This window comes from Vibrio sp. B1FIG11 (assembly GCF_905175335.1).
In the GTDB taxonomy this organism is placed as follows: Bacteria; Pseudomonadota; Gammaproteobacteria; order Enterobacterales; family Vibrionaceae; genus Vibrio; species Vibrio campbellii.
Map to the genome: position 1 here is coordinate 2420020 of NZ_HG992751.1, position 115343 is coordinate 2535362.

Genomic DNA, 115343 nt, shown 5'->3' on the forward strand with positions numbered 1-115343 from the left:
ATCTACGGACAGGACGATAAGTTCTACGCTAAGTGGATGCACAGTGCGAAGCACTCTCTCGGTGCATTTTGTTCTGGCGGTACCATCGCCAACATTACTGCGCTTTGGGTTGCACGCAACAAGGCATTAAAAGCGAACGGCGCATTTAAAGGCGTGGAGAAAGAAGGTCTATTCAAAGCCATGAAGCACTATGACTATGAAGGACTGGCAATTCTTGTTTCAGAGCGTGGCCACTATTCATTAAAGAAAGCCGCTGACGTACTTGGTCTTGGTCAAGAAGGCTTGGTTGCTGTCAAAACAGATGCAAATAACCGCATCATCGTTGATGACCTTAAAGTGAAAATCGCTGAGCTTGAAGCACAAAACATCAAGCCTATCGCTGTCGTTGGTGTTGCAGGTACAACCGAGACGGGTAGCGTTGATCCTCTGGCTCAAATCGCCGAAGTTTGTGCGGAACACAATTGCCATTTTCACGTGGATGCAGCATGGGGGGGGAGCTACCCTGATGTCGAATCACCATCGTCACCTGCTTGACGGTGTTGAGCTTGCAGACTCAGTCACCATTGACGCCCACAAACAGCTCTACATCCCTATGGGCGCGGGCATGGTTCTGTTTAAAGATCCAGACGCGATGAAGTCTATCGAGCATCATGCGCAGTATATCTTGCGTAAAGGTTCAAAAGACTTAGGCAGCCACACTCTGGAAGGCTCGCGTTCAGGTATGGCGATGCTGGTTTACGCAGCGATGCACATCATCAGCCGCCCTGGTTATGAACTGCTTATCGATCAGAGTATTGCCAAGGCTCGTTACTTTGCTGATCTTATCAACCAGCAGGAAGACTTTGAGTTGGTGTCTGAGCCTGAGCTTTGCCTACTGACCTATCGCTACTTGCCAACTCATATGCGAGCAGCGCTAGAAAAAGCACAAGGTACGCAGAAAGAGAAATTGAACGAGTTGTTAAACCAGCTGACTCAATTTATCCAAAAGCGTCAACGTGAAACAGGTAAATCATTCGTTTCTCGTACTCGACTGAACCCAGGCCAATGGCAGCGTATGAACACCATCGTTTTCCGTGTTGTATTAGCCAACCCATTGACCACGAACGATATTCTAAATGCTGTTCTGGATGAACAACGCGAAATTGCTTTGCAAGCTCCAAGTTTAATGACGAAGATTGAAGAAACAGTCGAAGACATTCTCAATTCCTAAGCGTCAATGAGAGTTACATCAAATTGAAAATTTCTTTCGTTTTGGTGTAACTCAAACATCATTATTGTGCCACTAGAGCAACAAACCAACTATCCCACATCCAATTCTGTAGTTTTTACAACATTTTGTTTGAGGCTTGTCAAATTCTCACGAAATAGTAACCGTATTTGGTTTAGCCAGATTGTGGATCGGGTTTATACTGATTTTATGGCGCTGGTAGTTTTCGTTAACGCCCCTCTAGACCGAGAAGCCCTTGGGTTTCCACCCGTTAGCAGAGCCAGCGAGTTGTTCTCTATACCCTCGTGAACACTATGAATACATTAGAAAAAATTCAAAAAAAATCTGGAGAATTTCAGTAAGTCAGAGCGCAAAGTTGCGGAAGTAATTATGGCGTCTCCACAAACTGCAATTCATTCAAGCATTGCAACGTTAGCAAAAATGGCTGACGTGAGTGAGCCTACTGTAAACCGTTTCTGTCGCCGTCTGGATACCAAAGGTTTCCCGGACTTTAAACTTCACCTTGCGCAAAGCCTTGCCAATGGTACACCTTACGTTAACCGTAACGTGGAAGAAGACGATGGCCCTGATGCCTACACGCACAAGATTTTTGAATCGACAATGGCGTGTTTGGATGTTGCGAAAAACAGCCTTGATGCGATGCAAGTTAACCGTGCGGTTGATCTGTTGACTCAAGCGAAGCGCATCTCATTCTTCGGTCTAGGCGCCTCTTCTTCTGTTGCGCGTGACGCTCAAAACAAGTTTATCCGCTTCAACATTCCAATTACTTGTTTTGAAGACATCGTAATGCAACGCATGAGCTGCATTAACTGCAGTGATAACGACGTGATCGTTCTGATTTCTCATACGGGTCGTACTAAGAGCCAAGTTGAGATTGCGAACCTTGCACGTGAAAACGGTGCAACCGTTATTGCTATCACAGCAAAAGATTCACCGCTAGAGAAAGCAAGCTCACTGGCTATTACTCTAGACGTACCAGAAGACACTGACGTTTACATGCCAATGGCAAGTCGCGTAGTACAAATGACGGTGATCGATGTGCTAGCCACTGGCTTTACTCTGCGCCGTGGCACTGGCTTCCGTGAGAACTTGAAGCGAGTAAAAGACGCGCTGAAAGACAGCCGCTACGACAAGCTGAGTCAATACTAACGAAGCGACTTAGTCAGTAATAAAAAATAGAAAGGGGAGCTAAATAGCTCTCCTTTTCGTATCTGGTCAATCGTATTTCTATTGATTCACATCTGAGAGATCGGAACGTGACTCCAACACCTCTACTGAGCTGACATGTTGGCTGCCCTCACTCTCGCCCATGCAGGCATCACTGCAATCACAAACTTGGCGAAGAATGTAAACCAAACGATCTTGTGTAAGCGGTAATGGGTTACCTTTGATAGCGACTGACTTTAGTGCATCATCGGCGACTTGTTCAAACGACGTCTGACACACACCAAATTTTCCAAGCTGAGGCAACTCAAGCTTATCCAGCACCATTCTCACCCAAAGTACGCCGTCATGCTCGTTGGCATTGGTTCTTTCCGTGACGAGTTGCGCCAATCGCTTGTAACGGCTTATTACGTCGCTGCGCCCTGCCCTTTTTGCAGCATTAATATTTTCTTGCATAACATGAGGAGCCAAACGCGCGGTAATTACACTGTGAGGAGCATCAAGCTTGCCACCCAATGCAGAAGCTAAACCGTGCGCAGCGCCTAGCTTAGCGTTGGTGATGGCCATTCCACCCAAAAGTGCTGCAAAAGAAAGGTCTGCTCTGGCTTTGTGACTGTCTTGCTTACACCCAGCAATGACTGAACGACTTAATCGACGTAGTCCTTCCTCACACACCATGTCAGTGAGCGGATTAGGATCACCACATACGTAAGCTTCCATAAGGTGAGTAAACGCATCCATCGCTCCGCGACCAGAGGTATATTGATCAGTGCCATAGGTTAACGTGGGATCGACTATCGCTACATCAGCAAGCATGTCCGGGCTTCTTAAACTGACCTTCACTTGATCTTGTCCCGACTTGAGCACCGCATTTCTGGTCACTTCAGATCCAGTACTTGCTGTAGTAGGAATTGCAATAAAATGAATCGGTTTGGTTTTTAAAGGTACGTTTCGCCCAACCACTTCGACGTAATCATAGACATCACCTTGGTTGGGGATGATAGCGGCAAGTGCTTTGCCCATATCAATGACACTGCCCCCACCAATTGCAATGACCATGTCCGGTTGAAACTTGCGCCCGAGCACGGCAGTTTCTTCCACCATGGTGATATTAGGTTCGCCATTAATGGCGACATGCTGATAACGCATGTTCTGCGCTTTTAGATAATTAATGATAGGTGTGGCTCGTTGCGTATCTTTACCCGTGACCAGTAAAACGCTGTAGCCAAATTGATTGATTACAGACAGCGAAGATTGGAGCGCCCCCTCGCCGAAGATAATCCGTGTCGCAGTCATAAACTGAAACATACACTTCCTCCCCAAACAACAACTCACACTAGAGTGCTATGCTTTCAGCAAAAAAAAGTTGACCGAGTGCACCTTGCCGCGATTAACCCTACATTAAGTATGTTTTTATGCGTCACTTCACATACTTAACACGCCATTTAAACGATTAAGAATTACCCTTAAAAGTGACTTTTCTTGGCTATAAGCTTAGTGCGCGTTCAGTTTTTATACGATAGATTTCACCTATCGAGACAAGAGGTAATTGCTACTTTATTTCCGTAACTGGATCGGGCATAGTTATCCCAACAAATGAAGGCGTGTACCGACATGAAGTCTAGTGTCGCTTTCTACAAGAAGAGATTTTAGGAGAAATAAGATTATGTTCGTAGTTATCTTTGGTCGCCCAGCTTGTCCATTCTGTGTTCGCGCAAAAGAGCACGCAGAAACGCTAAAAGCAAAACGTGATGACTTCAACTACCGTTACGTAGATATCCACGCTGAAGGCATTTCTAAAGCTGACCTAGAGAAAACAGTTGGTAAGCCAGTAGAAACTGTTCCTCAAATCTTCATCGACCAAACGCACATCGGTGGTTGTGATGACTTTGAAGCTTACGCAAAAGAGCACCTAGGTCTGTTCGACGAGTAATTCAAATTACTGATTTTTTAAAGCCGCTATTAGCGGCTTTTTTATTATCTTTCCAAATTAGAATTCCCCTACGTCAAGTAATAGTAAAACCTAAAAAATTTCACTTATCTTTTTTCCATATTTAGTTACAATTCGAAATTCTTAACTATTTTATTTGGCACACACCTTACCCGAGCCACGCAGTGAACATAGACGTCGTACACCTTCTCGAACAAAACCCCATTCTTCTAATCTTCGTCGTATTAGCAATTGGCCTTGCCTTTGGCAAAATTCGCTTTGGAAAGTTGCAGTTAGGCAATTCTATTGGCGTACTCATTACTTCTCTCGTAATGGGCCATCTTGGCTTTTCTTTTAATGCAGAGGCCTTAACCATCGGCTTTATGCTGTTTATCTACTGTGTAGGTATTGAAGCTGGGCCTAACTTCTTCGGCATTTTTTTCCGAGACGGTAAGCATTACTTTATTCTAAGTATGACCGTATTAGTCTCTGCGGTAGGTCTTACCTACTTTTGCAGCCACTATATGGGCCTTGATTTTGGTTTATCTGCCGGCATGATGGCGGGCGCTCTTACCGCTACGCCTGTTCTGGTAGGTGCACAAGATGCTTTAAACTCTGGTCTTGCAACCATTCCGCGTAACATGGATTTTTCTTTGGTATTAGAAAATCTATCCGTCGGTTACGCGATGGCTTATCTGGTAGGTTTGATCAGTATGATCATGTTCGCCAAACTGCTGCCAAAACTGCAAAAGCAAAACCTATCGGATTCAGCGCAGCAGATCGCACAAGAGCGTGGACTTGGTAACTCTAGCCAACGTAAGGTGTACCTGCCGATTATCCGTGCGTACCGTGTTGGCCCTGAGCTGATTGACTGGACAGATGGGAAGAACCTTCGTGAGCTGGGCATTTACCGCCAGACAGGTTGTTACATTGAACGTATTCGTCGTAACGGGATTCTTGCCCACCCGGATGGTGACGCAATCCTGCAAGAAGGTGACGAAATCGCACTAGTCGGTTTCCCAGACAGCCACGCACGTCTTGACCCAAGTTTCCGTAACGGCAAAGAAGTATTCGACCGTAACCTACTTGACCTTCGAATTGTCGAAGAAGAGATCGTGGTTAAAAGCGATGCGATTGCTGGTAAGCGTCTATCTGATTTGAACCTATCGGAATTCGGCTGTTTCTTGAACCGCGTAGTACGTGCTCAAATTGAAATGCCGATGGATTTAGACATTGTTCTCGCTAAAGGTGATGTACTTCAGGTGAGTGGTGAAAAGAGTCGTGTTCATGGCCTTGCTGAGAAAATCGGTTTCATCTCGATCCACAGCCAAATGGCAGACTTACTCGCGTTTTGTAGCTTCTTTATTCTGGGCATCATGTTTGGCTTGGTGACCATGACGTTTGGTCAAGTGTCATTCAGCTTAGGTAACGCAGTCGGCCTATTACTTTCTGGCATCACACTGGGCTTCCTACGAGCAAACCACCCTACTTTTGGTTATGTTCCACAGGGGGCACTGAACATGGTCAAAGACTTAGGACTGATGTTCTTTATGGTCGGAATTGGTTTGAGCGCTGGTGGTAAGATTTTTGAGCACCTTTCACAAGTCGGTCCGCAGATCATCGGTTTGGCGTTTATCGTCAGCGTTGTGCCTGTCGTGCTTGCTTACCTAGTTGGCGCTTACGTACTTAAGATGAACCGTGCGCTACTCTTTGGTGCCATAATCGGTGCACGTACATGTGCGCCAGCAATGGACGTAGTGAACGAATACGCGAAGTCGACAATCCCTGCTCTGGGTTATGCAGGCACGTACGCGATTGCCAATATCTTGATGACGCTGGCAGGTACTATCCTGATAATTCTAAGCTAAACCCTTTGAATGAGCGTTGCTGGTTGGTTTTAGGTAGCGCTCATGATTCAATACAAGGCATTAAGACACAAAAAAGGCGCTCATTGAGCGCCTTTTTTAATTCCGTTAGAAACGATTAGATTTGAGTGAAATCTGTTTCTACTGCTGGGTTCACGTCTGCTTCGTAATCCACACCGTTAACACCGAAGCCGAATAGCTTCAAGAACTCTTCTTTGTACTCAACGTAGTCAGTTAGCTCTTTTAGGTTTTCAGACGTGATCTGTGGCCATAGGTCACGACAGTGTTGTTGGATATCTTCGCGCAGTTCCCAATCATCCAGACGTAGACGGTTCACTTCATCTACTTCTGCAGCGCTGCCGTCTTCTTTGTAAAGACGCTGGCTGAACATACGGAAGATCTGCTCCATACAACCTTCATGTACGCCTTCTTCACGCATTTTCTTGAATACCATCGCGATGTATAGAGGCATAACAGGAATTGCAGAGCTTGCTTGAGTCACAACAGACTTAAGTACCGCTACGTTTGCGCTACCGCCAGTTGCAGATAGTTTCTCGTTCAGTGCTGCTGATGCACGATCAAGGTCCATTTTCGCTTTACCTAGAGCGCCATCCCAGTAGATAGGCCAAGTTAGCTCAGTACCGATGTAGCTGTATGCCACTGTTTTGCAACCATCTGCTAGCACGCCAGCGTCTGATAGTGCGTTAATCCATAGTTCCCAGTCTTCACCGCCCATTACGGTTACTGTGTCTTGGATTTCTTGCTCAGTTGCAGGCTCTACGCTTGCTTCGATGATGACGTCTTTGTTGGTATCAACAGCCGTTGACGTGTAAGTCTCACCGATAGGCTTAAGTGCTGAACGGATTAGTTCACCCGTCTCTGGCATTTTACGTACTGGAGAAGCCAGTGAGTAAACCACCATATCTACCTGACCAAGGTCTTCTCTAATCAGATCGATTGTTTTCTGTTTTGCTTCATTTGAGAAAGCGTCGCCGTTTAGGCTTTTCGCGTACAGACCTTCTTCACGAGCTAGCTTCTCGAAAGCAGCCGCGTTGTAAAAACCTGCTGTACCTGGCTTCTTCTCTGTGCCTTCTTTTTCGAAGAAAACACCGATAGTTGAAGCGCCGCCACCAAATGCCGCAGCGATACGAGAAGATAGGCCGTAGCCACTTGATGCACCCACAACAAGAACGCGTTTTGGTGCGTTTTTAATTGGGCCTTGTGCTTTAGTGTAAGCAATTTGTTCTTTTACGTTAGCTTCACAACCCACTGGGTGCGTAGTAGTACAGATAAATCCACGAATTCTAGGTTTGATGATCATATTCAACTTCCTTTAAAAAACGTTGCTAGGATAAAAGGTTCAGCCCTACTTCGCACCTAATTTCTGTAAAAATGCTGCGAAAATGCAAGTGGTTGGAGCACTCAACAGAAAAACCTAAAGGCTCAAACACAAAAAAGCACCTCAATTGAGGTGCTTCTCTCATTTTATACTCAAACGCTTCATGCTGCTGAGTTCAGGTGCGATTTCTTCGTCGTCACGTTGGTGCGAACTTCTGAGAAATCGTGACTAAAGTGGTCGACTTGAATCGCTTTGTAGCGCAACTTATCTGCCGCCATGATTTGGTCGATTTCTTGCTCTGTCAGTACCTCGGCTTCAAACGCTTGCTGTAGGCGGTCATGCAATAGACCTTTACGCGCTACTTTGCCATCTTTTGCAGCTTTCATCAGCTTACGCTCAAGAGGCTTCACATCGTACATCGCTAAGAATGCACGTTCCATTAGGCCAACGCTGTCGTCTTCCTCTTTGCCTATGTAGCACAGATGAGTCAGTCGGTCACGTTGAGCACCTGGTGTCATCATCGCTTCTGCTAGGCTCACACATAGCTCGTCGCTTGGCGCATTGAAGTGGTTACCCAATGGGAACAACAAGCCTTTTAGAACGCCACCTACGTATTTCACAGGGAAGTTCGAGTAAGCCTCATTCAATGACTTCGAAGCATTATATAAGCAGTGTTGTACTGCATAATGTACAAAGTTCAAATCACCCTGCTGACGACCTTCATCTTCATACTTCTTGAGTGCAGCAGAAGCCATGTACAAGTAGCTTAAGCCATCACCAAGGCGTGCAGAAATCATTTCTTTGCGCTTCAGGTCACCGCCTAGAGTCAACATTGCAAAGTCTGCACTCACTGCCAGCGCGCGGCTGAGGCGAGTAATATCTTTATAGTATTGCTGCGTCGGCCCGCTCATGTGTGCTTTCACGAAGCGAGAACCAGTCAACGCTGCACCCAATGCGCCAAAGGTGTTACCCATTGCGTGTTTGATATGTTTGAACAGCAGATCATCAAACTCTTTCGCGCCCTCTTTCGGATCAGGATTGGCCGCCGCTTCCATCTCTTTCAGAACGTATGGATGACAACGTGTCGCACCCTGACCAAAGATCATTAAGTTGCGAGTCAGGATGTTTGCACCTTCAACCGTAATCGCGACCGGAATACCTAGATAGTGTTTTGCTAGGTAGTTCATTGGACCGTCTTGAATAGCACGACCAGCATGGATATCGAAAGAGTCATTTAGGATAGTACGAGCGATTTCCGTCATGTGGTATTTGGCAATTGCTGTCACGATGCCCGGTTTCTCTTTCATATCCAGAGAAGTCGTCGTCAGCGTACGTGTTGCCTCAAGCAGGTAAGTCAAACCGCCAATACGGCCCATTGCTTCTGCCACACCTTCAAACTTACCAATCGACATACCAAACTGTTTACGAACATAAGCATAAGCGCCGGTTGTGCGTGTTGTTAGGTGGCCAATCGCTGTACCTAGTGCAGGAAGAGAAATACCGCGACCAGCCGATAGACACTCAACCAGCATACGCCAACCTTTGCCTGCGTATTCGGAGCCACCGATCAACCAATCCATTGGAATAAACACATCGTTACCGCGTGTTGGGCCGTTCATGAATGCAGAACCTAGTGGGTCGTGACGCTCACCAATTTCGACACCTTCGTGATCAGCAGGAATTAGCGCACAAGTGATACCCACGTCTTTCTTGTCACCAAGTAGACCATCAGGATCTTGAAGCTTAAACGCTAGACCAAGAACCGTTGCTACAGGTGCTAGAGTGATGTAACGCTTGTTCCAGCTAACACGGATACCTAGAACTTCTTCGCCTTCATGCATGCCATAACACACAACGCCTTGGTCTGGGATACCACCAGCGTCCGAGCCCGCTTCAGGACCAGTAAGGGCAAAACATGGAATATCCGTACCGTCTGCAAGACGCGGCAGCCAATAATCTTTTTGATCTTGAGTACCATAGTGAGAAAGCAGCTCACCCGGACCCAGAGAGTTTGGAACCATCACTGAAACCGCAGCACTGATACTGCGCGTTGCAATGCGAGAAACGATGGTTGAGTTAGCCAGCGCTGAAAACTCTCGGCCACCGTATTCTTTTGAAATGATCAGCGAGAAGAAACGCTCCTTGCGTAAAAACTCCCATACTTCTGGTGGAAGATCTCGATCGTCTTTCACGATCTTTTGGTCATCCAACATTTCTAGTAACGTTTCTAGCTCATTGTCCATGAAGGCTTGCTCTTCAGACGTCAGAGCAGGCTTCGGATAATGATGTAGCGTTGTAAAGTTTGGCTTGCCTGAGAATAGCTCAGCGTCCCACCATACACTGCCTGCTTCCATTGCTTCTTTTTCAGTACTCGACAATGGAGGCAGTACTTTCTTAAACATTTTAAATGCTGGGTCACTAATCCATTTTCTTCGTAGAGAGCTCATAGTTCAGATCCTTTTGTTCACGTCACCGCTAGCGGCTTTAACTTATCTTTATTATTGATTTAATATGCTTTACTTTGCCGACATACCAGCCGACAAATATGGAATCAAAAGGTCGACGACAGACTTAACATCAACCTCTTTTTCAAACTTACTTTCTGCAATTTCTGTTAACGCTTGGCTTGATGCCATAGTGAAAACGCAAGTGCCTAATGTGAAATGTAATCGCCAGAACAATTGTTCTTCGGTTAATTCTGGGTTCGCTTTCATGATGGAGAACATGAACAAGCTCATCACTTCTTCATATCTTGTACTGATAAACCAGCGTAAATGACCTTGTACGTCGGTGTAGCCTCGACCAATCAGTAACATAAACAATGCCGTACCGTTCGGTCTCACCTCATTCAACGATCTTAGCGGTAAACGCAACGATTCAAACACTTCATCCATGTTGTAGCTATCACGTGTGTTTAGCTCGATTAACGACGTCTTAATGCTTGGCATTAGCGCTTCTAGGTAGCGGTCTAGCACTGCCCTTACAAGCGTTTTCTTGTCGCCAAAGTGGTAGTTAACCGAAGCCAGGTTTACGTTTGCCTTACCAGTAATGGTTCGTAGTGATGTGTCATTGAAGCCGTATTCTGCAAATAGTCCTTCTGCTACATCGAGTATTTTTTCTTTTGTTGTACTTCTCGGGGCCATTTCAATCACTCGTATTAAACAACTGTTTGAAAATATACTCCCGAAACCTGAGATTAACAAATGATTAACATCACATTTTCACGCATTGGTCTGACCAGAAAGAAAAGTGGTGCTTTAAGAGAATGAATTTAAAGCGAATATTATTTTGTGAAAAAAACTTCTAAAAAAAAATGGAACTGTTTGGAATTAGCCCGGTCTGAATTACTGTAACAACTAGGGCATTTAAAGTTTTTCAGGCCGTCAAACTTGTTTCTATCTAGTTGCTACATTGCTGCTTTTTCTTATTAACTCCTATGTTTGTATCCGCCCAGACACTTTTTAGTCTGGGCTTTTTTTCGCCTGTCATTTGAGCTCCCCTTTGGATGAGCTTTGTATTGTGCTTAGCAAACTTCGCCAACCTAAAGATACAAAAAAGCCTCCCAGTCGGGAGGCTTTCGGTAAATTATTCTATCTTAGCTTACGCTTTTTTCTCGCTTGCGACTTCTTCTACCGCTTTCTTCGGCAATGAGAAGTGCAGTAGTGCATAGCCAATAATCGCTGCGGTCGTTGAGCCCATCAAGATGCCCAATCGAGCATAGGTATCAAACTCAGGGCTTACGTTAGCAAACGCTAGCGATGAGATGAAAATTGACATCGTGAAGCCGATACCACAAAGAACCGACACTGCAAAGATATGGATAAAGTTAACGCCCTGAGGCAGTTTGGCGATACCCAGTTTCACAGCAGCCCAGCTGAATGTGAAGATACCCAGCGGCTTGCCCACCAATAGGCCCAGAGCGATACCTAGCGGTAGCATTGAAGTCAGGCCTGACATCGATACACCCTCTAGCGAGATACCCGCGTTTGCAAAAGCAAACAAAGGAAGAATACCAAACGCTACGTATGGATGAAGTGCGTGCTCCATGTGTTTCAGTGGAGAATGCTCGCCTTTCTTGCCTTTAAGTGGAATAGCAAAACCAATTACTACGCCAGCAAGTGTTGCGTGAACTCCTGATTTAAGTACAGCGAACCAGAGTATTGCACCTACGATCATATATGGCGTCAGCTTAGTGACCTCTTTGGCGTTCAGTATGAACAACACACCGGTCATGGCAAAGCCAACAAGTAATGCCATCGTTGATAGATCGCCTGTGTAGAACAACGCGATGATAACCACGACACCAAGGTCATCAATAATAGCCAATGCTAGAAGGAATACTTTCAAGCTGATTGGCACACGCTTACCAAGAAGCGCCATAATACCAAGAGCAAAGGCAATGTCTGTTGCAGCTGGAATAGCCCAGCCAGAGATAGCTTCTGGGTCACCAGCGTTGAAAGCCACATAAATCAGTGCTGGTGCTAGCATACCACCTACGCTGCAATAGCAGGGAAGATCGCGGTTTCTTTCGATTTTAGTGCACCTTCAAGTAGCTCACGCTTTACTTCAAGGCCGATTAATAGGAAGAACACGGCCATCAAGCCGTCATTAATCCAGTGAGACACTGACATACCAAATACATAAGTATGCAGCATCGCTTGATAACTTTCGCCAAGCGGTGAGTTTGCAATGGTCATAGCAATTGCAGCTGCAATTACAAGAAGGATACCGCCTGCGGATTCCATTTTAAAAAAGTCACGAATGACATCGTTCATGGTTTCGCCCTTATATTTATTATCTTAATAAACGAGTAACAAAGAATGATGAGAGTTTATAGCTGAAGAAAATGTAAGAATAATCGCTTGTTTAGAGTTTAAACTTCGATTTTTCCGATGTTTCATATACGAAACATCGTATTTTCAACAAGAACATATTTTTTTACAAGACCTGCCTATCTCCTTATAAGCTCAATCTATTCACATAGACTACTATTAAGTTAGTATAATATCTGATGAATTTTCGTGATTAACGTGCGGTTTTACACCGAAAATTGCGGGTTTCATTACCAAAAAAACCACCCAACTGGGTGGCCTTTTCTGTTCTGTTTAATAACCGGTGAGCTGCATAAATCCCCAAGCTTCATTAGAACCGGATGCGAGTATCGGGCCTTCCCAATAAGGAATCACAAACGGCAACCACATGTCCGATTTTATGATTCTCGTCGTCAAATTTATGTTCTGCTCGGGAACGTTAATAATCCATTGGAGAGGTAACCTTCTTCCATTAGAAAGGTTAGTGACGTGCAGCGGCGTCATCGTGATGTCTTTATCAGTTAGATTGATGACTTTTCCAGAGCGCGTTGACAACGTACCGAAGAGATGAGGAACCTGGCCATTGTGACGATAACGACTTACTGTAAGCGCTCGCCCATCATCAAGGTTAAACACAAACCAATCCCAGCCTTGCTGGCCTTCGCCAATCAGGCCACTTCCCCACTCTTTCTGCGTCCAGGCTGAGCCAGAAACAGGGATCTCGCGACCATTAAGGGTAAGCGTCCCTTTCACATTCAAGAAAGGCGCGCTGAAGCTGAAAGAGGCGATCGATTGAAGGGCATGCTTAACCTGAAACCCTTTATCACCGTTCACCACAAATGGACCGCTGGTTGTTGTGTTCAAATCGAGGGCAAAAGCGTCAGTGGCGACATCCAGATTGCCTGGGAATGGTGTTGAACCAAGAGCACGCCAATTCCAGTTATCAATCCACAAACGGAACGGACGATTGGTCATCCCAGCTTGGCCAATACCACCACGGGCGACGCGCTGCTCTTTCCATACGTGAGAGCCATTGCTGATAACAATGTGGGCAATAAATAAGTGTGGGTTCTGCCAACCTCGAGTATCACGTTCGTCTGTCGCTACGCGGAAATAGCTCCATTGAATGTTGTACACTTTGCCGTGCTTGTCCTGAACCTTAGCAAAGTAGTTCCACCACTCATGCTGGTAATCTGGGTGAAAACGGAAATCATCGGGTAGCGATACATGCTCATCAGGTAGGACTGGTTCGAAAACCGTCTTACTTTCACGTTTGAGTACATCGCTGATCTCACCCTGTTCTGTTGCGGTCGCTTCCGCCCATAGTGTCAAATACAATGCTACGCCAGTCATCGTGATTGCAACGATACACAACAATACCGAGAGAGATAATCGCTTTTTAGGTTTCATGTTTTTCACTACAACGCATCCCTCAATGACTTCATTGGCGTGCTCTTAATCATTCTAATCACTGGCAGCGCACCAGCGATCATAATGGCCAGCATTGCCCAAGCGATGGTTTGAGCATACTCCCAAGGAATGGTTTGCAGCTCCAGCGACCAACCGAATGATTGCTTAATAATGATATCAACGATCAGATGTGCCAGTGCTAAACCCAGCGGTACTGCAATAATGGCGGAGATCATACCGAAGGCAAACAACTGAAGGCCTCCTAACATCACCAATTCTTTACCGGAAACGCCCATACAACGTAGCAATGAGAAATGCCGTTGACGAGAAAACTCGCCCGCTAGCGTTGCGAAGAACAATCCAAATACGGCGATAATCAAAGTGATGTTGCCTAGCGTTCCCGCAATAGCAAAAGTATGATCAAACACGCGCATGGCTTGGTTATAGATATTGTTGTTGTCGAACACTCGATCCTGAGGTAAACGGAACACGTTTTCTAGACGACGCTTCAAGCCCTCTCCGTTAACGTTGTCCTTCACCAAAACGCCAAGCCCTACATTACCTGAGCCAGCAAACGCATACAGCCAATTACGATGCGACATCATGACTTGGTTGTACGGGTTACCGTAGTCGTAATACACACCAACGACTTGCCACCCTCCACCTAATGGAGGCTGAAGATCAATATAGTCACCCGGGCGAATATCGAGCTTCAAAGCCATGGATTCACTCACCATTAAGCTCTTCGAATGGTGCAAGTGATACCAATAGTTCGGCACACCAAGCTTCACAGTAAGAGAGTCCAACTCCCCTTCTGAGGAACCAGTACTCACTACTTGCAATGCACCACGTTCCGTTGGGACGTCTTTTTCCCAACGCCACCAGACAGCGTCTACTTCAGGTTGTTCTTTCAACCAAGCACTCATGCGTGCTGCTGAGTTGTTAGTTGGGTAAATATAGAGGTCTGCGGCTAGGCGTTGGCTTAACCATTTATCCGTCGTATCACGGAAGCTACCAACCATGGTTTCCACACCGATGTTTGCCGCCAAAGCAAGCATAAACGCCATCGTCGCAACGCCACGGTAACTCATGCTCGCAGCCGCATCAGCGAAGAACCAACGCACGCGCACCCAACGTAGTGAGTAAGAAAAGCTTTGGAACATATGCCACATCAAAAATGGCATAAACAAGGCCACACTGATTAGCATCAAGGCAATAATGGCAAAACCCGACTCTTGTGTTTTAGGTGCTTGGTACACGGCTACGGCGGCGACACAGAAAGCACAAGCCGCAAAAGCTTGCCAAGAGAACTCACGTCCAGCAAAACGCATCAGAGATAAACGAGAAGAAAGGCGAATCGGTTGCGATTTCAGCAGACGAATCAGCGGCCAAAGACATGAAATGAGAGCCCCCATCGCCGACATCACTAAGCTGTATAGGCTCGATTCCCACGACCAGCCAATCGTTAGGCCAACATTGGCGTCGTAAAGATCGCTCAAGCTCGACGAAACAGCAGGGATCAACTCATTCGCTAAAATAAGGCCAAAGAAATTACCACAAGCCCATGCAACCAGCACAAGAATGGTAAGTTCAAGCATCAAAGCTTGGGCGAGCTGCATACCATTGACACCGGTTTGGCGAAGTATGCCGACCAAGCGCTGGCGCTGAATAAACGACAGTGACATTGCTTGGTAGAAGATGAACAAACCCACTAAGAACGACAGCATGCCCATCGCCGTCAAGTTCATGTGAAATGCTTTCGTTAAAGACTCTAGCTCAGTACGGCTGTTACGCACCAGTGTCATACCGTTAGGCAGCATGTTCTTAAGAGCCAGTATTTTCTCTTCTGGCATTTCACCACAAGCGATGGCAGACAAACCAGAGCTGCGCTTAAGCATACGAAGCAGAGAAATATCGGTTACAAGGCGAGTGCCGGAGAGCAGGTTATCTGAGTCGACTTTTAGTGGCCCAAGTCGACTGCCATCATTGAGTTGAATAAAGTCACCATCGCTCCATTGCATGTGCGCAGCCAAGTCTTGGCTTGCAAGGATAGGATAAGGAGGCTTCATTAAAGACAGCATCGGTAAGTCTTTAAGTGATTTACCCTGCTGTAGAGGCAATAAGGCGACGGGATCGACACCGACCAACATCAAGCTTAGGTCGGCTTCCGTATCAAGGTGGAGAATATCAAACGGCGCACATTGGTTGAAACCAGCACGACGCAATTGGATATAAAAGCCTTGGGGGATTTTATTAGCAGAATGCTTAGTACGAATACGGTAAGGCAAAGGGTTTGAAAAAAGTTTCTCACCGGTTTCGTAGCTCTGTTTCGCGTGTTGGTTAATAGAAGTAACACCAACAAGGAGTGACACTCCAAGGGTTAAACCAAGCCAAACAAGAATAATTTGAAGTGGATAGCGGCGGTAGTGACCGAGTAGTGCCTTAACTACGGGCCATAACATGCAGCTGCCCTCCTTGAAGACGGATTCGACCTTCCATATGTTCTGCCACCTTTTCACTGTGAGTAACCAGCAACAAAGTACACTCTAACTGGCGGGCTAGGCTCGTAAGTAAGCGCATTACGGCTTCGGCATTACGCTCATCCAAGCTACCTGTTGGTTCATCGGCAAGCAGAATTTTCGGCTCCATATACAACGCACGAGCAATCGCAGCACGTTGTTGCTGACCACCGGACACTTCTTCAGGGTAACGACCTAAAAGCGGCATAAGGTCGAGAGCGGAAAGGATTTGACGCCACAAGCCTTTGTCTTCTGGTAAGCCTTTCAATTGGCGACAGAAGCGGATGTTGTCAGCAATGTTCAGGGTAGGAAGAAGGTTAAACTGCTGGAAGATATTACCAATGTTGTTGCGGCGGTAAAGTGTTCTAAGGTGTTCAGGTGCGCTATGCATGGCAAAGCTTGGGTACTGTATCTCGCCTGAATCAGCAGTATCTAGACCTGCGATCAAGTTAAGTAAGGTACTTTTACCTGATCCACTCTCCCCCATTAATGCAACTTGTTCACCTTGTTGTAATGTTAATTCTGCCCCTTGCAGTACAGGATGAAATTCTCCCCCGTCTACATAGCCTTTACATAGGTCTGACAGTTTTAACATTGATTTTGCCGCTCAAATGGTGTCTAAAAATTGGAATCCGAATCTACACTAAAATGCTGTTGGTAGGAAGTATTTTGAATAGTTGATCACACTATCAGGGTACAAATGCAACTTGTCTCGAGACACCACTCAAGCTTCAATCAAATTTTTCATCCATTTCTTACTCGCCATACGTTGAAAACACGTTCCCCACTTCACCACTTCTTCGGTCAAAAACAGTAGATAAACCCATTGCGGCTCAAAACCAAGGTAGATTGCACCGAAGGCAGCAAGAGGGATACTGATCACCCATTGTGCGATCAGATCTTGATATAAACAGAACTTCACATCCCCACCTGCGCGTAGCACACCAACAATGGCCATCATAGGCACGGAGCGCAGAATCACACCAATAGCGAGAATCACCATAAACTGCTCAGCAAGGTGCCGAGTTTCTGGAGTCAGTGCGCTGAATGCATCGAGAATAAGTTGATTAGAGAGTAGAAGCAAAATAGCGACAACGATGGCGATGGCTACATTCAGGAAGACCGTTGCCCACGCTTGGTAGTAAACCGGACCAAACTGCTTCGCGCCTAATTGGTTGCCTACTAAAACAGCCGCTGCATTAGATGAACCTATCATCATGGCCAGAGCAATCGACTCAACCGGTGTCATCACTGATAAAGCAGCCAAGCCTTGCACTCCTGCCTGCCCCATAATGGCGTGATAGGCAAACAAACCGCCAGCCCAAGCAAGGAAGTTAAATGTGGTAGGAAGAGATAACTTCAAGAAACGTGTGATTTTATCCAACACCAAGCTGGCACGAATATCATCCCATCCAAACGCAATGATGTGTTTTTTAAACCACAAGTAACTGAATAGGCATGCGACCTCTATTACGCCACTGATCACTGTCGCGATCGCAGCACCTTTGATCCCCATTGGAGGAAAGCCAAATTTACCGAAAATCAGCACCCAGTTGAGGAAAATGTTAGACGCAATACCAATGCCGCTAAAGAAAGTACTTAGCCCAGGTTGATGCATGGCACGTAAGCCTACAGCCATACTCGCGACACAAGCTACAGCAAACATACTAACCGATGAAATCACCAAATAGTCGGCCCCAAGACGAATCACTTCATCTGAATCCGTCGTTAGGCGCATAATTGGCTCAGGAAAAAGTACGAACAACACGACAGTGAAAGCAGCGAACACCATGGAGATCATCCAAGTCAATGACGTGCTTTGGCGAACTCCGACTTTATCGCCCGCTCCCCAATATTGTGCCGTTAGCAGCGCACCACCCGTTGTCACACCAAGGAGCATAATCGTGGTTACAAAGGTCGCTCTTGCAGCAACGCCGACCGCTGCAATTTCCGCTTCACCCAACTGGCCTAGCATCAAAACGTCCACCAAGCTTCGACTAGAGAACATCATGCTCTGCAAAGTAATAGGTAATGCGATGGCAAACAGTCGACGTAAAAACGACTTATCAGCATGAGTAATCAATTGTGAAAAAAAAAGTCATGCTCGCTCCGTCGACAACTTATTGATAGAAAGGGAAAAGTGTCTCATGATTATACCCAGTGGTGACTAATCCACCAGCAATAAAAAGGACTCAGAATGAAAAAGGTGTTGGTACTTGGGGCTTCCGGTTACATTGGCTCACAACTTCTTCCACAACTGCTCGACAAAGGTTACATTGTCACTGCAGCGGCGCGTCATATTGACTATCTAGAATCCCGAACTCAGCCACACCCTAACCTCACCCTTACTTATCTCGATCTAGCGGATGCGCAAGCAACGCTCGAAGTGGTGAATGACTTTGATTTGGTGTTCTTTCTTGTGCACGGTATGGCGCAAGGCCACGACTTCGTTGAATACGAATTAAACCTCGCAGAGAACTTCAAAAATGCGCTTGAGAAAAGTCGTGTAGAACACGTTATTTATTTGAGTGCGATTCAGCCTCAAACTGGCAACTCTCAACACTTAGCGGCACGCAAAGCGACGGGAAAGATCATTCGTCAAGCTGGCGTGCCTGTTACTGAACTTCGTGCAGGCGTGATTATCGGTCCCGGTTCTGCGGCATTCGAGATCATGCGCGACTTTGTCTACAATTTGCCGGTTCTTATTGCGCCTAAATGGGTAGATTCCAAAGCTAACCCAATCGCCCTCCCCAACCTTAATCATTATTTGCTTGAACTGGCAGAAACCAAACCAACAGAGAGTGAAATCTACGAGGTCGGCGGTCCGGATACATTAAGTTATCGTGAGCAATTTGAAGTCATTTGTAAGATTACCAAGAAACCTTATCGACTTTGGTCTACGCCACTGCTGACACCTAAAATGGCATCGTATTGGTTGGCCATCGTGACATCGGTTCCTGCAAATATCGGTAAAGCGTTACTTGCAGGTTTAGAACACGACTACATTGCCGATACCAAAGCCATTCATCAGCGATTCCCACAGCAGCTGATTAGCTACGAGCAGTCTGTTGAGGACACGATCGCAACGGAAGGCACTTTTGTACGCAGTAACGTCTGGGGCTTCGAACCTGCCGCACTCAAACGCTGGCAGCCGGGCTATGGGTACTATCCAAAACAAGCGGGAGCGAGCATCAAGACTAAAGCTTCTGCCGAATCACTTTGGAAGGTGGCACAAAAGATCGGTAGCCCTGAAAAAGGCTATTACTTTGCTAACATCCTTTGGCGCACCCGAGAATGGCTCGATATCTTCTTTGGTGGCGGAAAACCCATTCGTGTTTCCCCTCCCGGTCCAGAGCTCAAAGTGGGTGATTTCATTGATTCTTGGAAAGTCATTCGCTGCGAAGAGAACCAGTTCCTCTCGCTATTTTTTGGCATGAAAGGGCCAGGGCTTGGTCGTTTAGAAATCACCATTAAAGACGACGGTGAGGAGCGTGAATTCGATATTACTGCATGGTGGCATCCACAAGGCTTTCCGGGCTTACTCTACTGGTTTGCGATGATGCCTGCTCACCTGTTTATCTTCAAAGGCATGGTTAAAGCCATAGAGAAAGAAGCAGAGGCGCTAGAGAAAAAACAAAACTAAATAAAGCGAACCATTGGCACGGATGCCAGCATAAAAGAGTAATAAGCTAAGGATCGATGAGGGAGGGTTTTAGATTGATTAACGCGGAGTCAATTTATTTGAATTTATCTCAGGCCAGCCCCCGTATTACTCTTAATCCATGCCTTCTTCTTACCCACTTTGTCTTGTGCGAAGTGGTGACCACAACAAGCAAGTATTGGAATCACAATGGGTAATCGATACATCATTAGCAACAAACACCACGACAACTTCATGCTTCACCAGCAACACGTAGATAAGATTGCATTGGTGACTGAAGGTGGTGGTCAACGCGGCATATTCACTGCGGGCGTTCTCGATGCCTTTTTACATGCTGATTTTAATCCCTTCGACTTACTTATCGGCACTTCTGCAGGCTCCCTCAATCTCGCATCTTACATATGCGGGCATCAAGGTCACGCTTACAAAATAATTGCAGAGACAACGCGACGCCCAGAATTCTTTAAGCTGACGAAATACCTCCTCAATGGCGAAGGCTTAGATTTAGATTTTCTGGTCGACAATGCGGAAATTGACATCCCACTCAATTGGGAAAAAGGCTCGGATTTACTCAAAACCAAACAAGTCGTCGCTGTAGCAACCCATGCACGTAACCTAACCACCGAGTGTTTCGATGTCACTCTCGAAAACTGGAAGGATGTACTTCGAGCTTCCTGCGCGATTCCTGCCTTGCATAAAAAGCCGGTGGTGTTCGACGGTGCACGTTGGCTTGACGGCGGTGTGTCGGCTCCCATTCCTGTGGAAGAGGCTTACCGTCGAGGTTACAAACATATCGTTGTGGTCCGAACAATGCCTACCGATTTTGACGAGCACCACCCTCTCATTGAGGCCATTCTTAAGCATGTGCCAAGCAAAGCCATGAGTGAACTTTCCGCCATTTTGCTTAAACACGAAGAGACCTATCGCCAGACTCAACGATTTTTAGCCAACCCACCGGATGACGTGAATATCTACGAGATTTCACCTGCCAGAAACCTGAAATCGTCCGTCGTAGAAAGTACGAAAAAACAGCTGGATGCCGATTACTTGCACGGGGCGCGATTAGGTCGTCTGTTTGTAGCGAGCATTGGCAGAAAGCTGAATATCCCCTACAAGCCATACAAACGTTATAAAACCATCACTTCTGAGTTTGTAAACGATGATGCCCATTATCAGAAAATCGAACAAGTATGGCTTAATAGAAAGCGCGGATACATGAAGGGCGCGATGAACAGCGACATCGCTTGGATGAACGTTAACCCTCAAAACCATTCAAGAACACTCGTCATTGTACAAGGACGTAATGAATCGGTTTGGAAGTATAAAGAACTTATTTATGAGTTAAGTCAGTATTTTAATGTATACGCTTTTGACCACCGTGGTCAGGGAGAATCTCAACGATTAGCCGAGCACAGTGAACTTGGGCACGTCGACCAGTTTGAGCACTATGTAGAAGACTTAGCGCTATTTCTTGAACAGGTTGTCGAAAGCCAAAACAAAACTGAAGTAATGATACTCGCTCACTCTATGGGCGGAGCTATCGCAACACAATACCTAGCGAAGTATGACCACAACATCAAAGCTTGTGCCCTCACAAGTCCAATGTTTGGCATCAAGCTGCCTAAAGTTGTTGGCGGTATCCAAAGTGCGACAATGAAGGTGATCAGCCAACTTCAGAAAACGCCGAACTTCGCTCCGACACAAACCGCCTTTGTTACTAAGACTTTCGAAGGAAATGATCACACGACAAGCCCAATCCGCTTTAAAGCTTACAGTGATTTACTCAGCAATAACCCTGAGCTGCGATTAGGCGGTGTCAGTCCAAAGTGGATCAGTGAAGCCATTGCAGCAGGAAAATATTGTCTATCTCAAGCTAAGCATATCAAGACGCCAATACTGATCGTGCAACCAGAGGGAGACAACGTTGTCTCCTTAGCAGCCCAAGATACATTCAATGAAGCGTGCACCAGCTCAAGACTATTAACCATACCTCACGCTAAACATGATGTTTTGATTGAAGCGGACCGTTACCGTGACTGGGCGTTAAAGCACATCCTGAATTTTTACGATCACAGGCATCAATTTGTTTAGCTGTGAGACTTAACCTGCTCCCTAAACTGAGACGGCTAAAAACAAAAAAGCGTACACAAATATCATGTGTACGCTTTTTGCTTAGTGAGAAGAAGTGATTCTATTAGTCAGCTTTAAATGACAGTGGAATCTCTGCTAATTGATTACCTTCATTCGCAGGGAAGATAAGGTATTCGCCGTGGTATTTCACCATCGATTTGTAGTCGGTTACTTTGTGAACCATGTAGCCTGCTTGCGATGCTTTCTCAACAAACTCCGCATGGTTACCACGAACAAACCAACTCATCGGTTTTACCAGTCGCTCACCATCAAAACAGCTTTCACATTGGTCAGCACACAATGCTAATGAGTTCTGCCCTTCAGTAAAGATTTGTACTTTACCGCAACCAACGAGTTGCTCCGATGTAGACACTTCCCAACCAGCCTGTTCCATAAGATCCAAGAACGCTTCAATGTCAGAGTCTTTGATAACTTTAGGCTCTTCACCTTCAGGGAAAAACTGCGCGTAAAAGCCAGAGATACGTTTGAAGATGAATAGCAAACCTGCATCGTTACCTTTTGAGCGACCTGCTTTCTGCCAACGTGTTAGGTCATCACCTACTGTGCGACCAAAGCGTTGTGATTTCAGCGCCTTTGTGACCCAACGTACCAAGTAGTGGTTGTTAGCAACTGGCGCATTGGCCAATTTGCCTGAGCGATGCTCTTGGTCTAGATCCGCCAGAGCTGCGTTAACTAAGTTTTGAATTTCTTGGGTGTAATTAGACATTACGCCTTTCTTCCTAAAGTCCAATAAAACAGTGCAGACAGCACTGAACAAGCAAACATTACGATGATCATCGGCCACGCAACAGCGCCTGGCATCGCAGCAACGAGCGCACCAACCAGTGAGCCAGTGCCAAAGCGCAGTGTACCAGCAAGTGAAGATGCTGTACCCGCCATAGTTGGGTACCCACTCAACAACAGAGCCATTGAGTTACTACCAATCGTAGACAAAGTACCGATAAACAGCACAACAAAAGGCACCATGCCCCACAAGCCAAGGTCAAGCATCCAGCCGACAAACAGGCCAATACCCGCAATCAACTGCACGGTTAGTCCGAAACGTAGCATGAAGTGCGAACCGACCTTTTTCACCATGCGACCATTTAGACTGGTCATGATGATCATCGCTACGATGTTCAAACCAAATAGGTAACCAAATTGGTCAGGTCGAACACCATATAAATCAATATAAATAAACGAACCCGCAGTCAGGAATGCAAACATACCAGAGAACGAGAACGCACCTGAAAGCATTAAACCCAATGCCTCAGGGTTAGAACACAGGCGCGCATAGTTACGAATCGTGGTTCTGAATCTTAGTGGCTGACGGTTTTCTGGCTTAAGCGTTTCTGGGATCATCCACAGAACAAGCAGAATCACTACAACAGCGAAGATAGCGAGTACCCAGAAGATCGAACGCCAGCCGAACCAAATCGCTAGATGGCCACCAATCATCGGCGCTACCAAAGGCGCAATCGTAATCACCAAGGTCACGAACGACATAGCTCGCGCGAAATCTTCACGGTCAAACATGTCTCGTACAACCGCTTGGATAATCACAGCCGCTGCCGCACCAGCAAAACCTTGCGCCGTACGCACATAAGTTAGCGCATCGATACCGTTAGTGGTCGCACTGACTACCGCTGCCAAACCAAAAAAGAGCACACCTAAAATGAGTACAGGTCGGCGACCATAGCTATCCGCTAACGGACCATGAATCAACTGACCTATTGCAAAACCTGCCGTATAAGCCGTTAACGTAATCTGTACCGCACCTGGGGTTACACCAAGATCTTTCGCGATGGTTGGCATAGCTGGTAGGTACATATCGATAGCAAGTGGCGTCAACGCACCAATTGCACCGAGTACAAGAAACAATAAAAAACTGATTTGTGACTGGGGAGCACTTTGGGCTTTTTCTGTCATTGCCTTACCTCTTGTTGTGTCCTCCCATCAACATTCCACATTGATTGAGATAGATGATTGACGCTTCTCTCACCCTGAATCCGCAACAGTCACGAATTACAGCGCATAGTCTCCTTACTATTGAGAAGATCATAAAAGACGAAAGTATACCAAGATGGTCTTGACTAACTCGACGCTAAAACCTGCATGATCAGTATGCAGAACGACAAAGTAACCGAGCTAAAACGAAGAGGCGGTGACGTGAACACCGTCTGTACTTATCGTCAGTAAGGACCAACAAGAGAAAAGGATTTCTCAGACTAAATACAGTTCTGCCTGCGTTTACGAGCGGCGAATAAGCATCTTACTCAGACACTAAGACTTATTTGGTAGGAACCACCATTCTGAGTGATTTCTCATCAAAAGACTAGTTCCTATCAGGAATCAAACAATTTCCCAGAACAGTGATTATTTCCAACCAGATTGAGTTATTTTACAACTGATTCAACTTCTTCTTCTGTTAAGAAGCGGTAATCACCTGGCTCAAGTGCTTCATCCAGCACAATAGAACCAATACGTTCACGGTGAAGATGTTCAACCTTGTTACCGAGCGCAGCAAACATACGTTTCACTTGGTGGTATTTGCCTTCCACAATCGTTAGCAGCACTTCGTTTTCGGCTTCGTTTACGATCTCAAGATGTGCTGGCAGTGTTGGCTCACGCTCATTACGTAGCTCAATACCTTCGGCAAACTTCTCAACGTAATCAGGTTGAATCGCATCCACTAGCCATACGCGGTACGTCTTCTCACATTTGTGTTTTGGTGACGTAATACGGTGCGACCATTGACCATCGTCTGTGATCAGCACAAGACCGGTAGTGTCCACATCCAAACGACCAGCAAAGTGCAAGTTTTCTACCTTTGGCTCATCCAGTAGAACGAACGCCGTTGGGTTGTGCCCATCTTCATGCGAACACACAAAGTCCGCAGGCTTGTACAACATGATGTAACGAGGGCCAGGAGCACCAACTTCGCGCCCTTCCCATTCAACCACACCACCTTCTGGTACTTTGAATGCACCACTCTTTTGTACTTCACCATCAACCGTTATTTCACCACTTTTGATGATCTTCGTTGCCTGCTTGCGAGTCGCACCCAGTCCATCACACAAATATTTATCTAAACGCATGAATACCTCTAATGTTTAAGGTCGGGTATTATAGCGATCCTAATTCGAATAGTTGAGCAATTTCACAGATTTTCATGTACACCCTTCGCCCCTACCAAGCCGACTCTGTAAAAGCGGTGATTCACTATTTTCGTAAACACACCACACCAGCGGTCATTGTGCTACCTACTGGTGCGGGTAAAAGCTTGGTCATTGCAGAGTTAGCAAGGCTTGCCAAAGGTCGAGTACTAGTACTTGCTCACGTAAAAGAGCTGGTGGAACAGAACCACGCCAAGTACGAAGGCTATGGACTCAAAGGCTCAATCTTCTCAGCAGGTCTTGGGCGTAAAGAAACCGATCAGCAAGTGGTGTTTGCCTCAGTTCAATCCGTGGTGCGCAATCTGGATTCTTTCAAGAATCAATTTTCCTTGTTGGTGATTGACGAGTGCCATCGCGTGCCAGACGAGAAAACCAGTAGCTATCAAAAAGTGATCACTCATCTAAGAGAGCTCAATCCCGGCATCAAAGTATTGGGCTTAACCGCCACACCTTATCGCTTGGGTATGGGATGGATTTATCAGTACCATACCCGTGGACAGGTTCGAACAGAAGAGTCACGCTTTTTCCGCGACTGTATCTTCGAGCTCCCTATTCGTTACTTATTGGATGAAAACTTCTTAACGCCTGCTCGCATGATGGACGCACCAGTCTTATCTTATGACTTCTCGCAACTAAAGCCTGCCAATACAGGTCGGTACAAAGAAGCGGAAATGGACATGGTGATCGACAAAGCCAAACGTGCGACGCCACAAATCGTTGAGCAAATCATTCAATACGCCAAAGAACGCAAAGGCGTAATGGTATTTGCAGCCACGGTTCGCCACGCGCAAGAAATCCACGGCCTGTTGCCAGAAGGCGAAACCGCCATCGTCATTGGTGATACGCCAACACCCGAACGTGATGCCATCATTCAATCGTTCAAGAATCGTGAGATAAAGTACTTGGTCAACGTGTCCGTTCTGACCACGGGCTTTGATGCACCACATGTAGATTTAATCGCGATTCTTCGCCCTACCGAATCCGTCAGTTTATATCAACAGATTGTTGGACGTGGGTTGCGTCTCTCGGAAGGCAAATCAGAATGTCTCGTACTGGATTACGCTGGTAACAGCTACGATTTATATCAGCCTGAAGTGGGCGATCCGAAGCCTGACTCCACCAGCGAGATCATCACCATCCCTTGCCCTGCTTGCGGCTTTAATAACAACTTCTGGGGTAAGTTAGACAGCAACGGCTTTTTGCTGGAACACTTTGGTCGCCGCTGCCAAGGGTATTTTGAAGACGATGAAACAGGAGAGCGCGAGCATTGCGGTTACCGTTTTAGAGCCAAATACTGCGGTGAGTGCGGTGCTGATAACGATATTGCAGCGCGTATTTGCCATGAGTGTGATGCCACTCTTGTTGACCCAGACAAAAAGCTCAAAGAGGCATTAAATCTAAAAGATGCGCTGATCTTTGAATGCACTGAAATGGATTTGACGGTGTTTAAATCTAGCGATGGCAAGCCACAGTTGAAAGTGACGTATTCTGGTGAAACATACCAAGGCGAAGGGAACGCATTGGTGCATGAGTTCTGGTCACTGAATACCAAAAAACAGAAACAAACCTTCAAAGACCAGTTTGTTCGTCCCCACCTTGCAGATAAACATCGTCCGTTTGAAGAAGCGTCGCCAACTAAAGTAGTAGCCAACCAGCATCGTTTCCGTCTGCCGCAATTTGTTATTGCCCGTAAGTCAGGCCGTTTCTGGAAGCTGCGCGACAAGATCTTCGAAGATGAATTAAAACAATAACGGCTTGAGTCAAAACGAAAACAGCGCCTATTCACGGCGCTGTTTTTTTAGAGCAGATTATGCGTCCTTATATTGATACATATCTTGGTCAGCGCGCTCAATCACATCCATTAACGTTTCTTCGCTCGTTGCTTTAGCAACACCTGTTGTGACCTGGACACTGATGCCATAACGCACCAGAGGTCGAGCGACAATATTTTCTCTCAGGTTCGTCGCCAGTCTTTCTGCTGACTCCAAAGGGCAAAGTGGCATCACGACGACAAACTCATCTCCACCGAGTCGTATCAACCAATCACTTTGCCTAAACGTTGACTTCATTGTGCGCGCAATATGAATGAGTGCAAGATCTCCTGCCTTATGACCATGCGTATCGTTGATCTGCTTAAACTTCTTACCATCAATTAAAATGACCGCGTAATGGCCTTCTTTAATCGCATTTTCAAAGTCACTGTCCTCAAAAACCTTTCGATTATACAGAGAGGTCAACTCATCAATACTTGCGTTTTTAATGGCATGCGCTAGGTGACTTCGATGTTGAACGTTAGAAGCATAAAGCCTATGAAAGGTACCCACTATTGCCCAAGTAACAAACAGAACCCACAAATTATCAATCAACACTTTAATAATGGGTAATTGATAAATGATCGCGCTGTCATTATCGATTGGCAGGATCAAAGCCCCAGCAAGGTTTGAAAAAGGATAATTTTCAAAGCCCACGGTGACGTAGTAAAAACCATTGACTAAGTTGGTTTCAACAGTTCGACCATTTAGGTTCTGATAGTTTACGCGAATATCTACAACCACATCGCCCACAATCGTGCCCTCTTTGTAGACAGGGCTTGTTACTGTAAACGTATCAGTGCCTAAATTTCCGAGGTAGCTGTCTGAGATAACGACTCTATCTGCTAACTCCGTGTCATGCATATTCAGGGAGCAAGTACGTGCAGGACTGCATATTAATGGATCAAACATTTGCTCTGAGATTTTATAGTCTTCATTAGGCTTTGCAAAAACCAGCTTTTTTCCTGTATAGGAACGGTAATAAACACTGATATTCGGACGTTCTGTAAGCTTATGGTTATACTGCAAAAGATCGCCTAAAACCTTATATGCAACGAGCTCATCAGTAGTCAAAGTCTTAGCGTCCAACGATTGAATTCTTTGAGAAGCTTCCAACTCGTCTTTTGGAATTTCAGTCCTAGGTTCATCAAGCTTAGACTCTATAAGCAAACCGGCAAGGATTGCCGAACTCTTATAAAGCTCAAAGTAGTTTGCGATCGCATCGAAATCCTTTTCACTACGATGCATAGCTACTATAGACATCAAAGATGCGACAACAGAGTAAACAACAAGAGATATCGATAACGAGCGTTTAGATAACTTTAAAAGTAACATTCTGTTTGATTTAACCACCTTTTTTGATTAATAAAGCACCTCCCAACCAACGCATCAATAGGTTCTGCAATCTAGCATTTCTAGTAATTATGTTATTGCAGGGCAAAAAATATACACGGCATAACACCAATAACTATAGGCAGTATCGATCGATCAAATAACAAGTATGCCTAATACATAATCTCTCTATTGAAGTAACAAGGAATTAGACTCGCTTTCAATACAAAAAATGGGTTCAAACTTAGATCTATATTCACTTTCCATTCATGTACGAGCCGATATAATTTTGCTAACTCTCCAAAAAAGGCTTTGCTATGTCTATCTCCTTCACTCCGCGCAAACTTTCCGTGCTGCTAGGGTTAGTACCGCTTTTATTGTCTGCACCAAGCTTTGCGTCTCACCATGATCATCATGATGACAAAGACGGCCATGCCATTGTTCGTGACGTCGAAAAGCCAGGAACACGAATCGAGTTCGATGAAGATCAGGATGAAGTCTATCGCGCGGTTCAGAAAGGCTACATTCGCCCTTTTTCTGATATGTATGAAGCAGTGGAGAATGATCTGTATGGGCGTATTATTAAGGTAGAGCTTGAGGAAGACGATGACGAATGGGTTTACGAGCTGAAAATCTTGTTCAATGACAGTGTGATAAAAGTGGAATACGACGCAGCTACACTAGAGATGCTCGAGATAAAAGGACGTAACTTCAACAAAGCCCTCAAGCCACAATAATTAAGTGAAAATAATTACCAAGCATAATAAGAAGAAAGAATATGAAAATACTTGTTGTCGAAGATGAACCTCGCCTAGGTGAACAAATTTTAGAAACGTTGGAAAACAATGGTTGGGTGCCAGAACTTTCCCAAGATGGTATCGATGCGCTTTACCGTGCTACCTCAGAAGAATGGGACGCTATTGTGCTAGACCTAGGCTTGCCGAAGCTCGATGGTTTAACGGTTCTAAAAGGCATTCGAGATGAAAATATTAATACACCGGTTGTGATTTTGAGTGCCCGTGACACATTATCTCAACGTGTTGAGGGTTTGAATGCTGGCGCCGATGACTACCTGACTAAGCCATTTGAAATGGTTGAGTTAACAGCTCGACTTCGAGCCCAATTGCGCCGCGCTTCGGGTAACGCCTCACCTGTCATGCAAATTGGTGATTTGAGTTTAGATACACGTTCATCGAAAGTGCTTTGGCAAGGGCAAGCGGTTAGCTTAACTGCGCTGGAATATAAAGTAGTCGCGTACTTCATGCACAACCCAGAAAAAGTCATTTCTCGTACCGAGTTGGTAGAACACATCTACAAGCAAGACTTCGACCGTGACTCAAACACCATCGAAGTGTTCATCGGTCGTATTCGCAAGAAGATCGCCCCAAAAATCATCAAAACCGTCCGCGGTTTAGGGTATCAATTGAATGCGGAATAGAAGCAAACTTCCCATGCACATTCTTAAGCGGCTGAGCATCAAAAGCCGCTTAGTGCTAGCGGCGGTCGTTTGGCTCACAGCGATGATCCTCGCGGCGGGCGTCACGATCCCAACCCAAGTTTACAGCTATATGGTGGACGACACTCGCTCCCAATTGAATGTCTACATGGACGAGATTGCCGCCCAGCTCGAAGTCGACAGTAAAGGTCAACTCACCCTTCCTACTCAACTTTCCGACCCAAGATTTAATCGTCCATACAGCGGTCTTTACTGGAGCGCATCAACGGACACGAGTCTAGAACGTTCGCGTTCACTATGGGATAAGAAAATTGAGTACAAAGGATTGGATAAAGACGCCTTTGGCGCACGTGATGAAAAACTTATCACGTTGAAAAAGACCCTTTATCTACCGGATTACGATGGTCCCATTGATGTCATCATTGGCATTGACGAAGATCCAATTGAAGGCACGATTCAGTCTTTAACTGGGCAGCTTTGGATCATTTTAGGATTGCTCTTTGCTGGTGTTCTGGCGGTTATCTTGCTGCAAATCGCCTGGTCATTGAGTCCGCTAACCAAGCTGCAAAGAGAGTTAGCCGAACTGAAGTCAGGCAACAAGAAAGGCTTGGAAGAAGAGTACCCAAAAGAAATCTCACCTTTGATTTCTGACCTTAATGCCCTGCTCTTTCACTATCAAGAGCTACTTGAACGTGCACGCAATCATGCAGGAAACTTATCTCACGCGCTGAAAACACCACTTTCGGTTTTAAAAAACGAAGTACAAAACTTCACGCCTGAAGAACAAGAACGCTTGAACGCGCCAATCGCACAGATCCAACAACACATCGATTACCACTTAGGTCGCGCTCGTATGGCTGGTTCAATGAACATTCTTTCGGTGAAATCGAACCCTTCAGAGCGCGTTGATGCCATATCCATGGCGTTTGACAAGGTCTACGCACATCGTGACGTCACACTGATTAACGAGCTTGATTCTGAATTGAACGTCGCCGTAGAGAAAACCGATCTGGATGAAATGGTGGGAAACTTACTGGAAAATGGCTACAAATGGGCGAACAGCATCATTCGTGTTCATTCAACGTTAGATAAAGACAACATTCATATCATTGTTGAAGACGATGGTCCGGGTATTCCTCCTGAGCAATTATGCCAAGTAATAAAGCGTGGCTACCGTCTGGATGAAACAACGCCAGGATCCGGTTTAGGTTTAAACATTGTCAGTGAAATGGCGCACAGTTACCGCGGTCAACTTGAATTATCAGAGAGTAAAATGGGAGGGTTAAAAGCCACCTTGATTCTGCAAAAGAGCCGCGCTTAAGTCAGCTTACATCAGTCACTCACAGTATTACTTTAAAATGGCACTTATCGATTTATTCGCTAGGTGCCATTTTTATATACCCAAGTAACCTCAAGATGCTTGGGTATATCTAAATAGCGCTTTGATTGGGTAAGTTTAATGCTAGCGATGGTTCACTAATCAACAGCACATTCCCATCCGAATAATAGTCGTGCTTACTATCCATTGCGACAGGTTGCGCTAACGAATGTAACTCTCCGACTAGCGCTAAATGACTGACTTCAATTTGATTCGCTAGACGGTCTCTTTCGCTGTCTACATTAGGATCTATTCGATGCAACACCGTCACAATACCCGAGTAATGCGCCAACTTGAGACCGTCATCGTAACTAATCGCTCCGACCCAAATCGGTTGACCAGACTTTGATTCTAACCCTGCTTGCCACCAGCGAACATGAGAGCGTTTTAACAAACTTCCGGGCTCTTGGAATGCCATCGACTGTGGCTTGCCATTCCAAAACAAATCAGAAACGGGCGGCAGCTTCTGCTTCAATAAGCTCACATAGTCTGCCAATTCAATGTCGTTTCTTGAAAAGGTTTGATTCTCTAGCCAGCCGAGCTCTTGCATTAGGCTTCGCGGGGATTCTCCGACGTACACCAAGTTGACTGCCTGAGCGTCAAACACATTCGAGCGCCCCGGATAAACCTTAAAGCCGATATCATTAAGGACTATCGATTGATTTTCAGTAACGCCGGGTTGTTCAATATTGTCATCTGCTAGATAGAAAAAGTGTCCATAATTCGCAGCAACTAAACAGAACACTAACGCCGTTATGGATTTGGTCCATTTACGTGACCAATTTTTCTTCCAAGCCACAAGGGCGAATACTGAAGCGATGAGCACTGAGGCGATAAGAAGCTTATGCTCAACAAGGATAAACTTAATGGAATCAGATGGAACCCATGTGTTTAAACCCGCAGCGAGCAAATACCCAGCAACGACAAATTGCCCTACACCAAGTATCAATCCAATTGATGAACAGACAGTAAAACGCTTCCAACTAACATTCGCAGTACCCGCCATAAATGGCACGACCCAAGCAATAGGTCCGAGTAAGCGTGCAAAGATCAAAATGGCATTGCCACGTTTTTTCATCAACAAACGACAACGAGCGATTGGACGCCTTGTCTTGGCTTGCCAACGAATCAGCTTCTTCTGTGCTTTAGAGCCAGAACGCTTGCCAATAAAGTAACTAAGTTGATCGCCAATCCAACCGCCCAACAAAACAGCGACAACGCCCCAAATCACACCTTGGTGCAATAGATAGCCCGCAGCGAGCAAAAACGGCTCGCCCGGGACAAAGAGATTAGGTCCAATCGTCGCATCCAGAAATGCTCCGAAAAACAGACTGATTGCTTCCAGCATGCAGCCTCCGACGATTACGAATGTTGATCTTTGTAGTGACCGAATTTGTATTCCATTTCGTTGTTACGCATCTCGCCAAAGAAGAATCGTCGTACATTGGCTTTGAAATACGTCATACCCATCTTAAAGAAGCCGTCTTGCTCAAGGCGGCGCGGATCGAATTCAAACGTCATCGGCAAGAAACGGAAACGCCACGTTTTAGAAGCGCGTTTTACGTAATCACAATCTTCGCAAAGTGTAATAGACTCATCAAAGCCGTTGATCTCTTTGTGTGCGCGTTTGGTAGAGAAAATACAAGCACCTACCGCAGTTGGGAATGTGTACTGAGTAATAAACAATCCCGCGTTAAACATGCCATAACCCAACTTATGTGCCATTGGCAGATTTTTTGAGCCCATGTACACACTAGCAACTTCTAGCTTCGCGTCCTCAAGTTTACTCATCGCGCGGCTCAAAAAATCACTCGGTAAGCGTACGTCCGCATCCAAAAACAGAATACGTTCGTATTTCGCCAGTTCTGCACCTGTGTTACGACCTAGACTGACTCCACGCATGTCCATGTGATGCACCGTCAGTTCTGGCAATGCGCTTTCGTAAGCTTGTGCAACTTCACGAGTCGAGTCTTCGCTGTTCGAATCCACCACGATCACTTCAAAGTTCTGGTGAGTTTGTTTGGTTAAATCTTCAAGTAGTCGACCAATACGTTTTTCTTCATTAAGGGTAATAATCACGATACTGATAGGATTCATAATGTGCTCCATTGAGGTTTTCCGTTTATGTACGATGGAGAATAGAACCGACTGACTTAACAGTTACTGAGGTCAACATTCATTTTGCGTTCATTTTGTGAATAACAGATGTCGTTAATGAATGAATTAACTTGGAAAGAGGATTGAGTCCTAGGCAAATAAAAACGTGCTGACAAAAAGCCAAATAGGTTAAAATCAGCGCAATGCGGACAAAGTTTTGCCGACACCGCAAAACAGACACTCTTCTTAAAGAAGAATTACTGGCTTTTTGGTGATTTAGGTACAATTTTGGTTGCTGAATGTAGAGCAGGATGATAGTATCCGCGCTCGCTTGAACAGTTCCTGTTTCAAGCTTTACTACGAACACAAGGTCGCATTGTGTTTGTAAAGTTTTATTTTTTACTAATTTGAGAGTAAATACTATGAAATTCGAAGCAGTAGTACGTACTGAACTAGGTAAAGGTGCGAGCCGCCGCCTACGTCACGCTGGCAAATTCCCTGCAGTTGTATACGGCGGTGAAGAAGCAGCAGTTGCTATCGTTCTTAACCACGACGACATCGTTAACCAAATGGACAAGCCTGAGTTCTACGAAGGTATCGTTCTAGTGATCGACGGCGCTGAAGTTAAAGTTAAGCCACAAGACGTTCAACGTCACGCTTTCAAGCCAAAAGTTGAGCACATGGACTTCATCCGTATCTAATTCCCTACCAAGGAATTAACGGATAAAATCCAAACCTTTTGCATAAAGATTATCGGACTTACCAACCGAGACATCTAAAAAATTTCAAAACCCCGGAGACTTACCACCTCCGGGGTTTTACTATTTAAGGCAGAAGCAAATGTCCCCTACTCTTTGAATCTGATAAACAACTCTCGAATCGACCAAGTTTTGCATTGAGTATTTCAGTGAAAACGAATTTCAGCTGAGACAATTAGGTACGCGCTATGTACTTCACCAGCGTCACATCGTTCAACGTCATGTCATCAATCACTTCCGACTCTTCCTCACCAGAGCGCACAAAACCACACTTCTTGTAGAAATTGAGTCCCTGCTTATTAGTATCTAGTGCCTTAAGGCTAATTTGCATCACAGGCGTTGAGAGTAAACGAGTTTCTAATTCATCAATCAGAGCACTGCCTGCTCCTTGTCCGAAATACAAAGGCGACACATAACAACAGGTCACAATCGCAGTTTTGTCTTCGCTGGAGTGATTAGGCAGTTCATAACTTAGAAAGCCGACGATCTCTTTCTGCTTCTCTACAACAATGAGGTTTGCCAGTTGCTCTGTCATTACTCGCGTCCACATTCGCTCTCGACGCTCTCGAGTAAACTGGTCAATATAGCTCTGTGGCATCAGTCCTCTGTAGGCAACCTGCCATGAATCAACGTGTATTTTGGCGATCTGATTCGCCTCGTCTCTCACTGCATTTCTAACTGTATATCCCATTGCCTGCCTTTCTTATCACTCCGGAGTAAATACTCTTTGACGACTGTACGCTTCAAAACCCAAAGATTGGCACAACTTTATTGAAGGCGTGTTTTCAATATTTACTCGATATCTAACTTTACGCTGCCTCGACTTCACCTCACTAACTAAATGAGCAAGCAGCCGTTTCCCATATCCTTTCCCTCTTGCTTCAGGAGAAACCAATATGGATAAAGACTCAAACGGTTCTTTCCCTTTATAACAATAAGAAGCCAGCACAGCGACCAACGCTTTGTTATCGAAAATGCCATAAAAGAAATGGCTATCGAGGTCAAAATCCGCTTTGAGGATATCTTCTTCACTCATTCGACTTACAAACGATTCAAGTAACTCGAGATCAGACTCAATAGAGAGAGAAATTATCCCATCGTCTTGATTGATTTTGCCGTCATTAAATAAATAGTAGTCGACATCGTCATATTCACAGAACAATTGCTTATTATTTAATTTTCTCTCGAGTTCACTTGGCTGAACATGTTTAATTTTGTCCCATAGATTTTCGGGGCAAGATATAAACGTGCAGTCGTCAGATTGGTATAAAAATACAGCACAAAGATCGGAGAACTTTTGCCAATAGTGAGGGTCATATGAATAGCCATTGTACAAATTACAGCTCACTTTGAACTGCTTTTGCCAAGAGCAATCGATTTCCGCGGAAAGTGCGGTTGTTTTTTTGAGCATCCCTTTCTCTCAATACAGCGTACAGAAAATTATAACTATTTATTTCTCAAGCAGTAAGAAGACATGATTTTGCTAAAATAATCATCAAAGTTTGCTTTATATCTCACCAAAATCCGTATTGATTCACAAAAATAAAATACTTTCAGTTAAACTGCTCACGAATTTAGACAAGTAATCAATAACCACCTTCCAAAATACGATTTCTGTTTATTTGGCGACATGCCTTGCAGCCCTGTTAATTCCTGTATCCGATAGAACTGTAAATAAGATATAGATCACTAAAGTTTCACACTAATTCCGTATATTTCACGCCGTAACAATAACAAAATCACAAAGAAAGGATCCCTTATGAAGTTTTCCAAATCCCTTTTGGTACTTTCGGTCGGTATTGCCATGGCAGGTTGTTCTGATGATGAGACCATTATCGTTCAAGCTCCTGATGGTGACGTAAACACGTGTTTTACCGCTGAGTCATGTACTAAGTTCACGGTTCTTCACACTAACGACAACCACGGTCGTTTTTGGGAAAACAGCAAAGGCGAGTACGGCATGGCTGCACGTAAAACGCTTATCGACTCTATTCGCGCAGAAGTAGAAGCAAACGGTGGTGAAACCATTCTGCTGTCTGGTGGTGACATCAACACAGGTGTTCCAGAGTCAGATATGCAAGATGCAGTGCCAGACTTCGTAGGTATGAACCTTCTAGGTTACGACGCAATGGCGGTTGGTAACCACGAATTTGATAACGCACTGTCTGTACTAGACATGCAAGCAGAGCTAGCAGACTTCCCAATGCTAGCAGCGAACATCTACAAAAAAGATGCTGATGGCAATGTTACCGACGAGCGTTACTTCGACCCTTACCAAGTGTTCACAGTTAACGGCCTTAAAGTTGCCGTAATCGGTCTGACAACAAAAGACACAGCGAAACTGGTAAACCCAGATAACGTAGCAACTATTTACTTCGAAGACCCACAAGTAGAGATTCAAAAAGTACTAGGTGAAATTGAAGCAAATGAAGACGTTGATCTAGTATTTGCAACCACGCACATGGGCCACTACCAAGATGGTCAACACGGTAGCGAAGCACCTGGTGACGTTCTATTAGCTCGCTCAGTAAAAGACGGTAAGCTAAATGCAATCATCGGTGGTCACTCACAGAACCCTGTGTGTATGGAACCAGGCACTAACGACTACGCAGACTTCAAACCTGGCGACGACTGTATGCCTGACCGCCAAAACGGTACTTGGATCATGCAAGCACATGAGTGGGGTAAATATGTAGGTCGTGCGGACTTTGAATACTACGATGACAAGCTTCACCTAGCGAGCTACGAGCTGATTCCAGTTAACCTTAAAGCGAAAGATGAAAATGGTGACTACCAATTCATCGGTGAAGAGATCCAACCTGACGCAACAGTGAAATCAACACTGCAGCCATACCAAGACCAAGGTCAAGAACTACTAGACGTAAAAGTTTCTGAGACTGACGGTAAACTTGAAGGTGACCGTAGCGTAGTTCGCTCTCAACAAACAAACCTTGGCCACCTATTGGGTGAAGCGTACCGTACTTACGAGCTAGTTAACGCTGACTTCGGTGTAATGAACTCAGGTGGCGTGCGTGATTCAATCGCAGCAGGTGATATCACTTACCGCGACGTACTAACGGTACAACCTTTCGGTAACTTCGTGACTAAAGCAACCATGACGGGTGCAGAAGTGAAAGAGTACCTAGACGTAGTAGCGACTAAGTCAGCAGGTTCTGGTGCTTACGCTCAACTTGATAACATCAAACTAACTGTCGATTGTGATGCGAGCGACGTAACGATTACAGACATCAACGGTAAAGGTTTCGATCTAGCAGAAACTTACACCTTCTCTGTAATCAGCTTCAGCGCTGCGGGTGGTGATGATTACCCAATTATTGATGTTGAGTCTACTCAAATGACAGATGCATCTGTACTACGTGAATTCTTCGTTAAGAACCCTCAGATTTCTGCAGAAGATTACAACAAGAACCTAGGCAACATCGAATACTTTAGCAACGGTGAAGCGGTGAAAGGCTGTCCTGCGACAGGTAGCTAATCTGCACTATTCTTGTCTACACTTAGATGTTGACAGCCATTCGGTTGCATAACAATCGAACCAAAGGCGTGTCAGACTGACTCTAAGCCCAACCGGAGCCCAAGCGGCTCCGGTTTTTTTATTGGCGCTAAATCTCTGATAAAACGCCACCTTCAAAAATCGTTCAAAAATTGTTCATTTGTGTTATTGACGCCCCTGTTCGAGACTTCTATGTTTGATAAGGTCTTTCAAATAAGCAGATTCATTAACTGAGTTTTAGGAATCTTTTTGATTCACACAGAAAATGATTCTGGGAAAGATGTGAATGGCGTTACAAACACTGCTCTCAAACAATTTGTCTCTCGGACTTCAAACGAAAGCGATGGGCTTCTACGCTATCGCTAATGAGCAGCGATCTGAACGCCAATGTGTTCAAACTGCTGCCATCGAGTTCTGGAGGTCAAAAATGAAACGAGCCAGCAACAGCTATAGACTGCAGATAATTAAAGAAGTGGTCACCCGTAAAGAGCGTGAAGCGTGTACTGACCCAATGGCAAAATACATTCACCAATTGATGGATGAATTGCCCACAAGTAAATTAGAGGTAGAACAAAATCACCGCTTCGCTGGGAGTCACTTCGACGAACAAGCAGGAGGCTGGGTAAGCGACCAATGGTCATTAAAATAACGCCAATCGCTCATATTGTTGGGCGAGAAAATGGATAGGAATTTCCCGGCTCTCTTTTGGATAATCATTTCAAACTGGGCCGGGAATCATTATGAAACGAGAACGATAGGATGAATAACTAGAACAGATCTTGTTGCGGTGAGGCATCATCTTGAGGCAACTCTGTTTTCCCCTTCCCTGCTAATACCTTTCTTCTGTATCGCTGACGACACAGCTTAATTACGTGCAACTGCTGCGCAGGAGTAAAGCTCAGCCAATTAAACCGCTCTTCTCTTTTACGCATGCATCCCTTGCAATAACCTTTTTCGTCAGACGTACAAACTCCAACACAAGGACTTGGGACGGTAAAAAACTCCAATTGCTCCATGCTCAACCCGTTCTTCCGCTCACTTATTTGAGTCCGATACGTTTATAATCAAATAACCATAAGAAATTTCGAAGTTTTCGGTGAATTTCAATACCGAGAATGGGATCTCTGTTATAAAATACGCCGTGTTTAAAAACATACGAAACCATAACCGTATGCTGACAAAAACAGTGTTTTATTACCTATACTTACCACGTTTTCTAAAAACGGAGTCAATAAAATGAAGCTTAGCCTAAAAACGTTAGTAGCAGCAATCTCACTTCCAGTTCTAATGACTGCATGCGCTAGCAACGGTGACAATGTGAAAGAAATTACGGCTCAAGATCTACAACACCACAACTGGCAGTTGGTTCAAATCGATGGCAAAAACATCGCTGCAGAAGAGCGTCAAGCTCCTCGCCTAGAGATTGGTGAAAACCTAACTGCAAACGGCAACGCTGGTTGTAACAACTTCTTCGGTCAAGCAGAACTGAAAGACAACCAACTACGCATCGAGAAAATGGGCATGACCATGAAGATGTGTATGGAAGACCAAATGAAGATTGAAAAAGTAATGTCTGAAACGCTTTCTGATTGGAGCGACATTACTCTGACTAACGAAGGTCTAGTATTGAAAAATGCAGACCACGAACTAACGTTCGAATTGCGTGACTGGGTAAACTAATCCCGTATTCGTTTTGAGGCAATCGGTCTCTGACAGAATAAGTCTCTAAAAAAGCAGCCAATGGCTGCTTTTTTTTGCTTCTAATGTCCCATACCTTGTTTAGCAAGCTTTTCTGGATCGTCATAAACCGCGTGACGATCAATCATATCCAGCGTCGCTTCGTTCATGCCGGTCACGGCGACTATCGAGCCCCCTTTTCGAAACTTAAGAATCGCTTTATCCAGTGCCGATATCGCGGTGATATCCCAAAAATGCGCATCGGATAAATCTATCGTGATATATTTCGTCGCAGTATCAAAGTCGAACATATCGGTAAAGCTGTAAGCGGAAGCAAAAAAGATTTGCCCATGAACTTTGTGAATCGTATGGTCGTTATCGACAATGACTTCATCCGAAACCTTCATCAAGGTGCGGCTTTGATTCACATAGAAAACACACGCTAATAAAACGCCTACCAGCACACCGATTGCGAGATTGTGGGTAGCCACAACAGCAATCACCGTAGAAACCATAATTACGTTCGTCGGCAAGCTGTGCTTGCGCATATCCGCAATGGAGTGCCATGAGAAGGTACTAATGGAGACCATGATCATCACTGACACAAGTGCCGCCATCGGGATTTGCTTTAGGTAATCCCCCAAGAACACCACCATGACCAGCAAAAACACACCGGAGCAAAGCGTTGATAAACGTGTTCTACCGCCAGACTGAATATTGGTCATTGACTGACCAATCATCGCACAACCAGCCATCCCACCAAACAGAGACGCGACCATATTCGCAATGCCCTGTCCTTTGCACTCATCATTCTTTTCACTTTCGGTATCCGTAAGCTCATCCAAAATGGATGCTGTCATTAATGATTCAAGTACACCAACAATGGCTAATGCTAACGAATAAGGGAAAATGATTTGTAGAGTTTCGAGGTTGAAGGGAATATCGGGAATAATGAACACAGGGAGCGAATCGGGCAAATCCCCCATATCTCCAACCGTTCGGATATCGATATCAAACATCAACGTAATCACCGTCACCGAGATAATGCAAACCAATGGAGAAGGCAGCATTTTTCCGATTTTCGGTAGGTATGGGAACAAATAAATGATGGCTAAACCTAGCGCGGTCAAAGCATAAACTGGCCAAGAAACATCAGTCAGTTCAGGCAGTTGAGCCATAAAAATCAGAATTGCCAAAGCGTTAACGAACCCTGTCATAATAGACTTGGATACAAAACGCATTAAATCCCCTAGCCTCAAATAGCCGATTAACAGTTGCAGCACACCAGCGAAAAACGATGCGGCAAGCAAGTATTGCAAACCATGATCTTTAACTAAGGTGGTCATCAATAACGCCATCGCTCCTGTTGCCGCGGAAATCATTCCGGACCTTGAGCCTGTAAACGCAATCACGACGCAGATGGAAAACGAGGCATACAACCCCACTTTAGGGTCGAGTCCCGCAATAATAGAGAATGCGATAGCTTCTGGAATGAGTGCCAGTGCTACAACAACTCCTGATAAACAATCTCCTTTAACATTGTTGAACCAAGTATCTTTTGTAAATTTAAACATAAATCTCTCATAAACGTATTGCCTTAATTGGTGCATTGCGCACGGTGAAGGGATTGATGCAAACGCATCTGAGAGATCGTTCTAGGGCGGACTAATGAGCAAAAAGCACCTTCCTTAATCGTCAATTAAAAATTCATGGTTTCCTCGAAATGAGACAGTAAAAAACAGGACTGGCCTCATCAGAGGTGTGCTTTATATCACTTCAAAAATGTAATTTGTAATAAATTCTTACAAAAGTAGGTAAATCCACCTACAAACAACAATAAAAAAGCGCCTCTCAAAGGAAGCGCTTATGCATCATTAACACTTTGTTATATCGAAGTTTATTTTCATTTAAGCATCAGAATGACTGCTGAGAATAAGACTCCCCGTCAAAACCACTCAATTGCTCATACGCTTTAGACAGAATTGCAATCCCGATGATGGTGACTACAAAGCTCAGTAGACTCATTAAGAAAGGCAGTTGCAAAAACGCCAATGGCGACATCGCCAACCCGAACAGAAGCGGCACTAAAATAACCACGCTCATCATGTACCAAGTATGGCCTTTGGTCAGATTCCATGCGTAAGGAAAAGAAACACCTTTACCAATCGCGATGGCAGGAAAAACCAAGACTAATCGACAACACACAACGCTTAACGCTAATAGCGCGATAGCTGCTAGGACAAGATTAATCATCGCGCAAACCGCAGCCACAGCGACCACCGCCACGGTCATGGCCAAGTAGTGGCCGATAAACCACATTTCGATTTTTCCAAACGTGAAACGTCCCCACTGCGGCACAGACTGAGGGCCTTTCAAAATGATGCTGTGAACGTTGATTGCAACGATTGCAGATAAAAGAGCCATCAAGATCTGAACAAGAATAGGAGCGACATCCCCTTGCGCTGAGTTCAAAACAAGATCCAGCATCAGAGAAAGGAGAATGGGTAACGCCGTTGCTTTCGCAATAGCCTGTTTATTTGCACTCAATGATGAGAAAGCGCTTTTAACGGTATCGACAAACATAGTTGGATTCTAATTAAGATTAAGGTTTATTCTGGTTGCTGATGTTATCTTCCTGATATCAATTGAGCAAACCTTTCCCTAAATATCATTAGGTTACAATGAATATTTCGACCTAAATACTTTCATGTATCGATACCAAAATACACTGAAGCTAAATTAAATGCCCCACTTTATGGATCAACATCGCTAAGCTCTCTGCTTCGAGCTTCTTCATCACGTTAGAGCGATGCACCTCAATCGTTCTCAAAGATACGCACAATAAGTCCGCCATCTCTTGGTTTTTCATCCCTTTCACCACTAAGCCAAGCACTTCTCTTTCGCGCTTAGTCAGATTCTGTAGAACTTGTTTTGCACCAAGCTTTTCACAGTTTTTGATCGACTGTGCCATCGCATCGTCTACGGCGACAACCAGAGCGTTGCCATCAACTGGCTTTTGGAAGAAATCTAACGCACCATCTTTGAGTGCATCCACCGCCATCGGGATGTCGCCGTGCCCTGTCAGGTAAATCACACTGATTGGACTGAACTTCTCGTTCATGAAGTGGTGAACATCTTGGCCCCGTATCTCTGGCATGCGGCTATCAAGCAAAACGCAGCCGGGTGATGATAAATCGGCATTATCGAGAAACGCTATCCCGCTAGAGAAAGTCTCAACCTCATAACCATAGCTTTCCAACATAAACGCCATGGATTCCAATACTGGCTCTTCATCATCAACGATATAGAGCGGACAAAGGTTACGACTCATGACAAGCCTCCTGATACGGTAAAACAATGGTCACCTGACACCCTGTTGGATCAATTGACCTAAATTGAATGCTGCCTTGATGGGCATCAAGCACATCACGACAAATGGCTAAACCTAAGCCCAGTCCATTTTCTTTAGTGGTGTAGAAGGCTTGATCTAATGGTGTCTCTTGCTCTTCGATACCAATGCCATTGTCCATCACATCGATAATCACCATCTCATCGCAAAAGCTAACGTGGAGATCCACATACAAATCTTCGCGCTTCGGAACATGGCTCAAACAGGCATCTTTTGCATTGTTCAGAACATTGAGAATGACTTGCTGTAGACCAGTGGCATCAGCAAAGACTTTTTGTGGCTCGCCAGAGTAAAGCACTCCCAATTGAATTCGGTGTCGTTGAAACTCGTAATCCACCAGCTTCATTGCTTCTTCAATTAACGAAGCTAAATCCACCCAGCTCTTTTCAATTGGCGTTTTGTTTATCAAGCTACGAAGGCGCTGAATAATGTCACTTGCAGAAGTGACCTGCTGTTGAATTTTATCGAGGATTGGTGCCATCTCTTCGGCAGTAGCACCTCGCTCCATACGTACCTTAGCCCCTTGGCTGTAGTTCTTTATCGCGGCCAGAGGTTGATTAATTTCATGCGCGAGACTACTACCAAGCTCACCGACAATGGTGATTCGCTGCGCGTGCTCAAGCATGGAACTCTTGCGGCGCAAATCATTCATGGTGGTTTTTAGCGTTTCGCGACTGCGCTGAAACTTCCACTCCAGCCAGAAGTGATAGCCCGTCAACAGCAGTAAAGTCAGTAAAGACGCCATCGCAATGGCTTGGTTCTTATGCAGCCACTCTTGCGCTTTTTGTCCCCAAGATTTTTGCAGCGGATGCATGTCTAAGTGCTTGTAAACTTTATCTACATTGATGCTCGGCGCAGGCAGCATCCAACCGACATTATTTGCGGCAATCGCTGCCGGGTGGTCTTCTGGCATTGCGAATAGAGTTTGTGCCACCATCTGACCAACATCGACTGGTGCGCGTTCCGTCATCGCCATCGTCCAGTTTGGGTACAGTGGCGTACTCACCGCGCAAACGGAATCTGCAGGACGCTTCTCATTCAATACACGTAGGTTATGCAGTTGAATACGCCCCTCTTTCGCCATGTTCTCTAAAGTACAAGCAGGAACGATCGCCACATCGAGATCGTTCTCGATCACGTCCAAAATCAGCTGATCCGTCGGTGGGCCAGTAAAGTGGATCTTTTCAAAGAATGATGATTTGAAGTAGCCCAGTTTATCGAGCTCGTAACGCAGCGCGAGAAAACCACCAAACGCTTTTTCCGATACCGCCGCAACATTGGCTTTATTGATGTCTTTCAGTGTTTTAAAAGGCGATTCTTCACGTACAACCACCACCGAAGCAATCGACTTATTTGGTAAATCACTGTAAGCGGTTTTCTGCGTTGCCAACCAGTTGATTGGGTATTCGCGAGCAAGTTTGGTCGCCTGCCCTGGACTAGTTAGAATGAAGTCGAGCCAACCGTGCAAAAATGCATCTTCAAGCTGGTCGAAATCGTAAGTATGTAGGTTAAATTGATAGCCAGGATTCTGAGTCTCCAGCCAATCCAAAGTCGGTTGCCATGCTTCTCGCGCATGTGCGTGTCCACGCAGCGCTAAAACACCCACATCGTAGTCTGTTCTCTGTACTTTTTGGTCATTAGCAAAAGCAAAAGAGGTGAAGAAAAAAGAGAGAGCAAAAATGAAAAGAATAAACTTTTGAGAATAATTATCAATCACTTACAAAGTACTACCAAAATACGGCTGTGGCGCATTTTACCACCATTCCCCCCTGCTACTTTGTTGCTTTAGATCAATCCCACATCATTATTGTGGGAAACCACAATATCGCCATTTAAACGATTTCCTCAGAATGCCTTACCCATAAAGGGGTAGAGCGCATTTTCACCTGTTTTAAATCATGAACACCCAAAATGAATAAAAAACGTTCATGCCTGTACTCCCCCTTCAAAAGCATTCTATCTGTCGAACTGTCGAAACATCGAAGGTTCGGCAGCAAAACTTTAAATTAAAATATGGAAGCAACTCATGAAAAAATCGACGATTGCGTTGGGTGTGTTCGCCGCCGTTACAGCGGTTGGCTACTCAGCTTACAATACGATGTTTTCGGCTGAGGCTGTGACTGTGGATGCTGCTGCTCAAGAGCAGAAGTTCACACAGTACGCTCACCCAGAACACTTCATTTCTGCACAACAACTGAAGTCGCTGATGGATAGTGACAAAGACTTGGTTGTGATCGGTGCGCTAAACCCTATTAAGCCAGATAGCCCTATTTCTGGTTCTTACACTATGTGGCGCAACGATTACTCAGCAGCTGAAGACGCCTACGACTTCGGTGGTATGAGCAACAGCACAGAAGAGATGGAAACGATTCTGGGCAGCTTCGGCGCGACAGCAGACAGCACAATCGTGGTTTATGCCGCGGGCTCTCACCACGATGCAGCTCGCCTTTACTGGCAAATCCATAATCTTGGCCACCAAGACGTTCGTTACCTTGACGGTGGCTTGAACGCTTGGATGGGCGCTGGTTATCCGACAGGCTCTGCAAACCAAAGCGTGGCAGCGGTTGAATACAACGCACCGAACACACAACAAGATAACAATGCCCTAGCAACGCTCGATATGGTTATCGCAGCGCAAAACAACCCTGATTGGGTGATCCTAGATACTCGCGGCAACGACGAGTTCAACGGTGAGGTTTCGGTTTCTGGTGCGTACGGCCCTGGCACAATCCCAAGCAGTGTTCACATTAACTGGACTAAAGCGCTGAACGAAGACACAACGCTGAAATCAGCAGAAGAACTGCAAGCCCTTTACGGCGACATCATCAAAGGCAAAAAAGTCATCGCTTACTGCCAATCTGGTGTTCGCTCTGCCCACACCACCATGATTCTTACTGAAGTCCTCGGTGCAGAAGGCGTCTACAACTACGACGGCTCATGGATCGAATACAGCCACGCTCACTACGAGCAAAAGAATCCTGAAGTGAACGTTATCAACGGCAAGAGCTAATCAACACGGAACCGCAGTGAATGAACAATGTAATTTTTAGCCAAAAGCTATTCGACACCGCTCAAACGATTGTCGATGGTTGTATGGGTGATGCCGATCCGGCATGTCAAACCGCATGTCCAATGCACACGGACGTAAAACAGTACGTTCGCATGGCAGGCGAAGGGAATTTCCAAGGCGCTCTGGATCTGATCCGCAGCAAACTATTCCTTCCTCAAACTCTTGGCCGTATTTGTGCCCACCCTTGTGAAGCGTCTTGTCGTCGTAACACAGAGTTCGGTCAGCCGATCAGCGTAGCGGGCATCAAACGTTTCGTCGCAGAGAAAATGGATAACCAAGATCACTGGGATCTCAACATTGCCCCTCTGACAAACAAACACATTGCGATCGTAGGTGCTGGCCCTGCTGGCGCGCAAGCGGCGATCGAACTTCGTCGTCAAGGCCACGAAGTAACGATTTACGAAAAGCTAGACGTATACGGCGGCATGATGCGTGTGGGTATCCCTGAATACCGTCTACCACGCGATGTTATCGATTTCGAATACAGCTACCTAGCGATGCTGGGTATTAAAACTCAGTTTGGCGTTGAGATCGGCAAAGACATTAGCTTCGACACTCTACGTAGCAAACATGATGCTGTGATTCTGGCTCACGGTGCACACGTAGGCTCAATCATCCCTCTGCCGGGTCATGACAACGATGGTGTGTTCTCTGCCGTTGAGTACCTAAAAGAGATTTCAGAAACCCGCCAATTCCCACGAGCAGGTAAACGCGTGATGGTTATCGGTGGTGGTGACGTTGCAATGGACTGTGCACGCTCTTCATGGCGTATTGGTGCAAGCGACGTTTACCAATGCTCACTTGAGAGTCTTGAAAACCTACCGGCAAGCCAAGTCGAAATCGACGAGTCACTAGAAGAAGGCGTCGAATTCAACGCAGGTTGGGGCCCAGTCGCTATTGAACATGAGAACGGCAAAGTAACCGGCATTACGATCAAGAAAGTACTGTCTATCTTCGACGAGCAAGGCAACTTTGCTCCTCAATACAGCGAAGAAAGCAAAACCATCTCTGTGGATACGGTTGTTTTCGCTACGGGCCAAATCGTCGCAGACATTACTGACGGTGCACTAGAACAAACTCGCGGCGGTCGTTACGTTGTCGATAAACAAACACTAGCTTCTAGCCTAGAAGACGTATTCGTAGCCGGCGACGCATGTGGCGGTAACATCGTGATTGAAGCGATGGCATTGGGTCGTAAAGCAGCAATGAGTGTTGAGCGCTTCCTAACGGCTCGTCCGCTGACTGTCGATCGCGACTTCGAGCAAGAATACAGCTACTCATCTCGTCTAGAAGTACCACTACCAAAAGGTACGGTAGATACCCCTCGCCTACACGGTGAATTACGTGACGCTGAAGAGCGTAAACAAGATTTTTCCCAAGTGGATTTAGGCTTTACTGAAGCGCAAATCAAACTAGAAGCCTCTCGCTGTCTTCAATGTAGCTGCAAGCTATGTATGACCGAGTGCATCATGATGAATGACTTCAGCGATTGTCCGAAGACCATCTTCTCTGACTTCGTGAACAACAAGTCAATGGACCCACTGATGGCTTACTCATGTAACGCCTGTGACCAGTGCACCATCGTATGTCCGAAAGACTTCCCAATGAAGGAAATGTTCCTAGGCGCACGTGCGGACTTTGTTAAGGCAAACAATGGTGAATCACCAATGCCGGGACACAAAGCAATCAACATGCACCAGAAGCTGGGCTTCTCAAAAATCTTCACTATGGCAAAACGAGCGGTATCGACAAAATGAGTAATAAAGTATTTATGCCAGGATGCAGCTTGCCATCCTATTCACCAGAAGGCGTAGCGGCAATCGCAAGCTACCTAAAAGAAGTATTCCCTGAGATGGGCGCAGTGCAGAAGTGCTGTGGCAAGCCAACCGCGGCTATCGGTCAAACAGAGAAGTTCAAAGAGCGTTACGGCCAGCTTCAAGCTGACTTTGACAAGCTGGACGCACAAGAAGTCATCGTGGCGTGTCAAAGCTGCTACGGCATGATCAAAAAATCAGGTGGGACACAAAAGCCAGTTTCATTGTGGAAACTGCTTCCTGAGATTGGTCTGCCAGAAGCATTACGCGGCAAAGCAAAAAACAGTGATGTGGTATTCACCATTCACGACTCTTGTTCAACTCGCTACGAGAAAGAACTGCAAGACGGCATCCGTTGGATCTTAAATGAACTTGGTTACAAAACCTCTGAGCCAGAACACACACGCGAAAACACGCGCTGCTGTGGCTTCGGCGGCATGGTTGTACCAGCAAACCCAGACGTGGCCACACGTGTAATCAAGCGCCGAGTTGAAGAGTTCGAGACAGACTACGTCGTAGTTTATTGCTCAGCTTGCCGTGCATCCATGATGGGTGTTGGCACGAAATCTTGGCACATTCTGGATCTGATGTTCGGCCCTGTGATCATGCAAGGTGATGAGCCGCCAGTCAACGTACTCGCTAGCCCTGTGAAAGCTTGGTTCAACCGCTACAAATCAAAAGCGGGTCTGATCAAGTGTATGTCTGTATAACTGCCTCGGTGTCGTTATCTCTGTTTAATTATTAGGTTTAAGTGAAGTTGAACTTATGAAATTCGTAAAAATCGCTCTTATCGTCGCTGTTGTAGCTATTGCTCTGTTCGCGGCAAAACAAACTGGCATTCTTGAAATCATCACTGACATCAAGAGTCTACAAGATTGGATCGCAAGCTTTGGTGTGTGGGGCTACGCCGTATTCGTAGCAGCATTCGTGTTTGCGTGTGTTTTCCTACTTCCGGGCAGTGCGTTCACCATTGTGGCAGGTATCGTATTTGGTCCTATCAAAGGTGGGGTATTGGCGCTGTTTTCCGCAACGCTTGGCGCAGTGGCAGCATTCATCGTTGCGCGCTTCCTGCTTCGTAATACCATCATGAAGAAGTTTGGCGACAACCCAATCTTCAAGAAAATCGATGATGGCGTAGCAGCAAATGGTACAAGCTTCTTGATCCTAACGCGTCTTGTGCCTGTATTCCCATTCAGCCTACAAAACTACGCTTACGGCCTAACCAGCCTAAACCTAGGTACTTACGCTCTGGTTTCGCTACTAACAATGGCACCAGGTGCATTCATTTTCGCTTACATGGCGGGTGATATCGCAACAAACGGTGTGTCTGCAATGCTGCTAGTGAAATTTGCAGTGGCAGGCCTTGTGTTGTTTGGCATGTCTCTGATTCCAAAATACATCGCGAAGAAAAAAGGCATCAACATGGAAGAATTAGCGAAGTAATCCGGTCTATCCATTATTGACGCCAAAAGAGTGCGACTTATCGGGAGTTGCACTCTTTTCATTGCTACTAATTTGCTCACACTTTGCCCTTCAATTGGTGACTTTTAAGGCCAAAAACTGACGTGGATTGGTATGACCTCACAAGGCGAGTAATTCTCTGAATCTATTATCAAATTCGCGTTGATAATAAAGCGAGATAGATTACTATCCACCTTGAGGGAAAGGAGCTTCCAGCGTGGTTTATACCCATAGTTTTAGTGCTGAAAACAAACGATTTTCATCGCATGGGTATACAGAGCTCCAAAATGAAAACAAAGATAAATAAACACGGATTACGTATGAAAAAGCTACTTAGCACCATTGGCATTTTAGCCACCACTTTTGCCACCTCCTCTTTCGCTGCTTCTCACTCAGAAGAATGGCAAAAAATCGAACAACAAGCTGACGGTCAAACCGTTTATTTTCATGCTTGGGGTGGCAGCCAAGAGATCAACCGCTATCTCCATTGGGCACGCAAAGAGCTTAAATCTCGCTACAACGTGACGCTTAATCACGTCAAAGTCACTGATATTTCTGAAACCACTACTCGTCTTATTGCTGAAAAAGCCGCAGGAAAAAACAGCGGCGGCAGTGTTGATATGGTTTGGATTAATGGTGAAAACTTCAAATCAATGAAAGACAACCAACTGCTGTTTGGTCCTTTCGTAGAAGGCTTACCAAATTGGCAATATGTAGATAAAACTCTACCTGTTGACGTCGACTTCTCAGAGCCAACCGATGGCCTAGAAGCACCTTGGGGTGTCGGCCAACTCGTATTTATTCACGATGAAGAAACTCTGAATAACCCGCCTCGCTCTTATGCAGAAATGCTGAGTTACGCTAAAGCGTTTCCGAACCGTCTGACTTACCCTCGCCCGCCCGAGTTTCATGGTACCAGCTTCATCAAGTCTCTACTGATTGAGTTGAGTCACAACGATCCAGTGCTGCAAAAACCAGTAACGGAAGAATCATTTAAAGCCGTCACACAACCACTATGGGCATACCTAGATGAATTCCATAAAGTGGCATGGCGCGGTGGTAAGCAATTTCCTGGCGGTACTGCCGAGTCCATTCAACTGTTGGATGACGGTCAAATCGACCTAGCGGTGACCTTCAACCCGAACGCGGTTTTCTCTGCGCAATCGAGCGGCAACCTTGCAGAAAGTACGAAAGCGTATGCGATGGATGCAGGGGCACTGTCGAACATCCACTTCTTGGCGATTCCTTGGAACGCAAATGCCAATGCAGGTGCACAAGTTGTTATAAACTTTTTATTAAGCCCTGAAGCGCAATCTCGCAAAGGTGACATTAATACTTGGGGTGATCCTTCAGTGCTAAGCAGTCAATACCTAACGGGTACGGCTAAGAATACCCAGCAATTCAAATCTATCGAGGAGCCACATCCTAGCTGGCAAGCCGCGCTAGAAAAAGAATGGCTGAAACGTTACGGGAATTAATACACACCCATGTTAAGAGCGCTGTATCTAGTTATTATCGCAGTTTGTATATTACCAACCATTCCGGGCCTGCTCGGAGTGGTGGTCTCTGCGCTCGGCTATGTCCCTCCGATTGGTCTTCACCACTTCTCGCTGGATGGCTTTAGTGCCGTCTTCGATTGGGAAGGCGTATGGACTTCCATTGGCCTGACTTTCTATTCCGCCATTTTCAGCAGTTACCTTGCTTGCTTAATGACGTTTGCGATTCTGCAAGCTTCTTGGGGGAGTAAATTCTGGCGTAAGATTGAGGTCAGCCTTTCTCCACTTCTCGCCATGCCACATGTGGCGTTTGCGATTGGTTTTGCTTTCCTATTTGCGCCGACTGGCATGGGTGTTCGCGTACTCAACCAAATGTTTGGTTACGATCCAAATGCCCAAACAGTGAATGACTTAGCACTGCTAATCAAAGACCCATACGCACTGGGTTTGATCATCATGCTTTCCATTAAAGAAGTGCCGTTTTTATTGTTGATGAGCATCCCTATTCTTCAGCAATTAAAAGTCGAGAAGATTGAAAAAGTCAGCCATTCGATGGGTTACAGCTCCGCGCAAGCGTGGTGGAAATGCGTTTTCCCACAATGGTTAGCGAAACTGCGTTTCCCTATGTTGGCCGTTCTAGCTTACAGCTTATCCGTTGTTGATGTGGCGCTCATTATTGGCCCAACCAACCCTCCGACATTTGCTGTGTTGATATGGCAATGGTTTAACGATCCTGACTTATCCCTGCTGCCGAGAGCGGCGGCAGGTGCAGTGATGTTGTTTGCCATTGCGAGCATCTTGATTGGTTTTGCTCGCCTCGTGGAATGGACCATCACTAAGGGCTTTAAACGCTGGCAATACTCCGGCCGCAGCGGCTTCCACTTACCGGGCAAAACTTTGTTCTCTATGATTGCACTACTCGCACTGTTAATGGTGCCACTTATGGTGGTGTGGAGCTTCGCTCAACGTTGGCGATTCCCTGACTTATTGCCGAGCCGTTATAGCTTACGTTTTTGGGAATACGAGTGGCAAAGTATTCTTGGCACGCTCGAGCAAAGCATGTTGATTGCGGTGATCAGTGCATCTATTGCCCTTGTACTGGCGCTGATTGCTCATGAATACCGATTACGTTACCGCTGGCAGGTGCCGGGATACATCATTGCCGTGCCAATGTTGATCCCCCAGCTATCTGTGTTGTTTGGTATGCAAGTCGTCACGCTGTATCTTGACAGCAACGCGTACTTCTTCTGGGTATGCTGGGCTCACGTGTTCTTTGCGTTCCCATTTGTTTATCTGTCCTTGGATGGCCCTTGGCGCAGCTTCGACAATGGTTTAACTCGTGTCGCTCTCAGCCTTGGTAAATCACCGATGCAGGCTTGGCTAAAAGTCAAACTGCCGATTCTTCTGCCAGCAATTGCTTTTGCTTGGGCGGTGGGCATTAGTGTTAGCTTGGCGCAATACCTACCTACACTCGTGCTGGGCGCTGGTCGCATCAGCACCATAACAACAGAAGCGGTAGCCCTCTCAAGTGGCTTCGACCGTCGTGTCACCGCGATTTACGCAATTTGGCAAGCTCTCTTGCCGTTAATGTTCTTCTCTTTTGCGATTCTACTTAGTCGTTTACACGTTAAGTATCGCCGGTTGTCTATTAAAGGTTTACTACCGAATGAGTCTTTGTCTCGAAAACCTCGCCATCCGTAAAACCAATGGCGACACACTTTTCTCTGCCTTCAACATGACGGTAGAGAAAGGTGAGATTGTTACCCTGATGGGCCCAAGTGGCTGTGGCAAATCCACCTTGTTGGATGCCATCGCTGGTCACCTGTCTTCCGAGTTCGACTATTCAGGCTCAATCACGCTCGACAATGAAAAGCTGGATGCTTTACCTGCGCACAAGCGCCAAGTCGGCATTCTTTTCCAAGACGATTTGCTCTTTCCGCACCTAACCGTGTGGGAAAACCTTGCGTTCGCACTACCCAATTCAATCAAAGGGGCTGAGCGTAAAGAGCGCGCGATGCAGGCTTTGAAGCACATCTCGCTAACTAAACTTGCAGAGTCTTTCCCTGATCAAATCTCAGGCGGCCAGCGCGCGCGTATTGCCCTCACTCGCATGTTGTTGGCAAAACCGAAAGTTGCCCTGCTCGATGAGCCATACAGCAAGCTGGATAAAGATCTGCGTGTACAGTTTCGTAACTGGGTCGTGGAGCAACTTCAACAAGCCAATATTCCTGCCTTAATGGTGACTCACGATGAAGACGATATTCCAGAAGGCAGTCGCTGCCTGAACTGGCCTTGGGAGACAAGTCATGCTTGATAGCCTGAGTATCAAAATCATTAAGTGGCCATTGGCACAGAGTGCGAAACTGATTGATAAATGTGGTGTGACGGCTAACCAAACCACGCTGTTTGGTTTCGCCCTTGGCTGCTTTGCACTTCCTGCCTTGGTAGCAGAGCAATACACGCTTGCATTAGCGTTTATTCTGCTCAACCGAATTTGTGATGGATTAGATGGTGCGTTGGCAAGAATTCAAGGCATCACCGATGCCGGAGGCTTCCTTGATATAAGCCTAGACTTCTTGTTCTATTCTCTGATCCCATTCGGCTTTGTACTAGCAAATCCAGAACAGAACGCCGTTGCGGGCGCATTCTTGATCTTCTCGTTTATTGGTACAGGAAGCAGCTTCTTAGCATTTGCGATCATGGCGGGTAAACGTGGTATCGATAACCCTGTCTACAAGCATAAATCTCTGTACTACATGAGCGGTCTGACAGAAGGCACAGAGACCATCGGTTGCTTCGTGGTGTTCTGTTTGTTCCCTCAGCACTTTGCCGTGATTGCGTACATCTTTGGTGCAGCGTGTTGGTTTACTACGTTTACGCGCATTTACTCTGGATTTCAAACATTAAAGTCGTAACCTTCCCCACGTTAAGAAGCATGTTGGCGCGAAAACAAAAACGATTGGCGCCAGTAAAAAAAGATTCAGTCAAACTCGTGTAAACTATAGGCTCGTAGTCCAATTTTTTATTCATTGAACTATGAGCCTCGAAATAGATAAACAATGACATCAAAAAGAAGGTGAATTTGGAAGATAAAAGACTGATTCTCAAACAATATGAATCACATCGGCCGCCAGGAGATTTTCACACTCATAGTTATTCACATCTCGCCTACGTGCACCAAGGGTGTCAAATTGTATCAACGGACAAGCATAGTCTGTTATCCATGCCGGGCTCATTAGTCTATATTCCAGCCTATACACCGCACCGAGCAGAGTTTCTAAAGCGCTCGCAGGTTTCTCTTCTTAAGCTACCCTCCAACTCAACCCCAAATATAAAAGCAGTCTGTATGCTGGACGTTTCACCAATCATCACACAGTTGTTCAGTGTTTGGAAAAACAAGACTCAAGATCCCAAGTTAGCCGACCAATACATAGATGTTCTTATCGACCAGTGTTCTCGTTGCGCACCGACAACTCACCCTTTCGTCGCGCAGGGTAGCATGGACCGACGCCTATTAATCATAATCGAAGCGCTCTCTGATAAACCAACCATTAAAATGTCTATCTCGCAGTTATCGCAAAAGACTGGTGCGTCAGTGCGAACATTAAACCGATTGTTCCTTTCGCACTTCAAAGCTTCTTTCAAAGAGATCCGAAATAAAGTAGTCATGGAGCGAGCGGAGCAAATGATGAAAAAAGGCATAAGCGCAACGGTTGTTGCGTTTGAGCTTGAGTATTCAAGTCTCTCTTCTTTTTCGACTGCTTATAACAAGCATCAAAAGCAAAATATTGATTAACGGTCAAATATGTACAGTGACCAGTCGATATGGCGCGTTTTGTAAACAAACTGTCAGCTACCCAAAAGCTTTAAACGACGCACCTCTCTACCATGTTTAACTACTCCTTTAACAAGGCATGAGGTTAAACGAATGTCCAAACTCCAGATCATATTTATCAGCCTAATCATGGCGTCCAGCTATTTTTTTGCCTCGAGCATGTATGTGCCAAGCCTCCCCGAGATACAGAATGCTCTGCACACCTCAGAGGCACTTGTGCAACAATCTTTGAGCGTATTTTTTATTGCACTAGCATGCAGTCAACTACTCGCTGGACCTTTTTCCGAAAGATATGGAAGGAAGCCCGTCGCCTTACTCTCAGCCGTCATTTTTGTGGCAGGCTCAGCGCTGTGCGCCCTATCACAAAGCATCGAGTCTCTTCTGATTGGTAGAGTTGTACAAGGTTTTGGCGTAGGAGGACTCTACTTGCTTTGTAGAACAATACTACAAGACGCTTTCGAAAAATCGGAACTTATGGGGATACTTGCCTGGTATGGGATTATTTTTATGAGCTTACCAGGCTTAACTCCAATTCTAGGTGGGTACCTCACAACACATTTTAGCTGGGAAGCAAACTTTATCTTTTTGCTCGGCCTAGCGGTTGTGACATTGCTTGTCATCGCAGTAATTAAACGCGAGACAATCAGTCAACATAACCCGGACGCAATCAAACCTAAACAAATGCTAAAAGACTATGCTTTTATCACTTCAAACCTAACATTTTTGTGTTATCTCACAATGATGATCAGCGGCACGAGCTGTCTTCTACTTTTCCAAGTGATGGGCTCCTTCGTTGCTCAAAACCAATTTGACATCTCAGTAGCAGATTTTGGATTAGGTGCAATGACGTTAATGATCAGTAGCGTGGTATCACGATTATTTTGGAATCAGTTCTTAAAGAACCGCCTAAGTGAGAATCTGACGCTTTTCTTCGGCTGCGTAATCCAAGTTTCAGGCTGTGCCCTGACTACATTCAGCCTTATGGTGAAAAGCTATTCATTCATGTTGTTGGGGTTCTGCGTGATGTCATTTGGAGTTGCGTTCTTACTTGCTATCGCGGGCGTTTCCGCCTTGTATATGTTTCCGAAACACAAAGGGCAAGTTGGCGCGATTTATGGAGCATTACAGATGATAGGAGCATTTGGTTTCACCTACGGTTTATCGATGTTGCCTGCGACTCAGAGTATGATGGTACTCACTAGTTGGATGCTAGCTATGACAAGCGCTATCGCATTTTTCATCATCTTCATTGAGCAACGTAGAGCAGTAGGACAAACATACACGCTCTCTGAAAATTAGTTCTTCAGAACACCACTGCTCGCTATTTGTTACCCTGATAACTAACAGGGGTTTGGCCTCAAAGTTTCCATTCTGTTGAGGCCAAATTTCTCCTATCAGAATAACCAGCCGAAAATAAGCTGTGAGAGTACAATTCCCAACATAAAACTCGGTAAGTGCCAAGTCTGCTGCTTAGCTCGGTAATACTCTTTTTGTATATCTTCTTGGTAGCTCTTTATGGCTAATTCTTTAATGTAATTATTATGCATAACCTATCCTCATGACGTTTTGGTGTGCGGAGGATAAAAGCTCAAGTTAACTTTAGGTCAACAGTAAAATATCAATTTCGGATAACATTATTTCCGTAGGCTAAATTCCTTACGCTTAGCCGTTAAACTCAACCAGTTGCATTTGTTTGTATCGCAGTAATGCAGCTTCACTTGATCGTCGTCAATGGAACATCAATCTCTCACACCTTTCGATGTTCAAATGACATCAAGTTGCTAGCATGAGCCCATTCAAGCTAACTCCGGGCCTGTTATGACTCCTACTGTCGATCACGTACTTCTCAATATCGCACTCAACCTGAGCTCAAATCGCTCTCATGAGCAGCAATACCAAAACCTGATTGATGGAGTGGCACAAGTGTTCCCTTGTGATGCGAGTTGTCTGTTTATCTTTGATGAAGATGGCTTCCTAACGCCCGTTGCAGTAAAAGGCCTATCGAGTTCAGTACTCGGTCGCCGCTACTTTCCTAAAGCTCACCCACGTTTAGAGGCCATCATTCATAGTCGTGAGCCGGTTCGCTTCGACGCTGATTGTGCATTGCCCGATCCATTTGATGGAACACTTTTAACGGAAGATCAGTGTATTGATGTCCATGACTGCATGGGCTTTAGCTTGTACGTCGAAGGACAACTTGTTGGCGCGTTAACCATGGATGCGCTTGCTGTTGGCGCGTTTGATCATATCGACCCAGTAGCTATCGAAACCTTCGCGGCACTAACGGCGGCAACACTACGTAACATTGCGCAATTAAAAGCCCTTAAAGCGCAGAACCAGAAGCAAAAGAGCGTCACGCAAACCCTGATCCAACAGGCGCGCTCACAACACGGTGACATGGTCGGCCTAAGCCCACAAATCAATCAATTACGAAACAACATTGCGACTGTTGCTCAGTCGGATTACGCAGTATTAGTAACGGGAGAAACGGGGACCGGTAAAGAGCTTGTTGCTCATTCAGTTCATGCTCAATCTCATCGCAGCGATAAACCGATGATTTACGTAAACTGCGCTGCCCTACCCGAAGGTCTGGCGGAGAGCGAACTGTTTGGCCACGTAAAGGGCGCTTTTACAGGAGCCAATAGTCATCGTGCAGGTAAGTTCGAACTGGCTGATGGCGGTACAATCTTCTTAGATGAAGTGGGTGAATTGCCATTGATTTTGCAGGCAAAACTGTTGCGAGTTATCCAACAAGGTGAGCTGCAACGTGTGGGCAGCGATCAGCATTTGATGGTTAACGTGCGAATCATCGCAGCCACCAACCGACAGTTAGAAAAAGAAGTAGAAGATGGCACATTCCGTGCGGATCTGTTCCATCGTTTAAACGTATTCCCAATCAAAGTGCCACCATTGCGCGCGCGTGATGGCGACATTCCGGTTCTTGCAGGATATTTGTTAGAAAAAGTACGCCAGCAATTTAACGCACCAAACCTTCACGTTCACCCTAAGGTACTGACTCAACTAGAATCTCTGCCTTGGTACGGTAACGTTCGAGAACTTGAACACACCTTAACGCGAGCTGCGTTACATGCGATTCAACAAGGCGCGAGCACCATCATGCTCAATCACTTTGACACTTCATTGGCATTGGATGATGTAAAAAACACATCGCATTACTTGCCAAAAGAGAGTCAGCCAATGCGTGAGTTAGTCGAGAGTTATCAACGTGACTTGATTGAACACGCTTTAAGCCAAACCGGTGGGGTTTGGGCAAAAGCAGCAGAGTTTTTACAGATGGATCGAGGCAACTTGTATCGCATGGGTAAAAAGCTCGGCATTAGCAAATAGAAGCCACTACTTCGCTCTCTTCTCTTGAAGGGACAGAAACTTACGTCTTAAAAAGATAGATTCCGGATGGCTCACTTAGGCTCGTCCGGAATGACTACTAGCCCGAAGCAGAGCGAACCGACGAAGGAGCGCAATCGGGAATCTCTTACCTACACAAAGCCACACTAACTTTTCTTCCGTTTAACAAGTACTTCCACTTTCGATTGTTCGAGCGTTTCTCACGCGTTGTTTTTCTCATCACATCTGTATTTTTGTTGTCATTTGTACATCATTCACGTTGTCACAATCACATCAACAACGTCCCCCAACAAGAACAAAGTTATTTAAAATCAATAAGATAATAATTGGCACGCTTTCTGCTCTATTGGAGAAAACAAAACGACTATTACTACAATCACTGGAGAACCCAATATGTTCTGTATTCAATGTGAACAGACAATCCAAACCCCAGCTGTAAAAGGCTGTTCTTTCGCACAAGGTATGTGTGGCAAAACTTCAGAGGTATCCGATCTACAAGACGTGTTGGTTTACACTCTGCAAGGGGTTTCTTTTTGGGCAGCACGCGCGCTTGAATTCAACATCATCAATGATGAAATCAACCAATGGGCTCCAAGAGCATTCTTCTCTACGTTGACTAACGTAAACTTCGATCCTAAACGTATCCTTGAGCTAACTTCTCAAGCAGCGACATACAAAGCACTGCTAAAAGACCAAGTCATGTCTGCCGCAACACTTGCTGACGAAGTCGTATTGAACGTACCTAACGTTGCAAACTTTGAGCTACCAAACAGCGCAGAAGAAATCCTAGCGTTTGCTCCACAAGTGGCGGTAAACCGTGGTAAAGACCAAGTACACGAAGACGTTATCGGCCTACGCCTACTTTGCCTGTACGGCTTAAAAGGTGCTGCTGCGTACATGGAACACGCACGCGTACTTGAGCAAACCAATAATGACATCTTCGCGGAATACCACGAAATCATGGCTTGGTTAGGTACTGACCCTGAAGATCTAGGCGAACTGCTAGATTGCTCAATGCGCATCGGTCTTATGAACTACAAAGTGATGGAAATGCTGGATCATGGTGAGACAGCAACGTTCGGTCACCCAGAGCCAACCACTGTTAACGTGAAACCAGTGAAAGGCAAATGTATTCTTGTTTCTGGTCATGACCTTCACGACCTAGAGAAAATCCTGCAACAGACTGAAGGCAAAGGCATTAACGTTTACACTAATGGTGAAATGCTGCCTGCACACGGCTACCCAGAGCTGAAGAAATACCCTCACCTAGTGGGTAACTACGGCAGTGCGTGGCAAAACCAACAGAAAGAGTTCGCTAATTTCCCTGGCGCGATTGTGATGACATCAAACTGTCTATTGAACCCGAACGTTGGCCAATACGCAGACCGTCTATTCACTCGTAGCATTGTTGGTTGGCCGGGTGTCGCTCACCTAGAAGGTGATGATTTTAGCCAAGTGGTTGAATGTGCATTAGCGCAAGAAGGCTTCCAGCATGACGAAATCGAACACCACATCACGGTTGGCTTCGGTCGCAACGCACTAATGAACGCAGCACCTGCGGTTATCGATCAAGTGAAGCAAGGCAACATCAAACACTTCTTCCTAGTAGGTGGTTGTGATGGCGACAAAGCAGAGCGTAGCTACTACACCGACTTCACTGCAGAAGCACCAGAAGATACGCTAATCCTAACGCTGGCTTGTGGTAAATACCGTTTCAACAAGAACACATTTGGCGACATCAATGGCATCCCTCGCCTATTGGATGTGGGTCAATGTAACGATGCGTACTCAGCAATCCAGCTTGCACTGGCACTTGCGAAAGAGTTCGATTGCGACATCAACGAGCTTCCTCTAACGCTTGTTCTGTCTTGGTTCGAGCAAAAAGCGATTGTGATCCTGCTTACGCTATTCGCTCTTGGTGTGAAAGGCATCTACACAGGTCCAACGGCGCCTGCATTCCTAACGCCAAACTTGATTGCGATTATCCAAGAGAAGTTCGACATGCGCAGTATTGGCAATGTTCAGGACGATCTTAAAACCATCCTAGCAGCGTAATCGCCTCGCTTATCATGCGCCTCCTTAGTTGGGGGCGCTTCTATCTATTGAGTACTCGATAACCAAAGAGATTGTTATGTTTTTTGAATGGCAAGGCAGTCAACCTGTCACGTTACGCTGTGTAGACAAATACCATGAAACTGCCGATGCAGTGAGCCTCAAGTTGGCAGACCTGTCAGAATCGCTCTTGTTTGAGTTTAAAGCGGGTCAGTTCATCAACCTTGGTGTTGAAATCGATGGCAAGATGGAGTTTCGTGCTTACTCACTCAGCTCTCTTTCCGGTGACGACTGCTTGCAACTGACGATCAAGCGCGTCGAAGGCGGTAAGGTATCCAACTACATCATCGATAAGCTTCTCATTGGCGATACGGTTCAAGCTCTTCCACCTACTGGTGATTTCAACTGCATCGATCATCCACCAATCGTGGTCAATGACAGAAAGAAAGCCCTGCTCATTAGTGCGGGCTGTGGCATTACGCCTGTATTCGCGATGGCAAAAGAATGGTTAGACAACGACGCTGGAGTTGATATTGAGTTCCTACACATTGCTCGCTCTCAGCCTGAAACCATCTACTTTGATTTATTAGAGACCTACCATTCAGTTTATTCAGATTTCAAACTGAAATTGCTACTGAAAAACCGCGGTGAAACGCTTTACCCAGAAGGTCGTTTGAATGCCGAGTGGTTAAAAGAACTGGTGCCAGACTTTAAGCAGCGCACGGTTTATCTATGCGGTCCAAATCAGTTTATGCTTGATGTCCAAAGCTACCTAAGTGAACTTGGCTTTGATATGGCGAACTTTTTCCAAGAAAGCTTTACTCCAGCAGTGAGCGACGAAGCTGAAGTATCAGATGAAACGGCCAGTGTGTCATTGCCAGACTTTGCTCAAACGATCGATGCGCAAAAAGGCCAAGTCCTTGCTGATGTGTTGGAAGGTGCTGCATTACCACTAATCGTGGCTTGCCGGAGCGGCATTTGTGGTTCTTGTAAGTGTAAGGTCCGCAAAGGCAGCGTATCTTCAACCAGCCTTGAAACACTGACACCGGAAGAAATTGAGCAAGGCTATGTACTTGCCTGCTCTTCGACGATTGAATCCGATCTTGAAATTCAGATTGGTTAAAACCGTTGATATGAACATTAAAAAAGCGCCGTACTGGCGCTTTTTGTTTGTGGAAAAGTGTTATAAAACTCAGCAGTTTCTTTATCTAAACTCAGCTAAACAGTAAAACCTTGAGTGCGGCTTCGCTATCTACATCCATAAACTCTGGTGGGTTATCCAAACGCTCACGGAATGTTAGCTGTGGCGCTTCTTCCTTCATGCTTTCAATCAAGAAATCGCTGGTCACCGATGGAGAGTTAACACACGCTAACACCTGACCACCTTCTGCCAACAAATCTGGCAAACGGCGTAGAATCTTTTTGTAGTCTTTGGTTAATGCAAAGCTGCCTTTCTGAAATGACGGCGGATCAATGATGATCATATCGTACTGACCCGACTTCTTAATCTTGCCCCACGACTTAAAGATATCGTGCCCCATAAAGCTCACTTGGTTGATGTTATGACCATTCAGCTTATGGTTCTCACGACCTTTAGACAGCGACGCTTTAGCCATATCCACGTTAACCACTTTATCTGCGCCACCAGCAATAGCCGCCACAGAGAAGCCACAAGTGTAAGCAAACAAGTTAAGTACGTTTTTGTGCTTCGCGTTTTCACGAACCCAATCACGACCGTAGCGCATATCAAGGAACAAACCAAAGTTCTGGTTACGACCGATGTCTAGCTGGTACTTCAAGCCACTTTCTTCAACCACAGGTCGAGCATCTAGCTCACCCAATAGGATTTCAGAAGGCGCACCGTCAGCGTAACGGTGCTGAATCACGATAGTGCGACCTTGTTTCTCTGCCCACAGAGCAGAATCAGAAAGCGTGTTTAATCCTGCTTTTAATCCGCTCAGAAACGACTCATCCAGTTCTTTAAATAGATTGATGATCAACTGACCTTGTAACCAATCACACGTAATTTGCTCTAAACCTTCGAAGCGGCGGCCACGACCGTGAAACAGTCGGCGGATTTCGTTGGGAGCTTGTGTTAGCTCGGCTTCTAGATGCTGAAAAAACAGCGGAAGTTGTGATGCTTGCATCGAATTCTCTTATTCGTTTTCTTTGTGATGGTTATTTGATCGTAGGCCAGTTTAGTTCCCACGGAGAGAGCCAAGTGTCGATACCTTGGGATACCGTTTCATTGTGCCATTTACTGCCAAGTGCTTTGTGTTCACGTGGATCGCAAACAAAGCAATGTGTTTCATCTTGATACGGGAAACACAACGAAAATGCATGCAAGTAGCCACGGTCAGCTTCATTGCCTGCGTTATAAATAGGATCGCCAACAATACCCGAGCCGACTGATTTCAATGCCACGCGAATTTGGTGCGTTTTGCCAGTGTGTGGCTTACATAAAAACAGGCGCTCTCCCGGCTCTGCTGCGAGGGAGAAGAATTGAGTAATCGCAGGATTCGTTTTGCTGTTAACCAGCTTCCATGAAGAACGACGAGAGCGTTCCATGTCACCCACTACCAGCCCTTGCTTCTTCTTAGGCTTTTTCGAGCCAATCGCAAGATAGAACTTCTCGACTTCACGATCTGCAAATGCTTGCGACAACGCACTTGCTGCTTTTGCGTTGCGACCCAAAAGCAAAATTCCAGACGTCATTTTGTCGAGGCGGTGGATAAGATACAACTGCTCATCACCACTTTGTTTTGCTACTTCTTGCAGCAACATGGTATCTCCATCGTCCTTGTGTACTGAGACGTTGGGATGTTTATTGATGATCAGAAAATCTGGATGGGTGTGTAGAATGTCGAACATAAAAAAAACTGGCTCCACGTTTGGAGCCAGAAGTATACCGATTCTAAGCAATTAGGCGAGCTTAAACTTGCCCACCAGCGCTTCCAGTTCTTGAACTTTACGATTCAGACCTTCTACGCTTTGCGAGCTATCATTGGCCAATTGTAATGAACGGTTTGAGATATCGCTGATCGAGGTAATATCCGCAGCAATTTCTTTCGTCACTGCGGTTTGCTCTTCAGCCGCCGTCGCGATTGAATTGACCATGCTTTGGACGTGCGCCGCACCAGAAACGATTTCTTCCAGTGAGTTCACTGCACCAGAGCTTTGACTCACGCCAATTTCAACCAAACGACAGCCATCTTCGGTGTAAGTTACTGCCTCTTGAGTACCGACTTGAATAGCTTGGATGATCTCACCAACTTCTTGTGTTGCCTTTGTTGTGCGTTCAGCCAGAGCGCGTACTTCATCGGCAACCACAGCAAAGCCACGACCAAACTCACCTGCACGTGCCGCTTCAATCGCTGCGTTCAATGCCAGCAAGTTCGTCTGCTCTGCAATGTCTTCAATCACTTTGATAACCGCGCCAATTTTCTCGCCATGAGAACCTAGGCTGTTCATCTGCACCGACATATCCGACATTTGCTGTGATACCTGTTGAATGCTCTCCACCATATCAACAATCACGGTGCGACCTTGTTCAGCGGTTGATTCCGACTTGCGTGCTTCTTCAAACGTCGCAGCACCTTGCTCGGCAACTTGAGAAATGGTCAAGCTCAACTCTTCTGCCGCAGTCGCAATCAAGTTTGCTTTATCAGATTGGCTGCTTGCACCCGACACAATATCTTGGCTCACAACGGATAGTTCACCGGTAACAGATTTCACCTCTTCCGACACAAGCGAAATCGAACCAATAAGGCTGGTCAAAGACGCCTGCATCTTATTTAGTGACGTCGCTAGGTTAGCCAGCTCATCACCCGATTTATCCTCAATCGGATCGACGGTTAAATCACCTTCTGCAACGCGCTGTGCTAATTCATCTAACTTACTCAAACGGTTGGTGATTGAGTTCGACAACAAGTACGCAATCACACCTGTTGCAATCAAAGCAATCGAACCCAACACAGAAATCGTCAGCTCAATACTGTTAAACGAATCAGAAAGATCGAGTAATGCCTCACTGGTGCTTTGGCGACCATCGAGTGATGCCGCATCCAGAATGGACTCAAGTGGTGCTAGATTCGCATCATAAAGTGAGCGAAGACGAGCAACGTTCTCCTCAACATTTTCCAAACCTAGGTTGGTCAGAACTTGTGATTCAAAGTCACGGGTAAAGTTACCCATGTAACGCTCAGCTTTTTCAACGTTACGGTAATCTTCACCACCCACCGTTTCTAGGCGTTTAACCTCGGCAATAGCGGCAGAAAACTCCTTTTTATTAACTTGATACTCAGCTTGGGCCCTTGCAACACCAACGATACTGCCCAACGCATCACGATAAACATCGCCAGCTTCATCGATCAAAATAAGATACTGCACTGTTTCAGGAACGTCGTCCGTTCTCACCTCGTCAGCCACTTCGTGCGAGTTTAATACCTCTAGCATGATAATCCCGATCATCACTAGCATGATTGCCAAAATGGCACCAAAACTCGCGTACAGTTTTTTACGAACAGACATTGTCACTAATAACCTTCCTTACTCTGATTTCTTATTTCTAACTTAGTTAATCCACATATTTACACATGCTTTGTAAGGTTTATCGGAACGAACTTATGCAACTTGAGTACAAACTTTTGTGATCCACCTCACCCTGCGAGCTATCTCACAATTAATACCCATTATTGATATTAATTCCATCAATCCTATAAATAATGAATATAAAAAAGCGGGAGTCTATGAAGACTCCCGCTTTTTAATTTTCGAATTTGGCTGATTGCTGTTCGCTTATAGCTTCTTAGAGAAGATACCCGCTAGAGCAATGATGCCGATACCTAGTAGCATGATTTCGCCCTTACCGCTGTCGAAACCAGACTTGATACCCATGAAGGCTACGATAGCGATAGCAACTGGGATTACGTATTTCACTAGGTTGTACCAAAGACCAAATAGTGGGAAAGATACTTTACCGTCGTTAGTGATCTCTTTCTCAAGGTCAGCACGGTTTAGACGCCAGCCTGCGAAGATACATACCAACATACCGCCAACCGCTAGGAAGATCTTATCTGTTAGTAGGTCGAAGATGTCGAATGCACCTGTACCGAATAGTGTTGGACCAACACCGCCAAGCGATAGTGATGCAAACACACATAGTGATGCCATTACGACACTTGCAGAAAGTACTGCTGTTGAACGCTTCAGGCCTTTCTCATCGATTAGGTAAGAAACCACAACTTCCAATAGAGATACTGAAGACGTCAGTGCCGCTACTGTTAGACCGATGAAGAACATCAGAGCAAATAGAAGACCAATTACGCCACCCATTTCAGCAAACAGCTGAGGTACAACAACGAATACTAGACCTGGACCTGCTGCTGGTTCCATACCGAATGCGAACATTGCTGGGAACATTGCAACACCTGCAAGGATAGCAACACCGGTATCCATCGCAGTAACCATACCTGTAGTCTGAACTAGGTTCTCTTTCTTCTTAAGGTAAGAACCGTACGTCATCATACAACCCATACCAAGAGATAGTGAGAAGAATGCTTGGCCTAGCGCCGCTAGAACAACATTGCTGTCGACTTTCGAGAAGTCTGGCATGAATAGGAACTCAAGACCTGCCATCGCACCCGGTAGCATCAGACCTTTCACCGATACAACGATCAGGATAAGGAATAGAAGAGGCATCAGGATTTTACCCGCTTTTTCGATACCGCCGGAAATACCCTTCATTACGATAACGATGTTAAGGAATAGGTAAACACCCATCCACAGTAGCGGTTGAACTGGATCAGAAATGAAGCCGCCGAAGCTGTCACCAATTGCTTCAGGAGTACTTAGTAGACCACCACCTACTTTGAAGATGTACGCTAGCGCCCAGCCACCTACTACAGGGTAGAAACCCATGATAAGTAGACCACTCAGTACGCCGATAACACCGGTAAATGTCCAACGACGATCAGTCGATTTGAAAGCACCTACTGCTGAAAGACCTGTCTTACGACCAATAGCGAATTCAGTAAGCATTACGCTAAAGCCGATAAAAATAACAAACAAAAGGTAGATTGCAACGAACGCACCGCCGCCGCTCTCACCCGCTGTGTAAGGGAATTTCCATATATTGCCTAAACCGACAGCGGAACCCGCTGCTGCCATTACGAAGCCTAGTTTAGACCCCCACGTATCACGTGGTGCTGCTGTATTTGTAGCCACGCTTTTTCTCCAAAGTATTTTGTTGTGTTTGCATAGAGATAGGCGTCTAGAATATGTTCGTGTAAATATTAATGTACACTTTATAAGATGTTTGTGTGACGCTCTATGTATGGTCAGTAAAGCAGTTTCAATTTAAAATTGGAACCCCGATCAGCACATTTATCGCACAAATGTATTATTGTTCACGCTAAATGCTGCTTTTTTGTGCAAAAGTTAATGTTTCGTCCGACTTTTCACACATCAGTAACACAAACCCCCGTTATAAAATTCATTTCACATTACAAAATCGTTCTGCCCTAGGGTTATGAAAATAGTTTCCCGTTCCGGCATTTACGCTTAATATCCATATTGGGCTTATTACTTTTGGCGTATATGGACAAGTTCTATCACTTTATCACCCTCGCTGGCATCGGGCTTTACTGGTTTCTCGTTGCTGGTGTTACTATTCGCGTCGTTTTAAAGCGTCGTGCTGTTAGCGTCTCCCTTGCATGGCTGATGATCATCTACATCCTGCCAGTGCTAGGTGTTGCCTGTTATTTCTTATTTGGCGAGCTTAACCTTGGCCGAAAACGTGCAGAACGAGCCAAAGTGATGTTCACACCGTTCCAACAATGGTTCACCCAGTTAAATGATTGTAACGCACATGTTCCAGAAGCAATGGGGCGTCATATCTACCGCATTGATGAATTGTGTAACAACCGTTTGGGCCTTCCAGCTCTGAGTGGCAACACGCTTTCGCTTCAACAGTCACCGGATGAGATCCTTCACTCCATCATTAAAGACATCGAAAATGCACAACACAGCATCCGCATGGTGTTCTACATTTGGCATCCGGGCGGCTTAGCCGACTCTGTTGCTTCTGCATTGATTCAAGCTGCGAAGCGTGGCGTGGATGTTAAGCTGCTGCTCGACTCAGCTGGTAGCCCGCGCTTCTTCCGCAGTCCTTGGTACAAGATGATGAAAGATGCGGGCATCGATGTGGTGCAAGCATTAGAAGTAAAGATGTGGCGTATTTTCCTTCGCCGTCTTGATTTGCGTCAGCACCGTAAGATCATCGTCATTGATGACGAGATCGCCTACACAGGTTCAATGAACTTGGTCGATCCTGCTTTCTTTAAACAAAGCAGCGGTGTCGGTCAGTGGATTGACATCATGGTGCGCATTACTGGCCCGACAGTGAACGTATTGAGTGCTATCCACTGTTGGGATTGGGAAGTAGAAACTGGCGAGCGTCAGCTACCGACTCACCCTGAATGCCGAGTCGATAATGATGAGTTTCAACACCCGATTCAAGTCGTACCATCAGGTCCGGGTATGCCGGAGTACTTGATTTACCAAGTGTTGACCTTGGCAATCAACCAAGCGAATCGCTCTGTGAGGATCACAACACCTTACTTTGTTCCAAGCTCTGACCTACTTGAAACATTGAAGATGACCGCACAACGAGGCATTGATGTAGAGCTTATCATTCCCCATAAAAACGACTCCATGATGGTGCAATGGGCATCACGTGCCTTCTACAGTGAGCTGATGGCAGCGGGTGTGAAAATCTATGAGTTCTATGGTGGCTTGCTGCACACTAAGTCAGTCGTCATTGATGAGCAATTCTGTTTGGTTGGCACGGTAAACATGGATATGCGCAGTTTATGGCTGAACTTTGAAGTGACGCTTGCGGTAGATGATGAAGAGTTCACCAAACAAATGTCATCACTACAAGATGCTTACGTCCAACAGTCACATACGGTCGACAAAGATGAATGGGCAAAGCGCAGTATCTTTTCTCGCTTTTTAGAGCGCGTTTTCTATCTATTTAACCCATTACTGTAATAAATAAGATAAAGCCGCTAAATCTCAATAAAACCGACAGATTCATGCTGTCGGTTTTATTTTTTACGCCCCATACCACTGTTTTTCGAGTGATGCTCGGACAAGTCGTTTCATTTCTATTTTTCCCTTGCAAACCACCCTTGCTCCATGTTTTAAATATTGAAAATCGTAATTTAGACAGGGAATTTTTATGTCAGAAGGCAAAAAGACCAAACTCGTCACCGCTGGTCGTGACAAGAAGTGGACTAACGGTGTGGTTAACCCACCAGTTCAGCGAGCTTCCACCATCGTGTTTGATACCGTTGCAGAAAAAAACCAAGCGATGATCAATCGCACTAACAAAACTCTGTTCTACGGGCGTCGCGGCACAAACACGCACTTTGCCTTTCAAGATGCCATGGTTGAAGTCGAAGGCGGTGCGGGCTGCGCACTTTACCCGTGTGGTACAGCTGCGATTTCTAATGCGATCCTGTCTTTTGTTGAGACGGGCGATCACATCCTAATGGTCGATACCTGTTACGAACCGACCCGCGATTTCTGCGACACCATCATGAAGAAGATGGGCGTCGAAACGACTTACTTTGATCCTATGATTGGTGAGGGTATTCGTGATCTTATTCAACCGAATACCAAAATCCTTTTCTTAGAGTCTCCTGGTTCAATCACAATGGAAGTGATGGACGTACCGACGATGGCAAGCATCGCCCATGAGCGTGAAATCATCGTTATGCTTGATAATACTTGGGGCGCAGGTGTGAACTTCTCCCCATTTGACCACGGCGTCGATATCTCTATTCAAGCAGCAACCAAGTACATTGTTGGTCACTCTGATGTGATGTTGGGTACAGCAGTTGCCTCTGGGAAATATTGGGACCAATTACGTGAGCAAAGCTACCTGATGGGTCAATGTGTTTCTCCTGACGATGCATACCTAGGGCTGCGCGGTATCCGTACTCTTGATGTGCGTCTACGTCAGCATGCAGAAAACAGCCTAAAAGTAGCGCAATGGCTGGAAAATCGTCCCGAGGTCGATCACGTTCGCCACCCAGCTTTGGAGAGCTGCCCTGGACATGAATTCTTTAAACGTGACTTCACAGGTGGTAACGGCCTATTCTCGTTCGTCTTGAAAAGCTCGTACCCGAAAGCAACTACAGCATTGTTGGATGGCATGAAACACTTCAGCATGGGTTATTCATGGGGTGGCTATGAGAGTTTGATTTTAGCCAACGAGCCGAAAAGCTTTAACAGCTTACGTACCGTTGCAAATCCAAACTTCGAGGGCACGCTAGTACGTCTTCACATCGGACTCGAGGATGTCGAAGACTTAATTACTGACCTAGAAGCAGGCTTCGCACGATACAACGCGCTAGTGCTAGAAAAAGAAGCGTCTTTATAAGCATTCAGAATATCTATCAAATAGCCTCGCACTTCGAGGCTATTTTTCTTCCCTCTGCCATCACTCAACTAAGCCATTGTCTCAATTAGAATTAACTAACATTCTAATATTCACCAGTTTAATGTTCATTGAATCTGTTGATTTTCTTTTGAGTAATCACAGAACAAGAAAATGTGCTACAAATGAACTTCTCATCCTCAAAACTTATCTTCTAATTTATAAAATTGACAAGAGGTCATACCACAAGGAGATAGTTTTGAAACTCAAATTCATAACAACAATGCTTTTCGTTTTAAGCACCTTACCCTTTGCATCTGCCAACGCCAGTGGTTACACAGAAACCAAATACCCCATTGTCCTCGTTCATGGACTGTTTGGCTTCGATACTCTCGCCGGAGTAGATTACTTTTATGGCATCCCACACTCTCTGACCAAAGATGGTGCAACGGTTTATGTCGCGCAAGTATCTGCGACCAACAGCAGCGAGGCACGTGGAGAGCAGCTTCTTGCTCAAGTTGAAACGCTACTTGCCGCAACAGGTGCGGAAAAAGTGAACTTGATTGGGCATAGCCATGGAGGACCGACAACACGCTACGTTGCTTCAATACGTCCCGATTTAGTGGCATCCGTTACTAGCATTGGTGGTGTAAACAAAGGCTCCAAAGTGGCGGACATCGTAAGAAATACCGTTCCAGAAGGCTCCATCAGTGAAGGCGTGGCAGTAAAGTTGGCAGAAGGACTTGTAACCTTGATCAACCTACTGTCTGGTGGTTCCGATCTTGACCAAGATCCGCTTGCTTCTTTAGCCGCACTCACTACTGAGGGCTCACTTGAGTTCAACCAATATTATCCTGAAGGTATTCCAACCAGTGCATGTGGAGACGGCGACTTATTGGCATCGAATGGCGTGTATTACTATTCATGGACAGGCTCTTCGAACTTTACCAACCTATTTGACCCAACTGACGGTGCAATGGTGGTTTTAGGCTTGGCATTTGATGGGCCCAACGACGGTCTTGTCGATGCATGTAGCACTCACCTCGGCAAAGTTATTCGTGATGATTACAAGATGAATCATCTGGATGAAATCAACGGACTGCTTGGTATCCACCACCTCTTCGAGACTGACCCAGTGACGTTATATCGCCAGCATGCTAATCGCCTGAAACTACAGGGTTTATAATAAGGAAGCCATCATGAAAAAAGTCGCTCTTATCACATTGTCCGTTGTATCACTGGTTAGTGTAGGAGCGGCTTACCTGTACCAACCTCAATCATCGCACCTAATAAAGGCGAAATCACAACAAGACACCACTGTTGACCTATCCTCTCAGAAAGACTTCTTCGAGTACTCTTTAAGCAGTTTGGGAGAGCAAGACCTTGAAGCGATAAAAGCGACTGTGAATGCTGGTGAGTTGCAGAAAAACGCCCTCGGCATCAGTTCTGAGTTGTTCGACACTTATCTCGCTTACAAAGAAGCACTCTCTAAGCTGGAACCTTTCGAAGGGGGGTCATTATCATTACAAGAATTAAAGCGGCTCGATGATGCGATCCTGGCGATGCAAAGAACTTTTTTTACTGGCGAGCAAATTGCCCAACTGTTCGATGAAGAAAACAGGCTACGCCAACTAGCAATTGATAAGCTTGCTATTCAAGCAGCCAAGTTAGATGCGAATACTCATCAACAAATGCTAGAAGAAACCCTCGCAGCACAACCTGAGTACATTCAACAAAGTGAGCGCAATAACGCACTGGTCTTGCAGCTTATTCAAGCCTCAGGAATGGACGCACAAGAGAGGTATTTGACTCGTGTTGATTTAGTCGGTGAAGAAGGTGCTCAGCGCCTCCAAGCGCTGGATGATAAACGAGCGGCTTTCAATACCTCGCTCGATGACTATTTAAAGAAGCGAGCGGAAATCTTGAACAACGATTTTCTCGGCGAGGAAGAAAAGAAATTAGAAATTGCCGGACTAAGAGAACAGAGTTTTGAAGAAAAACAGTGGCGTCGCATCGAAGCATTAGAAAGAATTCATGATAGCGAACAAAGATAAAACAAGGAGTCAGGTGCAATTTATTAGTGAGAGTCACTCGCTCTACTCCCTTCGCATACAGACAATTTGAGTGCTCCATCCGATAAAACCGGAACAGACTAAAAATCTGTTCCGGTTTTATTTTTATCTCGTCACTTAGCCTGTTTGTTCCCAAAGCAAAGAGGTACTAAACAATGAGCGCATTCCGTTATATCGTAAACTTTATTCAAACCAGCCATAATTACGAGATGAAGCGTGGGCTCTTGGCTAAGATGTTCTATTTAACGCCTGCCGAGAGAATCCAACGTTTAGACGAGGTCTTTGATACAACCCAATTTAGCGAAGAGGCTCTCTCCCTCGTGTCAGACAATGGCAGTGCGCATCCGGAAGCTCAAAAAGAACAACGATAAAAACAATGAATAAACGTAAGCTGGAATTGTATGAGGATCTATTCAAGAAAGTAGGTCCCGGAAAAACCCATATTCACATTGGCGAGATTGCGGATGCTTTCCATTGCAGTGATCGTCACGCTCGCACGCTATTGAAACAAATGGGCGAGTATCAATGGCTGACATGGACTCCCATGAAAGGACGCGGTCAGAAAGGTGAATTAGTTTGCTTACAAGAACCGGTCACCGCTTGCTATCAGGCCGTTGACCACGCAATTGGCCAAGAGCGATATGATCTCGCCCACCAGCTTGTTGGTTTCCATGACCGAAGTGTCGCCTCCAACTTAAAACGATACTTGGCTCATACCGCCCACAACAGCGAAAACACCATCTATGCACCCTTTCATCGTAAACTGGATTGGCTTCATCCCCACTTTGCGATGGGACGTACTGAACGCCACTTAATCCACGAGGTATTTCAGACCTTAGTAAGCCACGATGGAAGCGCCATTCACCCCAATCTCGCACACCATTGGTCTAGTTCGCACTCCCACACTTGCTGGCGCTTTCATTTAAGCTGCAGTGCGATGTTTCATGACAAGACGAATGTGACCGCTGAAGACGTGGTAACTAGCTTAAATGCACTAGTGAACTCCCATTATTGGCGTGGTTTGTATGACCACATTGATGCCATCTCTGCAGTGACACCTTACTGCGTTGAAATCAATCTCAGTGAACCCGATCCATTACTTCCTTCGTTATTGAGTCGGGCCGAAACGTCCATTCTTCCTAGTCGTTTTGTTCACAGTGAAAAGTTGGCGTTCCAACCAATTGGTTCTGGCCCATTTTCTGTCGATATCAATTCAGATAAGGTTTTGAGACTCAACCGAAATGAACATTACTGTGGACAAACTGCATTAACAAAACACATTGAAATTTGGATCCATGAAGAGTGGAAACAGGATAAGAAATGCGCAGAGAACTTCTTTTTTCTTGAATCAGGAGAGGAGAATTACCAAGTCAGCACGCAAAACATCGGCCACTTCTATGTACTTATTAATCATAAAGAGCTGCAAACTGACTCAATCAAACAAGGCTTTTCTACCCTAATGAGTCGTGATGAAAAATGCAGTTTAGCTTTGCCATTCCCGATCAGTTTTAGTTACGAAGACAATAATGAAAGCCGCCAGTTTTCTGCGAAGCTTCAAGCAGCGTTGCCTTCATCTTCTGACCAAAATAAGTCACATCAAGTTGAGTATGGGCGAGCTATCTCGAATCAAGATATCACCCTAGGTGGGATTCGATTGGAGGGGGATCAGAGCACCAGCTTGTTCGCTTTTTTCAAACTCTACCCTTATTGGCAACAATGTATGACTTGGCGCCAGCACAGCCGTTTGGAAGAAGTACTCAACCTAACTCGATACGCTTCTTGCTCCGAGGAAAGAGAAGCCTTGCTCAATACTTTGCTTCATGAACTAGCAGAGCAAAACATTTTATCGATTTTAGCGACGGAAGATTTAACCTTAACTATCCCTTCCAGAGTGGCAGGAGTTGAAATCAATACCATTGGTTGGTGTAACTTTTCCAAGCTTTGGATACAGCCCAATTAATGTTTAAAAGGTAACTGGCTTTACTTGGTGCTAAGTCTCTCTAGACAACACACTTTCGCTAATGCCAGTCTCCTTCAACATTCGCTATTCAATAAGCAAAACCGATCAGTTGGATTTTTTCGGGCAACTTACCATATGGTCATCGACCATACCGACTGCTTGCATGAAGGCATAGCAGATCGTCTCGCCCACAAACTTAAAGCCTTTCTTTTTAAGGAACTTACTCATTGCTTTGGACTGTTCCGTAGAGACTGGCACTTGGCTCATGTCTGTCCAATGATTCACTATAGGTTTGCCATCAACAAACTGCCATAGAGCATTAGATAGGCTGCCGTATTCTTCGATTAATTGCTTTGCCGCTTTAGCGTTGCTAAATACCGAGTTAATTTTGCCACGGTGCTTAACCACGTCGAAATTTTCAACGATAAACTCAGTACGTACTTCATCACGTTGAATGAGCTTATCTAAGTCATAGTTTTCGAATGCTTGGCGATAGCCTTCTCGCTTTTTCAAAATCGTAATCCAACTTAAACCGGCTTGCGCGCCTTCTAACGTGATGAACTCAAACAACACGTTATCGTCATAAACGGGTACACCCCACTCTGCATCATGATATTCGCGCTCAAGTGGATGGTTCATCGCCCATGCACACGTATTTTGTTCCATATTCAATCCTTATAAAAACGCCCCTGACGTTAGCCAGAGGCGCTTTAGAACGTTATTTAAACTCAGCCGTTATTTTGGCACTGCCACCCTGTGGAATAGACGATACAACACTGGAACGACAATTAGTGTCAGTACGGTCGCAAAACCCAAACCAAACATGATGGTTACGGCCATCGGTTTAAAGAAGATATCCGGTAGTAGTGGAATCATACCTAGAATCGTAGTAATTGCTGCCATACATACAGGACGAACACGACTGACCGCTGCATCCACAACTGCGTCATATGCTTCTTTGCCCGACTTCATTTCAATCTCAATCTGATCAAGCAGTACGATACCATTTTTCAGCACCATACCTGATAAGCTCAAGAAGCCTAGCAATGCCATAAAGCCAAACGGCGTATTCAGGGCGAGTAGACCGGTTGTTACACCGATCAATGCCAGGGGCACCGTTAGCCAAACAATCAGTGGCTCTTTGATGGAGTTAAACAAGAAGATAGTAATCAGGAACATGAATAGGTAGCCCATCGGCATCGTCGTAAACAATGACGCCTTAGCATCGCCTGATGATTCATATTCTCCACCCCACTCTAGCGAGTAACCCGGTGGCATTTCGATGTCTTCAATCGCTGGCTGCAGACGTTTTTGCAGTGTTGCTGCCGTCTCTTCACCTAAGATATCCGGATCTGCCATCACCGTTAGCATGCGCTTACGGTTCTTACGAACGATAATTGGGTCTTCCCAACGCATGTCGTAGCCCATGGTCACTTGTTGTAGAGGAATAAATTCACTCTGCGCAGGGCTCCAGATCTTCATGCCTTCGATGTTACGAATGTCGATACGCTCATCTTCAGGTAGTCGCGCAACGATTGGCATTAGTGTAGTGCCATCGCGGTATAGACCGATCGTCATGCCCGAGAACGACATAGATAGGAAATCATCAACGTCAGACTTGGTGATGCCGTAACGACGAGCTTGGCTCTCGTTAAATTGAGGCTCTAGCACTTGTGTACGTTCACGCCAGTCATGACGGATGTTAGTCGCGCCAGGGTCGGCATACATTACGTCCATCACTTGCGCTGCGATAGTACGAAGCACAGTAGGATCAGAACCAATGATACGCGCTTCGATCTTCGCACCGCCACCAGGGCCCAATTCAATTTGCTTTAACTTGTAGTTAATTTCTGGGTAGTTGGTTTTGATGTGCTCTCTAAAGCGATCCATTAATGGCGCTAAGGCTTCATAGTTCTCAACACGCGTGGTGATCTCACCGTAAGCTGCGTAGCTTTTCTCTGGCGCATAAGTCAGCATGAAACGCTGCAAGCCTTTACCAGCCGTTGTGGTAATGTGATCAACGTGATCTTGCTCAGCGAGCCAACCTTCCAGCTCTTTCAGCGTGTCATTCGTCGCTCGAATATCTGTCCCTTCAGGCAGCCACACATCCAATTGGAAAATAGGCGTGGTTGAAGATGGGAAGAAGGCTTGTTTAACGTAGGTAAACCCGTAGACACTTGCCGCCAGTCCCGCAACCAAAACAACAACAGTGAACCATGCGCGGCGCATACAGAAGCTCAAGAACTTCTTGTACATGACAAACACAATGCCATTGTATGGGTCATTGTCTTCACCCTCGCCACTCTTAATTTTCTGGCCTTTGAAGAAGATGTCCGCAAAGAATGGCGTTAGCGAGATTGCAGTGAACCAACTCAGCATGAGCGAGATAAGCAGTACCGTAAACAAGGTACCACAGTACTCACCCGTCGAGTCTTCAGACAAACCGATCGGTGCAAATGCAGTTACCGCGATAACCGTCGCACCCAATAGTGGCCATTTAGTTTGCGTGACGATGTCTGTAGCAGCTTGCAGTCTCGTTCGCCCTTTCTGGGTACCTATCAGTATCCCTTCCACGACCACGATGGCGTTATCCACCAGCATACCTAGAGCAATAACCAAGGCACCAAGTGAAATACGCTGCAAGTCGATGGCTAAGTACTTCATGAAAATGAAGGTACCTAATACGGTCAACAACAAGATCAAACCAATCAGCAAACCAGAGCGCAAACCCATAAAGAAGAGTAGAACAACGATTACGATACCAACCGCTTGTGCCAAGCTGATAACGAAACCACTAACCGACTTGTCCACTTCTTTCGGTTGGTTGTAGATCTCTGAAATCTGAACGCCAACGGGTTGCTGGTACTTCAGCTCTGCAACACGACGGTCAAATGCTTTACCCACTTCAACAACGTTCACGCCCTGAGCAAAAGAAACACCCAAGTTCAGCGCCAATTGGCCGTTATAGTTGATGATGTTGGTTGGGACATCGACGTAGCCACGTTTAATTTCGGCAACGTCTTTCAAGAAGATAAGTCCTTGTGCACCCGACTCGGTCAACAATAGATCGCCAAGCTCATCAACACTTTGGAACTCACCAGTTGGTTGAATGCGGATGTACTCGTCACCAATTCTTATCGCACCGGCGTCAGAAACGACGTTTTGGGTCGACAGTAAGTTAAAGACGGTATTTGGAGAAAGACCAAGACTACTTAACTTCTTCATCGAAATTTCAATGAAGACTTGCTCTTGTTGTTGGCCTGAAACCGAAACCTTGCTCACCCCATCAACCAGTTCAAGCTCACGCCTCAAATAGTCAACATAGTCGAGCAGTTCTTTATAGCTATAGCCATCACCAGTGACCGCAAGCAAGATCCCATATACATCACCAAAGTCATCAATGACCGACGGTTCATTCACACCCGGCGGTAATGAGCCTTTCAGATCGTTGACCTTACGGCGTAACTCATCCCATATTTGCGGCAAGTCATCCGGACCATAGTTGTTTTTCATGGTCACGGTGATTTGTGATAAACCACGGCTAGAAATCGAGTTAACTTCATCCACATAAGTGAGCTGCTGGATGGCTTTTTCCAGTGGATAAGTCACCTCTTCCTCAACCTGTTGTGGGGTTGCTCCAGGGTAAGAAGTCACTACCATTGCATCTTTGATCGTAAAGGCCGGATCTTCTAGGCGACCTAAACCAAAGAACGCGGAAACACCACCAATCAAAAAGATCAGCGATACCATCCAACTGATTACACGGTTACGAATGAAATACGCCGCGATGCCCGTTACGTTTTCATCATCATCTTTTTGAGGCGCAACATTGTTATGTTCACTCATTGAGTTGCCTCCTGCTTAACCACTTCCACTTTCATGCCATCTCTTAATCGGGAAACACCAGCGACAACCACTTTGTCGTCAAGCTCTAAGCCGTCGAGAATCTGTACCGAGGTCTGCGACGCTTTGCCAGCGCGGACTTGCTTACGAGTCACCGTATTGTCGTCATTCAAGACCCAAACAAACTTGTTCTCGCGACTCAGATCATCACCATCAGCATTGAAGATCGCCTCAATTGGCACGTTGATGCCGATATTGAGATCGAGACCTGTTTTCTCATCTTTTGATGTTACATCCACTGCCATACCGTCAAGAATGTATTCATCTTTAGGCATTGGCAGCGACAGCGTCACAGTAAACGTGCCAGTGTCTGGATCAGGCTGTGTTGTAAACTCTTTGATATGCGCTTCATATTCGTTACCACTCGGTACACGAACCACGGCATTGATGCCCGATAAAAGCTCTTCTGTCGGAGGCTGGTTCACATACAAACGATCTGGGAGCTGAATCAGAACCTCAACGCGGTCCACACTGTGAATGTTCACAATGTATTGACCAACTTGAATGTTCTCAAACTGATCGACGTTTACTCGAGAGATGATGCCGTCAACCGGCGCTTTCAGCTCCGTAAATGACAAACGCAGTTTTGCAAGTTCCAGTTCCGCGAGTGCAATTTGGCGTTGTGCTGCAATTTCATCAAATTGAGATTTTGCCAGTAAGCCTTTTTTCACTAGAGGCGCTGAACGGCGATATTGACTGTCTACGACAGAAAAACGCGCCGATGCGTTATCGACATCCAGTTGGTAGTCGGTTGGATCTAGCGTGGCAATCACGTCACCTTTAATAACCTTATCGCCTTCTTTGACTAATACGCGACTTACCTCTCCCGCTACACGGAAACTCAGATGTGAACGATCAGCAGCGTTCGCTACAGCGGGGAAATACAAGTTGTCATCAACCTTTTTTCCTTCCAAGGAAGCAACGCGAACACGAGGGGTTTCTAATTCTCTTTCCGGCCCTTTATCACCACAGCCAGCAAGTAACATCGCCGAACATAGAGTGGTTAAAGCTAAGACTCCTTTCATATTACAATCCTCGCTCCTTCACCCACTCACGAACCTTAATACCCGGCTCAATGACATTCACGCCAGATACGATGATTTGGTCACCATCATCCAAGCCCGCCTCAATTTGTTGTTTCTCATTTAGAGTGACAGACGCTTTTTCGACAATGCCTTGGTCAGTGACTCGCCAAACGCACGTCTTACCATCTTCAGTGAAGATCGCTGAACTCGGGATTCTTGTTGCGCCCGCATTTTCAGACACTAAATGTACGTTTCCAGACATACCAGGCAAGATACCTACCCCTTCAGGGCGTGCCATTACCATGGTGACTTTATAACTGCCGGTTTTTGGGTCTGCTTCAGTATCAATTTCTTGGAAAGTCAGCTCAAACGACTGCTCAGGAAACGCATCAAACGTCATCGTCGCGTAGGCATTGGCTCCTTGAGTAAATTTACTCAGCAAGTGGTCTGGTAGCTGGAACAGCACTTTCATCACTTGGTTAGTTTGAATGTTCATGACGCCTTCTTTGGCCGCCACGTATTCATGATTTTCAGCAGGAAGATAAGAAATAGTGCCGTCATAAGGGGCAACAAGTTTAGTGTATCTCAGGTTCGCTTTAGCCTGATTCCACTGTGCTTTTGCCGAGTTGTGATTGGCTTTTGCTGCGTCGAAATCTTGCTCGGACACCACTTGCTCTTTACGAAGCTTTTTCGAGCGTTCGTATTGAACATCGGCTAAGGTGTAATTCGCGCGAGCTTGTTTTTCTAGGAGTGAGTACTCGTCAGGGTTGAGTACGGCAAGTACATCGCCTTTTTTAACCATTTGTCCAGCATTCACTTCTATTGATTGAAGTAAACCAGGCACTCGGAATGCGAGTACTGCTCGGTCACCGGCTTCTGTGGTGGCAGGAAAATGTCTTTCAAACTGAGCATTGCCTACAGAGACCGTGAAAAGTTTGGCGGGCCGGGATTCGGGTTCAGGGACTGGTGGTAGCTCTTTTCCACATCCTGAGAGAACCGTCATGACAGCGATTGGAATGAGCGCTTTTCTCATGTTAATTCATCCATTTAAGATCCATTCCTTTTAAAGTAGATGAATTTGGGGCGTTCTTCTAGAGCATCAGAGCAAAAAAATTCTTTAAAAATAGCAATTTGAGACAAAAATAAAGCAGGCCGCAGCCTGCTTTATCAATAAATCAGTAATTAATCACTAGAGATTATTAAACTCTCTGTTTACGCGATAAGTATCAGAAGTGACATACGCTTCCATGTTCCGAATTTTGCCATCAAGACGATTAAAGTCGCTCTCTAATACACTTAACAGCTGATCTGGGCTTTGTCCTTTCTGCCAAGGCTTACTTTTCAGCGTGTGCTCTTGACGAGACTTAATGTTTTCAGTGTAGGTCACCGGCTGCTTTTCTAGCATGAAGGTCATCGCAATATAAGCCAACAAGACTAGGAAAGTACCGCCCAACAAAGCAGCGGAAATCACAACGATACGAATCAACCAAACTTCCGCGCCAAAGTAGTTTGCGACTCCGGCACACACGCCGGAGATTTTGCCATTTACTGGGTCACGATACAGTTCTCGTTTAATCATACTTACGTCTCCACGTTGGGGATTCTGAGTCTAGGATACGCTCCAATGTTTCAACTCGAGACTGCATCGCTTCCGCTTTTTCAGACAGTACCTGAAGGCGCTCAAGATCTTGGCTCGACAGTGCACTATCTGCTTTGCGTTTGCTGCGATAGTGTAAGAAGAGCCATAGTGGAGCGACAAAGATTAAAAAGACAATCAATGGTCCAGTAATAAAAAATGTCGACATAAATGGCTCCTTTCTTATTTATCGTTCGATGACATCTGTTCTTTCAGTTTTGCCAACTCTTTTTCAATTTCGTCTTGTGCTTGTAGCTCGGCAAACTCTTGGTCTAGTGACTTTGCGTTGCCTGTTTTCGCGTATAGGTCTGCTTCTGCTTCCATCTCGTCAATCTTACGAGAGTATTGCTCAAACTTTGCCATCGCTTCATTTGTGCGACCTGCATGTAGCTGCTTTTGTACATCACGACGGTTAGATGCCGTTTGGTTACGAATTGCTAGCGCTTGTTGCTTCGCACGAGTTTCCGTGATTTTTGCTTCTAACTTACCGATTTCGCCTGTTAGCTTCTCGATCGTTTCTTCTACAAGTGTTTGTTCAGTGTGAAGACCTTTAATCACTTGCTCTAGCTTTTGCTTTTCAATCAGAGCAGCACGTGCCAAATCTTCACGCTCTTTCACTAGTGCTAGGCTTGCTTTTTGGCCCCACTCAGTGATTTGCTCTTCTAGTGCTTCGACTTTGCGAGCCAACTCTTTTTTGTCTGCAATCGCTTTCGCCGAGTTAGTACGCACTTCTACAAGTGTGTCTTCCATTTCTTGGATGATAAGACGGATCATTTTTTCAGGATCTTCCGCCTTGTCTAGCAATGCACTGATGTTTGAGTTAACGATATCTGCAAAACGAGAAAAAATACCCATAACGGAACTCCTCTTTTTTCCTATTAAAACTCGACAAGGCGGTGATTCACCTTGTGTCTCCCTTTACATGTAACAAGTAGCGTGCCAACTTTTATTGTCTATATTAAACAATAGCTTACGCATTTTGTTGTTGTTGCATACCGTTATGCTATGATGGTTTTTACCAACTGTTGGTAAATTTCACCAACTTCAATACTGTAAATCTTGGCCAGACAGAAAATAAGAAGGATTTTATGAAGCAGAACCTCATTGGTGAATCGCCCGCCTTTCTCGCCGTATTAGATAAAGTATCACAACTTGCGCCGATTGAGCGGCCCGTTCTTATTATTGGGGAACGAGGCACAGGTAAAGAGCTCATCGCGCAACGTTTACACTATTTATCAAAGCGTTGGGATAAGCCACTGCTTTCTCTAAACTGTGCGACATTAAGCGAGGGTTTGATTGACTCCGAGCTGTTTGGTCACGAATCGGGGTCATTTACAGGGTCGAAAGGTAAGCATAAAGGCCGCTTTGAACGCGCCGAAGGTGGCACCTTGTTCCTTGATGAATTGGCGACCGCGCCACTCCTCGTTCAAGAAAAACTCCTACGTGTGATTGAATATGGCGAATACGAGCGCGTTGGTGGACACACTGCACTAACTGCAGACGTTCGTTTGGTTTGTGCAACCAATGCTGATTTACCAAAACTGGCAGAACAAGGGGATTTCCGTGCGGATTTGCTCGACCGTTTGGCCTTTGATGTCATCATGCTTCCGCCACTGAGGGAGCGAAAAGAAGACATCCTTTCCCTTGCCGAGCATTACGCGATCAAGATGTGTCGTGAATTGCAGTTGGAATACTTTGTTGGCTTTACGGAAGAGGCACAACAGTCACTGCTCGATTACGAATGGCCGGGCAACGTTCGTGAATTAAAGAATGTGATTGAACGAGCAATCTATCGTCACGGCCTCAATTCAGATCCTATCGAACACCTTATCTTCAACCCATTTCAAACGGGTTGGGATAACTCACTCGGCCACACTGCCGCTCAGGAAGAAACCGAGACAACAGAGGCCACTCCGCACTCCGCAATCCACTTCCCTCTGGACTACAAGCAGTGGCAAGAAGATCAAGATATTGAATTGCTAAACCGAGCACTAGAAGAAGCGAAGTTTAACCAACGCCAAGCCGCAGAATTATTGGGGTTAAGCTACCACCAGCTTAGAGGTATGGTCAGAAAATATGGCTTAGTCGGTCAAGGATAATTGCCACATGCCCTCTCACTCGAGTAATGGCTCACTATACTGAAGGAAAACAAGCGGTTTTAGTAAACGCGAGTGTTTTACACAAATTAGTGAGCAATTTGAGAGGCAAATAAGGTCAACAACCAGACAATGATACGGTAATTTGATCTAACACCCCGCGACTCAACGATTTTATGTTTGGAGCGAGTTAGCAAAGGTGATAAATTAGCGAGATCATTTTCGCTTGTCATCCTTGAAGCAAACAGCTGAGGGAGCAAGCAAAGTCCAATGACCATTTCATATTATGAAAGCTTTTATAAGACTATCGCTGAGCCTGATTGGTATTAGCTTACTCACCGCATGTGGTGATGAAATCGATCACAATGATATTCGAGAGAATGGCTTTGTGTTTTGCGGGCAAGGTAAGCCAACCACGTTTAACCCTCAGCTCATTGACAGCGGCATCACTGCCGAAGCACTTAGCCCTCAGCTATACGATACGCTGCTCACACTTGATCCCAAAACCCATCAACCCGTTGCAAATCTTGCAGAAAATTGGTCCGTTAATGAAGAAGGCACCGAATACACGTTTAATCTTAAACAGGGTGTTCAGTTTCAAAAGACAGCATGGTTTACACCTACACGACCTTTTAATGCACAAGATGTGGTATTCAGCTTCAAGCGAATCATTGATGTAGACCATCCGTTTCACGACGTCGGTGGTGGTTTTTATCCATGGTTTGCAGGTTTGGATTTCCAAAACTTGGTGAAAGATGTTGTCGCTGTGGATAACGACACAGTGAAGTTTGTGCTCTCTCAACCTAATTTTGCCTTTCTAGCCAATATTGCGACCAGTCATGCCGTGCTACTTTCTGCCGAATATGGCCAGCAGCTTGCAGCAAAAGATGAGAAAGAGCAGATCGATATGTTACCTATCGGTACTGGTCCTTACCAACTCAAAGAGTACCAAGTGAACGACTTGATTCGTCTTGAGCGCCACCCTAAATATTGGAAGTCGCCAGCCAAGATGGAGCAGGTGGTGTTCGACATTTCTCACCGCGGTACTGGCACGCTCGCTAAGCTGCTTAGAAACGAGTGTGATGTGCTTGCATCACCAATTTCGAGTCAGATTCCAATCATTCAAGAAACGGAAGAGCTAGAGTTAACCGCAACGCCTGCTAATAACGTCTCATTTATCGCGATTAACACTGAACACCCAGCTCTGCGCGATGCTCGTGTTCGCCAAGCATTGAACCTAGCGATCAACCGCCAGAACATTCTTGATTCAGTGTATTACGGCACTGGCACTCAAGCTTACACCCTACTTCCACCTAACTCTTGGGCTTACCAAAAAGACAGCGTGAAAATACGTTATGACCGTAATTATGCTCTAGCCCTTCTTCGAGAGGCGGGTTACGAGAAAGGTCTGCAATTGACTATGTGGGTGCCATTGGAACCACGCGCCTTTAACCCAAGTCCGCGTAAGACCGCAGAGCTGATTCAAGCAAACTTCGCAGACATTGGCGTCGAGTTACGACTGCTGACTGATGACCGCTTTGAACGTACCCAACTGGAAAACATCAATGATGTAGACTTGCTGCTCACTGGTTGGATTGGGGATACGGGCGATCCGGATAACTTCTTCCGCCCTCTGCTGTCTTGTGAATCAGAACGCGTTGGTTTGAACGTTTCGATGTGGTGTAACGATGATTTCGACTTCTTGTTGGATCTTGCACTAGAAACTCAACAGCAACGTTACCGCTTGAACCTATATCGCCAAGCGCAGAATATTCTCAATGAAGAATTCCCAGTTATTCCATTGGCTCACGGCGTTCAATTCCGTGTCCACGACAAATCGCTGAAAGGTTTTAAATCGAGCCCTTTCAATGCACAACCTTTTGATAGAGTTGAGAGAATCCATTAATGTTTTGGTACGCCGTAAGACGTCTTAATCTATTTGTCATCACTTTGATGATTCTCACGTTAGTGGGCTTTTCGCTATTGCGTTTGGATCCGAGTTCTCATTGGGCAAACGTTGAATTTTGGGCAGGCTGGCAAAGCTACCTTGTTGAGCTATCACAGCTCAATTTTGGTATCAGCAAGAACGGAAATCCAATTTACGATGAGTTAGCCATTGTCTTCCCTGCAACACTCGAGTTGTGTTTCTTTGCCTTTGTCGTTTCATTGCTTATCGGCATCCCGCTGGGCACGATTGCAGGCATGAAACAGGGTAAATGGTTAGATACCAGCATCTCATTTATCTCTATGTCTGGTTACTCGGCGCCTATCTTCTGGGTTGCGCTGATGTTGATCATGATGTTCTCGTTGCAGTATCACGTGTTCCCCGTTGCTGGCCGCTATGACTTACTGTACGAGATTGACCACGTAACGGGTTTCGCCATCATTGATGCATTCATGGCAAAAGGTGAATACCGAGCACACGCACTACAAAGCGTTATCGAACACATGATCTTGCCATGTTTGGTATTAGCGCTTGCTCCTACTACCCAAGTTATCGGCTTAATGCGCGCATCAGTGGCAGAAGTGATGAGCCAAAACTACATCCGTGCTGCACGAATCAAAGGTTTATCCAACCGCGAGATCGTGACACAACACGTGCTACGTAACGCCATTCCGCCTATTGTGCCAAAAGTTGGTGTTCAGCTTTCTAGCATGATCACGCTAGCGATCATTACTGAATCTATCTTCAACTGGCCGGGTATTGGTCGTTGGTTGTTGGATGCACTTTCAAATCAAGATTACGCTTCTATTCAAGCAGGCGTAATGGTGCTAGCAACCCTTGTTTTAACTGCCAACATCCTTTCGGATTTGATTGGTGCCATGATTAACCCTCTGGTGAGAAAGGAATGGTATGCTAACAAATAACGTTTATCAGGAAGAACGCATTCCAACTCAGTTCGAACGATTCTGGCGTAGCTACCGTGCCAACAGCTTGGCAATGTTTGGCTTGTGGTGTCTGATTTTCATCATCCTGATCACCATATTTGCGCCATTCCTTACGCCTTATGATCCACAAGCTCAATCGGGCGAACTACTTGTGCCTCCATCATGGGCACCAGCAGGCGCCGTGGACTACTTTCTTGGCACAGACGATTTGGGGCGTGACATCCTTTCACGTCTGATTATGGGTTCTCAGCTGACATTCGGTGCAGCCGTCGCCATAACGGTCATTGCTGGTTTGATTGGCTGTTTTATTGGTGTTCTGGCAGGCATGACTAAAGGTCTGTTATCGAGTACTTTGAACCACTTGCTCGATACCGTAATGTCGATCCCATCTCTACTACTGGCGATCATCTTCGTGGCTTTCCTTGGCTTTGGTGAGTTCAACATCCTTCTGGCAATCTGCTTGGCTTTGATTCCGCGCTTTATTCGCTCGGTGTACATCGCGGTCCATACGGAAGTAGAAAAAGACTACATCATGGCCGCTCGCTTAGATGGTGCCAATGACTTCTACTTACTGTGGAACTCGATTCTGCCAAACGTTCTAACGGTGATTGCTGCAGAAATCACACTGGCATTGTCTGTAGCAATTTTAGATATCACCGCACTAGGCTTCCTTGGTTTGGGTGCTCAAGCACCAAGTACTGAATGGGGCGCAATCCTTGGCGACTCCGTTGAGCTGATTTACATCGCACCATGGACTGTGACGCTACCGGGTCTCACCATTATGTTTACCGTGGTTGTTCTAAACTTAGTGGGTGAAGGTGTACGCCAAGCGCTCAATGCGGGGATCGAATAATGCCGTTACTAGATATTCGACATTTAACCATTGAAATTGAAACGCCATCAGGTTTGGTGAAAGCCGTCGACCGCATGAGCATTACCCTAAATGAAGGGGAAATCCGTGGCCTAGTGGGCGAATCAGGTTCAGGTAAGAGTCTGGTTGCCAAAGCAATTGTTGGCGTTTGTAAGGACAACTGGAAAGTCACCGCGGACCGAATGCGCCTTGGTAACATTGACTTGCTTCAATTGACACCGAAAGAGCGCCGACGAGTGATAGCTCGCGATATCGCGATGATCTTCCAAGAGCCTTCGACCTGTTTAGATCCTTCTGAAGAAGTAGGACGTCAATTGATCGAATCGATCCCTTCTCGCTCTTTCGAAGGAAAATGGTGGGAACGATTCAAATGGCGTAAAAAACAGGCGATTGCCCTACTCCACAAAGTGGGCATCAAAGATCACAAACGCTTGATGGGCAGCTACCCTTACGAGTTAACTGACGGTGAATGTCAGAAAGTCATGATCGCGATGGCCATTGCAACCAAGCCAAAGATCTTGATTGCCGATGAACCTACCAACGACCTTGACCCAATTACGCAGTCACAAATCCTGCGTTTGTTGAGCCGAATGAATCAGCTCAACAACACCACGATTGTGTTGATTGGCCATGACTTGACCACCATTACTCAATGGGCGAATCGTATTACGGTAATGTATTGCGGCCAATCGGTTGAATCCGCTGACACCGAGAAGCTGGTTGAGGCTCCGAAGCATCCATATACTGCGGCACTGCTCAAAGCAATGCCCGACTTTAATGATTGGATTCCTCATAAGCAGAAATTGCAATCACTACCGGGGTCAATCCCCCCTTTGCAGCACTTGCCAATCGGCTGCCGCTTAGGACCTCGTTGCCCTTATGCACAAAGACAATGTGTCGAGATACCCCATACGAGACGTATCAAGACTCATAAATTTAGCTGTCACTTCCCATTGAACACGGAGAAACATTCATGAGTGCGTTGCTTGAAGTCGATAACCTATCGAAACAGTTTGTCACGCGCTCAGGACTGTTTAAACGAACAGTCAAAGAAGCGGTTAAACCGGTTAGTTTTACCCTAGAGCCGGGTCAAACCATTGGCTTTATTGGCCAAAACGGCTCAGGAAAATCAACCCTAGCACGTATGTTAGCGGGTGTGGTTGAGCCAAGTTCCGGTGAGATTCGTGTAAACGGTGAGCGCCTTGAACACGAAGATTACTCGACGCGTTGTAAGCTAATTCGCATGATTTTCCAAGATCCAAACACCTCTTTGAACCCGCGCATTCAGATTGGCCGCATTTTGGAAGGTCCGTTAAAACGAAACACTAACATGCCGCCGGATGCACGTATGAAGCGTGTAAAAGATACTCTGTTGCGCGTAGGTTTGCTGCCAGAGCATGCTTATTTCTATCCACAAATGCTTGCAGCAGGTCAGAAGCAGCGTGTATGTCTTGCTCGTGCTCTTATCCTGCAACCTTCCATCATCGTTGCTGATGAGGCACTAAACGGTCTAGACATGGCGATGCGCTCTCAGATCATCAACTTATTCTTAGAGTTGCAAGAAGAGATGGGCTTGTCGTTTGTTTACGTGTCTCAGCATATTGGCATCGTGAAACACATTACCGACAAAGTAATGGTGATGCATGAAGGCGAAGTGGTGGAGTTTGGTGAGACAAACCAAGTGCTGACCAATCCAGAGCATGCGATTACTCAGCGATTGGTAGAGAGCCACTTCTACAAAGCGCCAAACCACTAAAGATTGAGCGAGTAGTAAGTTTCTAATATTCGCTTCCTCTAAAAACCTTCCTCTAAAAATAACAAAGCCTGCATCAACACAGGCTTTTTAGTCTCTGAATGTCAGAAGTAATGCTTAACGACGGCTCGCTTGCTTGCGCAGTTCGAAATCAAACTCATCTGGAAACAGCACCACGCCTTCTTCATTCTGGTTTGGGAAAACCACAACAGACAGCTCATCATCTTCTAAACCCGACGTCCAACGACTGTGCCATTTGTTCAAAGAGATAGCCTCTGGCTCACACTCCTCCCAGTCGCCTGTCGCCCACTGCTGTGCAAACTCTTCGTTTGGCCACACTGGTACACAATCGTCGTCTTCTGTGTTTAACATCACGCAGCCGTGTTCATCCTTCAGAATCCACACTTTACGGTTTGCTACGATTTCCTTCACACAGTATTTCAATCGCTGCTCTTCGTTGTAGCGATTGATGGTGTCCATTTGCTCTTGGGTTAATGCTTCAGACATGTTCGTCTCCTATTCCCATAGAAAAATGCCCACCTATTGGCGGGCATTTACAGTATACGTCGGTAATAATGAAATTACACAAGCTCAGTTTGAAGCCAAGGCCAGCCTTGCTTCTTACGGCTTAGAGTGTTTTCCATCATTAGCATGCCGTCTTTCTCGTGCTTAACAAGTTTCTCAGCCCACTCACCTTTGTAAAGAAGACGAGTTTGAGCAGTAGTGATGTCTGTTAGCATAACAGCAGCGAATGCTAGGTTGTCGTTTGCACAACGCGCCTCTAGATCGGCTTCTAGTGCTTCGATCATGCCGTCAACTTGCTCTAGAGTTGCAAGTTCAACCTGACCTACTACTACGTCACGACCGTTGAATGGGTAACCTTTAAGGTCTTTTTCAACAAGTTCAGCCGCAGATAGACCTTCAATGTTTGTCTTAGCAATTAGAAGATCTTTAGTGAATGCGTCAACGTCTTGTACGTCTGCGATAGCCGCTAGCTCAGCAACAGCATCTTTGTCTTTTTGAGTACAAGTTGGAGAAGCAAAACCTACTGTGTCAGATAGGATAGCTGACATCATTAGCTTAGCGATTTGAGGCTTGATCTCGTGACCTTCAATCTTGAACATGTTGAATAGTACTGTGTTAGTACAACCAACAGGCCAGATCCATGCTTCCATTGGGTTCACTGTCATCACGTCACCTAGACGGTGGTGGTCAACGATACCCGCGATTTCAGCTTCAGCGATGTCGTCTGGTGCTTGCGCTAGATCTGAGTAGTCTACTAGCCAAACAGTTTCGCCAGCTACTGAAGTGCGTAGCTCAGGAACTTCTGCGCCAGCTACTTCTAGGATGTGCTGAGTTTCACGGTTAATTTCGCCCTGACGAATTGGCATTGCTTCAACACCACGCGCCTTTAGAAGTTCAGTTGCAACTAGTGCACTACAAATACTGTCACTGTCTGGGTTCTTATGACCTACAACTAGAATCATGTTTCTTCCTATTCAAGTCAATTTGATGGCTTCCTAACAGGGTGAATTGCATAACGAATTACACCGAGGAAGCGGGTTTGCTCACAAAGGCGCTTACTTTACCTGATTTAAGGGAGATTGACACGAAGAAAAGTTGTTACGGCCTATTGCGAATAATTCTCACTTTCATATAATGAGAATTATTACCATTTGCATTTAAGCTTACTATGAACGCAACCAAGATTTTTAATTCAGCACACCCGTTGCTGCAACCTGCTCAATTTCGCCTTGCTTATAAGCGACTTTTGCTACCCGTTGCGTTGCTCGCGCTATTAGCAAGTGAAGCGACAAGAGATGTCACCGTCGCCACGCTATCGGATTCGTTCTGGGCCGTTTCTTGTTATGTTGCTGCAACGCTCGCGATCTACCACTACCTGTCGAATTTCATGTCGAAGACTAATCGATTAACCGCGCTTTACCACCGCTCTCGTAGCCATCAAGTGTTCTTTGCTGCACTGCTTGGTGCGCTTCCTGGTTGTGGTGGTGCAATTGTTGTAACAACACAATTTATCAGCGGACGTGTTGGCTTTGGCGCTATCGTTGCCGTGCTTACCTCAACCATGGGCGATGCGGCTTTCTTGTTGCTTGCGGCAAAGCCTGCGACGGGTTTTAGTATCATCGGCTTGGGCATCGTGGTTGGTACGTTGTCTGGCTGGGTAGTGAACGCTTTCCATACCGATGATTTTCTGCGCCCAAAGCAGAAAGAACAATCACCTCAAGCACAGTGCTGTAACAGCCACGGCGACACACATACCCCAATGGAGCAGCGCGCGATTAACTTGCAAGGTGCGTTTTGGAAATGGTTGCTTGTGCCTGTCACTATCGTTGCAGTACTTGGCTCTTTTCAAGTCGATATTAACCAAATGCTTGGTTTGAAAGACAACACCATGGAGTGGTTAGGGGCGACGTTTGCGGTGATCAGTATGTTCCTGTGGGCAATGACTAAGGAACTTGGCGACTACCAATCGACCGTATCGGAAGATGACAAAATCATCGACTCCCACCCAATTCAAAAAGCGGCGCAAGATACTAACTTTGTTAGCGCATGGGTAATTTTGGCTTTCCTCGCTTTCGAGCTCACCACGTACTTCTCTGGTCTGGATTTAGGCTCTACGTTCTCTGGTTGGGGGATTTGGATGCCACTGATTGGCCTTGCAATTGGCCTGCTTCCGGGCTGTGGGCCACAAATTCTGGTTACCAGTCTGTATATCTCAGGCGCGGTGCCATTATCGGCACAGTTATCAAATGCTATTTCAAATGATGGTGATGCCCTATTCCCTGCCATTGCTATGGCACCGAAAGCGGCGTTAGTTGCGACTGTCTACTCGGCCATCCCTGCGTTGATTGTCGGCTACGGGTACTTCTTCCTATTTGAATACTAATCGCCTGGTACACATGTAAATGGACATAAAAAGAGCCTCAATCGAGGCTCTTTTTCTTTTTCAATCTAATCAGGCTATGCGGTCACGATAGCTTTAGCATTCAGCCCCTTATCCAAACTGACCAGCAATAACTGACATGGCTCTTGATTGAGCTTCTCCCCGGTCCAGTAATCATACCAATCTGTTGGTTGGTCTGCGGTAAGCGTAAACTCTGTCGCTTCATCGTTCGCGTAGTTGAACAAACAGTGCAGATCGTTTTTAGATGTCAGCGGTAGGAAAGCATGGTTTAAACCTAGCGCGGTAAACTTAGCCGATTCTTGATTACGACGTTGGCGCAGCATCAGTTTCGCTAGCGTCTTACTCGTAAATGGGGTGATTTCTGGTAGAGGATCACCGGAAAGCAGTAGGCCACCACACGCAAGTAACACGTTACGGTGGAACTGATAATCTTCACGCGAGGCTGCTTGGTTTGGTAATGAAGTGAATGTCGCGCAATCTGGGTCAATTTGCCATAACTTGCGATGCTGCCAACTGCGGAAGAAGGTCTCTTTCGCGATTTGTTCAAAGCGATGGCTATGGCGCTCTACATCATCAGAAACACGCATGGCATCAACGAGCCCCAAAGAAGGCCACATTGGTGCGTTACAACCTAGCAGCCAGGCATCTCCCGCCCCTTTAGCGATCGCTTCCATACCCATGCGGTAGGCTTCTACACCGGTTACGCCCGATTGACTGCGCTTACCTTTTAAAGTGCCCCAGTAGTTTGCGTCTAATTTGAATAACTCAACGCCCCACTCTTGACGCATGACGGACACAACGTGGGTTAGATGATCTTGCACTTCAGGATTTGAAGTATCGAGAATGTACCAAGGAGTACAACGCCAACCGCCATAAGTGACATCTTCAGCTTTCAGGAGATTTCCGTCCTCGTGACGCACAAACCAATCGGGATGCTTTTTGAAGATTTCTGATTCTGGCTGGGCAATGAATGGTGCCATCCAAATCGCTGGCTTTTTGCCTTTCGCGCGAATGTTGTGAATCAGTTCTTTCACACCACCAGAGAACTTATCCGAAGGCGTTAGCCAATCTCCCATAAATGCTTGGTAGCCATCATCTAGCAGTACCCATTCGAGCTCAGCTAGGTTGTCTTGCATGCATTCCACGTTTTCTAAAACGTTGCCTTCGGTCACATCCGCGTAGTAGGCATACCAAGAGCACCAGCCAATTGGCGCATCCTGAGTGACACCATTGCGCACTGGGTGATGCTCGGCAAGCATCTCACTGTATTGTTGGTAAAGCTCAGACAGAGATTGACCGCGTAATATAGCCACAGATTCCAGTGTGTTATGTTCCCAATCCGCTACTTGGGTATGTTCTCCATCAATAGAGGCAGAAAGAACCCAATGCTCACCGTGCGCCTGCACCTCAAAATAGCCTGCAAAGCGATGACAAGACGTAAAGCCAAACAAGGTGTAACCTGCGGCATCTTCAACAGCTAAGTAGTTGTAGTAACGCTTAGGTGCACTCTCTGGGTAAATACGGTAGGAATTATTGTTATCTGGGCAGCGACCAATATCGATAGGTTGAGAAATGGTACCGCTGGTCTGCACCAACATTTGGAAACCGTCGCCAAGCACCGTTGCACCTTGCTCATAGAGAAAAGGCATTTGGAACAAGACTTCACGATCGGTGAAGGTTTTATTGTGTATCCCGGCAAAAGAAAAATGGATTTGGTTGCCTACGACTTCAAATTGAAGATCGTTATCACTCACTGAAATCTCAGTGTGATTGGCCAATTGAATGGTCTGAGCCATAGAGAATCTACTCACTTAATTATTATTGTTTCATTAAGCGCATTATCCTCCCCTTCTCTCACCCAATTCGTTATCAACGTCACGAATCCGTTGCATCTCAATTTATTCAAACTGGTTATTGAGAGAACGCTCACTGAATTTTGGTCAAAAAAATACCAGCCCGAGGGCTGGTATTTCATTCATAGCTTAGTGCTCTGATTAAGCAACTTCGATCGGGCCACCGAATGAAGTCACTGGTGGAACTTTACCAGTGAATTTCTCGAAGTCTACGATACATGTGTTCGCAGAAGTCGCTTGTGCTAGCTCAGAAGAACCGATGTCTTGAGTTAGTGTGTTAGGATCACCGTAAGTACAAATTGCACCTACTTTCTCGTTTAGAGGACCGTACCACGCACCTTCTTCGATACGGATAACCCCACGTGGGTAGCTATCAGTAAGTACAGCACCAGCAAGAAGCTGACCACGGTCGTTAAATACACGTACCAAGTCACCGTCTTTAATGCCTTTTGCTTTCGCATCAACTGGGTTGATGTATACAGGCTCACGACCTTGAACAGCGTAAGTAGCACGGAAATCTTCAGATTCACACATCTGAGAGTGCAGGCGCTTGTCCGGGTGGCAAGACTGTAGCCAGTACGGGTGTTTGTCAGAGCCAGGACCACCGTGTGAGCGTTCTGATTTCTCGAACCACATCGGGTGTTCTTGACAGTGTTCGTAACCGTAACGACCGATCTTACGAGAAGTGATCTCGATGAAGCCAGAAGGTGTACCCAGTGGGTTGATTTCTGGATCTTGACGGAAGTCAGCGTGACGAACCCAAGGCTTACCTTGACCGAAGTCTAGTACGCTCTTCTCCCAGAACTCATCAAATTCTGGCATTTCGAACTTACCGTCGTTCGCTTTCTTACAATCGTTGTACAGGCTGCGGATCCATTCCATCTCGCTCATGCCACGAGTGTACTCGTCGCGACGACCAAAGCGTTGAGTCAGTTCACTCATGATTTGGAAGTCTGGCTTAGATTGGAACAATGGGTCCACTAGACGATGCATAGCAATCAGACCTTTGTTCGAGTAAGAACCGTATACGTCGATATCGTTACGTTCCCACTGAGTACATGCTGGAAGCACGATATCAGAGAAACGACACGTTGCCGTCCAAGCGAACTCAATCGTTACTACTGTTTGTAGTTTCTGGAACGCTTGCTTCATGCGGTTACGATCTTGGTGGTGGTGCCATGGGTTACAACCCGAGATCACCATCATCTTGAAGTCCGGAAGCTTAACTTTACCACCGTTGTAGTTGATCTCTTTGCCTGGTTCTAGCAGACAGTCGATCCAACGTGCAACAGGGATAGTACGGCTGTAACCGTTAAAATCGTTGTTATCCCACTTCGGCTTCATACCAGTATCTAGGTTACGAGGGAAACCACCAGGGCCCGCGAAACCAGTTGAAGGTACACCGATACTTGAGTAGTGGTGACCGTAAGAGATACCACCGCCAGGTAGACCGATTTGACCAACCATTGCTGCAACTACTGCTGCTGCCCAGTATGGTTGCTCACCGTGCTCTTGACGTTGGATACACCAACCCATAAGGATCTGTGTACGACCGTTCACTAGCATGCGTGCGAATTCACGAATCTTGTCCGCTTTCACGCCACAGATAGGTGCAGCCCACTCAGGTGTTTTAACAACTTTATCTTTCGTTTCACCTTGAACGTACTTGATGAAATCTTCGAAACCTAGACAGTAAGTTTCAATGAACTTCTTGTCGTATAGGTCTTCGTTGTACAGTACGTGCGCAACAGCAAGCATGAATGCTACGTCTGTTAGCGGGTTAATGTATAGGTGATCGTTCTCTAGGTAACGTTGAGTCTTGTTCTTAACTGGGTCTACAGAAAGAACATTGATCTCGCCTTTCGCTACTTTTTCCTTCAACTGCGCTAGGTAGTTGAAAGATTCGTGCGTTTCACAGTTCCAACCTACTTGTAGGTTTTTAACTGGGTCGTTTGCCCAAAGAATGATGTTGTCTGAGTTCTCTAGGATTTCAGACCAAGACGTACCTTGTGCGTAAACTTCTGTTGAACCAAGTACGTAAGGCATGATGGTTTGACCTGCACCAGTCGAGTAGTCACCTACTTTAGTGATGAAGTTACCGTGCATACCTACAGCACGTTGCATGTGTGCTGTACAGTTGTTGAACGCACCAGTTTGGTTCCAACCAGTTTGACCTGCGTGTAGAGCCCATGGACCGTATTCTTTCTGAATACGCTCTAGCTCACGGTAGAACAGGTCTAGAGCTTCATCCCAAGTTACACGGATGAAACGGTTGTTACCGCGCGTCTCAGCGCTGTATTTATGCTTCTTCAGCCAATCTAGACGAACCATTGGGTAACGAACACGTGATGGGCTGTAGATAATGCCCTTGATGCCGTTCAACATTTCTGTTGGGTTCTGGTCTAGCTCTAGCGGTTTGATCTCTTGAACTTTACCCGCGTAGATGTGGGCGCGGAACGCGCCCCAGTGTGAACCTGTTACTTTCCAAGTACCAGTAGACTCAGCTGCGTTTGCAGATGCTGAAGCCAATAAGCTTGGACCGATAACTGACGCTGCACTTGTGGTTGCTACACCTTTAAGAAAACTTCTTCGTGTAATAGCCATTTATTTTTACTCCAATCCGACGCTTATTAGTGGTGACCTTCAGCATAATCTGAAGAGTGCTTCTGTAGGTACTTCAAGATCAGTGCTTCACTGTCTGTATCTAGGTTAACGAACGCTAGCATACCGTCGAACATACCTGGCCATGTGTTCGCATCGAAGTGCGCTTCAGCTGGTTGTGTGTGACATACAGAACAGTTAGTTTTGTAAGCTTCTTTCGATTTTTCCCATACAGGGTTGATGTCGTTCAGCATAGATTCTTTCTTGATCCATACTTTCGCAGCTACTTTCTCCCAAGGAAGACCAGTTAGCTCATCAACTTTCTTCTCACCAGCCGTAACAATGTTCGCGTCTGTTGATGCTTCTTTCAGTAGAGATGCTACTGCGATGTTTTTACCGAAGTCTTCTTGAATTACACGACCGAAGCCTTTCGCTTTACGCCAGCCGTCGATTTCAATTTCAACGTAGTCGCCTTTGTCTTCAAGAACTTTTACAGTTGATGCTGGGTTTAGAAGACCTGCTTCTTTAGCACCTTTGTCATCGAAGTAGATTGGTAAGTGACGAACACTTACTAGTTGCTGACCTACACCGTAGTCAGTGTTTGAAGTCATACCTTCTAGGTCACCAACAATACCACCAATACTGTCCATACCAGCTGGTAGTTTGTGTGCGATACCTTTGTGACAGTCTACACAGCTTTGATCTTTCTCAGCTGCTTGTTTCATTTGGATACGAGCGGTTGGAGACATTTGCTCGAAGTCCATTGAATCGTAGTTGTGACAGTTTTTACACTCTAGAGATTTGTTTGCAGAGAAACGATCCCATTCGTGTTTAGCAAGTTCGATACGACGCTCTTCGAAAACACCCGGTTCGTCGTAGTTGCCAAATACTTGTGCAAATACTTCTTTAGACGCTTGCATCTTACGAGCGATCTTATCTGTCCAGTTGTGTGGAACGTGACAGTCAGGACAAGTAGCACGAACACCAGAGTGGTTTTTCCAGTGAACTGTGTCTTGCAGTTCAACGTATACGTTGTCACGCATTGTGTGACAACTAATACAGAATTCTTCTGTGTTGGTTGCTTCTAGGGCTGTGTTAAAGCCACCCCAGAAAATAACACCAGCGATGAAACCGCCCATAGTCAGCACGCCTAGGCTGATATGGACTGCCGGGCGCGTCATCGTACGCCACAGTTTAATGATTAATGATTTCATTATTTGCTCTCTTAAAATCTTTTCTAAAGTGTGGTTATGAGCTCACCGGCTTACATGCCGTGCGCGCCTGGAGGACCAAAGAAGAACACTTGAAGTGCCCAAACAATAAATCCGTAGCCGCCTACGAAAGCCACACTCAGAATTGGGAAGAGAACAACTGCAATGAAGAGGAACGACTTCCACTCCAGTGAGCGTTTTTCACCACTCTCAATTTTGTTAACATCACTCATACATTTGCCTATTTTGTATCTAGTGTTATTGGAAAGCCCGCGTCACCAAGCTTAAGTTTTTTACAATCTCTATGGGAAAATGTTAGACCATACTAATAGTAAGGTTCAATCAAATCTGATGCTCCTCCCCTTGTTATCCAACACTTTTTTGAGCTCATCCAGAGATGTGTTTGATTGATATTCTTTGTGAAAAAATATTAATGGATGTGAAAAAATAAGTCTTTTGCAGACATGTTAAGAATACAACACAAGATTAACTTTGTTTACAATTTTCTGGATTTTTTCGTGCTACTAAATCGCTCTTTTTCCGACTAAAGACAAGCAGTTGTGATCGTCTTGTTAAGAAAACTTCACTAAATCATCGTGCTTTTTCAAACGTAAGATTGCAAAAAAACAGACCTCGCTAATTCATAAACCAACCGCACTTCGTTAGAATCAAAACGTTTGTTTCCGGAGAAAGTTTATGAATCAAGTTGTGGATATTAATTGGTTTGAACTCGCCCTTTTTAGCTTGATTCTGCTCATTCCACTCACCATCAATAAACGATACAAACTTGGCATTGCCAAAGACACTGTCATTAGCGTTGTGCGTATGACCGTTCAATTGGTTCTTGTCGGTGTGTATTTGGAATACCTTTTTAAGCTGAATAGCTTGGCAGTAAATTTGTTGTGGCTAGCGATTATGATTGTGGTTGGGGCGAGCTCAATTGTGAGTAAAACCAATCTACCCAAAAAACCTCTCATGTGGCCTTTAATCGCAGGATTGTCTAGCAGCTTATTCCCTTTGCTTGCGGCGATTGCTTTTGGCCTCGTCAAGCCAGAGCCCTTTTACAACGCGCAGTATATGATCCCTTTAGCAGGCATGCTGCTAGGCAACAGCTTGAGCAGCAACATCGTTGCCCTGCAGAACTTATTCACTGCTTTCGAGCAAAGAAAATCTGAATATGAAGCCGCTATATCTTTAGGTGCATCACCCAAATACGCCTCCTTCCCTTTCCTTCAAGAAGCGCTTCGTAAATCTCTGGCGCCTATTCTCGCCTCCATGGCAACGACTGGCTTGGTGACGCTTCCCGGCATGATGACAGGCCAAATCTTAGGTGGCGCTAGCCCGATGGTGGCCATCAAGTACCAATTAATCATCATGCTAGCGATTTTTGTCATGCTCAGTGTGTCTGTGGCGATTACCTTAGAGATGACGCTGAGCTGTGTACAAACAAAAGAAGGCCGCATAAAAGTGAAGTTTATCAACAAGGATAAGGCTTAAAGTTGGTCACTTCGCCATCACATAAGCGTCTCATTTTATGAATTTTTCTCGATCAAAAAAGATACTCACGATCTTTGAGACAGGTTATCCACAGAAAATGTGGATAAACCCCAAAAACCCATAAGCAACCAGAAACATAAGAGCAACTTTGAGACTGACCTCTCCTCATCAATCAAACGATCACAGATTGGTCATAGAAGCGTCATCGACTGCCTCTAGAGTGCAGTTAACCGACGAAAGGAGAATTCATCATGGATAGGTTAAACACGCGAGAAAAGCTCGATGATTTAGTGTCAGAAGTACCTGTAGACTGGCTAACACAAGAGCCTGTGGAAATGACATCTCACTGGATCCCAAATGAATTTGGTATCAACGAAGAGCTCGTCTAGCGCACCAGCTAAAACATTCAGATAAAAGAAAGGCAAGCCATATAGCTTGCCTTTTTTGAAAATTATTTCAGATGCTTATCTTCATCACGCAGGTAAATCATCCAGTACCACATGCCAACGAAGACACCACCACCGATAATATTACCGATCGTCACGGGGATCAGGTTGTTGGTCAAAAAACCGATCATGTTCAGATCCGCGTAGTCTGCAATGTTGGCACCTGTCATTTGCCAGAATGACTCTGGAGCAAAGTATTTAATACCAATCGCCATTGGTACTTGGAACATGTTCGCAATACAGTGCTCAAAACCTGCAGAAACGAACATCGCTACCGGCAAGATCATTACTGCGATTTTATCTGTCAGGGTGCGGCCGCTAAACGTCATCCAAACTGCGATACATACTAAAACGTTACACATGATGCCCAGCGCGACGGCTTGGAAGAAACCGTGATGCAGCTTATGTTGCGAAATTGCCATCGCATTCAAGCCCACTTGTCCACCGTCGAACATGTATTGCTTAGTAATAAGCATACAAACAACAAGTAGAACCGCACCAACCAAGTTACCGAAGTATACAACCAGCCAGTTCTTCATTAAGGCTTTCCATGAAATCTTGCCACTTGCACGTGCCACCAGCGTAAGAACCGAACTGGTAAACAGCTCACCGCCAGTAACAACCACTAAGATCAAGCCAAGGCTGAATGCCAAACCACCAATAAGGCGTGTAATGCCCCAAGGGAGATCACCAGCACCAGTGGTTACGGTTGTGTAGAAAATAAAAGCAATACCAATGTGAATGCCTGCAGAAATCGCCAGCAGGAAAGATTTCATCGGAGCTTTAGTTGCTTTGCCAACACCTACTTCGGCGGCACGTTCAGCAGCCTGAGGTGGTAATAGTGAGTCAAACTGATTGAAGTTCATGGAAGTGTAACATTTAGAAACAATTAACGAGGCGCGGATAATCGCTCCATTTCCAGACTTTTTCAAGGGCTATTTTTCATGTTTACCAAATTTGTTGTTGCTGAGAGAGTAATCGATAAAATTCAACAATGAGTTATTGTCCTAACCATTATTAATATTTGGTTCAAATGTTTACTGTAGAATAAAATTTCCGCGTTATATCAGGCCTATAGCGCTACACTTAACATTTCTAAGGCTTTTCTATTGCTCAACCTTAGTTTTCAGACTAGCTTGGTTAAAAAAGTACGAAGGAATTACCTATGAAATATTCAGCTGACCATATCGCCGAACTGAACCTACTTCTTCAATTCGATTTAAGCAGCGCAGCTACTGGCATCAAAGTCCACAAAGAAGCTTCTGAAGAAATGCAGGCAGCCGTTGCGCGTCTGTACGAAAAACAACTATGCACACAACCAGATGGCGGTTACCTAACTGACGAAGGGATCGAAGTTGCAGAACACGCGGATAAGATCCTTCGAGTGCTTTCTGCTGAATAATGATATTTAGACAAACCAATATCTGAATTTAAAAAGCCACCGCAATGGTGGCTTTTTTGATAATTAAATTTATCTAGATTCACTATATTAAGCGATCAGTTTTCTCACTTTTCCAAATGGCTGAATCTTATCATATGCCCAGTTAAAGCCCGTCGCGTAGAATAAGAAGAAAATTAAAAAGCCTGCCTCTAATGCCAACGCTTGCAGCAAAGTGATCTCCAAGAACCACGCAATCACAGGAATAGACAAGAAGATCAATCCACCTTCAAATCCCAACGTGTGACCAATTCGCATCGCTAGACTGCGTTCCTCTCGGTTTGAACCAAACCACTTATCAAAGTACAGGTTATAAATGTAGTTCCAAACTACAGTGTAAAGACTCAAACCAATACCGACCACCGCTAAATCACTGGATCCCTTCCCTGTAATCAAAGAAGCGGCAGGGATAATGATCGCGAGAGCAATCATTTCAAATAGTACAGCGTGAAAGATACGTTCGTTACGAGTCATGATGTTTTACCTAAATAGTTCTACTCAATGACTGACATTTTATCTATCATTCAGATAATCAAAAGTTAGATACCATCGGTAAAAGCGATATGTTTACTATTGAACAACTGCAAGCGTTTGTGACCACGTCGGAAGCGGGCTCCTTTTCAGCCGCTGCCAGAAAGCTCGGCCGGGCACAATCGGTGATCAGCCAACACATCATGAACATGGAACTGGATTGCGGTGTCGATCTATTTGATCGCTCTGGCCGCTATCCCAAGCTAACTGAGAAAGGTCATGAGCTAATGCCTTACGCACTTGCGACGCTCAGTCAACTGGATCGACTGAATAACAAGGCATCTCAACTTTTCTCTGCGCCAGCAAACAAGTTAGTGCTCGCTGTTGATGAAGGGATTCCATTAACTCGCCTCCCTATTGCATTGAAGAACTTAGAGCAAAAATTCCCTAACCTTCAGGTAGAGTGTCTCACGGCATCAAGCCCAGACATTATCGAGCTCATCAAATCTGAGCGCGCGACGACAGGCATTATTCTAAGTGATTTACAAATGCCCAAGAATGTTGATTTATCTAACTTGGGGAATATTGGTTTCGACGTGTTTGTATCATCTGAACACTCTTTAGCAAAACAGCCCATCCGAAACATCGATGAACTTAAGCAGCATCGCCAACTGGTGATCCGTTCAAAGAATGAAGATGTGAGTGGTCTTAATCAGGCGTTCAGCCCAGATATCTGGTACGCTGATGATTACTACATATTATTAGAACTGGCGAACAAGGGATTTGGCTGGTGCTTTCTTCCTGAGCATTTGGTGTCTTACGCGCCAAACACCTTAGTGAAACTTGGCGAAGAATTCACAAAACTGGCATGGCAAGTCAACATTGATTTGATACAACATCAGAAATGGCATTCCGATCCCCTACACCAACAAGCCAGATTAGAATTACAAACCCTGTTTGAATGAACTCAGGGCTGACAGTAGGAACATTACCGATGGCAAATACATTGATCATAGGTGCAGGCTGGCTAGGTACCCCACTTGCACAAACGCTCGTTGACCAAGGGCATCAAGTTATCGTCACGCGACGCAGTCAAACTCGATTGGATGAGTTTCCAATATCTTCCGTTCAAACTGCTCTACTCGACCTCAATGAATCGAACTCTGAGCAGCGACTCATTGATATCATCAAACAGCACCATATCGAACGTATTGTCGGCGCTTTCCCTCCTGGCTTTCGTAAAGGGAATGGACAAGAGTACGCACAGCAATGGCAGCGCTTAACTGAAGCGGCAAAAGCGAGTAACGTTGAAAAGATTTTGATGGTCAGCTCAACGACGGTATACCCAAACCTAGCCATCGATATGAAAGAAGAAGACGCCACACTCGCATTAGCCCAAACGAAGGAACACTTCTCAGACAACGCTCGCATCATGCTACAAGCTGAGCAATACGTCATTGACTCCGGCATCGACTACGCCATCGTACGTTGCAGTGGTTTGATAGGCTCTGACCGCCATCCTTCTCGCTTTGCACTGCGATTGAAACAAGTGAGCCGTAAAGCCCCAGCGAATATGGTGCATCAAAACGATGCTGTGGCAGCAACGGCTTTCGCTCTCAATCAAATCAGCAATGAAGTGGTGAACGCCACAACGCCGAACACTGTCAGCAAAGCCGAATTTTACCAAGCGGCCATTACGAGAAGTGACTTAGATATTGCCCTTCCGCCAGTCACTGAAACTGCCGATAAACGAATCCTTGCAGACAAGCTTATTGCGCTTGGCTACCAGTTCCAATTCAACTCAACGCTGGATGCACTATGAAGCTTTATCAACACATTGAAACCTTGTGGGATTACATGCAACTCAAGCAGGAACTCACACCTGCTGACTGCTTATTTGTTATGTGTAGCAATGATTTACGTGTTGCCGAATACGCCGCAAAGCTTTACCACCAAAAGCTTGCGCCTCTGATTGTATTTTCTGGCGGTGAAGGCCGTTTTACGGATGGCTTGTTTGACAAAAGCGAAGCCGAAACCTTTGCAGAAATTGCAAAACTTGCTGGCGTACCAAACGAAGCAATCTTAATCGAACCACAATCAAGCAATAGCGGTGAGAACGTTCGATTCACGGAACAATTGTTGATAGAAAAAGGGATTAACTGCGAGTCTCTCATCTTGGTTCAAAAACCATTTATGGAACGACGCGCCATCGCGACCTTCGAAAAGCAATGGCAATCACCTTATTCACGTCTGCAAGTGACCTCTACTGCGCATCCTTTCTTTGAATACATTAACGAAGAGATGCCTCTGATGATGGTACTGGAAGCATTGATGGAAGATTTTTCTCGCGTAAAGACTTATCCAGAGAAAGGCTTTCAAACGAAGCAAGAGATTCCTGCACACGTTGAATCTTCTTATCAAGCCCTACGAGAAAAGTTCGAGTTTGGTCTCGCGTAACCCCTCGCTCAGTGACCAACAACCAGACAATAAAAAAGCCACCGAATTCGGTGGCTATCTCTTATCTAACTCTTATCTAGACTGGCTTACTTACCAAGTGCTTCTTTGTAGTGCTGACGACAAACCGATACGTAACGGTCGTTACCGCCAATCGCCACTTGATCACCTTCTTTGATTGCAACGCCGTGCTCATCAGTACGGATAACCATGTTTGCCTTGCGACCACAGTGACAAATCGTTTTGAGTTCAACCAATTTGTCTGCCCAAGATAGCAGGTACTTGCTGCCTTCAAAAAGTTCGCCTAGAAAATCGGTACGAAGACCGTAGCAAAGTACAGGAATATGCAGCTTATCAACCACTTCTGTTAGTTGGTAAACCTGTTCTTTCGACAAGAACTGACACTCATCAATTAGGATACAGTGACGCTTTTCTACTTCATGCAGTGCCGCGATTTCTTGGTAAAGGTTGGTATCTGGGCGGAACAAATGCGCGTCTGATTGCAAACCAATACGAGAGCTCACTTTACCTACGCCGTAGCGATCATCTAGCGCTGCTGTGAAAATCACAGGCGTCATGCCACGTTCTTGGTAGTTAAATGAAGATTGGAGAAGAGTTGTCGATTTACCCGCGTTCATTGCCGAGTAATAGAAATACATCTGAGCCACAGAGCACTACCTTCGTTAAAGTTTAGAATTTATAAAAGCTTGTAAAGAAAAGGGCTGAATCATCAGCCCTTTTAAAAGATTCGATTACTTACGACGCCACGTTGTGCCTTCTGGGCCATCTTCCAGAACAATGCCCATCTCCGTCAGCTTATCACGAGCCATATCTGCGTTAGCCCAGTCTTTCGCTGCACGAGAGTCGTTACGTAGCTTGATTAGTGCTTCGATTTCAGCCACTTCATCATCGTTACCAGCGTCACCTTTTAGGAACGCTTCTGGATCTTGGTGAAGAATACCGATCACGTCAGCCAGTTCACGCATTAGCGCACCTAGCTCGCTCGCTTTCTCTAGGTTTTCTGTCTTAAGACGGTTTACTTCACGTGCCATATCGAACAGTACTGAGTAAGCTTCTGGCGTGTTGAAGTCGTCGTTCATCGCTGCAGTATAGCGAGATACGTACTCTTCACCACCAGCTGGCGCTGCACTTAGATCGAGACCACGTAGAGACGTGTATAGACGCTCAAGAGAGGCACGCGCTTGGTTTAGGTTATCTTCGCTGTAGTTTAGCTGGCTGCGGTAGTGACCAGACATTAGGAAGTAACGAACCGTCTCAGCATCGTAGTGACCAAGAACATCACGGATAGTAAAGAAGTTACCCAAAGACTTAGACATCTTCTCACGGTCTACCATTACCATGCCGCTGTGCATCCATGTGTTCACGTATTGAGTGTCGTGTGCACAGCAAGATTGCGCGATTTCGTTCTCGTGGTGTGGGAACTGAAGATCAGAACCGCCACCATGAATGTCGAAGTGGTTACCTAGGATTGAAGAGTTCATTGCAGAACATTCGATGTGCCAACCTGGACGACCTGGACCCCATGGTGATTCCCATGTTGGTTCACCCGGTTTAGACATCTTCCAAAGTACGAAGTCCAGTGGGCTGCGTTTTGCAGTTTCGATATCGACACGCGCACCAGCTTGCAGCTGTTCAAGGTCTTGCTTAGACAGTTTGCCGTATTCGTTGAACTTGCCTACTTCAAACATTACGTCGCCGTTATCTGCAACGTATGCGAAACCGCGCTCGATTAGCTTTTCAACCAATTCGATGATTTCAGCGATGAACTGAGTTGCACGAGGCTCAACGTCAGGGCGTTTCATGTTCAGTGCATCGAAGTCAGCGTGCATTTCGCCAATCAGGCGCTCTGTCAATGAATCACAAGATTCACCGTTTTCTGCTGCACGTTTGATGATTTTGTCATCGATATCAGTGATGTTACGTACAAACGTTAGGTCATAACCAAGGTAACGCAGGTAACGAGAAACCACATCGAAAGAAACGAAAGTACGACCGTGACCGATATGACAGAGATCGTAGATGGTAACTCCACAGACATACATGCCAACTTTGCCGGCTGTAATTGGTTTGAATTCCTCTTTCTGTCTTGTGAGTGTGTTATATATCTTTAACATGATCTCTATCTATGATTGTGAATGGATAACAAGAAGGCCGAGTATAACAACTCAGACCTTATTAGGTAATAGCAATTCACGGATAAAACGATAATCGGCTAAACTTCAAGCACAAAACTATTAATTTGTTCTTCCTGAGTTTTTAAAGCGTAATAACTTAGGCTAGAATCGCAGTTTCAATACAACACAGTAAAGGAAAGTAGCATGATCACCCTTCACACTAATTTTGGTGACATCAAGATTCAACTAAACGAAGAGAAAGCGCCAGAGACTAGCGCAAACTTCCTTCAGTACTGCCGCGACGGTTTCTACGACAACACTCTTTTCCACCGTGTTATTGACGGCTTCATGATCCAAGGTGGTGGTATGGAGTCTGGTCTACGTGAAAAAGCATCACGTGCACCAATCAAGAACGAAGCAAACAACGGTCTTAGCAACAAAGTGGGTACACTTGCTATGGCTCGTACTATGGAGCCGCATTCAGCAAGCTCTCAGTTCTTCATCAACGTAAACAACAACACGTTCCTAGACTTCCGTAGCGAAAGCCTAGACGGTTGGGGTTACTGTGTATTCGGTGAAGTAATCGAAGGCATGGACATCGTAAACAAGATCAAAGGTGTGAGCACTGGTTCTTACGGCATGCACCAAGACGTACCTCTAGAAGACGTAGTGATCACTGGTACAACAATCGAAGAGTAATTCTGTAGAATTGCTGCCAAGAGATAAGTTTGTGGGGAGGCGTTGCTTCCCCTTATTTCTATGACAACATTATTTATATCTGATCTTCATCTTACCCCATCACGTCCTGATATCACGGAGTGCTTTGTTACGTTCATGCGTTCAGAAGCAATCCATGCCGACGCACTGTACGTGCTTGGTGATTTGTTCGAATTCTGGATTGGTGACGATGACAACACCCCTTTTGCAAGTCAAATCCGTAGCGAATTTAAAGCACTGACGGATTCTGGTGTGCCAACCTTCTTCATCCAAGGCAATCGAGATTTCTTACTGGGTAAACGCTTTTGCAAAGAAACCGGTATGACATTGCTTGATGATGTCTGCACAATTGATCTTTATGGTCAAAAAGCCGTGATTCTGCATGGCGATACACTTTGCATTGATGATGTGAAATACCAAGAGTTTCGAAAAACCGTTCATAAGCCATGGCTTCAATGGTTGTTTAATCGTATTCCCTGGTTCGTTAAGAAAAGAATTGTCGCTAAAGTTCAGTCAGACATTCGAGACGACAAACAAACCAAGTCCCTCGACATCATGGACGTTAACCAAGGCGAAGTAGAGCGCGTTATGTCTCAAAACTGCGTCAACCTGATGATTCACGGTCACACGCACCGCCCAAATACACATATTTTTGAATTAAATGGTGTTAAAACAACACGTATTGTCTTAGGTGATTGGTATAGCCAAGGCTCGGTTTTAAAAGTAGATTCTGACAATTTTGACTTGCAAACACGACCGTTTGACACAGAATTGAAGTAAAGCATGTCGAGCGTGTAGAAGATTGACGCGCAAAGCATAGAAATTTTACAGAAAATCGCTATCATCGTATTACTCAGTTAAACAGAACAAAGTACCGCATTGAAGTATTCATACGTAGCTCGCCAACCGATACTGGATAGAGAAAAGCGTACCATCGGGTATGAGCTTCTCTTCCGTGACGGTCCGAAAAATACCTTTCCAGAAGTAGAACCTGAGCTGGCTACTAGTCGACTTCTATCTGACCATTTCCTCACCACACACTACAGTACTCTGGGTGATAAGCTCGGCTTTGTTAATTTTCCATACCAAAGTTTGGTCAATCTCGTCCCTACTCTGTTTCCCAATGAATCACTCGTGGTTGAAGTATTGGAAGATTGTGAGCCAACAGACGAGTTACTTCATGCAATCAAACATCTACATGCATCTGGCTATCGCGTTGCGTTAGATGACTTTGTTCCGACTAAAGCTTGGAAGCGTTTTTTACCTTATGTTGCGATCATCAAGTTCGACATTCGCTTAGTCCCTATCGAAAAGGCCGCGATTTACATTCAATCACTTGGCCACTTTGGTATCGACTTTTTAGCCGAGAAAGTCGAAACCTATGAAGAGTTTGAACAGGCAATGGATGCTGGTTTTAACTACTTCCAAGGCTACTTCTTCAGTAAACCTGAGATGATTCAGAAAAAACGCCTTAACCCGGCGTTTTTGACGGTGATTCAACTGTGTAAAGAGATCGCAGACAAACCCATCAATTTCAATGAAGTCGAACGCCTGTTTTCAATCGATGTGACCCTGTCTTATAAGCTAATGACTTATGTAAACTCGGGTTACACGCTCACCACTAAGATTAAGTCCTTCCGACAGGCGCTGGTTTATCTTGGTGAAGAACGCTTAAGACGCTTTATTTCTCTTGTTGCCATTGCTTCAGTGCACGAAGATAAACCTGACTCTTTGTACTCTTTAGCGATTCAGCGCGCGCGTATGTGTGAAATTTTGCTCAGCCAGATGAACACTAAATACGATCCCGGCCAAGCGTTTTTAACAGGAATGTTCTCACTATTAGGTTCACTATTAGACCAACCGCTTTGCGACGTGATCAGTGACATTCCAGTTGATGAGGAAATCAAGCAAGCGCTCACAAGTCGCAAAGGCGTATTAGGCTATCTTCTTTCGATGATCATCGCTTACGAAAAAGCCGATTGGGAAACAACGGAAAAGTACGGTAGCGCACTTAAACTGACTGAGCCACAATTAGCCAAAGCGTTCAGCCAATCCACAGCTTGGGCTCAAGAACTGCTGTCTCAAACGCCCTAAATCGCTATAATGCCCCAAAGAATACCTCCAGCCTCACTTATGTGAGGTTGTTTGTTTTTACCGCTTAATTAATCGAGATTTCATTTTATGGCTTCTTCTTGTCCTTGCGGCTCTAACCGCACCTACCAACAGTGTTGTGAAATTGCCCACAATAACCATGCTGACGTCACCACTCCGGAGCAGCTCATGCGCTCTCGTTACAGTGGGCATGTGTTAGGTCTAGTGGATTACGTGGTGAACACATACCACCCAAGCTGTAATGCAGAAGAGCAACGTGAAGGCATTGCCCAATCCATCGACAGCGATTGGTGCAAGCTTGAGGTAGTAAAAGCCGAAGCGAGTAGCAACGAGAATGAAGGTTTTGTTGAGTTCAATGCGTACTTTAATGAAGACGGCAAACGCTACTGTATGACAGAGCGTTCTCGTTTCGTGAAAGAAGATGGGCTTTGGTACTACATTGATGGCACGTTCCCAGAAGAAGAGCCGGAACAAGATCCTCGCTTAAGCCAACCAGTAAGCAGTCTAAAGGTAGGTCGTAACGATCCGTGTATCTGTGGAAGTGGTAAGAAATTTAAGAAATGTTGTGGGTAATAGATAGGCTCTAGGTAAACACAGGTTCCAGGTAAATAAAGGTTCTGGGGGCTTAGAGCCTAAAGTCTCGAATTACGGATTATCGTCCGCTTGCCCCTGCCTATCATCAAGCATTTCCCTTTTCCGTAAGCGAAGCGTTCTAAATTCCATCGTTTTTTCTAAGCCAATGAAGTGCGCGAGAGATCCCGCGCACTCTGTTTTAGGTTCAGAGTTTGGGGCTCTTCTTTATTTATGACGCTCTTTCAGTTTGTTCACTACATCATTCATCGATAAGCCTTGGTCTTGAAGCAATACCATTAAGTGGTAAATCAAATCTGCCGATTCACACACTAACTCCGCCTTATCGCCCGACGTCGCCGCAAGCGCGACTTCAACGCCTTCTTCGCCCACTTTTTGCGAAATACGCTTGGTGCCACGGGCATAAAGACTGGCAGTATAAGAGGAATCTGGGTCGGCACTCTCGCGGGCAGCCAATAGCTGCTCAAGTTGATGAAGCCACACCATTTGTGACTCCTCTTGAGGGTCCACATCCCAGCAAGTTGTGTTACCCAAATGACACGTAGGACCAATGGGATTCACCTTCACCAGTAGCGTATCGTTGTCGCAATCTAGCTGCATGTTCACTAGTTGCAATACGTTGCCAGAGGTTTCACCTTTCGTCCAAAGACGCTGCTTGGTACGAGAGAAAAACGTCACTTGACCCGTTTCGCCCGTTTTTGCCAACGCATCTTGGTTCATGTAACCCATCATCAGCACTTGGCTTGATTGGAAATCTTGTACGATGGCAGGTACCAGACCATCCACCTTTTCCCAGTTGATTCGCTCAGCTAGCGAACTTACTTCGGCGGTTTTTACACTCATAGTCGTACCTCAATGCCTTGTTGTTTCAAATACTGCTTTAGTTCACCAATGTTGATGACTTGTTTGTGGAATACCGATGCAGCAAGCGCGCCATCCACATTGGCTTTTTGGTAGGCTTCTGCGAAGTGCTCCATGGCACCTGCACCACCCGATGCAATCAATGGCACGTTACACACTTCACGCACCATATTAAGTTGTTCGATGTCGTAGCCGTTACGCACACCGTCTTGGTTCATCATGTTCAGCACGATTTCACCAGCGCCGCGTTTTTGTACTTCTTGCACCCAATCACGCGTTTCCCATTGGGTCGCTTTGGTGCGTTCTTCATCACCAGTAAACTGGTAAACCTGATACTTGCCCGTCTCTTTGTCGTAGTATGAATCGATACCTACAACGATACATTGCACACCAAACTTATCAGCAAGGTCAGTAATCAACTGAGGGTTCGCCAAGGCAGGAGAGTTAATAGATACCTTATCTGCACCAAACTCAAGAATGCGCGCCGCGTCTTCTGCTGATTTAATGCCACCAGCCACACAGAACGGGATATCAATCACTTCTGCAACGCGAGCGACCCAACTTTTATCGACGACACGACCATCACTTGAAGCGGTAATATCGTAGAACACAAGCTCGTCAGCGCCTTCTTCAGCATAACGCTGCGCCAGAGGAACGATGTCGCCAATGATTTCGTGGTTGCGGAACTGGACGCCCTTCACCACTTGTCCGTCACGAACATCAAGACATGGAATTATTCGCTTTGCCAACATGCAAACGCCTCCTCTGCTGTGAACTTACCATCTAACAGCGCACGACCAACAATCACACCAGCAACACCGCTACCTTTTAGCGCTTCGATATCCGCTAATGAGCCGATGCCACCTGAAGACTGGAACTGCACTTGTGGGTACTGTTTACATAGGTCGACGTAAAGCTCAACGTTTGAACCCGCTAACGTACCGTCACGAGAAATGTCTGTACAAAGCACATGCTGCAAACCTACCGTTAGGTAATCTTTGATTAGAGCTTCGATGGTCGCGCCTGAGTCTTCTTGCCAACCAGATATTGCCACTTTACGTGTGCCGTATTGATCGATGTTGATGTCTAACGCGAGAACGATTTTCTCTGCGCCGTATTTTTCCATCCAACCTTTCACAAGCTCTGGCTGTTTTACTGCTGTTGAGCCAACGACAACACGCTGAGCGCCCGCTTCTAGCAGATCAATCACGTCTTGCTCTGTACGCACACCGCCACCGATTTGGATGTTCGCTGGTGTGCTTGCTAGTAGCTTTGCAATCAAATCAAGCTGACGCGCTGTTGTGTCTTTCGCGCCAGTCAAATCCACTAAGTGTAGCCAGTTTGCACCAGCTTGGTGGTACAAGTTGAACTGCTCTGCTGGGTCGACTTTGTACTCGGTTACCTGGCCGTAATCACCTTGATAAAGGCGAACCACCTGTCCTTCAATTAAATCAAGAGCTGGAATAATCACACTAAATCCCTTTTATAATTCTAAGAAGTTTTGAATAAGCTTCGCGCCCGCTTTTGAAGAACGCTCAGGGTGGAACTGCACACCGTAGTAGTTGCCGCTTTGTACTGCTGCTGTGAACGGGTTGCCGTATTCACACTCGGCAATCGTGTAATCTCCAACCGGCATTGCAAAGCTGTGTACAAAGTAGAAGTACTCACCTTCTTCAATACCTTTGAACAGTGGGTTACCTGCTTTTGCAGACACCGTGTTCCAGCCCATATGCGGCAGCGGTAAGTCACCAGTTTGTAATAGCTTAACTTCACCATCACAAAGTCCAAGACACTCAACTAACTCGTCGGCTTTCTGCCCTTTTTCTTGAGACACTTTGCCCAACAGTTGCATGCCTAAACAGATACCTAGCAATGGCTTTTCTACCTGTTTTACCAAGCTGATAAGATCGCGTTCTTCTAGGTTCTTCATCGCTTCACTGGCGGTTCCCACGCCCGGTAGAAATAGCTTGTCAGCTGCCAATACAACTTGTGGATCTTTTGAAATCGTTACGTCATAGACTAGGCGTTCAATGGCAAACTTCACCGAAGAGACGTTGGCACAGCCTGTATCGATAATGACAACTTTCTGTTCTGTCACTGTTTTTCTCCTTGCTAACGTTAGCCTTAAAGTACGCCTTTACTACTCGGTAGCTCAGTGCCTTCTACTTTGATTGCTTGGCGCAGAGTGCGACCAAACGCTTTAAATAGGCTCTCAATGATGTGGTGATCATTGTTACCCGCAGAAGAAAGGTGCAGCGTACACGCTAGGGTGTCAGTCAGAGAACGGAAGAAGTGAACCACCATCTCTGTAGAAAGGTCACCCACTTGCTCACGGCTGAATTGCGCGTCGAACTTAAGGTAAGGACGACCTGATAGGTCCAGTGCACATTGTGCCAAGCACTCATCCATTGGCAGACTGAAGCCAAAGCGACCAATACCACGTTTGTCACCCAGTGCTTCTTTCAACGCCTGACCCAAAGCAAGAGCGGTATCTTCTACCGTGTGGTGATCATCAATGTGCAGGTCACCTTCCACTTTGCACACCATCTGGAATCCGCCGTGCGTCGCGATTTGATCCAGCATGTGGTCGAAGAAACCAAGACCTGTAGAGATGTCATTGCCGCCTTGCTCATCAAGATTAACGAATACTTTGATGTCTGTTTCTTTTGTAGTACGAATCACTTCAGCAACGCGTGCCTTCACCGTTAGATCTTTCAAGATCTGTTTCCAACCCATGGTTTCTGGATTGTATTGAATGCCACGAATTGCCATGTTTTCTGCAAGTTGAAGATCAGTTTGACGATCGCCAATCACAACAGAGTTTTGGAAATCAACTTTGCCACCTTGAAGGTACTCTTTTACCAAGCCCAATTTAGGCTTACGGCAAGAACAGTTATCTTCATCGAAGTGCGGACAAATCAGCACGTCATCGAACTTCACACCCTGAGATTCAAAGATCTCCATCATCATGTTGTGTGGAGCATCAAAGTCTGCTTGTGGATAGCTGTCGGTACCCAAACCATCTTGGTTAGTGACCATCACTAGGCGGTATCCTGCATCCTGCAACGACAACAGGCTTGGGATAACAAATGGCTCTAGTTTTAGCTTATCTAAACGGTCTACTTGAAAATCAACTGGCGGCTCAACAATTAAGGTGCCATCACGGTCGATAAAAAGGATTTTTTGTTGTTTGCTCACTCGAACTTCCTTATTGCTATTCTTTTGGCGCTCCCGCTATTGAGCGAGAGCGATTAATTTTGTCTCTACTTATGCGTAGTAGTTTCTAATAAATCCAAGCGTTTTTTCACACTCGTCGCGGTTACCAACACTGATACGTACGCAGTTCTCAATCGGCGAGTTACGCAAAATAATGCCTGTATCCCAAGCAGCTTTGAAAAGATCATCGCCATCTGGGAATTTTACCAATAGGTAATTCCCCCACCCTTCAAACACTTCCAAACCCGGAATCATTGAAAGACCAACTTGTAAGTAAGCACGGTTTGCATTCAGATCAAGAACTTGGAACTTCGCTCTTGCTAAGCCAGCTTCCGAAAGCGCCTGAGTCGCAATTTCTGCCACTGGAACCGGTACTGGATATGGTGCGATAACTTTAAGAAGTACATTAATCAGCTCTTCGTTCGCAAGCGTAAACCCACAACGCAGACCAGCAAGCGCAAAAGCTTTCGACAGAGTACGCAAAATCGCAAGATTCGGGTATTGCGCCAGTAAATCTACCGTTGATGCTTCAGGGCAAAAATCAATGTACGCCTCATCCATTACCACGATTGCACGGTCTTTTGTCATCTCAAGCAGAGACACAATGTCTTCACGCTTAACCAAGTTACCTGTTGGGTTGTTTGGCGAACATACAAAAACCAGTTTCACGTTATCCAGATTAGCTTCGATACCTGCAAGGTCTAGTTGCCAATCTGACGTTAGCGGCACGGTTTTACGCTCTACACCTATAGTTTCTGCACTGATGGCGTACATACCGTAAGTCGGTGGACAATAAAGAATCGCATCTTCACCCGGCTCACAAAAAGCGCGAATCAGTAGTTCAATACCTTCATCTGCTCCGCGAGATGTTAGTGTTTGCTCTGGTTTCACACCCGCATAGGCTGCGTAAGCAGAAATTAGTTCTTTCGGCTGACATTCGCTGTAACGATTGAGACGAGCAAAGTCTGTTTTGTATTCATTGTTGAATGGCGATTCGTTAGCATTTAGCCATACGTCACCGGTACCACCAATTCGGCGAGCCGATAAATAAGGGGTAAGTTGTTGGACTTGTTTACGCGCTAGCTTTTCCATCTCATTGTCCTCTTACTTAGCTGCTAGTTTTTCTACGCGGGTTAATTTTTCAGTACGAATGGTCACTGCACGTTTGTGTGCATCCAAGCCTTCCGCTTCAGCCATAGTGACCACTGTAGGGGCAAGGTTCTTTAGACCATCAGCAGATAACTCTTGAATCGTCATACGCTTAGAGAAGTCCGCCAAACCTAAGCTTGAATACGTGCGTGTGTAACCGTAAGTAGGAAGAACGTGGTTAGTACCCGATGCGTAGTCACCTGCTGATTCAGGCGACCAATCACCAAGGAAAATAGAACCTGCGTTGTCTAATAGAGGCAGAAGCTCGCGTGGATTCTTAGTCTGAACAATTAAGTGCTCAGGACCGTAGTAGTTCGAGATGGAAACCGATTGAGTCAGAGACTCGGCGATAATAATCAAGCTTGAAGCTAATGCTTGCTCGGCAATATCCGCACGCGACAGTTCTTTAAGTTGGCGTTGAACCGCGTCCGTCACTTGATCCGCAATCACAGGTGAAGGTGTCACAAGTACCACTTGAGAGTCAGGGCCGTGCTCCGCTTGGCTTAGAAGATCTGCAGCAATGAAATCAGGGTCTGCGGTTTCATCGGCAATCACTAACACTTCTGATGGACCTGCAGGCATATCAATCGCTGCGCCACGGAAATCATTACTTACCTGACGTTTTGCTTCTGTCACGTAAGCGTTACCTGGACCAAAGATCTTATCAACTTTAGATACGGTTTCTGTTCCGTAAGCCATCGCTGCGACGGCTTGACCACCGCCAACGTTGTACACTTCATCAATACCACACAGTTTTGCTACATAAAGGATCTCGTCAGCAATTGGGGGTGGAGAACAAAGCACCACTTTACGACAGCCTGCAATTTTTGCAGGAACACCAAGCATCAAAACAGTCGATGGCAATGGCGCACTGCCACCGGGAATGTACAAACCCACTTTTTGAATTGGGCGCGTTACCTGCTCACAAAGTACACCCGGTTGAGTTTCTACTTTGATTGGCTGTGGCTTTTGCGCTTTGTGAAACTTAGTGATGTTTTCATACGCTTGCTCTAATGCGCTTTTCATCTTTTCAGAAAGACGCGCTGACGCTTCATCGATTTCTTGAGCGGAAACACGGATGGATTCCGGTTTCACACGGTCAAACTTCTCCGTCAGTTCCAATAGTGCAGCATCGCCTTCTTTGCGAACTTTTGCGATTACTTCAGAAACCGCGGCAGTGATATTCGCACCTTCAGTAATTGCAGGACGTTCTAGGATTGAGTCTTGCTGCGTTTCACTTAGCGATTGCCATACGACTGTTCTCATTGCGATTACTCCATCATTTTCTCAATTGGTAGTACTAGAATTGAGCTCGCACCCAGTTCTTTAAGTTGTTCCATGGTTTCCCAGAACAGGTTTTCAGTACTTACCAAATGAACCGCAACTTTTTGCTTGTCGGCAGACAGAGGTAACACAGTCGGATCTTCCGCACCTGGCAGTAGTGCTTTGATTTGGTCTAGCTTCTCAGCTGGCGCATGTAGCATGATGTACTTAGACTCTTTCGCTTGCTGTACGCCTTGCATACGAGTCAAGAGCTTTTCGATTAGCGCCACTTTGTCTGCGTCGAACTCACCAGTGCGTTGAATCAGTGTCGCTTTTGATTTGAAGATAATTTCAGCTTCTTTAAGACCGTTCGCCTCTAGCGTTGCACCTGTAGAAACCAAGTCAGCGATTGCATCAGCAAGGCCCGCGCGAGGGGCAACTTCTACAGAGCCTGTCAGCATACATGTTGAGAATGGAACGCCCGCTTCATCCATGTAAGCTTTTAGCAGTTGTGGGTATGTCGTAGCGATACGTTTGCCAGCGAGGTCTTGAGGGCCGTTGTACTCTTCGTCTTTGTCGATTGCGATAGATAAACGGCAGCCACCGAAATCAAGACGACGAAGTTGAACAAATTCATACGGTTCACCCAACGCTTTACGATCTAGACGAACTTCTTCCAGTTCATTTTCACCGATAAAGCCAAGGTCTACTACGCCATCCATAATCAAACCAGGGATGTCGTCATCACGAACCAAAAGCAAATCAATTGGCATGTTCTCTGAGTGAACCACTAGACGCTCACCCATTACGTTGAATTTCACGCCACACTTTTTCAGTAGAGCTTGGCTCTCTTTGCTTAGGCGGCCTTTTTTCTGAATTGCGATTCTTAAGCGTTGTGTTTGCATTACATTATCCCTGTGCAAATTCGGTAATTTAAATATTTTTATAAACCAGTAAAACTAAAAAACCCTCGAGAGATGTTGGTCTCCCGAG

The 115343-nt window shown here is 45.7% G+C and carries 98 protein-coding genes, 3 pseudogenes and 1 other annotated feature (2 of these 102 only partly in view); of the genes and pseudogenes, 50 read left to right on the forward strand and 51 right to left on the reverse strand.

Going from position 1 to position 115343, the window contains the following annotated elements; genetic code table 11:
• Both panP and KHO06_RS11210 read left to right on the forward strand, forming a co-directional pair.
• A pseudogene (panP, locus tag KHO06_RS11205) lies at positions 1-1210 on the forward strand (pyridoxal-dependent aspartate 1-decarboxylase PanP) (it extends 438 nt beyond the left edge of the window).
• Positions 1211-1521: 311 nt separating this feature from the next.
• A pseudogene (locus KHO06_RS11210) lies at positions 1522-2377 on the forward strand (MurR/RpiR family transcriptional regulator).
• 78 nt (positions 2378-2455) lie between these two features.
• Here KHO06_RS11210 and KHO06_RS11215 read toward each other — a convergent pair.
• Positions 2456-3700 carry an iron-containing alcohol dehydrogenase gene (locus KHO06_RS11215; protein WP_045378341.1) on the reverse strand — a complete coding sequence of 415 codons (1245 nt, stop codon included), beginning with the start codon at positions 3698-3700 and terminating at the stop codon, positions 2456-2458.
• A 358-nt stretch (positions 3701-4058) separates the two neighbouring features.
• On the opposite strand from KHO06_RS11215, the gene KHO06_RS11220 reads away from it, so the two are divergent.
• A complete protein-coding gene (locus tag KHO06_RS11220; protein WP_005428550.1) occupies positions 4059-4325 on the forward strand; it encodes a GrxA family glutaredoxin in 267 nt (88 codons plus the stop codon).
• A 182-nt stretch (positions 4326-4507) separates the two neighbouring features.
• Positions 4508-6190, forward strand: coding sequence for an aspartate:alanine antiporter (locus KHO06_RS11225; RefSeq protein WP_005428548.1), 1683 nt, complete (start codon positions 4508-4510; stop codon positions 6188-6190).
• Between the two features lie 115 nt (positions 6191-6305).
• On the opposite strand, the gene fabV is transcribed toward KHO06_RS11225, so the two are convergent.
• The 8 genes and pseudogenes from fabV to KHO06_RS11265 all read right to left on the reverse strand — a co-directional run bounded on the left by fabV (position 6306) and on the right by KHO06_RS11265 (position 18349).
• Positions 6306-7508 (reverse strand): enoyl-ACP reductase FabV, encoded by a 1203-nt coding sequence (gene fabV, locus KHO06_RS11230; RefSeq protein WP_212581595.1) that lies wholly within the window; start codon positions 7506-7508, stop codon positions 6306-6308.
• Between the two features lie 179 nt (positions 7509-7687).
• Complete coding sequence (locus KHO06_RS11235; RefSeq protein WP_045452924.1) at positions 7688-9973, reverse strand: acyl-CoA dehydrogenase; 2286 nt, start codon at positions 9971-9973, stop codon at positions 7688-7690.
• 69 nt (positions 9974-10042) lie between these two features.
• Positions 10043-10669, reverse strand: a complete 627-nt coding sequence (locus KHO06_RS11240) for a TetR/AcrR family transcriptional regulator (protein ID WP_038891364.1) — start codon at positions 10667-10669, stop codon at positions 10043-10045.
• Between the two features lie 457 nt (positions 10670-11126).
• Positions 11127-12301: pseudogene (gene nhaA / locus KHO06_RS11245) on the reverse strand (Na+/H+ antiporter NhaA).
• 330 nt (positions 12302-12631) lie between these two features.
• Positions 12632-13756 carry a lipocalin-like domain-containing protein gene (locus KHO06_RS11250; protein WP_045368658.1) on the reverse strand — a complete coding sequence of 375 codons (1125 nt, stop codon included), beginning with the start codon at positions 13754-13756 and terminating at the stop codon, positions 12632-12634.
• Positions 13756-16209 (reverse strand): ABC transporter permease, encoded by a 2454-nt coding sequence (locus KHO06_RS11255; RefSeq protein ID WP_038891368.1) that lies wholly within the window; start codon positions 16207-16209, stop codon positions 13756-13758. Before KHO06_RS11255 ends, KHO06_RS11250 begins: the two co-directional genes overlap by 1 nt.
• Entirely contained in the window at positions 16190-16861 is a 672-nt protein-coding gene (locus KHO06_RS11260) for an ABC transporter ATP-binding protein (protein WP_005428554.1), read from the reverse strand. Before KHO06_RS11260 ends, KHO06_RS11255 begins: the two co-directional genes overlap by 20 nt.
• A gap of 129 nt (positions 16862-16990) precedes the next feature.
• Positions 16991-18349 carry an MATE family efflux transporter gene (locus KHO06_RS11265; protein ID WP_212581596.1) on the reverse strand — a complete coding sequence of 453 codons (1359 nt, stop codon included), beginning with the start codon at positions 18347-18349 and terminating at the stop codon, positions 16991-16993.
• A 114-nt stretch (positions 18350-18463) separates the two neighbouring features.
• On the opposite strand from KHO06_RS11265, the gene KHO06_RS11270 reads away from it, so the two are divergent.
• Together KHO06_RS11270 and KHO06_RS11275 are read left to right on the forward strand one after the other, a co-directional pair.
• A complete protein-coding gene (locus KHO06_RS11270) occupies positions 18464-19909 on the forward strand; it encodes a DUF2867 domain-containing protein (RefSeq protein WP_047479044.1) in 1446 nt (481 codons plus the stop codon).
• Positions 19910-20116: 207 nt separating this feature from the next.
• Complete coding sequence (locus KHO06_RS11275) at positions 20117-22018, forward strand: alpha/beta fold hydrolase (RefSeq protein WP_212581597.1); 1902 nt, start codon at positions 20117-20119, stop codon at positions 22016-22018.
• 103 nt (positions 22019-22121) lie between these two features.
• On the opposite strand, the gene KHO06_RS11280 is transcribed toward KHO06_RS11275, so the two are convergent.
• The 3 genes from KHO06_RS11280 to rsuA form a co-directional block, all read right to left on the reverse strand.
• Positions 22122-22784, reverse strand: a complete 663-nt coding sequence (locus KHO06_RS11280) for a DUF2913 family protein (protein ID WP_038891375.1) — start codon at positions 22782-22784, stop codon at positions 22122-22124.
• Entirely contained in the window at positions 22784-23986 is a 1203-nt protein-coding gene (locus KHO06_RS11285) for a Bcr/CflA family multidrug efflux MFS transporter (protein WP_038891377.1), read from the reverse strand. The genes KHO06_RS11280 and KHO06_RS11285 overlap by 1 nt, the downstream gene beginning before the upstream one ends.
• Positions 23987-24453: 467 nt before the next feature.
• The gene (gene rsuA / locus KHO06_RS11290) at positions 24454-25155 is read right to left on the reverse strand and encodes a 16S rRNA pseudouridine(516) synthase RsuA (RefSeq protein WP_005529225.1); all 702 of its coding nucleotides are present in this window, start codon (positions 25153-25155) and stop codon (positions 24454-24456) included.
• A 74-nt stretch (positions 25156-25229) separates the two neighbouring features.
• Here rsuA and KHO06_RS11295 point away from each other — a divergent pair, with 74 nt between their 5' ends.
• Positions 25230-26984, forward strand: coding sequence for a DEAD/DEAH box helicase (locus tag KHO06_RS11295; protein ID WP_038891379.1), 1755 nt, complete (start codon positions 25230-25232; stop codon positions 26982-26984).
• 57 nt (positions 26985-27041) lie between these two features.
• Here KHO06_RS11295 and KHO06_RS11300 read toward each other — a convergent pair whose 3' ends face one another.
• A complete protein-coding gene (locus tag KHO06_RS11300; protein ID WP_244858358.1) occupies positions 27042-28307 on the reverse strand; it encodes a GGDEF domain-containing protein in 1266 nt (421 codons plus the stop codon).
• Between the two features lie 386 nt (positions 28308-28693).
• On the opposite strand from KHO06_RS11300, the gene KHO06_RS11305 reads away from it, so the two are divergent.
• From KHO06_RS11305 to KHO06_RS11315, 3 genes are read left to right on the forward strand one after another with little or no spacing between them, the layout of a single operon-like run.
• Positions 28694-29113: a hypothetical protein gene (locus KHO06_RS11305; protein WP_005431952.1), complete on the forward strand. Its 420-nt coding sequence runs from the start codon at positions 28694-28696 to the stop codon at positions 29111-29113.
• A 41-nt stretch (positions 29114-29154) separates the two neighbouring features.
• On the forward strand, positions 29155-29814 hold the full coding sequence (locus KHO06_RS11310; RefSeq protein ID WP_005442273.1) for a response regulator transcription factor: 660 nt from the start codon (positions 29155-29157) through the stop codon (positions 29812-29814).
• Positions 29804-31153, forward strand: a complete 1350-nt coding sequence (locus tag KHO06_RS11315) for an ATP-binding protein (RefSeq protein ID WP_033008653.1) — start codon at positions 29804-29806, stop codon at positions 31151-31153. The genes KHO06_RS11310 and KHO06_RS11315 overlap by 11 nt, the downstream gene beginning before the upstream one ends.
• Positions 31154-31262: 109 nt before the next feature.
• Here the strand turns inward: KHO06_RS11315 and KHO06_RS11320 are convergent, their stop codons facing one another.
• Together KHO06_RS11320 and KHO06_RS11325 are read right to left on the reverse strand one after the other, a co-directional pair.
• The gene (locus tag KHO06_RS11320; protein ID WP_212581599.1) at positions 31263-32558 is read right to left on the reverse strand and encodes an LssY C-terminal domain-containing protein; all 1296 of its coding nucleotides are present in this window, start codon (positions 32556-32558) and stop codon (positions 31263-31265) included.
• A gap of 14 nt (positions 32559-32572) precedes the next feature.
• Positions 32573-33307: a glycosyltransferase gene (locus KHO06_RS11325; RefSeq protein ID WP_212581600.1), complete on the reverse strand. Its 735-nt coding sequence runs from the start codon at positions 33305-33307 to the stop codon at positions 32573-32575.
• 422 nt (positions 33308-33729) lie between these two features.
• Between KHO06_RS11325 and rplY the strand changes: the two genes are divergently transcribed.
• A complete protein-coding gene (rplY, locus tag KHO06_RS11330; protein ID WP_005529240.1) occupies positions 33730-34008 on the forward strand; it encodes a 50S ribosomal protein L25 in 279 nt (92 codons plus the stop codon).
• Between the two features lie 232 nt (positions 34009-34240).
• Here rplY and KHO06_RS11335 read toward each other — a convergent pair whose 3' ends face one another.
• Both KHO06_RS11335 and KHO06_RS11340 read right to left on the reverse strand, forming a co-directional pair.
• Positions 34241-34756: a GNAT family N-acetyltransferase gene (locus KHO06_RS11335; protein ID WP_045368636.1), complete on the reverse strand. Its 516-nt coding sequence runs from the start codon at positions 34754-34756 to the stop codon at positions 34241-34243.
• Positions 34757-34771: 15 nt separating this feature from the next.
• A complete protein-coding gene (locus tag KHO06_RS11340) occupies positions 34772-35476 on the reverse strand; it encodes a GNAT family N-acetyltransferase (RefSeq protein WP_045378314.1) in 705 nt (234 codons plus the stop codon).
• Positions 35477-35824: 348 nt separating this feature from the next.
• Here KHO06_RS11340 and ushA point away from each other — a divergent pair, with 348 nt between their 5' ends.
• Both ushA and KHO06_RS26815 read left to right on the forward strand, forming a co-directional pair.
• On the forward strand, positions 35825-37561 hold the full coding sequence (gene ushA, locus KHO06_RS11345; RefSeq protein ID WP_012128270.1) for a bifunctional UDP-sugar hydrolase/5'-nucleotidase UshA: 1737 nt from the start codon (positions 35825-35827) through the stop codon (positions 37559-37561).
• Positions 37562-38006: 445 nt separating this feature from the next.
• On the forward strand, positions 38007-38228 hold the full coding sequence (locus tag KHO06_RS26815) for a hypothetical protein (protein WP_038889567.1): 222 nt from the start codon (positions 38007-38009) through the stop codon (positions 38226-38228).
• Positions 38229-38346: 118 nt separating this feature from the next.
• On the opposite strand, the gene KHO06_RS11355 is transcribed toward KHO06_RS26815, so the two are convergent.
• Entirely contained in the window at positions 38347-38595 is a 249-nt protein-coding gene (locus tag KHO06_RS11355) for a DUF1289 domain-containing protein (RefSeq protein ID WP_010646041.1), read from the reverse strand.
• Between the two features lie 220 nt (positions 38596-38815).
• Here KHO06_RS11355 and KHO06_RS11360 point away from each other — a divergent pair, with 220 nt between their 5' ends.
• Positions 38816-39259: an META domain-containing protein gene (locus KHO06_RS11360; RefSeq protein ID WP_012128273.1), complete on the forward strand. Its 444-nt coding sequence runs from the start codon at positions 38816-38818 to the stop codon at positions 39257-39259.
• Between the two features lie 80 nt (positions 39260-39339).
• Here KHO06_RS11360 and KHO06_RS11365 read toward each other — a convergent pair whose 3' ends face one another.
• The 4 genes from KHO06_RS11365 to KHO06_RS11380 form a co-directional block, all read right to left on the reverse strand.
• Positions 39340-40830 (reverse strand): SulP family inorganic anion transporter, encoded by a 1491-nt coding sequence (locus tag KHO06_RS11365; RefSeq protein ID WP_212581601.1) that lies wholly within the window; start codon positions 40828-40830, stop codon positions 39340-39342.
• A 340-nt stretch (positions 40831-41170) separates the two neighbouring features.
• Entirely contained in the window at positions 41171-41839 is a 669-nt protein-coding gene (locus KHO06_RS11370) for a hypothetical protein (protein WP_212581602.1), read from the reverse strand.
• A gap of 151 nt (positions 41840-41990) precedes the next feature.
• Positions 41991-42587: a response regulator gene (locus tag KHO06_RS11375; RefSeq protein ID WP_212581603.1), complete on the reverse strand. Its 597-nt coding sequence runs from the start codon at positions 42585-42587 to the stop codon at positions 41991-41993.
• On the reverse strand, positions 42577-44382 hold the full coding sequence (locus KHO06_RS11380; RefSeq protein WP_212581604.1) for a sensor histidine kinase: 1806 nt from the start codon (positions 44380-44382) through the stop codon (positions 42577-42579). The genes KHO06_RS11375 and KHO06_RS11380 overlap by 11 nt, the downstream gene beginning before the upstream one ends.
• Positions 44383-44691: 309 nt before the next feature.
• Here KHO06_RS11380 and KHO06_RS11385 point away from each other — a divergent pair, with 309 nt between their 5' ends.
• The 13 genes from KHO06_RS11385 to KHO06_RS11445 all read left to right on the forward strand — a co-directional run bounded on the left by KHO06_RS11385 (position 44692) and on the right by KHO06_RS11445 (position 60882).
• Positions 44692-45675, forward strand: a complete 984-nt coding sequence (locus KHO06_RS11385) for a rhodanese-like domain-containing protein (protein WP_212581605.1) — start codon at positions 44692-44694, stop codon at positions 45673-45675.
• 20 nt (positions 45676-45695) lie between these two features.
• The gene (locus tag KHO06_RS11390; protein ID WP_212581606.1) at positions 45696-47492 is read left to right on the forward strand and encodes an FAD-dependent oxidoreductase; all 1797 of its coding nucleotides are present in this window, start codon (positions 45696-45698) and stop codon (positions 47490-47492) included.
• Positions 47489-48259: a (Fe-S)-binding protein gene (locus KHO06_RS11395; protein ID WP_005478886.1), complete on the forward strand. Its 771-nt coding sequence runs from the start codon at positions 47489-47491 to the stop codon at positions 48257-48259. The genes KHO06_RS11390 and KHO06_RS11395 overlap by 4 nt, the downstream gene beginning before the upstream one ends.
• A gap of 55 nt (positions 48260-48314) precedes the next feature.
• Positions 48315-48992, forward strand: coding sequence for a TVP38/TMEM64 family protein (locus tag KHO06_RS11400; protein ID WP_010449063.1), 678 nt, complete (start codon positions 48315-48317; stop codon positions 48990-48992).
• Positions 48993-49330: 338 nt separating this feature from the next.
• Positions 49331-50488: an ABC transporter substrate-binding protein gene (locus tag KHO06_RS11405; protein ID WP_038889474.1), complete on the forward strand. Its 1158-nt coding sequence runs from the start codon at positions 49331-49333 to the stop codon at positions 50486-50488.
• A 9-nt stretch (positions 50489-50497) separates the two neighbouring features.
• Positions 50498-52207 (forward strand): ABC transporter permease, encoded by a 1710-nt coding sequence (locus KHO06_RS11410; RefSeq protein ID WP_212581607.1) that lies wholly within the window; start codon positions 50498-50500, stop codon positions 52205-52207.
• Positions 52173-52820 carry an ATP-binding cassette domain-containing protein gene (locus tag KHO06_RS11415; RefSeq protein WP_005425724.1) on the forward strand — a complete coding sequence of 216 codons (648 nt, stop codon included), beginning with the start codon at positions 52173-52175 and terminating at the stop codon, positions 52818-52820. The genes KHO06_RS11410 and KHO06_RS11415 overlap by 35 nt, the downstream gene beginning before the upstream one ends.
• Positions 52813-53421: a CDP-alcohol phosphatidyltransferase family protein gene (locus tag KHO06_RS11420; RefSeq protein WP_212581608.1), complete on the forward strand. Its 609-nt coding sequence runs from the start codon at positions 52813-52815 to the stop codon at positions 53419-53421. The genes KHO06_RS11415 and KHO06_RS11420 overlap by 8 nt, the downstream gene beginning before the upstream one ends.
• A gap of 431 nt (positions 53422-53852) precedes the next feature.
• On the forward strand, positions 53853-54302 hold the full coding sequence (locus tag KHO06_RS11425) for an AraC family transcriptional regulator (protein WP_045378282.1): 450 nt from the start codon (positions 53853-53855) through the stop codon (positions 54300-54302).
• A gap of 132 nt (positions 54303-54434) precedes the next feature.
• Positions 54435-55640, forward strand: a complete 1206-nt coding sequence (locus KHO06_RS11430; RefSeq protein WP_212581609.1) for an MFS transporter — start codon at positions 54435-54437, stop codon at positions 55638-55640.
• A gap of 519 nt (positions 55641-56159) precedes the next feature.
• Entirely contained in the window at positions 56160-57689 is a 1530-nt protein-coding gene (gene norR / locus KHO06_RS11435; protein WP_045398097.1) for a nitric oxide reductase transcriptional regulator NorR, read from the forward strand.
• A 411-nt stretch (positions 57690-58100) separates the two neighbouring features.
• On the forward strand, positions 58101-59762 hold the full coding sequence (hcp, locus tag KHO06_RS11440) for a hydroxylamine reductase (protein WP_212581610.1): 1662 nt from the start codon (positions 58101-58103) through the stop codon (positions 59760-59762).
• Between the two features lie 76 nt (positions 59763-59838).
• A complete protein-coding gene (locus KHO06_RS11445) occupies positions 59839-60882 on the forward strand; it encodes a hybrid-cluster NAD(P)-dependent oxidoreductase (protein ID WP_212581611.1) in 1044 nt (347 codons plus the stop codon).
• A gap of 91 nt (positions 60883-60973) precedes the next feature.
• Here KHO06_RS11445 and KHO06_RS11450 read toward each other — a convergent pair whose 3' ends face one another.
• The 4 genes from KHO06_RS11450 to KHO06_RS11465 form a co-directional block, all read right to left on the reverse strand.
• Positions 60974-61906, reverse strand: a complete 933-nt coding sequence (locus tag KHO06_RS11450; RefSeq protein ID WP_212581612.1) for a class I SAM-dependent methyltransferase — start codon at positions 61904-61906, stop codon at positions 60974-60976.
• Between the two features lie 31 nt (positions 61907-61937).
• Positions 61938-62630 carry a TIGR01621 family pseudouridine synthase gene (locus KHO06_RS11455; RefSeq protein WP_032802679.1) on the reverse strand — a complete coding sequence of 231 codons (693 nt, stop codon included), beginning with the start codon at positions 62628-62630 and terminating at the stop codon, positions 61938-61940.
• A gap of 51 nt (positions 62631-62681) precedes the next feature.
• Positions 62682-64295, reverse strand: coding sequence for a methyl-accepting chemotaxis protein (locus tag KHO06_RS11460; protein ID WP_212581613.1), 1614 nt, complete (start codon positions 64293-64295; stop codon positions 62682-62684).
• Positions 64296-64556: 261 nt separating this feature from the next.
• Positions 64557-65984 (reverse strand): sodium-dependent transporter, encoded by a 1428-nt coding sequence (locus KHO06_RS11465; RefSeq protein ID WP_010646075.1) that lies wholly within the window; start codon positions 65982-65984, stop codon positions 64557-64559.
• 372 nt (positions 65985-66356) lie between these two features.
• Between KHO06_RS11465 and cls the strand changes: the two genes are divergently transcribed.
• The 6 genes from cls to KHO06_RS11495 all read left to right on the forward strand — a co-directional run bounded on the left by cls (position 66357) and on the right by KHO06_RS11495 (position 73236).
• Complete coding sequence (cls, locus tag KHO06_RS11470; RefSeq protein ID WP_038889485.1) at positions 66357-67811, forward strand: cardiolipin synthase; 1455 nt, start codon at positions 66357-66359, stop codon at positions 67809-67811.
• Between the two features lie 190 nt (positions 67812-68001).
• Positions 68002-69207, forward strand: a complete 1206-nt coding sequence (locus KHO06_RS11475) for a cystathionine beta-lyase (RefSeq protein WP_212581614.1) — start codon at positions 68002-68004, stop codon at positions 69205-69207.
• Positions 69208-69487: 280 nt separating this feature from the next.
• Positions 69488-70390 (forward strand): triacylglycerol lipase, encoded by a 903-nt coding sequence (locus KHO06_RS11480; protein ID WP_038889487.1) that lies wholly within the window; start codon positions 69488-69490, stop codon positions 70388-70390.
• Between the two features lie 13 nt (positions 70391-70403).
• On the forward strand, positions 70404-71258 hold the full coding sequence (locus KHO06_RS11485; RefSeq protein ID WP_212581615.1) for a lipase secretion chaperone: 855 nt from the start codon (positions 70404-70406) through the stop codon (positions 71256-71258).
• Positions 71259-71431: 173 nt separating this feature from the next.
• Positions 71432-71647 (forward strand): hypothetical protein, encoded by a 216-nt coding sequence (locus KHO06_RS11490; protein WP_005425706.1) that lies wholly within the window; start codon positions 71432-71434, stop codon positions 71645-71647.
• A gap of 5 nt (positions 71648-71652) precedes the next feature.
• Positions 71653-73236, forward strand: coding sequence for an SgrR family transcriptional regulator (locus KHO06_RS11495; protein ID WP_212581616.1), 1584 nt, complete (start codon positions 71653-71655; stop codon positions 73234-73236).
• A gap of 105 nt (positions 73237-73341) precedes the next feature.
• On the opposite strand, the gene KHO06_RS11500 is transcribed toward KHO06_RS11495, so the two are convergent.
• The 7 genes from KHO06_RS11500 to pspA form a co-directional block, all read right to left on the reverse strand.
• Complete coding sequence (locus KHO06_RS11500; RefSeq protein ID WP_005529300.1) at positions 73342-73902, reverse strand: DNA-3-methyladenine glycosylase I; 561 nt, start codon at positions 73900-73902, stop codon at positions 73342-73344.
• A gap of 69 nt (positions 73903-73971) precedes the next feature.
• Positions 73972-77082, reverse strand: a complete 3111-nt coding sequence (gene vmeI / locus KHO06_RS11505) for an efflux RND transporter permease subunit VmeI (protein WP_212581617.1) — start codon at positions 77080-77082, stop codon at positions 73972-73974.
• Complete coding sequence (locus KHO06_RS11510; protein WP_045368577.1) at positions 77079-78164, reverse strand: efflux RND transporter periplasmic adaptor subunit; 1086 nt, start codon at positions 78162-78164, stop codon at positions 77079-77081. The genes vmeI and KHO06_RS11510 overlap by 4 nt, the downstream gene beginning before the upstream one ends.
• Position 78165: 1 nt before the next feature.
• Positions 78166-79197 carry an efflux RND transporter periplasmic adaptor subunit gene (locus KHO06_RS11515; RefSeq protein ID WP_045418234.1) on the reverse strand — a complete coding sequence of 344 codons (1032 nt, stop codon included), beginning with the start codon at positions 79195-79197 and terminating at the stop codon, positions 78166-78168.
• A 156-nt stretch (positions 79198-79353) separates the two neighbouring features.
• Positions 79354-79743, reverse strand: coding sequence for an envelope stress response membrane protein PspC (pspC, locus tag KHO06_RS11520; RefSeq protein ID WP_005425740.1), 390 nt, complete (start codon positions 79741-79743; stop codon positions 79354-79356).
• A complete protein-coding gene (gene pspB / locus KHO06_RS11525; RefSeq protein ID WP_005425720.1) occupies positions 79736-79969 on the reverse strand; it encodes an envelope stress response membrane protein PspB in 234 nt (77 codons plus the stop codon). Before pspB ends, pspC begins: the two co-directional genes overlap by 8 nt.
• A 14-nt stretch (positions 79970-79983) precedes the next feature.
• On the reverse strand, positions 79984-80655 hold the full coding sequence (pspA, locus tag KHO06_RS11530; protein ID WP_005425704.1) for a phage shock protein PspA: 672 nt from the start codon (positions 80653-80655) through the stop codon (positions 79984-79986).
• A gap of 233 nt (positions 80656-80888) precedes the next feature.
• Here pspA and pspF point away from each other — a divergent pair, with 233 nt between their 5' ends.
• The 6 genes from pspF to KHO06_RS11560 all read left to right on the forward strand — a co-directional run bounded on the left by pspF (position 80889) and on the right by KHO06_RS11560 (position 87412).
• A complete protein-coding gene (gene pspF / locus KHO06_RS11535; protein ID WP_005425749.1) occupies positions 80889-81899 on the forward strand; it encodes a phage shock protein operon transcriptional activator in 1011 nt (336 codons plus the stop codon).
• Positions 81900-82182: 283 nt separating this feature from the next.
• The gene (gene sapA / locus KHO06_RS11540) at positions 82183-83802 is read left to right on the forward strand and encodes an ABC transporter substrate-binding protein SapA (protein ID WP_038889494.1); all 1620 of its coding nucleotides are present in this window, start codon (positions 82183-82185) and stop codon (positions 83800-83802) included.
• Positions 83802-84764 carry an ABC transporter permease subunit gene (locus tag KHO06_RS11545; protein WP_038889495.1) on the forward strand — a complete coding sequence of 321 codons (963 nt, stop codon included), beginning with the start codon at positions 83802-83804 and terminating at the stop codon, positions 84762-84764. Before sapA ends, KHO06_RS11545 begins: the two co-directional genes overlap by 1 nt.
• The gene (locus KHO06_RS11550; RefSeq protein ID WP_005425771.1) at positions 84751-85638 is read left to right on the forward strand and encodes an ABC transporter permease subunit; all 888 of its coding nucleotides are present in this window, start codon (positions 84751-84753) and stop codon (positions 85636-85638) included. Before KHO06_RS11545 ends, KHO06_RS11550 begins: the two co-directional genes overlap by 14 nt.
• Positions 85638-86633 (forward strand): oligopeptide/dipeptide ABC transporter ATP-binding protein, encoded by a 996-nt coding sequence (locus tag KHO06_RS11555; RefSeq protein WP_005425745.1) that lies wholly within the window; start codon positions 85638-85640, stop codon positions 86631-86633. Before KHO06_RS11550 ends, KHO06_RS11555 begins: the two co-directional genes overlap by 1 nt.
• The gene (locus KHO06_RS11560) at positions 86630-87412 is read left to right on the forward strand and encodes an ABC transporter ATP-binding protein (RefSeq protein WP_005425767.1); all 783 of its coding nucleotides are present in this window, start codon (positions 86630-86632) and stop codon (positions 87410-87412) included. Before KHO06_RS11555 ends, KHO06_RS11560 begins: the two co-directional genes overlap by 4 nt.
• Before the next feature lie 114 nt (positions 87413-87526).
• Here the strand turns inward: KHO06_RS11560 and KHO06_RS11565 are convergent, their stop codons facing one another.
• On the reverse strand, positions 87527-87916 hold the full coding sequence (locus tag KHO06_RS11565) for a DUF2750 domain-containing protein (RefSeq protein ID WP_005425781.1): 390 nt from the start codon (positions 87914-87916) through the stop codon (positions 87527-87529).
• 74 nt (positions 87917-87990) lie between these two features.
• Positions 87991-88896, reverse strand: a complete 906-nt coding sequence (locus KHO06_RS11570; protein ID WP_038889496.1) for a manganese-dependent inorganic pyrophosphatase — start codon at positions 88894-88896, stop codon at positions 87991-87993.
• Positions 88897-89102: 206 nt separating this feature from the next.
• Here KHO06_RS11570 and KHO06_RS11575 point away from each other — a divergent pair, with 206 nt between their 5' ends.
• Positions 89103-90317, forward strand: a complete 1215-nt coding sequence (locus tag KHO06_RS11575) for a putative manganese transporter (RefSeq protein WP_212581618.1) — start codon at positions 89103-89105, stop codon at positions 90315-90317.
• A 74-nt stretch (positions 90318-90391) separates the two neighbouring features.
• On the opposite strand, the gene KHO06_RS11580 is transcribed toward KHO06_RS11575, so the two are convergent.
• From KHO06_RS11580 to torE, 4 genes are all read right to left on the reverse strand, one after another.
• Positions 90392-92131, reverse strand: coding sequence for an alpha-galactosidase (locus tag KHO06_RS11580; RefSeq protein ID WP_212581619.1), 1740 nt, complete (start codon positions 92129-92131; stop codon positions 90392-90394).
• Positions 92132-92329: 198 nt separating this feature from the next.
• Complete coding sequence (gene torA, locus KHO06_RS11585; RefSeq protein WP_212581620.1) at positions 92330-94792, reverse strand: trimethylamine-N-oxide reductase TorA; 2463 nt, start codon at positions 94790-94792, stop codon at positions 92330-92332.
• A 26-nt stretch (positions 94793-94818) separates the two neighbouring features.
• The gene (torC, locus tag KHO06_RS11590; RefSeq protein ID WP_005430271.1) at positions 94819-96003 is read right to left on the reverse strand and encodes a pentaheme c-type cytochrome TorC; all 1185 of its coding nucleotides are present in this window, start codon (positions 96001-96003) and stop codon (positions 94819-94821) included.
• 50 nt (positions 96004-96053) lie between these two features.
• Positions 96054-96233, reverse strand: coding sequence for a trimethylamine N-oxide reductase system protein TorE (gene torE, locus KHO06_RS11595; RefSeq protein ID WP_005450728.1), 180 nt, complete (start codon positions 96231-96233; stop codon positions 96054-96056).
• A gap of 463 nt (positions 96234-96696) precedes the next feature.
• Between torE and KHO06_RS11600 the strand changes: the two genes are divergently transcribed.
• Entirely contained in the window at positions 96697-97497 is an 801-nt protein-coding gene (locus KHO06_RS11600) for an ABC transporter permease (RefSeq protein ID WP_045378228.1), read from the forward strand.
• Positions 97498-97748: 251 nt separating this feature from the next.
• The gene (locus KHO06_RS11605) at positions 97749-97886 is read left to right on the forward strand and encodes a hypothetical protein (RefSeq protein WP_212581621.1); all 138 of its coding nucleotides are present in this window, start codon (positions 97749-97751) and stop codon (positions 97884-97886) included.
• A gap of 62 nt (positions 97887-97948) precedes the next feature.
• On the opposite strand, the gene focA is transcribed toward KHO06_RS11605, so the two are convergent.
• Positions 97949-98809 (reverse strand): formate transporter FocA, encoded by an 861-nt coding sequence (gene focA / locus KHO06_RS11610; RefSeq protein WP_038889509.1) that lies wholly within the window; start codon positions 98807-98809, stop codon positions 97949-97951.
• A 299-nt stretch (positions 98810-99108) separates the two neighbouring features.
• Here focA and KHO06_RS11615 point away from each other — a divergent pair, with 299 nt between their 5' ends.
• The gene (locus KHO06_RS11615; RefSeq protein WP_005430269.1) at positions 99109-99345 is read left to right on the forward strand and encodes a TIGR02647 family protein; all 237 of its coding nucleotides are present in this window, start codon (positions 99109-99111) and stop codon (positions 99343-99345) included.
• Between the two features lie 87 nt (positions 99346-99432).
• Here KHO06_RS11615 and KHO06_RS11620 read toward each other — a convergent pair whose 3' ends face one another.
• Positions 99433-99855: a PACE efflux transporter gene (locus tag KHO06_RS11620; RefSeq protein ID WP_005430267.1), complete on the reverse strand. Its 423-nt coding sequence runs from the start codon at positions 99853-99855 to the stop codon at positions 99433-99435.
• A gap of 89 nt (positions 99856-99944) precedes the next feature.
• On the opposite strand from KHO06_RS11620, the gene KHO06_RS11625 reads away from it, so the two are divergent.
• Genes KHO06_RS11625 through KHO06_RS11635 form a run of 3 tightly spaced genes read left to right on the forward strand, consistent with a single transcriptional unit; the run spans position 99945 to position 102309 of the window.
• Positions 99945-100817 carry a LysR family transcriptional regulator gene (locus KHO06_RS11625; RefSeq protein ID WP_012127638.1) on the forward strand — a complete coding sequence of 291 codons (873 nt, stop codon included), beginning with the start codon at positions 99945-99947 and terminating at the stop codon, positions 100815-100817.
• A gap of 29 nt (positions 100818-100846) precedes the next feature.
• Positions 100847-101674, forward strand: a complete 828-nt coding sequence (locus tag KHO06_RS11630; protein ID WP_212581622.1) for an NAD(P)H-binding protein — start codon at positions 100847-100849, stop codon at positions 101672-101674.
• Positions 101671-102309, forward strand: a complete 639-nt coding sequence (locus tag KHO06_RS11635; protein WP_212581623.1) for a YdcF family protein — start codon at positions 101671-101673, stop codon at positions 102307-102309. Before KHO06_RS11630 ends, KHO06_RS11635 begins: the two co-directional genes overlap by 4 nt.
• A gap of 86 nt (positions 102310-102395) precedes the next feature.
• On the opposite strand, the gene KHO06_RS11640 is transcribed toward KHO06_RS11635, so the two are convergent.
• A complete protein-coding gene (locus tag KHO06_RS11640; RefSeq protein WP_005450744.1) occupies positions 102396-102974 on the reverse strand; it encodes a thymidine kinase in 579 nt (192 codons plus the stop codon).
• A gap of 84 nt (positions 102975-103058) precedes the next feature.
• A complete protein-coding gene (gene cysS, locus KHO06_RS11645; protein WP_212581624.1) occupies positions 103059-104441 on the reverse strand; it encodes a cysteine--tRNA ligase in 1383 nt (460 codons plus the stop codon).
• A gap of 204 nt (positions 104442-104645) precedes the next feature.
• On the opposite strand from cysS, the gene KHO06_RS11650 reads away from it, so the two are divergent.
• The 4 genes from KHO06_RS11650 (at position 104646) to KHO06_RS11665 (ending at position 107843) form a co-directional block, all read left to right on the forward strand.
• Positions 104646-105140 (forward strand): peptidylprolyl isomerase, encoded by a 495-nt coding sequence (locus tag KHO06_RS11650; RefSeq protein ID WP_005533685.1) that lies wholly within the window; start codon positions 104646-104648, stop codon positions 105138-105140.
• A gap of 60 nt (positions 105141-105200) precedes the next feature.
• Positions 105201-105938, forward strand: a complete 738-nt coding sequence (gene lpxH, locus KHO06_RS11655; RefSeq protein ID WP_045378210.1) for a UDP-2,3-diacylglucosamine diphosphatase — start codon at positions 105201-105203, stop codon at positions 105936-105938.
• A gap of 99 nt (positions 105939-106037) precedes the next feature.
• Complete coding sequence (locus KHO06_RS11660) at positions 106038-107252, forward strand: EAL domain-containing protein (protein ID WP_005533683.1); 1215 nt, start codon at positions 106038-106040, stop codon at positions 107250-107252.
• 87 nt (positions 107253-107339) lie between these two features.
• On the forward strand, positions 107340-107843 hold the full coding sequence (locus KHO06_RS11665) for a YchJ family protein (RefSeq protein ID WP_212581625.1): 504 nt from the start codon (positions 107340-107342) through the stop codon (positions 107841-107843).
• Between the two features lie 225 nt (positions 107844-108068).
• Here KHO06_RS11665 and hisIE read toward each other — a convergent pair whose 3' ends face one another.
• The 8 genes from hisIE to hisG form a co-directional block, all read right to left on the reverse strand.
• The gene (gene hisIE, locus KHO06_RS11670) at positions 108069-108704 is read right to left on the reverse strand and encodes a bifunctional phosphoribosyl-AMP cyclohydrolase/phosphoribosyl-ATP diphosphatase HisIE (RefSeq protein WP_212581626.1); all 636 of its coding nucleotides are present in this window, start codon (positions 108702-108704) and stop codon (positions 108069-108071) included.
• Positions 108701-109474 (reverse strand): imidazole glycerol phosphate synthase subunit HisF, encoded by a 774-nt coding sequence (gene hisF, locus KHO06_RS11675; protein WP_004749837.1) that lies wholly within the window; start codon positions 109472-109474, stop codon positions 108701-108703. Before hisF ends, hisIE begins: the two co-directional genes overlap by 4 nt.
• Positions 109456-110193 carry a 1-(5-phosphoribosyl)-5-[(5-phosphoribosylamino)methylideneamino]imidazole-4-carboxamide isomerase gene (gene hisA / locus KHO06_RS11680; RefSeq protein ID WP_212581627.1) on the reverse strand — a complete coding sequence of 246 codons (738 nt, stop codon included), beginning with the start codon at positions 110191-110193 and terminating at the stop codon, positions 109456-109458. The genes hisF and hisA overlap by 19 nt, the downstream gene beginning before the upstream one ends.
• A 12-nt stretch (positions 110194-110205) precedes the next feature.
• Positions 110206-110820: an imidazole glycerol phosphate synthase subunit HisH gene (gene hisH, locus KHO06_RS11685; RefSeq protein WP_212581628.1), complete on the reverse strand. Its 615-nt coding sequence runs from the start codon at positions 110818-110820 to the stop codon at positions 110206-110208.
• Between the two features lie 26 nt (positions 110821-110846).
• The gene (gene hisB / locus KHO06_RS11690) at positions 110847-111920 is read right to left on the reverse strand and encodes a bifunctional histidinol-phosphatase/imidazoleglycerol-phosphate dehydratase HisB (RefSeq protein WP_045394368.1); all 1074 of its coding nucleotides are present in this window, start codon (positions 111918-111920) and stop codon (positions 110847-110849) included.
• 69 nt (positions 111921-111989) lie between these two features.
• Positions 111990-113030 (reverse strand): histidinol-phosphate transaminase, encoded by a 1041-nt coding sequence (gene hisC, locus KHO06_RS11695; protein ID WP_050910462.1) that lies wholly within the window; start codon positions 113028-113030, stop codon positions 111990-111992.
• Between the two features lie 12 nt (positions 113031-113042).
• Positions 113043-114353 carry a histidinol dehydrogenase gene (gene hisD, locus KHO06_RS11700; protein ID WP_050910461.1) on the reverse strand — a complete coding sequence of 437 codons (1311 nt, stop codon included), beginning with the start codon at positions 114351-114353 and terminating at the stop codon, positions 113043-113045.
• A gap of 5 nt (positions 114354-114358) precedes the next feature.
• Positions 114359-115255 (reverse strand): ATP phosphoribosyltransferase, encoded by an 897-nt coding sequence (hisG, locus tag KHO06_RS11705; RefSeq protein WP_005427525.1) that lies wholly within the window; start codon positions 115253-115255, stop codon positions 114359-114361.
• A gap of 54 nt (positions 115256-115309) precedes the next feature.
• Positions 115310-115343: a sequence feature (His leader region), on the reverse strand (it continues 104 nt past the right edge of the window).

Excerpts from the sequence above, each read along its gene's own strand:
- KHO06_RS11215 (WP_045378341.1), bottom strand. The coding sequence starts at position 3,700 with ATGTTTCAGTTTATGACTGCGACACGGATTATCTTCGGCGAGGGGGCG.
- KHO06_RS11220 (WP_005428550.1), top strand. The coding sequence starts at position 4,059 with ATGTTCGTAGTTATCTTTGGTCGCCCAGCTTGTCCATTCTGTGTTCGC.
- fabV (WP_212581595.1), bottom strand. The coding sequence starts at position 7,508 with ATGATCATCAAACCTAGAATTCGTGGATTTATCTGTACTACTACGCAC.
- KHO06_RS11235 (WP_045452924.1), bottom strand. The coding sequence starts at position 9,973 with ATGAGCTCTCTACGAAGAAAATGGATTAGTGACCCAGCATTTAAAATG.
- KHO06_RS11240 (WP_038891364.1), bottom strand. The coding sequence starts at position 10,669 with ATGGCCCCGAGAAGTACAACAAAAGAAAAAATACTCGATGTAGCAGAA.
- KHO06_RS11255 (WP_038891368.1), bottom strand. The coding sequence starts at position 16,209 with ATGTTATGGCCCGTAGTTAAGGCACTACTCGGTCACTACCGCCGCTAT.
- KHO06_RS11260 (WP_005428554.1), bottom strand. The coding sequence starts at position 16,861 with ATGTTAAAACTGTCAGACCTATGTAAAGGCTATGTAGACGGGGGAGAA.
- KHO06_RS11270 (WP_047479044.1), top strand. The coding sequence starts at position 18,464 with ATGAAAAAGGTGTTGGTACTTGGGGCTTCCGGTTACATTGGCTCACAA.
- KHO06_RS11275 (WP_212581597.1), top strand. The coding sequence starts at position 20,117 with ATGGGTAATCGATACATCATTAGCAACAAACACCACGACAACTTCATG.
- KHO06_RS11280 (WP_038891375.1), bottom strand. The coding sequence starts at position 22,784 with ATGTCTAATTACACCCAAGAAATTCAAAACTTAGTTAACGCAGCTCTG.
- KHO06_RS11285 (WP_038891377.1), bottom strand. The coding sequence starts at position 23,986 with ATGACAGAAAAAGCCCAAAGTGCTCCCCAGTCACAAATCAGTTTTTTA.
- rsuA (WP_005529225.1), bottom strand. The coding sequence starts at position 25,155 with ATGCGTTTAGATAAATATTTGTGTGATGGACTGGGTGCGACTCGCAAG.
- KHO06_RS11295 (WP_038891379.1), top strand. The coding sequence starts at position 25,230 with ATGTACACCCTTCGCCCCTACCAAGCCGACTCTGTAAAAGCGGTGATT.
- KHO06_RS11300 (WP_244858358.1), bottom strand. The coding sequence starts at position 28,307 with ATGTCTATAGTAGCTATGCATCGTAGTGAAAAGGATTTCGATGCGATC.
- KHO06_RS11305 (WP_005431952.1), top strand. The coding sequence starts at position 28,694 with ATGTCTATCTCCTTCACTCCGCGCAAACTTTCCGTGCTGCTAGGGTTA.
- KHO06_RS11310 (WP_005442273.1), top strand. The coding sequence starts at position 29,155 with ATGAAAATACTTGTTGTCGAAGATGAACCTCGCCTAGGTGAACAAATT.
- KHO06_RS11315 (WP_033008653.1), top strand. The coding sequence starts at position 29,804 with ATGCGGAATAGAAGCAAACTTCCCATGCACATTCTTAAGCGGCTGAGC.
- KHO06_RS11320 (WP_212581599.1), bottom strand. The coding sequence starts at position 32,558 with ATGCTGGAAGCAATCAGTCTGTTTTTCGGAGCATTTCTGGATGCGACG.
- KHO06_RS11325 (WP_212581600.1), bottom strand. The coding sequence starts at position 33,307 with ATGAATCCTATCAGTATCGTGATTATTACCCTTAATGAAGAAAAACGT.
- rplY (WP_005529240.1), top strand. The coding sequence starts at position 33,730 with ATGAAATTCGAAGCAGTAGTACGTACTGAACTAGGTAAAGGTGCGAGC.
- KHO06_RS11335 (WP_045368636.1), bottom strand. The coding sequence starts at position 34,756 with ATGGGATATACAGTTAGAAATGCAGTGAGAGACGAGGCGAATCAGATC.
- KHO06_RS11340 (WP_045378314.1), bottom strand. The coding sequence starts at position 35,476 with ATGCTCAAAAAAACAACCGCACTTTCCGCGGAAATCGATTGCTCTTGG.
- ushA (WP_012128270.1), top strand. The coding sequence starts at position 35,825 with ATGAAGTTTTCCAAATCCCTTTTGGTACTTTCGGTCGGTATTGCCATG.
- KHO06_RS26815 (WP_038889567.1), top strand. The coding sequence starts at position 38,007 with ATGAAACGAGCCAGCAACAGCTATAGACTGCAGATAATTAAAGAAGTG.
- KHO06_RS11355 (WP_010646041.1), bottom strand. The coding sequence starts at position 38,595 with ATGGAGCAATTGGAGTTTTTTACCGTCCCAAGTCCTTGTGTTGGAGTT.
- KHO06_RS11360 (WP_012128273.1), top strand. The coding sequence starts at position 38,816 with ATGAAGCTTAGCCTAAAAACGTTAGTAGCAGCAATCTCACTTCCAGTT.
- KHO06_RS11365 (WP_212581601.1), bottom strand. The coding sequence starts at position 40,830 with ATGTTTAAATTTACAAAAGATACTTGGTTCAACAATGTTAAAGGAGAT.
- KHO06_RS11370 (WP_212581602.1), bottom strand. The coding sequence starts at position 41,839 with ATGTTTGTCGATACCGTTAAAAGCGCTTTCTCATCATTGAGTGCAAAT.
- KHO06_RS11375 (WP_212581603.1), bottom strand. The coding sequence starts at position 42,587 with ATGAGTCGTAACCTTTGTCCGCTCTATATCGTTGATGATGAAGAGCCA.
- KHO06_RS11385 (WP_212581605.1), top strand. The coding sequence starts at position 44,692 with ATGAAAAAATCGACGATTGCGTTGGGTGTGTTCGCCGCCGTTACAGCG.
- KHO06_RS11390 (WP_212581606.1), top strand. The coding sequence starts at position 45,696 with ATGAACAATGTAATTTTTAGCCAAAAGCTATTCGACACCGCTCAAACG.
- KHO06_RS11395 (WP_005478886.1), top strand. The coding sequence starts at position 47,489 with ATGAGTAATAAAGTATTTATGCCAGGATGCAGCTTGCCATCCTATTCA.
- KHO06_RS11400 (WP_010449063.1), top strand. The coding sequence starts at position 48,315 with ATGAAATTCGTAAAAATCGCTCTTATCGTCGCTGTTGTAGCTATTGCT.
- KHO06_RS11405 (WP_038889474.1), top strand. The coding sequence starts at position 49,331 with ATGAAAAAGCTACTTAGCACCATTGGCATTTTAGCCACCACTTTTGCC.
- KHO06_RS11410 (WP_212581607.1), top strand. The coding sequence starts at position 50,498 with ATGTTAAGAGCGCTGTATCTAGTTATTATCGCAGTTTGTATATTACCA.
- KHO06_RS11415 (WP_005425724.1), top strand. The coding sequence starts at position 52,173 with ATGAGTCTTTGTCTCGAAAACCTCGCCATCCGTAAAACCAATGGCGAC.
- KHO06_RS11420 (WP_212581608.1), top strand. The coding sequence starts at position 52,813 with ATGCTTGATAGCCTGAGTATCAAAATCATTAAGTGGCCATTGGCACAG.
- KHO06_RS11425 (WP_045378282.1), top strand. The coding sequence starts at position 53,853 with ATGCTGGACGTTTCACCAATCATCACACAGTTGTTCAGTGTTTGGAAA.
- KHO06_RS11430 (WP_212581609.1), top strand. The coding sequence starts at position 54,435 with ATGTCCAAACTCCAGATCATATTTATCAGCCTAATCATGGCGTCCAGC.
- norR (WP_045398097.1), top strand. The coding sequence starts at position 56,160 with ATGACTCCTACTGTCGATCACGTACTTCTCAATATCGCACTCAACCTG.
- hcp (WP_212581610.1), top strand. The coding sequence starts at position 58,101 with ATGTTCTGTATTCAATGTGAACAGACAATCCAAACCCCAGCTGTAAAA.
- KHO06_RS11445 (WP_212581611.1), top strand. The coding sequence starts at position 59,839 with ATGTTTTTTGAATGGCAAGGCAGTCAACCTGTCACGTTACGCTGTGTA.
- KHO06_RS11450 (WP_212581612.1), bottom strand. The coding sequence starts at position 61,906 with ATGCAAGCATCACAACTTCCGCTGTTTTTTCAGCATCTAGAAGCCGAG.
- KHO06_RS11455 (WP_032802679.1), bottom strand. The coding sequence starts at position 62,630 with ATGTTCGACATTCTACACACCCATCCAGATTTTCTGATCATCAATAAA.
- cls (WP_038889485.1), top strand. The coding sequence starts at position 66,357 with ATGGACAAGTTCTATCACTTTATCACCCTCGCTGGCATCGGGCTTTAC.
- KHO06_RS11475 (WP_212581614.1), top strand. The coding sequence starts at position 68,002 with ATGTCAGAAGGCAAAAAGACCAAACTCGTCACCGCTGGTCGTGACAAG.
- KHO06_RS11480 (WP_038889487.1), top strand. The coding sequence starts at position 69,488 with ATGCTTTTCGTTTTAAGCACCTTACCCTTTGCATCTGCCAACGCCAGT.
- KHO06_RS11485 (WP_212581615.1), top strand. The coding sequence starts at position 70,404 with ATGAAAAAAGTCGCTCTTATCACATTGTCCGTTGTATCACTGGTTAGT.
- KHO06_RS11490 (WP_005425706.1), top strand. The coding sequence starts at position 71,432 with ATGAGCGCATTCCGTTATATCGTAAACTTTATTCAAACCAGCCATAAT.
- KHO06_RS11495 (WP_212581616.1), top strand. The coding sequence starts at position 71,653 with ATGAATAAACGTAAGCTGGAATTGTATGAGGATCTATTCAAGAAAGTA.
- KHO06_RS11500 (WP_005529300.1), bottom strand. The coding sequence starts at position 73,902 with ATGGAACAAAATACGTGTGCATGGGCGATGAACCATCCACTTGAGCGC.
- vmeI (WP_212581617.1), bottom strand. The coding sequence starts at position 77,082 with ATGAGTGAACATAACAATGTTGCGCCTCAAAAAGATGATGATGAAAAC.
- KHO06_RS11510 (WP_045368577.1), bottom strand. The coding sequence starts at position 78,164 with ATGAAAGGAGTCTTAGCTTTAACCACTCTATGTTCGGCGATGTTACTT.
- KHO06_RS11515 (WP_045418234.1), bottom strand. The coding sequence starts at position 79,197 with ATGAGAAAAGCGCTCATTCCAATCGCTGTCATGACGGTTCTCTCAGGA.
- pspC (WP_005425740.1), bottom strand. The coding sequence starts at position 79,743 with ATGATTAAACGAGAACTGTATCGTGACCCAGTAAATGGCAAAATCTCC.
- pspB (WP_005425720.1), bottom strand. The coding sequence starts at position 79,969 with ATGTCGACATTTTTTATTACTGGACCATTGATTGTCTTTTTAATCTTT.
- pspA (WP_005425704.1), bottom strand. The coding sequence starts at position 80,655 with ATGGGTATTTTTTCTCGTTTTGCAGATATCGTTAACTCAAACATCAGT.
- pspF (WP_005425749.1), top strand. The coding sequence starts at position 80,889 with ATGAAGCAGAACCTCATTGGTGAATCGCCCGCCTTTCTCGCCGTATTA.
- sapA (WP_038889494.1), top strand. The coding sequence starts at position 82,183 with ATGAAAGCTTTTATAAGACTATCGCTGAGCCTGATTGGTATTAGCTTA.
- KHO06_RS11545 (WP_038889495.1), top strand. The coding sequence starts at position 83,802 with ATGTTTTGGTACGCCGTAAGACGTCTTAATCTATTTGTCATCACTTTG.
- KHO06_RS11550 (WP_005425771.1), top strand. The coding sequence starts at position 84,751 with ATGCTAACAAATAACGTTTATCAGGAAGAACGCATTCCAACTCAGTTC.
- KHO06_RS11555 (WP_005425745.1), top strand. The coding sequence starts at position 85,638 with ATGCCGTTACTAGATATTCGACATTTAACCATTGAAATTGAAACGCCA.
- KHO06_RS11560 (WP_005425767.1), top strand. The coding sequence starts at position 86,630 with ATGAGTGCGTTGCTTGAAGTCGATAACCTATCGAAACAGTTTGTCACG.
- KHO06_RS11565 (WP_005425781.1), bottom strand. The coding sequence starts at position 87,916 with ATGTCTGAAGCATTAACCCAAGAGCAAATGGACACCATCAATCGCTAC.
- KHO06_RS11570 (WP_038889496.1), bottom strand. The coding sequence starts at position 88,896 with ATGATTCTAGTTGTAGGTCATAAGAACCCAGACAGTGACAGTATTTGT.
- KHO06_RS11575 (WP_212581618.1), top strand. The coding sequence starts at position 89,103 with ATGAACGCAACCAAGATTTTTAATTCAGCACACCCGTTGCTGCAACCT.
- KHO06_RS11580 (WP_212581619.1), bottom strand. The coding sequence starts at position 92,131 with ATGGCTCAGACCATTCAATTGGCCAATCACACTGAGATTTCAGTGAGT.
- torA (WP_212581620.1), bottom strand. The coding sequence starts at position 94,792 with ATGGCTATTACACGAAGAAGTTTTCTTAAAGGTGTAGCAACCACAAGT.
- torC (WP_005430271.1), bottom strand. The coding sequence starts at position 96,003 with ATGAAATCATTAATCATTAAACTGTGGCGTACGATGACGCGCCCGGCA.
- torE (WP_005450728.1), bottom strand. The coding sequence starts at position 96,233 with ATGAGTGATGTTAACAAAATTGAGAGTGGTGAAAAACGCTCACTGGAG.
- KHO06_RS11600 (WP_045378228.1), top strand. The coding sequence starts at position 96,697 with ATGAATCAAGTTGTGGATATTAATTGGTTTGAACTCGCCCTTTTTAGC.
- KHO06_RS11605 (WP_212581621.1), top strand. The coding sequence starts at position 97,749 with ATGGATAGGTTAAACACGCGAGAAAAGCTCGATGATTTAGTGTCAGAA.
- focA (WP_038889509.1), bottom strand. The coding sequence starts at position 98,809 with ATGAACTTCAATCAGTTTGACTCACTATTACCACCTCAGGCTGCTGAA.
- KHO06_RS11615 (WP_005430269.1), top strand. The coding sequence starts at position 99,109 with ATGAAATATTCAGCTGACCATATCGCCGAACTGAACCTACTTCTTCAA.
- KHO06_RS11620 (WP_005430267.1), bottom strand. The coding sequence starts at position 99,855 with ATGACTCGTAACGAACGTATCTTTCACGCTGTACTATTTGAAATGATT.
- KHO06_RS11625 (WP_012127638.1), top strand. The coding sequence starts at position 99,945 with ATGTTTACTATTGAACAACTGCAAGCGTTTGTGACCACGTCGGAAGCG.
- KHO06_RS11630 (WP_212581622.1), top strand. The coding sequence starts at position 100,847 with ATGGCAAATACATTGATCATAGGTGCAGGCTGGCTAGGTACCCCACTT.
- KHO06_RS11635 (WP_212581623.1), top strand. The coding sequence starts at position 101,671 with ATGAAGCTTTATCAACACATTGAAACCTTGTGGGATTACATGCAACTC.
- cysS (WP_212581624.1), bottom strand. The coding sequence starts at position 104,441 with ATGTTAAAGATATATAACACACTCACAAGACAGAAAGAGGAATTCAAA.
- KHO06_RS11650 (WP_005533685.1), top strand. The coding sequence starts at position 104,646 with ATGATCACCCTTCACACTAATTTTGGTGACATCAAGATTCAACTAAAC.
- lpxH (WP_045378210.1), top strand. The coding sequence starts at position 105,201 with ATGACAACATTATTTATATCTGATCTTCATCTTACCCCATCACGTCCT.
- KHO06_RS11665 (WP_212581625.1), top strand. The coding sequence starts at position 107,340 with ATGGCTTCTTCTTGTCCTTGCGGCTCTAACCGCACCTACCAACAGTGT.
- hisIE (WP_212581626.1), bottom strand. The coding sequence starts at position 108,704 with ATGAGTGTAAAAACCGCCGAAGTAAGTTCGCTAGCTGAGCGAATCAAC.
- hisF (WP_004749837.1), bottom strand. The coding sequence starts at position 109,474 with ATGTTGGCAAAGCGAATAATTCCATGTCTTGATGTTCGTGACGGACAA.
- hisC (WP_050910462.1), bottom strand. The coding sequence starts at position 113,030 with ATGGAAAAGCTAGCGCGTAAACAAGTCCAACAACTTACCCCTTATTTA.
- hisD (WP_050910461.1), bottom strand. The coding sequence starts at position 114,353 with ATGAGAACAGTCGTATGGCAATCGCTAAGTGAAACGCAGCAAGACTCA.
- hisG (WP_005427525.1), bottom strand. The coding sequence starts at position 115,255 with ATGCAAACACAACGCTTAAGAATCGCAATTCAGAAAAAAGGCCGCCTA.